Source organism: Litorilinea aerophila, from assembly GCF_006569185.2.
GTDB classification, from domain to species: Bacteria; Chloroflexota; Anaerolineae; order Caldilineales; family Caldilineaceae; genus Litorilinea; species Litorilinea aerophila.
In genome coordinates this window covers 1-115,343 of sequence record NZ_VIGC02000019.1, presented here as the reverse complement: position 1 = coordinate 115,343, position 115,343 = coordinate 1, and the positions used below count along the sequence as shown (strand labels likewise).

Sequence of the window (115,343 nt, the reverse complement as noted above, 5' to 3'; positions counted from 1 at the left end):
ACGGGATGCCATAGAAGCGGATCCCGTAATCCTTGGGGGTGTCCCCATCGGCCAGGATGGCCACCGCCGGGATTTTGTCGATGCCGTAGGCTTCGGCCTGCTCCTTGTCGGCGACGAAGTCGTAGACCTCCACCGTCAACTTGTCGGACAGGGCGGCCACTTCCTCCACCAGCTCCCGGGTTTCCTGGCAATACTGGCATTCCACTTCCTGGGTAAAGACGACCAGCTTGACCTTTCCCTCCAACTGTTCGAATTCCTTGCGAACCTGCTCCTGGATGTCTTCATTCAGTAACGCCATGATCTTCTCCTTCGTCTCTGATGATCTCATGTAGTCTCATGCTTGGGTCGGCATTCGAACCGGGCAGGCTTGCTGTTTCCATGGCCAGCCGATTCACCGCCAACGGTTATCTGGCGCGCCCCAGGATGGGGCACCCTTCTTCTGATTTAGATGCAAATAGTCGTCAAAGGTTACATCGGCCGGGGCCTTGGGGATGAAAATGTCAGAAGGCAGCGACAAAGGGGGCCGTCAGGCAGATGAGCCGATGGACCGGGTGCACCCGCCAGGCTCAATCGCCCAGGCTGTCCAGATGCAGTCGATGGAAGAGGCGTTGCCGGGCTCCATCAGGCAGACCAGGGGCCGGCAGGACTCGATACAGGGTAACGGTGCGGGCCAGGGTATCCACCACCACCTGACAGTCGGGGCAATCTTGCAGATGCCGTTCCAGTTCCGCGCAGAGCTCCTGCGCCAACTCCCCGTCCAGGTAAGCGGACAGTTCGCCCAGCCATTGCCGACAGCGACGCTCATCCATGGGTGTCTCCTTTCTGGGGCCGTTCGGCGAAATACGCCGACAGACGCTCCCGCAGCTGCAGGCGGGCCCGATGTAATCGGACCTTCACTGCGCTCTCCGAGATGCCTAACACCTCCGCCACCTCCCCGGTGGACAGCCCTTCCAGATCTCGCCAGATGAAGACCAACCGCAGCTTGGGCGGAAGCTGGCCGATGGCCTCTTCCATCACCTGACGCAGCTCGGCATCCAGCAGGAGGGCGTCGGGATCGTACGACCAGTCCACCAACGTGGGCGGAAAGAGATCTTCTGCTTCGCCATCCGAGCCATCGGCCGCGACGTCCACCGAAAAGTGCAGGGGCTCCGCCGCGTCCCGCCGGCGCTGCATCAGGCAGAGGTTCGAGGCGATTCGGTAGAGCCAGGTGGAAAGACGAGAGCGCCCTTCGAAGCGGGGCAAAGCCTGGATGGCCTTCAGGAACGTCTCCTGCAACGTCTCTTCGGCATCCTGGGGGTTGCCACACATGCGCAGGGCCACGTGGTAGATCCGCTGCTGGTGAGCCTCCACGATGGCGGCCAGGGCAGCCGGATCGCCCTGCTGGGCCCGCGCCACCAGTTGTTGTTCCTGCACCTGCTCGCTGGCATCCATGGCTTATCCTTCTCCCCTGCAAAAGCTGGCTTATTCGTTGGGCGCCCATTTCCTGGGCCACCGTTGCCAGACCATGGTCCCGCCCCAAATGGGACGCCTTTCACTCGACTTCCCGGCAGAGTGGTGGTAATGTACCCCATTATAGGCCTGATCCCCGGGCCAGTACAGTCGGGCATTCATTCGCCCCAGGGATCAGCTTTCCGGCGGGACAGGGGTGCCCGTGCCACCGCCACACGAGGACATAGACCCCACGTCTGCCGGAATTCATCAGACGAATCCATGCCACGCCAGAGGAGCATACAGATGACCCAACGGATCGCCATCATCGGCAATGGGCCGGCCGGCATCGAAGCGGCCACAGTTGCCGCCCGGGCCGGCGCCCAGGTCACCCTGATCGGCGAAGGCCCTGTGGGCGGTCGCGCCGGCTGGCACAGCCTGACGCCCAGCAAGGTCTGGCTGACGGCGGCAGACACCTACGGCCTGTTCCAGGAGGCCGCCCAACTGGGTACAGTGGTGACGGGCGCCCGGCCCGATCCCCAGGCCGTGTTGGCCCGCATCCGCGCTGTCACAGCCGCGTGGAACGAGCAGCAGGCGGCCAGCCTGCGCCGGCTGGGCGTGGAGCTGCTCAACGGTGTCGCGGCCTTCAGCGGCCCCCATTCCCTCACAGTGCAAGCCCAGGATTTCACCCACACCGTCCACGCCGATGCCGTCATCGTCGCCACCGGATCGGTGCCTCGCTTTCCGCCGGGGATGCAGCCCGACGGGGAGCGGATCCTCGCGCCCCGCTTTGCCAGCCATCTGGCCCAACTGCCGCCGGACGTGGTGGTGGTCGGCGGCGGCGCCACCGGCACCGAGTTCGCCTATCTCTTCAACCGCCTGGGCCTTCGGGTGACCTGGGTCCTGGATCAGGCCGGCATCCTGCCCCGCTTTGCGCCTGATGTGGGCCGCTTCCTGGCAGATGTCATGGCCCGCCGCGGGGTGGACCTGGCCATTGGTCAGCCCGCCACAGCCATTGAACGAAACGAGGCCGGCATCACAGTGATCACCCGGGATGGGGGCCGCCATACCGGCAGCATGGCCTTCCTGGCCATCGGCCGCACGCCCGACCTGGCGCGCCTGGCCCTGGACGCGGCGGGGCTTTCCCCAGGCCCGGGCGGTGGACTGGAGACCGACGCCTACGGCCAGACCAGGGTACCGGGCATCTACGCGGTGGGCGATGCCACGGGCGCGCCCATGCTGGCCAACCGGGCCACGGCCCAGGCCCGTATCGCGGCTCGACATGCCCTGGGCCTCCCCACGCCTCCCTTCCGGCCAGAGACGGTCGTCCATGCGGTTTACTGCGAACCCCAGGTGGCCCAGGTGGGCACCCTTCAGACAGCCAGCAACCAGCTCCTGACGGTACGGTTGCCCTTCACCGCGGGCCTGAAGGGGCATCTGCTGGCCGAGGGCGACGGCTTCGTAGAGCTGGCCTACGACAAACACGACCGCCGGGTGGTGGGCGGTGTGGCGGTGGGCCCCCACGCGGCCGACGTGCTGGCCCCAGTGGCCCTGGCCATCGCCTGGGGGGCGACGGTGGAGCAACTGGCCGAGGTTGCCGGCGCCCACCCCACCGTGAGCGAGCTGGCTTTCCTGGCGGCCCAGGAGGCAGGCCCCTGGGTACGTCGCAGCCAGCCGTAGGGGCTGGCTGGCAGCCCACCCGGCGTTGCCAGGCCCGGAAGGGCACCGATTTCGGCAGGTGCGGTCTCTGGCCACACGGCTTTGCCAGTTCACGAAAGGGCAGCGGTTCACCGGGGGCGGCCCTTCGTGCCCACCCGGTGTCGCCGGATCCGTGGGAATGAAAGGGGGCGACAAAGCGCAGCGACGCGCTGCGCCTACGAAGGGGCGGCGGTTTTCTGGTTGGCAATCAACAACTGCCGCAATTCGCCGTAGTCGATCTTGGCGTTGTGGCGTCGATCCACCGGCAGCCGGGGCAAAACCCAGATCTTGTCGATCCGATCCCGACCTACCTGGGCGTGGATCTGTTGCAACAGGGTCGGGGTCGGTGGGCCGTCCAGCTCCAAAGCCAGCAGACGCTGGCCCGCATGGGCAACCAGCGCCGCCCGACGGACCTGGGGAAAGGCCTGGGCTGGGGCCTCCACCGACAGGGGATAAAGGACACCCCGGGCATCGGCCACCCGGGCCGCGCATCGGCCCAACAGCCAGAGGCGCCCTTCATGGTCCAGATAGCCCGCATCCCCCGTCCGGTGCCAGATGGTCTCGCCTACCCGGATCTTGGTCTCCGCATCCCCCTGGCCATGGAGGTAGCCGGTCAAGACATAGCGGCCGCTGACCACAATTTCGCCCGGGACGCCCGGCGGCAGGGTCAGCTCCTCGAATTCCGCCGGGCTGAGGCTACCCCAGGGAGTGCCCCATCGATCCGGGAGGATGCGCACACAAATCTCTGGAACCGGGCGGCCTGCCAACAGGCCGGCCCCGGCCTGCATCTGGTGAATATCGTCTTCGTCCAGCTCGTGGTAGTGGATTGCGGCGATGGGCTCGGCCTCGGTGGCGCCGTAGACCGCGGTCACCGTGGCCTGGGGCGCTACCGCCTGGACCCGGGCCATGAGTTGAGGGAAAACCGGAGCGCCGCCGCTGAAGACCCGGGTGAGGCCAGGCAGGATGCGCCCCTGGGCCTCACAGGCGCGGACCACCCCATCCACCAGGGTGGGGGATCCCTCCAGGCAGGTGACCCTGTGGCGCTCCATCTGGGCTACCAGGCCCGGGCCGTCCACGCGCCCTGGGCTGCGCAGGTTGACCCGGGGCAGGAGGGTCGAAGCGCCGGCAGCCAGGTGCGACAGCACGAAGAGGGGCAGCGTGGTCAATACCCGGTCGTCGGGCGTCAGGCCCAGAGTTCTCTCCAGGGCCAGGTGCTGCTGTAGCAGGATTCCATGGGTGCGCACGGTGGCCTTGGGCTGGCCGGTGGTCCCGCTGGTGAAGGTCACCAGGGCGGGCGTATCTGGCGAACAGGGGGCCATCCAGGACGAAGGGGCACAGGAACGCCAGCGCCGCCAGGGGATGGCTCCCGGGGCGCCCAGGCCGGTGGCGAACTTGACGGGGATACGTCGCAGGGCCGGCGTCGTCAGCCGCAGGAGGTGGGCCTTGGGCGTGGCCAACAGGGCCTTGGGCGGGAGGAGCTGACAGCAGCGGGCGATGTGCTCGGTGCCCTGGGCTGGATCCACAAACATGGCCACCAGGCCCATCCGCAAGACCGCGGCCAAGGCGGCGTACAGCTCCACGCCCAGGGGATGAAAGATGAGGATCACATCTCCGGCCTGCAGCCCTTCCCGGGCCAGCAGGGACGCGCCCCGGCGTCCCCATTCATCCAGCTGGGCAAAGCGGACCTGGCGGAGCCTGCCACGGGTGAGATCCAACAGGGCGATGGCTTGTGGGCGATGTCGAGCCTGTTGGCTCAGCAGCTCTGCCAGATTCATGATCGATGTCAATGCCCGATTTCATTGCAGAAACCACAGGCGTATCTTTTTTTAGCCACAGATTTCACAGATGACTTCCCGCCCCATCTTTACAGATTCGATCCACAGATTTCACAACTATCCACGGCGGTGCTCGGCAGGACCCCTGTTCCCGCGGGAGCGGGTCTCCCCGCCTGCCCGCCGTCGCCCCATCCCGGCAGGTGAAGGAATGGCGACGCCTGCCCAGCTACGAGCTGCGCCTACGGCGAGATGCCCGTTCCCGTAGGGGCGGGGCTTACCCCGCCCGGTGTCACCCCCCGCGCAAGGGTACCGGTTTGCCGTAGGGGCGGGCCCCCGTGCCCGCCCGCCGTCGCCACATCCCGACGGGTGAAGGGACAGCGACACCTCGCAGCTACGAGCTGCGCCTACGACGGGATGCCCGTTCCCGTAGGGGCGGGGCTTGCCCCGCCCGGTGTCACCCCCCGCGCAAGGGTACCGGTTTGCCGTAGGGGCGGGCCCCCGTGCCCGCCCGCCGTCGCCACATCCCGACGGGTGAAGGGACAGCGACGGCTGCGCAGTTACGAGCTGCGCCTGCGACGGGACGGCCATTGTGGATTGCGTCTGTAAATTGAAAAGGTGCAAAGATAGTATAACAATACGGCGAAAGAGACCATCTGGCAAATGAGAGCCGCCAAAAAGAAACCCTGACCCCGCCCTCCTAGGGCAAGCGGTCAGGGCTTCTCGCGTCGAAAACTGCGTCGAAAGAGGTGGGCTGGCGTCAGTTGCCGCCCAACGCCAGCCGGGTGGGCATTAAGATTGATGCTTCTGGGATCGCTCCACGTAGAACAGCTCATAACCGGCCAGGATCAACAGGATCGCGCCCAGGATCACCGTGGTCCACAGGGCCGAGGTCATGGCGCTGAAGCCCAACGCAAAGGGAGCGATGATGGCCAACAGGCCCGCTACGCCAGCGACCCAATACTCCCACTTGGCCTTTTCTTTGTCGATGGCTTCATACAGGGAGGCCAACAGTACAATCACGCCCAGGACCACGCTGGTCCACATGGCACCGGGATGTTCCCGATAGCCCAACGCAAAAGGCGCAACCGCGAGCAACAAGCCAAGAATACCCGTTACCCAGTACATAGCCTGCCTCCTTCTGTGCTAATTGGTCAACACCAACCAACACATACGAACGCGTGCAGGGCCTGCCTGGCTCCTACACCGATTCTGCTTTCCAGTATGGCAGCGGGATGTTTGTGGAACGCTAGCAGAATATCAGAAAAATGTATGAATTCTCCCATTGGAAGGCCGCCCGGGCAGCTGAGCGCCTCTACCTGGGGCGGCGGGTATGATATACTACCCACCAAGGCGGCCGTTGGCGCCCGGGAAACAATGACAGCCCCTCGGACGGAAGGTGGTGGCGCCAGTGCCCACAGGCTCCGCGGCCCATGAGCCGCCACCCGGAACAGAAATGCCGGAACACCTGCCCATGAACGAACAGCAGCAGCTCCAACAACATCATCGGGAGCTCTCCATCCTCAACCACATCGCCCAGGCCCTGAACCGGGAAGTAGACCTGGACCGGGCCCTGCAGGTGGTGCTGGGCCTGGTGGCCGAGCTGTTCGGGTTGCGCACCGGCTGGGTCTTCCTGGTGCATCCGGAAACCGGCAACACCTATCTGGCAGCCACCCACAACTTGCCCCCAGGCCTGGCCCATGAGCCGGAGCGGATGGCCGGTGGCTGCTACTGCCTGGACACCTACCTGGCGGGAGACCTGGAGGGCGCAGCCAACGTGAACATCATCACCTGCAGCCGCCTGAAAAAGCTTATGGCCGGCACCGATGGCCTGCGCTTCCATGCCAGCATCCCCCTCTATGCCCAGGAGACCCGGCTGGGGGTGCTCAACGTGGCCAGCACAGACTGGCGAAAGCTCTCTGCGGACGATCTGCGCCTGTTGTACACCGTGGGGGACATGCTCAGCATCGCCATCGCCCGGGCTCATCTTTTCGCCCGCAGCACCCAATTGGGCGCAGTGGAAGAACGCAACCGCCTGGCCCGGGAGATCCACGACACCCTGGCCCAGGGACTGTCGGCCATCGCCCTTCAGCTGGAAACAGCCGACGCCCTGCTGGAACGGGCCGACCGCCAGGACGCAGCGCTGCAACAGGTCCAACGCTGTGTCCAGAAGGCGCTGCAAATGGCCCGCCACAATCTGGAGGAAGCGCGCCGCTCGGTGCTGGACCTGCGCGCGGCGCCGCTCCAGGGGCGTACCCTGGCCCAGGCCATCGCCCACCTGATCCAGGAGAGCGCCCTGGGCCCAGAGGTGGACTGCGACTTTGTACTGGTGGGCGACGACCGTCCACTGCCGGTTCACCTGGAGGTGGGGCTCTACCGCATGGCCCAGGAGGCGTTGAACAACATCCAGCGCCACGCCGGGGCCTGCCACGTCCGCCTCACCCTGACCCTCACGCCCGCCAGCGTCAGCCTGGCCATCGAGGACAACGGCCAGGGATTCGACCCGGCGGAGATCCCGGAGGGGCGCTTTGGCCTGGTCGGCCTCAACGAGCGGGCCCGGCTCCTGGGCGGCGAGCTACGCCTGGAGAGTAGCCCGGGCGAGGGCACGGCCATCACCGTCTGCGTGCCCTTGCCGGCTCGCTAAGCCGGCAGGCTGATGTCGCCATCTCCCAGGATTTCACCGCGCCGGATTTCACTGCCGAATTGCACTGCACCGGGGGGAGGAATGCCCTACACGCTACGTTTGACCGATGGTGGCTACATGCGCCGCCATGATGTGCACAACATTATCCAGTACCTGGTGGCCGCCCAGTGCGTCCAGGTAGTCGGCTTCAGCAACGTGGGCAAGTCGGCCCTGCTTCGCCTGCTGGCCCAGCCCGACGTCTGGATCCAGGAGCTGGGAGAGGCGGGACAGACCTACCTGCCCGTCTACATCGACTGTAACCGGATGCTAGGGATGAGCGACCAGGGCTTCTATGAACTGGTTTTGCGCTGCCTCCAGGAAAGTTCACCCCACTTTGCATCCCTGCCGGAGCTGGTGGAAGCCTACGAAACCCTGGTGGCGCCAGCCAGCGACTTCCAGATCCCCCTGAGCTTCAACCGGGGGATCACCGCAGCCCTGCAAAGCGTCACAGGCCGACTCATCCTCTTCCTAGACGAATTCGACGAGCCCTTTTCCCAGATCGATTCCCGGGTCTTCCTGAACATGCGGGCGCTCAAAGATCGCCACGGCCCCCAACTGGTCTACGTGACGGCAACGGGCAATCCCCTGATCCAGCTCCGGGGCGAAAACCACTGTGCCGAGTTCTGTGAGCTCTTTCTGCCCCGGGTCTGGCACCTGGCTCCCCTGACCCGCAGCGATGTGGAACGGCTGGTCCGACGGTACATGGAGGCCTTCGAGGCGGACTTCATCGCGGCGGACCTGGACTTCATCTACGAGTGGTCCGGCGGGCATCCGCCGCTGGTGGAAGGCATCTGCCGCCTGCTGGATGCGGCCTTGCCGGCCGCGCAGGCCGACCCGGCCAACCCCGCCGACCGCTGGTCCCTCCATCGGCAGGTGGCCCGGCAGATGCGCAGCAACGAGGATCTGCAACTGGAATGCGCCAAGATCTGGGATGAGCGCTCGCCGGAGGAACAGGCGGAGATGCTGGGCCTCTTCCAGGCCGACCACGAGCCTAACGCCGCCATCCTGGCCGACCTGGCCCGGCGTCACATCCTGCTGCCGGTGGAGGGGAAGTATCAGTTCTTCAGCCGACTCCTGGCTGATTTTGTCCAGCGCAAAGTCCTCCAGGAACGGTCCTCCGCCACCAGCCTCTGGCTGGACGCAGAGCGGGGCGAAGTATTCCTGGGCGACCGGCCGGTGGAGACCCTCACCAACCTGGAATATCGGTTGATGTTGTTGCTCTTCCAGAATGCGGAAAAGATCGTGGATAAGTACCAGATCGTGACCCACGTCTGGGGAGAGAGCTACATCGACGAGGTGGACGACGCCCGCATCGAGAAGCTGGTCAGCCGGCTTCGTCAGAAGATTGAGCCCGACCCCAGCAGCCCCCGCTTTCTCACCACCATCCGCGGCCGGGGATACCGCCTCCTGCCTGACGGCAACGAGCGATAGAGCCGGGGGCATTGTGCATCTTTGCACGAGTGGAATTTGGGCAGGCTTGAGAAAGCGGCTATACTATTACAGCGTTTATTCGGTACAGCTTTCATTGCGTATCATCCAGAAGGCGTCAGCGCATCCGGAAGCGGATCTCAATCACCGGCGAGGAGGAGTACCATGGCGGAAGTGGCCGAAGCAACCCTGGCTTCCACAGCGGTGTCCGCAGACACTGCCCGGGATGAGGAAGTCGTGGCAGAAGCAGAAACTGCGGCAGGCGAGGAAGCCCAGCCGGAAGCGTCCCGCGACATTGTCTTCTATGGCACCCAACGCAACATGGCCATGGGGGTAGCCATGCTGGTCGCGGGGGCCCTGGCTTTCAGCATGGGCATGACCCATGTCTTCTTTGCCGAGGCCATCGCCTGGACCTTTGTCCTCTGGGGCATTCTCCTCATTTACGGCGATCTGCTGGACATTTACGAAACCTATCGAGTAACCGAGGACGCCCTGGTCATCTACAACCCGCTGCGGCCATGGGGCTTGAAAAAGGTCTGGGACTGGGGGCACATCCACCGGCTGGACATTGTGGTCCGCCGCCCGGACGCCCGCTACGAAGACGCCATGCTGCAGGTCTACTACACGCCCGAAGGCGAGCTGACCCTGGAGCGGGAAGATCGGGCCTATGACCCGGAGCTGGCCCGGCTCATCATCGAGCGAGCTGGCCTCCAGCCGGCGGACAGCGGCAACCCCACTGACCTGACCCAGCTACCGGTCGGCCGTACCGGCACCTACACCTGGAAGAAATAGGCACCCCCGGACAAGCATCCCCAACGACCAAGCAAGTCCAAACAGGTTGCGGCGTAACCATGCCGCAACCTGTTTCTATTGGCGCACCCATGACCGACTCCCCTGCAAAAAGGGCATTTTTGATTTTTGAACGCAAAGGCGCAAAGGTGCAAAGGCGCAAAGAAATGCAGGAGAGAGTGGCCCTCATCAGCGTTCATCTGCGTGGGTAAGTGTCCTATTTGACCCTTTTGCAGCAGAGCCATGACCTCATCCCTGATCGTAGGTGCGGATGAAGTATTCCGCCTTCTCCACCAGGGAGCGATTGCCGATGAAGAGGGGCGTCCGCTGGTGCAAGCCCTGGGGCTGGATGTCCAGGATAGGCCGATGGCCGTCAGAAGCGTATCCGCCGGCCTGTTCGGCCAGAAAGGCCAGGGGAGCCGCCTCGTAGAGCAGGCGCAGCTTGCCATGGGGTTTGTCTGGATCTTTGCTATCGGCCGGATAGTAGAAGATGCCGCCGGTGAGCAGGTTGCGGTGGAAGTCCGCCACCAGGGAGCCGATGTAGCGCAGGGAGAGTTCTTTGCCTTCTTCGTTCTCGCCCTGGAGCCAACGGGTAAAGCGGCGCACCCCCTCCGACCAGTAGCGCTCGTAGCCCTGATTCACGCTGTAGTACTTGGGCCGGGCCGGGATGCGGATGTTGGGGTGGGAGAGGAGAAACTCGCCGATGCTGGGATCCAGGGTGAAGCCGTGTACCCCCTGACCCGTGGAATAGACCATCATGGTGCTGGAGCCGTAGATGATGTAGCCGGCGGCCACCAGGTCCCGCCCCTTCTGGAGGCAGTCCTCCAGGGTGCCCGGCCCTTCCTGGCTCTTGCGCCGGTAGATGGCGAAGATAGTGCCCACGCTGACGTTGAAATCGATGTTGGAAGACCCGTCCAGCGGGTCGTAGAGGAGCACGTATTTGCCGGTTTTGAAACGTTCGGGGATAGGGATGATGTCCGCCTCTTCCTCCGAGGCCATGACGGCCAGGCGCCCGGTGTGGTCGTTCAGCCGGAAGATGGTACGCTCTGCGAAGCGGTCCAGCTTCTGCACTTCCTCTCCCTGGACATTCTGTTCCCCGGTGCTGCCCAAAATGTCCACCAGGCCGGCCCGGGTGGTGCGGCTGGCGATGATCTTGGCAGCCAGGGCCAGGTCATACAGCAGGTTGGTCAGGGTCCCCGTGGCATCGGGAAAGCCCCGCTGCTGATCCAGGATGAACCGTTCGATGGTGGTGATCTGATTGGGGAACTCGCGCAGTTCGGTCATGGCCTCTCCTCCAGGTGGGTGGTTCTGCTCAATTGATGCCAATCTGCCCGGGCAGGGCCAGAAACCCTGCCCGTCTCCTCCTGATTGGCATCATATCACATCTGCCAGGCCCGTGGCGCGGTCAAATTGCACGAGGTTTGATAGTGGAAGGTCTACGGCCCAGGGGCAGCCGCCATCCCCTGGGCGCCGTAGAGCCGGGTGTAGTGGTACAGGTTGGCCACCACCGCCTGGACGTAGACCCGGGGCTCGCTGAGGGTCAACATCTCCACGAAGAGGGCATCGTCTGCACCGCTGGCCTCCCGCCAGCGGGCCGAACGGGAGGGACCCGCGTTGTAGCCCACCAGGGCGGAAATGGGATTGCCCTGGAGATAATCCTGCACCCAGCGGAGGTAGTAGGCGCCAAACTTGACGTTGATATGGGGACGGTAGACCAGTTCGTTGCGATAGTTGGGGAAGCCCAGTTGGGTGGCGATCCAGTGGCCCGTGTCCGGGATGATCTGGGCCAGGCCCTGGGCCGCAGCCACCGAGATGGCGCCCTCTTCAAACAGGCTCTCCTGGCGGATCAGGCTGTAGAGCAGCAACGGGTCCAGGCCGTTGGCCTGGGCTTCCGGGGCGATCAACTCCCGGAAGGGCTGGGGATAGGCCCGTCGCTGCAGGAAAATGGGGGCATCTTCCACCAACCGGGCCGGGCTGAATTCCAGCAGCCGGGCCATGGCCATCAAGCTGAGCCGGTAGGTGCCCAGGGCTTCAAAGGTCAGGCTCATGGCGTAGAGCGCGTGGGGATCGTCCCGATGGCGGTTGTAGAAGCGCTCCAGGGCACTCAGGGCGGCAGCGCGCTCGTCCAGATCCAGCAACACCCGACCCAGGGCCAGGTCCGGATCCTGGGCGGCCTCCTCCGGCAGGGAGCTGAGGCTGGCCGGCTCCACCCCCAGCCAGCGGGCCAGCCACGCTTCGGCAAAGGCCTGGCTGCCATCATCCCCAGGCAGGGTGCTGGCCGGGCCGGCAATGTGATCCATGTTGTCCAGCAGAGCGCCGCCGGCCAGGGGGATCTGGGCCAGGGACGCGCCGGCCAGGATGCCGTAGTAGATGTCGGGCGCCCGCTCGTGGAGGGTTTGCCAGGCGGCGTGGGCCTCTGCCTGGCTACCGGCCGCCTGATGGGCCCGCCCCAGCCAGAAAGCCACCGCGTCCCAGCGATACTCTGGATAGTCCCGCTGCAGGCGCTGGAACATGGCCACGCTCTCGGCGTACAGCCCCTCCTGGTAGGCTCCCAGGCCGATGGCGTAGAGCCCCGCTGGCGCGCGTGAACTGTCGGGAAACCCGTCGGCCAGGGCCAGGAAATCCACCGCGGCTTCCAGCCGGTTTCCCTCTTCCAGGGCCAGCAGGCCGCTGCGCCAGAGGGCCTCTGGCGCCAGCTCATGATCGGCGTGTTCCCGGGCGAAGGTGCGATAGGTGCGGCGGGCCTCCACCCGGTCGCCGGCTGCGGCCTGGGCGCGGGCTTTGTCCAGCCAGGCCTGGCCGTAGCACGAGCAGGCCGGATAGTTGGCCAGCAGGTGGTCCAGGGCCTGGATGGCAGCGTCATAGTTGCCCAGCCCCAGGTAGGCCTGTCCCAACCCCAGCCAGGCCAGATCGGCCCGATCCCCGTCCGGCCCCGCCTGTTCCAGGTAGGCCTGGAAGGCGTTGACCGCCGGCAGCCAGGCATTTTCCCCCAGCAAGGAGGCCTGAAGGTCGATGTAGCCCCGCAGGTACAGATCGAAGTCCACCTGCCGGTTGACCAGCTCCACCAGGGCGTAGTAGGCATAGCGGCTGGCCGGCGCCTCCTGGGTAGCTGCCTGCCAGGCCTGGATGGCGCCGGCCTCGTCGCCGGCGTTGGCCAGGGCCAGGCCAGCCTGGTATTGGATCTGGGCCCGGTAGGGCGCGTTGCGAGCCACGGCCAGGATGTCGCCGTAGACGGCAGCCGCCTCCTGGTGGCGGGCCTGCCCGCTGTAGACGGCGGCCAGCGATTCCAGCAGGCCCACCTGGTGAACCACATCCCCTCGCCGGGCCGCGGTGTCGGCTGCGCCGCGATAGGTGGCCACGGCCTCGGCCAGGTTGCCCACGGCCAGGTAGGCCCGGGCCAGATCCGAAGCGATCCACTCCACCGCGTCCGGGTAGGCGTCCAGGAAGCGCTGGTAGGCCGCAATGGCCTGGGGATTGTCGCCCAGCCCCTGATAGGCCTGGGCCCGCAAGTATTCGGCCTTGTGGCGCAGATCTTCCTGGCCTGCCACGCCAGCGGATGCCTGGCTGGCCAGCGCCAATTCAAACTCCTGATCCAGCTGGTCCAACGCCGCCAGGGCCTCCTGGTAGTACCCCTCCGCCAGGTACGCCTTGCTCAGGTGATAGCGAGCCTGCAGGCGGATGGTCCCGGTGATCTCGGCGGCCAGGGAGGAGAGCTGGGCCCGGGCCGCGGCGTAGTCCCCATAGCGGTGAAGGCGCAGGCTTTCAGCCAGGCGCTCGGCCGGGGAGGCGGGAGTGGGCGTCGGCGTAGGCGGCGAGGAGGGAGCAGGGGTGGGCGTTGGCTCGGCGGGCGGTTCAACCGGGATCGCCGCTGTGGCCGCTTGCGTCGCAACCGGGGAGGCTGTCGAGGTCGCGGCTGCGGCCGCCACAGCGGTGGAAAGTACGGCGGTGGGCGTAAAGGTGGGCATCAACGTCCCCTGGCGACCCTGGTCTGGCGCGTTGGGGGAAGGGGGCATGGAAGCCGCCGGCGTGGCCATGGGTCTGGGAAAGATACCGGTTATGTGCAGCCCGGTCAGGACGAGCACAACCGCCACGGTGGCGACACTGGCCCACAGAACGAGCCGTTCGGACCGGCTGAGCCGGTTGTAAAAATTCATCATGCGGGATTTGTTTGTCGTTTCCTGGTCAAAACGGTATCATACAACGGCGATCCTTGGGGCCCTCCGTCCCCCGGAAACCGGAGCCAGCGGTGGCCGGTTTCCGGCTCGAAGCAGACGCCACCGACGGCGCCCCTGCCCGGGGCCATGGCCCCGGGTATTGTACCCTGAAAAGCTCGATGGACTGAATCATCATAGGTGGGGCCACTTCCTGACGCCAGTCGGTGCCCGGGCCTTTCAGGAATAGCCCGTTGTCAGATGCGACTACGCGGCGACGTAAAGCAACCAAACGGTGACAAAGCCGATAGAGACGAATCAAAAACGAGTGAGTAGACCATGACCGTTGCGACTCCCATGGAGAAACATGCCCGGTATGAGCTGGTGGTCGGCATGGAAGTCCACGCCCAACTGCTGACCCGCTCCAAGATGTTTTGCCGCTGCAGCACCGACTACGCCGGTGCGCCGCCCAACACCCGGGTCTGCCCTGTCTGTCTGGGTATGCCCGGCTCGCTGCCGGTGATCAACCGGGCCGCGGTGGAGGCCACCATCAAGACCGGGCTGGCGTTGAACTGCGAGATCGCGGAAACTGCCGTCTTCGCCCGCAAGAACTACATGTACCCCGACCTGCCCAAAGGCTACCAGATCAGCCAGTTCGAATTGCCCCTCTGCAAAAACGGCTGGCTGGAGATCGAGCTGGAGGACGGCAGCACCAAGCGCATCCGCATCCGCCGGGCTCACCTGGAGGAGGACACGGGCCGCTCCGTCCACGTGGGCGGCTACTCCCTGGTGGACCTGAACCGGGCCGGCGTCCCCCTGCTGGAGATCGTGACCGAAGCCGACATCAACAGCCCGGAGGAAGCCTACGCCTATCTCACCAAGCTGCGCACCATCCTCCGCTACCTGGGCGTCAACAGCGGCGACATGGAAAAAGGAGCCCTGCGCTGTGAGCCCAACATCAGCGTCCGCACCCTGGAGCAGAAGGCCCGGGGGGAGTACGGCACCAAGGTGGAAGTCAAGAACCTGAACAGCTTCCGCTCTGTGCGCAACGCCATTGCCTACGAAATGGCCCGCCAGATTGCCCTGCTGGAGGCCGGCGGCACCGTGGAACAGGTCAACATGGGTTGGGACGAAGCCCAACAGCGCACAGTTCTGCAGCGAAGCAAAGAAAGCTCCCACGACTATCGCTACTTCCCCGAGCCGGACCTGCCGCCCCTGGCCGTCAGCCGGGAATGGGTGACCGAGATCGCCGCCACCCTGCCCGAGCTGCCCGACGCCAAGCGGGCGCGCTATGAACGGGAATGGGGCGTTCGCCCGGTAGAGGCCCGCATCCTCACCGACGAGAAGCTGGTGGCCGACTATTTCGAGGCGGCGGTGGCGGCCTATGGCACCGAAGCGGGCAAGCCCCAGCGCATGGCCAACTGGATGACCGGCGAGTTCTTCCGCCTCCTCTACGCGGACGGCGAGGGCCAGGACCTGCGCCAGATTGCCGATGTGAAGGTGCAGCCCCACCAGCTGGCCGCCCTGCTCAAGCTGGTGGATGACAAAACCATTAACGCCAACACGGGCAAAAAAGTTCTGCAGATCATGTATGAGACCGGCGAAGATCCCCAGGCCATTGTGGCCCGGGAAGGGCTGGCCATGGTCAGCGACACCAGCGTCATCGACCAGGCCATCCAGGAGATCCTGGAAGCCAACGCGGCCGAAGTCGCCCGCTATCGGGCCGGAGAGGCCAAGCTCTTCGGGTTCTTCATGGGGCAGGTCATGCGGGCAACCCGGGGCAAGGCCGATCCCAACACGGCGCGCCAGCGGCTGCAGGAATTGTTGGACGGATGAAGGGGATGCAGGAACGGCCACGAAGCGCAGCTGCGCCTGCGACCTGGTGCCCGTTTTCGTCGGGGCGGACCTTCGTGTCCGCCCGCTGCCGCCACGCCCAGGCGGATGAAGGCACGGGCGACGGCTGCGCAGCATGTAGGGGCGAATCATGATTCGCCCCGCCTACGACATGGCACCCGTTCCCGTAGGGGCGGGCCTCCGTGCCCGCCCGCTGCCGCCACGCCCCAGGCGGATGAAGGGATAGCGACGAGCTGCGCCTACCAGGGATGACGATGTGGATGGGTATTTTACGCTGGGCGGGGCAATCAAAGGCGAAGGAAGTGCGGCCAGTGGATCGGACAGGATTCGAACCTGTAACCAAGGAGTTATGAGCCCCCTGCTCTGCCGTTGAGCTACCGATCCAGGTGAGCGGGTAGCGGGAATCGAACCCGCATCCTCTGCTTGGAAGGCAGGAGCTTTGCCATTAAGCTATACCCGCAAAAGTCGGGGAGATAGGATTCGAACCTACGACCCCAGCGTCCCAAACGCTGTGCGCTACCAGACTGCGCTACTCCCCGTTATCTCCAACCCATAGTTTGCCATAAACGCGCCAATTTCACAAAACGGTGCGCATCATTTTGGGGAGAATCCCCTGGCAGGGAGCGCTGTGGGTGCCGGATCTAACGCACCCACTGAATGCCCTGCTCGTGCCAGTTATCGATGTTCCCCTCGATTTGAGCCAGCAGGCGGGCATCGCCCCCGGTGCTGGGCACCGCCCAGATGGCCCAGGCGCCATTCCGATTGCTGAGGAAGGCCACCCAGCGTCCGTCCGGGCTGACCGCCGGCAACACATCCACAGCCGCCTCCGTGGTCAGCCGGGTCACCTGGCCGCCGCTGGCATCCACCCGATAGATGTCGAAGTTGCCATCCCGGCCATCGCTCATGAAGGCCACGAAGCTGCCATCCGGCGCCCAGACGGGCCGGGTATCAGCCGGCACCGTGGTCAGGGGTTTGCGATCGGCCCCGGTCCCTGTCATGGTCCACAGCCCGCAGCGGTTCCCTGTCTCATCGCAGCCCCGGAACACAATCCGATCCCCTGCAGGCGACCAATCGGGCGACTCGCCGAAGCCCATGGAGGTAGCCTCGGCGTCCACATCGGCCCACATCACGTAGATCCGCCAGCGGCGATCTCCCTCCCGATTGCTGGCAAAGGCCAGGCGGTTGCCCTCCCGATTCCAGCTTGGCAGGCTGTCCTCGGCGAATTTGGTGAAGCGGAGACTCAGGCCCGTGGCCGGGTCATAGCCGGTGAGGCCCCGCATGTCGTCTCGCAGGTTGCGGTAGACCAGGCGCTGGCCGTCGGGGCGGAGGGCCGGCTGCTGGCCGTCGCTGACCAGGATAGTGGGTGGACCGTCGCTGCCAAGGGGCTGTAGATAGATGTGAGTCTGCCCGGTCACTGCATCCACCGCGGAATAGAGCAGGCGACCGGACAGGCTTCCCCCTGCCGGCGCAGCCGACGTGGATCCCGTCACCGGTGCGTCGGTGGCAATGGCGGCGGGGGAAGTCTCTGCAGCCTGGGTGGCCTGGCCGGGGGCGGCCGTACCTTCGCCAGGATCCACGGTGGCGGCGGTGGGGGGATTTTCGCACAGGGCCTGGAGTTCGTCCCGACGGGCGATGCTGCCCGGCCGCACCTCCAGCCCAATGGCCGCGGTGTATTCCTCCGCCGCCAGACACCAGGCGCCGTCGTCAGCCAGGCTCTCGCCGTAGGCATAGCGGGCCGTCACCAGTCGCTCCGCCACATCTCGATAGCTGGGATCCCGCTGGTAGAGCTCTTCTAACATCTGGACCGTGCGGCCCCAGTCCACGCCGTAGTAACTGAGCATATCCAGGTATTGGGCGGCCTGGGTGCGGGCAGCGCGGAGTTCGGACGCGGTCGGGCGCAGGGCCAGGGCCTTGTCCACCAGGGCCAGGGCTTCCTCCAGAAGGCCAGCCTGATCCTTCTCTGCGGCCAGGTTCACGTAGGCGTTGAAGAGCATCTCCTGGACCCGCTCGGGCTGGAAGGCCGGGTCCTCCGCCTGGAGACGCAGCAGGATGTCAATGGCATCCTGCCAGCGGCCATGGGTATACGCATCCTGGGCAGCCGTCCAGGCCGCCTCTTGGGGAGGCTGGTCCGGGCTGGCGGGGGCAGCGGTGCCATTGGTGGACGTCACGGGGGCCGTGCCGGCCAGGGTGCTGCCGGCTTCCCCCTGGCCGCCGCCGGCCATCTGCAACAGGCTTTCGATGCCGGCCACCGCGGCGGCGTTGCCCGGATCCAGCATCAATACCCGCTGGTACTCGGCCAGGGCGGCTTCCAGGTTGCCTTCCGTGCGGTAATCGGTCGCCCGCTGCAGGGCGATCCCCACCTGCTGGCGCCGCTGAATTTCGATCTGTCGCTGGCCGGCCTGGATGCCCAGCACCACGGCCAGGACGATGACCGCCGCGGCCAACACGGTGACGGGGCCGATTACCCACAGTAACCACGACGGAAAAATGGTATTGGGACGTCGTTGTGTCATGACGGATCACTCATCTCGTAGGAGATCCAGCGCTGCCCCTGTTGGTCCTCCACCTGGAGCTGCCACTGCTGAACCTGGGGCAGGATGGCTCCGTCCACCGGGAGCACGCCCTGGAAAGGCGCTTCCGGGCTGGCTACCACAGCCCGTCGGGCCACCGGCACGCCATCGGCCAACAGGTTGATGACCCCGTTCAGCGGCCGGGTGGGATAGAGGCCGACCTGGAAGGCGTCCGCGGTGCGGGCCAGGTGCAAGGCCAGGTTGGCATTGGCGGTGGTCAGGTCACCCAGGTCGACCACGGGATACCATTGTTCTTGCCAGGAGATAGAGGCGCCCCCGGCCAGCCGCGCCTGTTCAAAAAAGCTGGGTGCCAGCCCGCCGTGCAGCTCCACATAGGCCGAGTCGTCGTCGGTGAACAGGTCGCTGCCCAGGGCGTTCTCCCAGCCCAGGCCGAATACCTTGCTGCCCCGCATGATCTCAGGCGGATAGATTCGTACGGCGCCGGCATCGTACCAGGGATCATAGACCGCGGTGAAGGGTCCGTGGGCGGCAGGATATTCGAAAAAGCCCAGGTACTCCCGCCAGTTACCCAGTCGGCTCAGGTCCCGCCCCTTGTAGTGGGGCCAGGTGAAGAGCAGGGTAGGGCCGGTCAGATCCGGGTTGGCGGTGCTGTGTACGGTCATGAGCTGCCCTGGCAACACGAAGTGCAGGTCCGGGCTGGGCCGATTGCCGGTGCCGGGCGCCAACATGGCCGTCTGCCAGTAGTCGAACTGCAATTCATCCGGGCTCAGGTTCGTAATCGTCGGTGCAACCTCCAGGCTGGCGGACCCGGCGCGCAGGGTCACGGTGATGCTGGCATGGAGCAGGCGGCCATCCCGCGGGGTGGCCACTGTCACCGATGCCACGGTATCGCTTTCTTGTAACGCCCGGTAATCCCAGGGAGTTCCCCAATCGTAGCCATGCTCGATCACGGGCAGGTTCCACTCCAGGCCGCCCAGGGCAAGCCAGCCGAGCTGCTGGGGCGGCCCCCAGGGCGATGGCTTGACCACGTTGTTCTGGTAGAACATGCGATTGCCGCTGGGCTTGTGGAGCACCTGCCAGATGCGGCCGCCCAACTCCGGCAGGATCAAGACCTGCAGGTAGCGGTTCTCCAGGATGAGCAACTGGTAGGTCTGGGGGCTGGGCTGGGGCGCCTGCTGCCAGAAGCGATCCCGGTCAAAGCGCCGGTAGGGCCAGCGGTAGGCCGGATCCACGGCCTGGCTCTGGTACTCGGCGAAGGGGTAGGTGGGCAGGGTGACCGAGCTGGCATAGAAGATGACGGTATCCTGGGCTGTGGGATCGGGCCGGCTGCCCGGCTGGCCAGACTGGCTCGACGATGAATCCGGCGGCTCGACGGTGAGGAGGCGACGACCTTCGCCGACTGCGCCGGCCGTGGTGCGGGCCTGGCCGATGAGCACGTAGGAGCCGGGCTCACCGGCGGTCCACTCGAAGGAGAGCAGGCCTCCTGGCAACCGTTTTACGGCACGCCATCCGGTATCCGCGTCGTCGATGGCCAGGCGGTAGGCGTCCACGGGCTCCTGGCTGATGGCCCGCACCACGATGGTGACCGGATCTCCGGGATAGATGGGGGTGGCGGCGCGAACTTCCACCGTGACGATGGGGGCCGAGGAATCGTGCTGGGGAAGGGGCCGCCGGGCATCCTCCCGGGCGATTGTCTCGGCCTGGTTCAAGACAGCAGGCGCCGACAGGCCTGGGGCACAGCCCAGCAGACTCCACGCCAGGGTCAGGAGTGTCGCCCACAGCAACAGGGGCCGGATACGCCAGGCCCGGAAAACGGATCCACAGGTAGCATCTATTCGCATGGTGTGCATTATACAACCAGGCTCAGGGCTGCTCCCAAAAGCAACCGGGCCCCTCCGCGGCTCCCCCCAGGGAGGCCAACGGAGCGGGCCCGGTGTCAGGGCGTCCACAGCGGGGCCTACCGGCCTCGCCCTTTCACGTCCATGCCGGGTCAAGGCCGGGCATGGCTCAAGCGTGGGCCATCTCCTCCAGGCCAGCGGCCCGGCGCAACGCGTCGGCCCGGCTGGTGTCCTCCCAGGGCAGCTCAATGTCATCCCGGCCGAAGTGGCCGTAGGCCGCGGTCTGGCGGTAGATGGGTCGGCGCAGGCCCAGGTCCCGGATGATGGCACCGGGCCGCAGGTCGAAGTGCTCTTCGATGAGCCGGACGATCTGCTCGTCGCTGATCTGGGCCGTGCCGAAGGTTTCCACGTTGATGCTCAGGGGCCGGGCCACGCCGATGGCGTAGGCCAGCTGGATCTCGCAGCGGCGGGCCAGCCCGGCTGCGACGATGTTCTTGGCCACCCAGCGGGCCGCATAGGCTGCGCTGCGGTCCACCTTGGTGCAGTCCTTGCCGCTGAAGGCGCCGCCGCCGTGGCGGCCCATGCCGCCGTAGGTGTCCACGATGATCTTGCGGCCAGTGAGGCCGGCGTCGCCCATGGGGCCGCCCACCACGAAACGGCCCGTGGGGTTGGTGAAGATGCGCAGGTCCTTGTCCACCAGCTCCTGGGGCAGCACCGGGTCGATGACGTGCTCGATGAGGGCCTGGCGGATCTCCGACTGGGTCACGTCGGGGTCGTGCTGGGTGCTGATGAGCACGGTGTGGATGCGCTTGGGTTTGCCGAAGGCATATTCCACCGTGACCTGGGTCTTGCCATCGGGGCGCAGCCAGGGCAGAATCCCCTCCTTGCGCACCTGGCTCAGGCGGCGGGCCAGCTTATGGGCCAGGTAGATGGGCATGGGCATGAGGGTGGGGGTCTCGTCGCAGGCGAAGCCAAACATCATCCCCTGGTCGCCGGCGCCGATGGTCTCCAACTCATCCTCCTCCATCTGGCCTTCCTTGGCCTCCAGCGCCTTGTCCACCCCCATGGCAATGTCCGGGCTCTGGGCGGCGATGGCCACCTGAACACCGCAGGTGTTGCCGTCGAACCCTTTCTTGCTGCAGTCAAAGCCGATGTCCCGGATCACCTGCCGCACCAATTGATCGTAGTTCAGCTCAGCGGTGGTGGTGATCTCCCCCAGCAACATGACGAAGCCGGTCTTGATGGCTGTTTCACAGGCGACCCGGCCGTAGGGATCCTGGGCGTAGACGGCATCCAACACCGCGTCGCTGATCTGGTCGCACATTTTGTCTGGATGGCCTTCGGTCACCGATTCGCTGGTAAAGAGCAACTTCGGCGCCGTCATAAAGGTGGTCATAGGGTCATCTCCTTTGTACTCATCCGTTTCGTTCGCATGGTTTCATTCCCACCGCTCGCACCGGCTTTTGCCGCCACGGGCAAGCGGGAGCTCAATGGCCGGTGCCCAGGGCCCATTCGTTCAGGTAAGCCTCCTGCTCGGGCGTCAACGTGTCGATTTCCACGCCCATGGCCTTGAGCTTGAGGGCCGCGATCTCCTGGTCGATGGCCTCGGGGACGTTGTAGACGTTTTTACCCAGCTCGTGGGCGTGTTTCAGGAGGTACTCGGCGGCCAGGGCCTGGTTGGCGAAGCTCATGTCCATCACCGCGCTGGGGTGCCCCTCTGCAGCCGCCAGGTTGACCAGGCGACCCTCGCCGGCCACGTAGAGGCGCCGGCCGTCGGCCAGGGTGTACTCGTCCAGGAAATCCCGCACCCGGGTCACCTGGGTGCTCATGGCCCGGAGGGCTTTCAGGTTGATTTCCACGTCAAAGTGGCCGCTGTTGGCCAGGATGGCGCCGTCTCGCATGACCTCGAAGTGATGCTTGTCCAGCACGTGGATGTCGCCGGTGGCGCTGCAGAAGATGTGGCCAATGCGGGCCGCCTCCAGCATGGGCATCACCCGAAAGCCGTCCATCACCGCTTCCAGCGCCCGCAGGGGGTTGACCTCGGTGACGATGACGTTGGCGCCCATGCCCCGGGCCCGCATGGCAATGCCCTTGCTGCACCAGCCGTAGCCTCCCACCACAAAGTTCTTGCCGGCCAGGAGGATGTTGGTGGCCCGGATGATGCCGTCGATGGTGCTCTGGCCGGTCCCGTAGCGGTTGTCGAAGAAGTGCTTGGTCATGGCGTCGTTGACCGCGATGACCGGGAAGGCCAGCTTACCCTGGGCGGCCATGGCCCGCAGACGAATCACACCGGTGGTGGTCTCTTCCGTGCCGCCCACCACGTTGGGCAGCAGCTCCTGGCGCTGGGTGTGGAGCATGGCCACCAGATCCATGCCGTCGTCCATGGTGATGTGGGGCTCGATGTCCAGGACGGCGTTCAGGTGCTGGTTGTACTCCTCCACCGACTCGCCCTTGATGGCGAAGACGGGCATCTCGTAGTAGGCCACCAGGGCCGCGGCGATGTCGTCCTGGGTGCTCAGGGGGTTGCTGGCACAAAGGGCCACCTCCGCGCCGCCGGCGATGAGCACCCGCATCAGGTTGGCCGTCTCTGAGGTGACGTGCATGGCCGCGGCGATGCGCTTGCCCTTGAAGGGCTGCTCCTGGCGGAAGCGCTCTTCGATCAGGTCCAGCACCGGCATCTCCTTGGCGGCCCAAGCCATGCGGAACCGTCCCCGCTCGGCCAGGTTGATGTCGGCGATGTCGTAGTTGCGGTCTTTGGTCATGGTCGTCATGCAATCATTCTCCTTATAGTTTGGTGTTCACGTAGTTTGGTGTTCACGTGATTTCGTGTTCAGGTTGTGTCCGATGCCTTCCACAAACGGGCAGTGGACCGTGAAGCCCAGGCGGGTGTACAGGCGGCGGGCCCCTTGGTTGCGCTGATCCACGTTGAGGACGATGTGAGCCACGTCCAGGCTGCGGAGCTCCGCCACCACAGCCTGGACCACGGCCGCCCCGTATCCCCGGCCCCGACAGTCCGGCCGGGTGTAGACATTGCCGATGGCCGCCACGCCCTGGCGCCAATCCACGATATGGGTGCCGCCGGCGGCCAGCAGCCGGCCCTGGTCATCCTGGATGCCGTAAAAGACGCCGTTCTCTACCTGGTAGGGGTCGAAGGCATCGGGCGCAAAGTCACCGCCATGGGCATACAGCGCCCGCAGCCGTGCCCCGTCCGCGGGCGTCAGCCGGATGGGTACGACGTCCGGGGCCGTTCCAGCCGAGGCCGGCGCCACCGGTACAGTCTGGCGTAAATACCCCGGCAGAAATTCCGGGTGCCCTCTGGGCGCACTCCCTCTGGTGGAAACGCTCGGCGAATTTCTGTCGGGATTTACCAGGGCCATGCGCAGCATGGGGCGCACATCTCCGCCGAAGTCGTAGCGAGCCTGGAGGGCCGGCAGATGTTCCAGCCGGGCGCTCATGTAGATGGTCTCCGGCAGCGGGGCCTGATCCAGGGCCGCCTCCACCCCGTCGACGGTTCCAACGGTCAGCAGCACCGGGGGCGTCAAGCCGCTGAAAAGGAGGATCAGCCCTGGCCCTGCCGGCGAGTCGGCCAGGTACCAGCGACAGTAGGGCGCAAACTGGGGCTGCAGATCGGCCAGGCCGTAAGCCGCCCAGAGGGGATCGGCCATCAACACAGCCCGAATCGCGGCCAGCTCGGGCGTAGCCGCCTCCGTCGAGAAGCTCACGGCGTAGCGGCCTGGCGCTGCTTCAGCCGGGCCAGGGCCGGCTCCGGGCCGAAGTATTCCTCGTACCGGGCGATGAACTCGTCGATGGTGAAACGATGGGTAGTGGTGCCCATATGTTCCAGTGCGTAGGCGGCACAGAGTGCCCCCACCCGCCCGCAGACCTCCCAGGGCAGGCCGGCCAGGCGGGCGGCGAAGAAACCTCCCCGGTACGCGTCGCCAGCGCCGGTGGGGTCATCCACCCGACTCACCTGGGCCACGGGGATCTCGTAGGCCCGGCCGTCGGTGTAGATCACGCTGCCCCGTTTCCCCAGGGTCAGGACCAGGGTGTCCACCTGGCCTTGAATCTGCTCCAGGGACCAGCCGGTCTTGTTCTGGATCATGGCCAGCTCATACTCGTTGCACAACAGGTACGAGGCACCGGGGATGCTCTGCTCCAGCTCTTCCCCGCTCAGGCGGGCGATCTGCTGGCTGGGGTCGTAGGCATAGGGGATGCCATGGGCCTTGCACTCCCGCGCGTAGTTGAGCATGGCGGTGGGATCATTGGGGCTGATGAGGACCAGGTTGGCGTCGGTGAGCTTGCGGTCTGCCAGGCCGTAGTGGCGGGCATGGCCCATGGCGCCGGTGTAGAAGTTGGCGATCTGGTTCTGGTCCAGGTCGGTGCTGACGAAGAAGGTCGCGGTCAGCTCGTCTGGGATCTCGATGATCTGGTCGGTACGCAGACCCTGCTCCTCCAGCCAGCGGCGGTAGTCGCCAAAGTCATGGCCCACGGTGGCCAGGATCACGGGATCCGCGCCCAGCAGTTTCATGGTGTAGGCGATGTTGGCGGCCACGCCTCCCCGTTCCCGGCGCATGGAATCAGCCAGGAAGCTGACGCTCAGATTCTCGATCTGGTCGGGCAGGATATGATCCCGAAAGCGCCCCGGGAAGCGCATCAAATAATCGTAAGCAACGGAACCGGTGATTACACAGGTCATCCAGGTCATTCCTTTCAACCACAGTTTGGCGCAAATGCCACGGCAGACATTCGGTGCCCCGACCTCGGGCGAAGGCCATCGGCGAATTGCTGCCGGGATTTACTACGTCTCGTCGGCGCTCAGCCACTGCACCAGGCCGGGCGGTGTCTCATGCTCGGCCAGCCGATCCAGAAGGGTGATCGGCGTGTCGGCCACCACGAAGAGCTGCCGATACAGGGGGGCGATGAACCCTTCGGCGACCGCGTGGTCGATCAGGGTCAACAGGGGGTCGAAGTAGCCGGCCACATTCAGGATGCCGATGGGCTTGCGGTGGATGCCCAGTTGGCCCCAGGTGATGCTCTCGAAGAGCTCCTCCAGGGTGCCGAAGCCGCCGGGCAGGGCGATGAAGGCGTCGGCCAGGGACGCCATGGTGGCCTTGCGCTCGTGCATGGTGTCCACCACGATCCACTCCCCGACCGGCTCGCCGCTGGTCTCCCTGGCTGTGAGGGGGTGGGGGATGACGCCGATGACTTCGCCCTGATGCTGTAAGCAGGCCCGAGCCAGTTCGCCCATCAGGCCGACGCTGCCGCCGCCGTAGATCAGGCGGATGCGCCGGGCGCTGAGCTCGCGGCCCAGTTGGGCCGCAGCCTCCCGATAGACCGGGCGGGTGCCGGCGCTGGCGCCACAAAAGACGCAAACACTGGTCAGGTGATTCATGGTCGCTCGAGTTATCTACCGTTGCCGTCGCCGGGCTGCAATACGCGCTTCCGCAGCTTCCTTGGCCTTGCGCAGGCTTTGGGTAAAGGGAGGATAGCAGACCCCTTCTTCGGTGACGATGCCGGTGATGTAGCGATGGGGGGTGACGTCGAAAGCCGGGTTGTAGACCGGCACATTTTCCGGTGCAATGACCGTCTCGCCGATATGGGTCACCTCTTCTGGCCCCCGCTCCTCGATGGGGATGTGATCCCCGTCGGGCAGGTTCAGGTCGATGGTACTGGTGGGCACCACCGCGTAGACGGGGATGCCGTTCTCTTTGGCCACCACGCTCAGCTTGTAGGTCCCGATCTTGTTGGCCACGTCGCCGTTGGCGGCCACCCGATCGGCGCCGAAGATGACCACATCCACCTGGCCGGTACGCATGAGGTGGCCGGCGGCGTTGTCGGCGATGAGATGCATGGGCACTTCGGCCCGCATCAGCTCCCAGGCGGTCAGGCGGGCGCCCTGCAGCCGGGGGCGGGTCTCGTCCACCCAGACGTGGATCCGCTTGCCCTGCTCCTGACAGGCATAGATGACGCCCAGAGCGGTGCCGAAGTCCACCGCGGCCAGGGCGCCGGTGTTGCAGTGGTGGAGCACGTTGGCCCCGTCCGGGATGAGTTCGGCTCCGTGGAAGCCCATGCGGCGGTTGATCTCCACATCTTCATCGGCGACGGCCTGGGCTTCGGCCAGCAAGGCCTGGCGCAACGCGTCCACATCGGCCTGGGTCTGCTCGGCCAGGGTCAGCAGGCGGGCGGTGGCCCAGGAGAGGTTGACGGCGGTGGGGCGGGCCGCGTCCAGGGTGGCCTTGGCGGCCCGCAGGTCGGCCAGGAGACCCTCCCGGTCGGTGGCCTGGCTGCGCAGCGCGGCCAGGGCCATGCCGAAGGCCGCGGTGGCGCCAATGGCCGGCGCGCCGCGCACATACATCTCCCGAATGCTCCGCGCGATCCCCTCGACCGTGTCAAACTCTGCCAGGACAAAGGTGCCCGGCAGCAGCCGCTGGTCGATCATTTTGACCTTGTTGTCTTCCCAAAATACTGTGCGCATGGCTTCCTTTCTGGACCTTTCAAAAAGGGACTTTCAACATTCAAAAAGGGGAATGTTTGGCCCCCACCCCTTCGCCCAATGAAAAAACCCTCCGGTCGAGACCAAGAGGGTGCAACGTCGCTCGATTGCATGCAGCCGGATCACGCACCGGGGCTGCCCATCCAGCACGGATCACGTCGGCACCCATCTTGAAAGTCAATTGCCATGTGTATCACAATCCATCGCTGCGGTTCCCATGCCCCGCTCCCTGACGGGAGAGCAGGCGGGCCGCCGTGGTCGATGGAATTGCACACCTGGCAACCGGATACCGGGACTCCAGTGGGTTGCCGATGGGAGAGTTCCCGCAGGCCGGCCCTGGACATCTGTCCCGGCCGACCGGGTCACCTGCTCCCTCACGAATTGGGCTTTCGTCCCAATCGTGAAAAGGTTAGCATATTCGTATAGCTGTTGTCAAAAATGGGGAAAGAGCAGGGACCGGGAGGGCTGTTATTCCGGGCGATGGCTCTGGAAGGTCTTGAGACCGCGGCCCTCGCCGGTTACCCCCTGTTCCACCGAGAGGGCCATGCCCAGCAGAATGGCGATGGCAATGGAGGCAACCCCCAAGAGCAGGGTGAAGATGGTGAAAACTTGATCTGCCCGATCCTGGGTGACAGCCGGCTCCTGGGGGGATGGCTGGTCCGCGGCGGCGAGGTCGGCCTCGGGTTCCAGCACTGTGACCACCTCCGCCAGATTTTCCTCAATGGTTTCCAGTTGCTGATCCACGTCATCCAGGAGTCGGGCCACATCACTCCAGGCTTCGCCTTCCTGGGCTGGATCGGGCGCGGCGCGCACGTCGGATAACTCGCTCTGGATCGCGTCGGTGGTCTTCTCCAGGTCCTCCAGGTTGACCTGGACGCTCCCGCTGAGCTCGGCCACCCGCTGCTGCAGCCAGAATTCCCGCAGCAAAACCGCGATGAGCAAAAGAAGGGCGACGACAAAGATGGTGAGGGCGGTGACCACAATGCGGCTGAGAATGCGATCCGGGTCGGCGCTCATTTTGGTATCCTCCGGCAGAAGGGCCTACCCACCTGAGACACCCATGTTGCATCCATCTGTCCGCCAGTATAACGGATGTCTGCCATTTTCAGTAGTTCACGATTTCGACGCGGAGGCGGCATCCTCAGATGCCGGGCCAGGCGGAACGGAACCGCATCTGAGGATGCCGCCTCCGCAAATGGGCCACCATCGTGAAGTTCTGATTTTGGAAAACATGGGCCGGGAACAGCCGTCCATGCTCGATGTCACATTGCCAAGACATACCCGGAAATCAGCCATGCCGGTGCCAGAAATAGACACAGGTGGGCTGATGGCGTGTTCAGCCCACCCATGTCTGTTGGAGCGGAAAGGGAAATCAGGCCGCCGTCTTTTTGGGTTGCAGGCGGCCCAGAGGCAATTTGCGCCGCAGGTTGCCCAGCCAGCGATGTCGGGTCACGCTGGAGATGAAGTAGAGCGCCCAGGCGATGGCCAGTCCACAGACAATGAGGATGGCGCGGCGGGTGCCGGGCGCCAGCGGTGAGACCACAGCCTCGATGGGTGTTTCGGCCCGGGAAATGAGATAGACGTTGGAGCCACGGGTGACGTTGATGCGTGCCTGGCCTGGGGGCAGATCAAAACTCAAGGTGTAGTAGGCATCCCGGCCACTACCCTGACGCTTGGCCGATTCGGCCAACCCCAGATCGCTGCTCTCGATCCGGAAGGTGCCGGTCCGACCCTCCGAGCGCATCTCGATGGGAATGGGCTCGGTGCCCAGGTTGGTGACCAGCACCGTGCCGCTGCCAACCGGGAACATGATCTTGGACCCGGTATATTTGGTCGGCCAGACGGCCGTGAAGGCCCAGTAGGCCGCCCCCACAATCACCAGCACAGCAAACAGGACCTTGAGTTTCTGTTTCATCCTTCTTTCCCCCTATCTTGAACCGGTAGAACACGCCTGGTTGCACTGCCCCCGCACCGTGTCGGGTCACGTGGGATTCTGCAAGTGGTATTGACAGATTACCACCCGGCTGTGTCAGGCGTATATCATGGCTGTTCAGCTTTTGAAACAGGGTGTGACAAAGCTGAAAACAGGGAGGTCCCCCCTGGGCGGCAACCGCCCCGGGGCGGGTTCAGGGGGAGGAGACTGGGGGTAGAAAGAGGGTAATGGTGGTGCCGCGTCCCGGTTCGCTGTCGATTTCAGCCCGCCCTCCGTGACGCTCTACGATGGCTTTGACCAGGGCCAGGCCGATGCCACTGCCCGCGATTTTTTCCATCTGGGGCGCGCGGTAGAGCTCCTCCCAGATGTGGGGCAGAGCTTCGGGCGGAATGCCGACACCGGTATCCGAGATGCGGACCATCAACTCCTGCTGGGCCACCACGGCAAGCTCCACCGTGTCACCAGGTCGGGTATACTTCCAGGCATTGTCGAGCAGATTGTTGACGGCCAGGGTCAGCAGATCCTCGTCGAAGATCCAGGTGTCGTGGGCCGTTTCCACGCGATATTGGAAGTGGCGCTGGCCGGACTCGAATCGCTCCTGCTCCATCTGAAGGATATTTTCCACAAACCCGGGGATTGAAACCGACTGCAGGTTGAGGGGATGGGTCTCCAACTCCGCCAGCTTGCGCAAGTCCTGTACCAAGCGGCTCAGGCGCAGGGTCTCAGCTTCCAGCGTCTCCACGATCTGGCGCTGGCGTGTATCCAGGGAAGTAAGCGCCAGCGTCCGCAGGCCGGCCCGCAGCGCGGTCAGGGGATTCTTGAGCTCGTGGTCCAGACGGCTGAGGAAACGGCGATGCTCGGCCAGGGTCTCCTGGCGGGCCTGCTGGATGCTGCGCTGACGCAGGTGCCCCATGGAGATCTGGACGATCCGATAGATGGCCGCGGTCAAAGCGGCGCTCAGCAGGGCGACCATCACCACCACGTCCACATCTTCGGGGACGAGAACCCAGGCGTTGACCAGAACCACCCGTCCCAGCACCAGCAGGCCCAGGACGCCCAACAGCAGGGGCAACCAGTAGCGCCGGAGGAAAAGGTGGATCATGGCTCTGGCACCACAGGGGCAATAAATCGATAGCCCGCGCCCGGCACCGTCTCGATGAAGCGAGGGCGCGATGGGTCATCATCCAGGGCCCGGCGCAGCTCGGCGATGCGGGTATCCACCACTCGTTCGCCCACGGCACTTTCCCACCCCCACACTGCATCCAGCAGCCGCTCCCGGGTGACCAGCTCGTCGGGGTGGAGCATGAAGTATTCCAGGATGGCAATGGCCTTGGGGGTCAGGGGGACTTCACGGCCGCGGACATAGACCCGGCGGGCGCTTCGATCCAGCGACACGTGGTCGCTGCGCAGGCGCCGGGCGGCATGGAGAGGTTGCTGCCCGGCCTGGGTGCGCCGCAGGATGGCCCGGATGCGCACCACCAGCTCCTGGGGATCGAAGGGCTTGTTGAGGTAGTCATCGGCCCCTTCTTCGATGGCCATGATGCGCTGCGCCGTCCCTGTGACCTGGGTGAGCAAGATCACCGGCGTCCAATCCCCGCGCCGGCGGAGCTGACGCAAAGCTTCCCGGCCGTCCAGTTGTGGCATCAGCACATCCAGGACGATCAGGTCGGGGCGCTCCTGGGTCACCCGCTCCAGGGCTTCGAAACCGTTGCGGGCCGTCACCACGTCGAAGCCCGACAGCTCCAGGAAGGTCTGCAGGGTGGAAATGATGGATACTTCATCGTCGACCAGCAAAATTTTGGGACGGCTTTCGGGATACATGGCAGGCAGCGGCGGGCCCAGACGCCCAGGCAGAACCGACGCCGTCCAAGACAGCGCCGGCACCGAAACAGACTCGCATGGACCGAATCCATGGGCCGATCATAGTGTGCCATAGGGCCGGGGGCACGACAAGCTGTCCGGCAGGGAGAAATGTCGGCGACTCCTTCGCCGCGGCGACCTGAGCCAGAAACTTATGGACCTCTGTTGCGTAATGAAAGCGGAACCCTAAACCGCACAGCAGAGAAAGGAGAAATCTTCAGCCATGGCCCTTCAGTACGAAATCATCGGGACAACTCTGCCAGTGGCCGTCATCAAACTGGCTCCGGGCGACCGCATCTACTCTTCCTCCGGCGGCATGAGCTGGATGTCCCAAACGGTGGAGATGGAGACGAACACGGGCGGCGGCCTGGGCAAGATGTTCAAGCGCGCCCTCACCGGCGAGTCCCTCTTCATCGTGGACTACTACGTGAACCAGGGCGAGGGGGAGATCGCCTTTGCCGCCGAATTTCCCGGCAAAATCCTGGCCCTCTCCCTGGCTGACGGCCAGCAGATGATTGTCCAAAAGGACTCATTCATGTGCGCCGAGAAGAGCGTGGACCTGGACATGCACTTCCGCAAGCGGCTGGGCGCGGGCCTCTTCGGCGGCGAAGGGTTCATCCTGCAGAAGTTGACGGGCCCAGGGCTGGCCTTCGTCAATTTCGACGGCGAGATCCTGGAAAAAACCCTGGCGCCGGGGGAGCTGCTGCGGGTGGACACCGGCCATGTGGCCATGATGGAACCCACGGTGGACTTCGACGTGCAGATGGTGCGGGGCTTTAAGAACATCCTGCTGGGCGGCGAGGGCCTCTTCCTGGCCACCCTGCGCGGGCCGGGGAAAGTCTGGCTACAGACCATGCCCATGAGCAAGCTGGCCAACCGCATCGCCCAGTTCATGCCCCAGGTGGGCGGGCGGGGCGAAAGTGGCGGCACCAATATCAGCCTGGGTCAGCTCTTCGGCGGGGAATAACTGAGCCCACTTGAAGTCGATACCTGCCGTGCGTGCAAAGCGGCGTAAAAAAGCGGCGTAAATATGTCTGCGAATTTCGGTGGTGCGTGGCCCGTGAACGGGTGCACGCACCACGCCAGAAACCATTAGTTTATTGACCCCAGGCCGCCCGATACTCAGGTCACTTAGGTCGACTTCTTCCGGCCTTTCTTCTCTTTGCGCGCCTGGGCCGGCGGCACACTGACCACCGTCTGCACCTTCTTCCGCCGGGACCGTGTCCGGGGAGCCGGCGCATCGTCCAGGAGAGAGGGCTGCACCGCTCCAGTGTCGTCCGCCCCTTTCCCGGATTTTTCCTTGCCGGCCCTGGCATTCCCAGAGCTCTTTTTCCGGGTTGATTTTTTCCCGGTTGTCTCTTTTCCGGTTGTCCCTTTTTCAGGCGCTTTTTTGCGGGTCGATGGTGGCTCGTCGACGGAGGCGGCGTCAGAGGCAGCCTGTCGGACGGATGCTTTCTTCTGCCCGGCCGTCCTCCTGGCCCGGGCCGGTTTGACGCCGTCCGGCTCCTGGTCATCTGAAGCAGCTTCCCCGGCTGTGTCTGCCTGCTTTCCGGTGTTGGGGGCCTGGCGGGCTTTCCCGGAGGCAGCGGACTGCTTCGAGCGGCCCTCCTCCTTCGGCTTCCCTTTCCCCCGGGCACGTTTCCCCCGCGCCGGGCGGCCATTCGTCCCGTTGGAGCTGGCGGGTGCATGTGGCGCTGGCGTGGCCACCCCTTCATCCTCGCCGACAGGGGCAAGCTGAGGGGGCGCCAACACCCGCCTGGCGGCCACCAGCGGATTGCCGGCCGATACCGGGATCACCTGCCGGCCCTGGACGTTGCGCCCCATCTGGGGAATGTCGCCCACAGCCATGGGCCTGGCGGCTCCCCGCGCGGTGATGAAGACGATCTGCTGTTCCTCCACCGGTGGGGCAATCATCAACGCGGCGATGAGGGGGCCCGTCTTGGCTGTGGGCTTGTGGGTGACGATGCCGCCGCCGTAGCGCCCCTGGCTGCTGTACTGGTCCAGGGGTGTGCGCTTGGCGTAGCCCATCTCGGTCACGGTGACCAGTTCGCCCTCGGGTTCGACCACCGCGGCGTGGATGACCCGATCGCCCTTCTTCAGCTTGATGCCGCCGACACCCCCCGCGGCCAGCCCCATGCTGCGCACATCCTCCTCGTTGAAGCGAATGGACTGCCCCCCGGCTGTGACCAGGATCACCTCCTGGTTGCCCCGGGTCAACAAGACCCAGCCGAGCCGGTCTTTGTCGTCCACGTTGATCACCGTGGGGTCCGAGGCCGCGGCGGCCAGGAAATCCGCCAGGGTGACCCGCTTGACCACGCCCTGTTCGGTCACCAGGAAGAGGTAACCCGGCGGCGCTTCCTCGCCTTCCAGCCGGGGCAGAGCCACCGCCGCGGTGATCTCGTCCCGGCGGGTGAAGTCGGTGAGCTCGGCCAGGTGCCGGCCGCTGCCGTCGGACGGCAGTTCGTGGACCGCCACCCGCCGACAGCGGCCGTCCTTGCTGAACAGGTAGAGGAAGTCCCGGGTGTTGGCCGTGAGCAGGGCCACCTCGCTGCCCTTGCCGATCTGGCGCAGGGTGGTGGCGCTCAGGCTGGAGACATCCTGCCGGCGCAGCTCACCGCCCGCGCTCACCGAGATCCAGACATCCTGTTCGGGCAGCAGGTCGGTGGAGGTCAGGGTGCCCTTGGTGCGGTCCACGATCTGGGTGCGCCGTTCGTCGCCGTACTTTTCCCGGATGGCCAGCAGCTCCTCCTTGATCACGGCCAGCATCTTGCCCAGGTCGGCCAGCAGCTCCTCCAGGTAGCGGATGCGCTGCTGGAGTTCCTTGTATTCGTCCTGAAGGCGGCGCCGTTCCAGCGCGGCCAGGCGGCGAAGCTGCATGTCCAGGATGGCCTGGGCCTGGGTGACGGTGAAGCCAAAGTTTTTCACCAGGTTGTTGCGGGCCGTCTCGACGCTGCGGCTACGCCGGATGGTGTCGATAACCTCGTCCAGGATGTCCAGGGCGCGCAGGAGCCCTTCCAGGATGTGGGCCCGCTCCCGGGCCCGGGCCAGGTCATACTCGGAGCGGCGGCGCACGATCTCCTGGCGGTGCTGGATGAAGAGATGGAGCATCCGCTTCAGGCTCAGGGTACGGGGCTCTCCATCCACCAGGGCCAGCATCTGCATGCCGAAGGTCTGCTGGAGGGGGGTGTACTTGAACAGGTCCGCCAGCACGTCCTTGGGGTCGGCGTTGCGGGTGAGCTCGATGACGATGCGCATGCCCGTGCGGTCGCTCTCATCCCGCAGGTCGGTGATGCCCTCCAGCTTGCCATCCCGCACCAGGCTGGCGATCCGCTCCAGCAGGCTCACCTTGTTGGTCTGGTAGGGGAGCTCGGTGACGACGATGCGGCTGCGGCCCCGGCTCATTTCCTCGAAGTGGGCCTTGGCCTGGACCACCAGCCGGGCCTTGCCGACGGAGTAACCCTGGGCGATGACGTCCAGGTTCTCCTCGCCCTTGGTGTCCTGGCGGTAGCGGTAGAGGATGCCGCCCGTGGGGAAGTCCGGCCCCTGGATGAACTGGAGGAGTTCATCGACGCCCATCTCGTCGACCCGGTCATAGTGGTCGATCATGTAGGCCAGGGCGTCGATCACTTCCCGCAGGTTGTGGGGCGGGATGTTGGTGGCCATGCCCACGGCGATGCCGCTGGCGCCGTTGACCAGGAGGTTGGGCAGGGTGGCGGGCAGGATGTCCGGCTCCAGCAGGGAGTTGTCGAAATTATCGTGCCAGTCGACCGTGTCCTTCTCCAGGTCGGCCACCATGAGGTTGCTGATCTCGGCCAGCCGGGCCTCGGTGTAGCGCATGGCGGCCGCGTTGTCGCCGTCGATGCTGCCGAAGTTGCCCTGGCCGTCGATGAGGGGGTAGCGCAGGCTGAAGTCCTGGGCCATGCGCACCATGGCGTCGTAGACCGCGCTGTCGCCGTGGGGGTGATATTTACCCAACACTTCACCGACGATGCGGGCGCTCTTCTTGTGGGGCTTGTCGTGGGTCAGGCCCAGGTCCCGGTACATGGCATAGAGGATGCGGCGATGCACCGGCTTGAGGCCGTCCCGCACGTCGGGCAGGGCCCGGGCCACGATCACGCTCATGGCGTAATCCAGGTAGGCACTCTGCATCTCGCCGACGATGTCGGTTTCTCGAATCTGGCCGATGTGGCCGTTGGCCGCGATTTCTGTAGGTAGGGTCATGGTTTCGCTCTGTCTGCTTACTTCGTTGCCGTCCCGGACGGGTTACCAATGGCCTACAGGCCGTCGTCCAGGGGTATGTCAAGGGCCGTCAACTTGTGGGCCACATATTGCATCACCGCGGCCTCCAGCGCTTCAGGGTAGGCAAAGCCGTGGCACACAGCGATGATCCGCCCATGTTCCTGCACCAGGGTAGCCAACGCCAGGTGTGCCCGCACCAGCCCGGCCAGGGTCAGCCCATCCATGGCCAATGCACGCTCCAGGCGGCGGGTGTCACCGGGTAAAAACCGGTTGAGCTTCTTGACGCCGGTGTCCCGGGGATGCCGTAGCCCTGGATCAGGATGGCCGGCCGCTCATGCCTTCTGCAGCCGTTTCTGGAGTTTCTCCTCGACCTCGATGGCCCGCAGTTCGATCAGCTGATCCCGCAGGGCAGCCGCCCGCTCAAACTCCAGGGCCTGGGCGGCTTCTTTCATCTCCTTCTCCAACTGCTTGATCAGGCGGGCCAGCTCATCCTTGGGCAGATCGGCCGCACGGATGGGCGGAGTCTCCTCGCCGTCGCTGTCGTAAGTGGGCCTGGACTCGGCCATCACCTTCACCCGGTCGGTGAGGTCCCGAATGCTTTTGACGATGCTCTGGGGCGTGATGTGGTGTTCCTGGTTGTAGCGGGCCTGGATCTCCCGGCGACGGTTGGTCTCGGCGATGGCCGCACGCATGGCGTCGGTCATCTTGTCGGCGTAGAGGATGGCCTTGCCCTCCACGTGGCGCGCGGCCCGCCCGATGGTCTGGATCAACGCGCTTTCGCTGCGCAGGAAGCCTTCCTTGTCGGCATCCAGGATGGCCACCAGGGAGACTTCGGGCAGGTCCAGTCCCTCCCGCAACAGGTTGATGCCCACCACCACGTCGTAGACGCCCAGGCGCAGGTCTCGCAGGATCTCCACCCGCTCGATGGTGTGGATCTCGCTGTGGAGGTAGTGGACCTTGATGTTCAGCTCGGCCAGGTATTCGGTCAGATCTTCGGCCATGCGCTTGGTGAGGGTGGTGACCAGCACCCGCTGCCCTTTGGCCACCCGCTGTTTGATCTCCCGGATCAGGTCCTCGATCTGCCCTTCGGTGGGGCGCACTTCGACCACCGGATCCAGCAGGCCGGTGGGCCGGATCACCTGCTCCACGATCTGCTCCGCGCGTTCCAGCTCGTAGGGGCCCGGCGTGGCGCTCACATAGATGGCCTGGTTGACGTGCTCCTCGAACTCCTCGAAGCGGAGGGGCCGGTTGTCCAGCGCGCTGGGCAGGCGGAAGCCATACTCCACCAGCACCTCCTTGCGGGAGCGGTCGCCGTTGTACATCCCCCGGATCTGGGGAATGGTCATGTGGCTCTCGTCCACGATCAGGAGCCAATCGGGCGGGAAGTAGTCCAGCAGGGTCCAGGGCGTGCTGCCGGGCGGCCGCTGGGAGAGGGGACGGCTGTAGTTTTCGATGCCGTTGCAGTAGCCCACTTCCCGCAGCATCTCCATGTCGTAGTTGGTACGCTGGCGGATGCGCTGGGCTTCCAGGAATTTGCCCTGGGACTCGAAATATCGGACCTGCTCCTCCAGCTCCTGGGCGATATCGGCCAGGGCCTCTTCCAGGCGCTCCTGGGGCGTCACAAAATGCTTGGCCGGGAAGATGTCCACCTGCTGGTGATCCCGCAGGATCTCACCGGTGAGGGTGTCGATTTCGCTGATACGCTCGATCTCATCGCCCCAGAGGCTGATGCGGTAGGCGAACTCCCGGTCGGCGGGCTGGACTTCCAGCACATCTCCCCGCACCCGGAAGCGGCCCCGCTGCAAGGTGCTGTCGTTGCGCTCGTAGTAGATCTCCACCAGGTGGCGGAGGATCTGGTTACGGCGAACCATATCGCCCACCCGCAGATGGAGGACGCCCCGGCCGTACTCCTGGGGGCTGCCCAGGCCGTAGATGCAGGAGACCGAGGCGACGATGACCACATCCCGACGGCTGAAGAGGGCGCTGGTGGCCGCCAGGCGCAGACGGTCGATCTCCTCGTTGATCTCAGCCTCCTTCTCGATGTAGACATCGCTGCGGGGGATGTAGGCCTCCGGCTGGTAGTAATCGTAGTAGCTGACGAAGTACTCCACCGCGTTTTGGGGCAGGAACTCCCGCATCTCGCTGTAGAGCTGGGCGGCCAGGGTCTTGTTGTGGGCGATGATCAGGGTGGGCTTCTGCACCTGTTCAATGACCTTGGCCATGGTATAGGTCTTGCCGCTGCCAGTGACGCCCAGCAAGACCTGGTGTTTCAGCCCTCGCTGGATGCCCTCTGCCAGGCGGGCGATGGCCTGGGGCTGATCGCCCGTAGGTTGAAAGTCGCTGACAACTTGAAATGGCGGCATGATCCCTCTCCCATCCGAGCCCAATTCGAACAAAAGTTCTTGCGTATAGTATACTGTCAGCCGTCTGATTTGTCCAGCCCCTGGCCGCCTCGCCAGGGGTCCCCGGCCATGCAAACAGAGATCCCCAAATGCGCCGAATCATACGATCTTGTCAGGGGATGGGCCTCATGGTACCATGCAGCCGGGCACATCCCATTTTGGCGTCATCGTCACAATCCCCACAGCAAGGTTCACCTGCGCCCACATGGGCGAACGGAGCGCCAGAGGCCGCTGAGCCATGCTATCAGAGCAGCAATACGGACAGACGGGAGAACAGCTTCCAACCAGCCAGGGCACGGCACGGCGCAGGGCCCTGATCGCCTGGCTGTTGGCCTGTAGCCTGCTGTTTCTGCTGCTGGCCCTGATCCTGGCCTGGTCCCGCACCCGTAGCCATGTCGTGCAGCTGGAAAATGCCCTGGTGGGGGTGGAGCAGGAGATCCTGCTGGCCAGCACACCCGCTGCTCAAACCCTGACCCTGTCCCAACAGTTGACCCAAACCCAGGGGCTGATCGACCGCCTCTCTGCCCTGAGCAGCACGGTGGATCTACCCTGGCCTTCCCTGGTGCCGGTGCTCGCCAACTACGACCGCCGGCAGATCTCCTTCACCTCCCTCAAGCAGGACGGCCGAACCATCCTGCTCACAGGCAAGGCCACGGACCCCGCGCTGGTCTCCGAATATGCCACTATGTTGGAAGCGTCGGGGCTTTTTGCCAACGTGGCCCGCCAGCGCATTGCCCAGGCGCAGGAGGCCCCCCAGGGCGACAGCGCCTCCCCGTCCACGCCAGGAGCGGCTGCCACTCCCCAACCACCTCTCCAGGGGGTGGAATTCGAGCTCCTGCTGGAAGTCAAGGCCAGGCTGCCATGATCGAGGAGTGGCGAGAACGTCTCGGGAGTGCACAAAACCCCTGGGCCCTGGCCGGCCTGGCTGTCGCCGGGCTCCTGCTGTTGGCCATCCTGGTCTTTCTGCTCCTGGTTCTGATGCCCGCGGTTCAGACACGACAGAGCCTGATCGCCCAGCTCACAGAGCAGGAGGAGACCCTGGCCCACCTGAAGGAGGAGCGGGCTCGCCAGCCGGTCGAGCTGGCAGAGAAGCTGGCCGCGGTCCAGGCCCGGGTAGAAGAGATGGCCGGCCGCCTCCTCTCTGAGAGCCAGGCCATCCAGCTCATGGACCGGCTCTACACCTACGCCCGCAGCGCCGGCGTCACCATTGTCACCGTGGAGGCCCGACCAGCCTCCACCCCGGCCATTCAGGAACTCTTCGCCGAACGGGTCTTTGGCCTGCAGGTACGGGGGAGCTTTTCGAACCTGCTGGACTTTCTGGGACGCATCCAAGAGAGCAACAGCGACGGGGTGGTGATCTCCAATGTGGCGATCACCCAGGGCACCGACAGCCAGGCCCTGCTGACCATGGATGTGACCGTCTGGAGCAGCCCCCACGGCGGCCGTGAACCCCAGCTGGCGGCGGCCCTGGGCACAACGGATGTCAGCACCCTCTGGGACACCCTGCGTCAGGTATGGGCGGCCAACCGCTGGGACGATGCCATCGCCCTGCTCAAACAGGCCCAGGTACTTCAACCGGACAGTGCCCTGGTCCAGGAAGATCTCTACCGGGCCTACGTCAACCAAAGCTACTGGCTCCTCTGGAATCGCTCCCGGGAGCAGGCCCGTCTGGCCCTGGAAAGCGCCCTCTCTGTGCGGCCGGACGGCCAGGAAGCCCGGCGACTCCTGCAAGCGTTGGCGGATCCGGCCCTGGTCCTGTACAAAACTGGAGACGCCCTGGCCCGGCAGGCATCGGCGGCGGCGGCGGCCGGCGACTGGCGGACGGCCGTGCGCCTCCTGCGCCAGCTCCAGCTCATCGATCCCCACTCCCCCGGCCTCTCCACCCAGTTGTATGAGGCCTACCTCCAGCTCGGATACCAGCTCCAGGCGACCGGCCATCCGGCCGAGGCCCAGGAGCACTTTCGCATGGCCCTGGCCATCAACCCGGATGGCGTCGAGGCAGCGGCGGCCTTGACCCCGGCGGCTGTCGGCGCGCCCACAGCCACTCCCACCGGGCCGGCAGCGCTCACCCCCACGCCGACCGCCCCTCCCACACCCACGGTGACACCCCTGCCGGGCCCTTCGCCCACCAACACCACCGCCCCGGCGTCACCGCCCACCTGGACACCCACCGTCACGCCCCTGCCCACCAACACGGCCACCGCCACGCCGTCCCCCACGGCCTCGGCCACACCCACCGGCACCGTCCCGCCCGGGACCACGGTCCACGTGGTGCAGCCGGGCGAGACCCTCTTCTCCATCGCCCGGCGGTACGGGACCACGGTGGAGGCTCTCATGGCAGCCAACGGCCTCACCAGCACCACTATTCGCGTCGGCCAGCGCCTGATCATCGTGCCGGCCACCGGCGTCACCGTCACCCCGCCCAACACCACCATCCACGTGGTCCGGCGGGGCGAGACCCTCTTCTCCATCGCCCAGCAATACGGCACCACGGTGGAGGCCATCATGGCGGCCAACGGCATGCGCAGCGACCGCATCTACGCCGGCCAGACCCTCCGCATCCCCCTCCCCTGAGGTTTCCCACAGCTTCCCATCCGCACCTGCCTGCCTGTCTGAGATGGGCATGGGCAACCCGGCAGCACCCATACGCCATTTGCTGTAGCAAAGCTTCGGGCATTTTGCAGATGTAACCGACCCGGCTTACGCGTACGATTTGGGCAGTACGAAAGCACGGGCGGCACAGGTTGGGGAGCGGACCATCACCCCTATCAAGCCCGCTAAAGGCCTCGTGGCGCCCCGTTCACCAGGCCTGCCAATGTGAGGGCACCTGGCGCGCAGAAGCCCGGTTGACAAGAAACGGTTGGCAAGAAAGGAGGGAGGGAATTTCCACGAAATTAGCACAACGTTTCATCGGCAACGGAGCCCGCGGATTTACCCGGGAATCCATCGGACACGGCAAACCCTTGTTTCAACTTAACGTTTCGGTTTTTGGACCCGTTTTTCGACCATTCTCTTCGACCGTTCAGTATCAGGAAATCAGTGTCAGGAAACAAACGTCGCTCATGAACAAACAGCAGGAAGGAATCTCTCGCATGAACATGATGTTGAACCGTCTGCTCAAGCGTCTGCAGCGGGATGAACGGGGCATCACCGCCCTGGAGACTGCGATCATCCTGATCGCCTTTGTGGTGGTGGCCTCGGTCTTCGCCTTCACCATCCTCTCCGCGGGCACCTTCTCCACCGAGCGTGGAAAAGAGGCGGTGTACGCCGGCCTCTCCGAGGTGCGGTCTTCGATTGAGATCAAGGGCAGCGTGGTCATCATCGGTGAAACTACGGGAGCGACCGGCACCGTAGACTCTGTCATCTTCACCGTGGCCAGCGCCGCAGGCGGTGAGCCCATCGATCTGAACAATGACCCGGATGATCGGGTGGTGGTCATCGACTATCGAGATGCCACCCAACGCCACACCGATGTGGACTGGAGCGTGACGTGGTTGGGCAAGAACGATTACGATACCACAGGTGACACCCTGCTGGAACAGGGTGAATTGGCGGAGATTACCGTTACGCTAGCCCCCACGATTACCCTGAGTACAAACACCGATTTCATCATCGAAGTGAAGCCGCCGGCCGGCGCCGTCTTCTCCATCCAACGGACAACGCCTGCCTACATCGAAACGGTGAACGATCTCCAGTAGGGCGGGCAGCCGGTCGACCCCTCGACGTCACTGGTAGAGAGCGATTCGTTCGGTCGGTGCAGCCCGGACGAATCGCTTCTCATTTCCTCATCCTGTCCATGGGGAGCGGCCTGTTGGGAGCCATCAGGTGTGCTCCCCATGGCCCTGGTACTCAGGAGAACGAACCCGCTGAGGAGCTACCATGAACCTGGAAACCCGGGTGGAGACCCTGGAACACGAACTCAAAATCTTAAAAAACGAAATTCGACAGGCGCTGCTGGACATTCAGGAGCATATCCTGAACCGCCAGTATCCAGCCCTGCGTAGCCAGGATCCAGAGGCAGAAGAGCCAGAGACACCGGCCAGTCGACTTTCCGGCCAGGAGCCCCGTTCAGGTGAAGAGCGGGGCCGGGTTTCTCCCCTGGCCCATGTCCTGAAGGACGTGGAATCCCTGCGGGAATTTGGCCTGACAGAAGCGGACCTGCTGGAGGATGACGACGAGTTCACCCACGAGGCACCCCCGCCGGTGGCCCGCCGGGCAGCGGGCAAATCCACCAATGGCAACGGCCATCCCGCGGCCGGTGGAGGACCAGGCCACTTTACGGCGTTGGCTACGTGGGTCAGCCAAAGCGTGGAGCGGATCGGCAAGGAACGCACCCGAAAGGCGGTAGAGACCTACGCGCAGGGCGGTTATCTGGCCGACCACCATCGGGCTTTGCTGCTGCAGCTCGTCGAGCTGGCCGAAGATCAGGAGCCCACTGCACCGGTGAGCCCTCGGGATACCTTCGACATGCTCATGCAGTTGAGCGAAGTGCTCGAGGGCAAGGGCCGTGGATAAAGCCATCACCACCGCCCTCATGCTCATCGTCAGCGTGGTGGTGTCCGTGATGGTCTTCAATACGGTTTATCCGGCCGTCAACCAGAGCAGCGCCGCCCTGGTGGGCATGCGAGGGCGCATCGATGACCGGCTGAAAAGCCAGGTCGAAATCATCCACGCCACCGGTGAGCTGGACAAGGACGGCGCCTGGCAGGACATCAACGGCAACGGCACCTTCGACATCTTCGTATGGGTCAAAAATGTGGGCGCCACCCGCATCATCGCCGTCCAGCGCATGGACCTGTTCCTGGGGCCCGAAGGCAATTTTATCCGCATTCCTTACAAGGATGATGCAGGGGGCAGCTATCCATACTGGGAATGGCAGGTGGAGAATGACACGGCCTGGAACCCCACGGCGACCCTGAAAATCACGGTGCGCTATGGCTCACTGCTCAGCTCGGGCCGCTATTTTGTGAAGCTCACCCTGCCCAACGGCCTGTCCGATTCGTTCTTTTTCAGCATGTAGTCAATCCCGGCAGAAATTTGCCGATCGTTTCCACCAGAGGTAATGCCGCCGAAATTTCTGTCGTGGTATTTACGCCAGACTGGAGTAGGTCTCGAGTGCAGCTCCCATGGAATCCGCGCTTGCTTCCCTGATCATCGCCATGGTCGCGCTATACAGCGTGTTTACCATTGCCCAGGTCTATCTCACCAGCCAGGACGCCATCCTGACGTCCGGCCGGGAGATGCAAGAGAGGACCCTGGAGCGGGTCCACACGGACATCGATTTTGCCAGCACCCAGGTGTTGAGCTCTGGCTCTGTGGTCGAAGCGATCCTGCGCAACCAGGGGAGTGTCAAACTGGCCGATTTTCAGGAGTGGGACGTGATCGTCCACTACTACACGGCCTCCGGCGGCTATCATGTCAAATGGCTGCCCTTTACCCCGGCCACACCCACCGACAACCAGTGGACCGTGGCCGGCCTGTACCTGCAGGCCCTGTCCACGCCCGAGGTGTATGAGCCGGACATCTTCAACCCGGATGAAGAAATGGTGATTCAAATTCGCCTGTTGCCGCCGGTGGGGCCCAACACCACCAATCAATTAACGGTAATCACCGAGAACGGGGTAGCGGCATCCACCTTTTTTACCCGTTGACAGCGGGACTCTCTCGTCACAGATTCAATTTCACCTGAATCTGGACGCTGAATCTGGGCACTGAATTTGCATAGGAAGGAGCCTTCATGGCCTCACAAACGATCCTGGTGATCGAGGATGAAGCGAGCACCAGCAAACTACTCAGCCACATTCTGCGACGGGAAGGCTATCAAGTCCACACGGCCCGCACCGGCCCAGAGGGACTGCGCCTGGCCCACGAGGTCCAGCCCGACCTGATCATCCTGGACATTGTTCTACCTGGCATGGACGGCTACGAGGTGTGCCGCTACCTGCGGGCCGACCCCGACACGGAAAAGGTGCCCATCCTCATGTTGACGGCCATGGGGCGCCCGGCCGATCAGCGGGTGGGGTTCGAAATGGGCGCCGACGATTACATCACCAAACCGTTCGTCCTGGCCGACCTGCTCAACCGCATCCGCTCCATCTTCTTTTTCTCCAACTCGAGCATCTTCTAGCTTCCAGGGCATCGGTTGCCGCCGGCTGGAGAGGAGCGATGCCACGGCGAGGTCACCGTACCGATTTTCCGCGCCGGGGCCATGAAAGCCATCGGGCAAGCCAGGCCCCGGACGCTGGCCGCCCTTGGGAAGGTAGGGCAAAGAAACGATGCAGGAAAAGTTGGAAACCCTGGAAGAAGAAGCAAAAACCAAAACGGTGGTCTCCACCGGCAGCCGGGAAATTGATGACAAGATGGGCGGGGGCATCCCGCTGGGTTCCCTGACCTTGATCGAGGGCGACTCCCACTCGGGCAAGTCGGTCCTCTCCCAGCAGATGACCTGGGGGTCCCTGTCGGACGGATCCCGGCTGGCCTTCTTCACCACCGAAAACACGGTCAAGAGCCTGGTCCGGCAGATGCAGAGCCTGAACATCGACATTTTGGACTACCTGCTGCTGGGTCGGCTGCGGATTTTCCCCATGGAAATTTCCCAGTCCAAGGGGGAAGTCCTGGATGCCCTGCTCAAGGCCATCCGCAACGAAGGGCAAAAGGGCGCGGAGCTCATCTTTGTGGATGCCCTGACACCCTGCATCACGGCCACGACGCCGGAGGCCGTGCTCTATTTTTTCGAACAGTGTAAGCGGCTCTGCTCCAACGGCATGACCATCATCATCGTCATCCACTCCCACGCCGTGGATCGAGACCTGCTGGTGCGCATCACCTCCCTCTGTGACGCGCATCTACGCATGCGCACCGAAGAGGTGGGCGAGCGGCTGATCAAGGCCATGGAAGTGGCCAAGGTGCGGGGTGCCAGCAAACGCACCGGCAACATCGTCAGTTTTGAAGTGGAGCCCGGCCTGGGCATGCGTATTATTCCCATCAGTAAGGCGCAAGGCTAACCATTGCCATGGAAGAAAATCGGTTGCCTTTTCCGCAAACCAATTTCGACCAGGTACGTGCCGGCCTCTCGCCTTTGCGGTTGGACCAATTGCCGCCACCGCTGCGGGAGGTGGCCGCGACCAAACCATTTTTGTGGGAATACCTGCAGGCGCTTCCCATCCACGAAATCGGCATTCCGGCCTACTATCCGAAGCTGTCCCGCAAGCTGCGGGGGTTGAAGGTCCGTAATCTCATCTACCCCACCAGCGACGAGAACGTCTTCATCCACATTTATCCCGATCCCAAAAGCGAGCGGGACTATTACATTCCCATCGATCCGCTGGTGCCTGTCAACCTCAACGGCCTGGTGGAAAAGGTGGAAGCCCGCTTGCTGGACATGGCCGAAGAGATCGGCCATGCGCCGGAAGAAGAACGCCAGGCCGTCCTCACCCGGGCCATCGAACAGATCTGCACCGTCGACTCGCCCCGGGCCCGACGCAACGGCAAGATACCCGTCTCGCCCCGGGAACTGCTGGCCCTCAAGTATCTCATGGTGCGGGACAAGCTGGGCATGGGGCCCCTGCACCCCCTGCTGGTGGATCCCTACATCGAGGACATCAGCTGCAGCGGGGTCGGCCGCATGTTCATCGAGCACAAAATCTTCAAAAGCCTGAAATCCTCCATCTACTTCCCCTCCCACGACGACCTGGATGACTTCGTGGTGCAGATGGGGGAACGCATCAAGCGGCCGGTGACCCTACGCCACCCCATCGTGGACGCCACCCTGCCCGACGGATCCCGCATCAACATCGTCTACGGGCGGGATATTGCCAAACGGGGCAGCAATTTCACCATCCGCAAGTTCAGCGAAGAGGTGTTGAGCGTGCTGGACCTGATCGAGTTCGGCAGCATGAACTACCTCATCGCCGCCTACCTCTGGCTGGCCATCGAGGAGGACATGAACGTCTTCGTGGTGGGGCCCACTGCCTCGGGCAAGACCACCCTGCTCAACGCCCTGACCACCTTCATCCGGCCCGATGCCAAGATCGTCACCATCGAAGATACACCGGAGCTACAGGTGCCCCACCCCAACTGGGTGCGGGAAGTGGTGCGGGACATGGGCAAGGAGGCCCAGGGCGGCGGGGTGGACATGTTTGCCCTGCTCAAGGCAGCCCTCCGTCAGCGCCCGGATCGCATCCTCATCGGCGAGATCCGGGGTGTGGAGGGCAACATCGCCTTTCAGGCCATGCAGACCGGCCACGGCGTGATGGCCACCTTCCACGCCTCATCGGTGCAGAAGGTCATCCAGCGCCTCACCGGCGAACCCATCAACGTGCCCAAAGTCAACATCGACAACCTGGATCTGGTGGTGATCCAGGCCGCAGTCCGGGCACCCAACGGCCAGACGGTGCGCCGGGTGGTCAGCGTGAACGAGATCGTGGACTACGATCCCATCGAGAATGCCTTCTCCTTTGTGACGGCCTTCCGCTGGCGGGCCGAAGACGACACCTTCGAATTTCCCGGCGACATGAACAGCTTCCTGCTGGAACAGAAGGTAGCCATGAAGCGGGGCCTGCCGGAAAGCAAGCGCCGCGCCATCTACTCCGAGCTCCGCAAACGGGCGGCCATCCTGGAAAAAATCCACAAGAGAGGGGGGATGAACAGCTTTGAAAAGCTTTTTAGCGTCATTGCTGAAGCGCATAAGCAGGGACTTATTTAAACGGGACGGCTTTCAAGAGGTCAACGGCTTCGACCTCTTCTACCAGCTCACCTACATGTCGGCTGTGGCGGCCTCCGGCATCTCCCGCAACCGTATCTTCCAGCTGGGCTCCAGCCTGCCCCGCAACCCGGCCGCCTATTTCGACCGGGTGAACCTCCTCTCCCAGACCCTGGGCTACGACTACGCGCGGGCCTGTTCCCTGGTGGGCCTGGCCATCAAGTCGGAAGCCATGGTCAGCCTGCTGCTGCGCCTCTCCAACGCCCTGGCCTCGGGCCAGCCAGAACACGAGTTTCTCTCGGAAGAAGCAGGCGTCCAGGGGCAACTCTACGAGAAGGAATACGAACGGGATCTGGCCTCGTTGACCAAGTGGACCGACGCCTACGCCGCGGTGACGGTGTCGGCGTCCCTGATGATCATCATCAACATGACTTCGTCCCTCATTTATCCTCTGGGTGATGGGATCCTGGTGGGGCTGGTCATCACCGCGGCCTTTACGGCCGGCGTCACCGCCTGGATCCTCTCCCGGGCGGCGCCCAAAGAGAAGATCGACCTGTTCTCCAAAGAAGGCCCCTGGACCCAACGGACAGCCCTCCGCATGGCCCTCTACCTGTTGCCTGCCATCGTGGTCATCGGCTCGTTGCTCCTGGTGCTGGGCGTGCCCATCAGCGTGACCACCCTGGTGGTGGCGGTGCTCCTCTTCCCCCTGGGCCTGGTCAGCGTCCTGGCGGGCCGGGAAATCGACAAAAAAGACCGGGAATTTGGGCCGTTCCTGCGCTCCCTGGGCAGCATGGCGGTCTCTACCGGCGCCACCATCACCGAGGCCCTCAACCGGCTGGACCTGAGCTCGTTCCCCACGCTGGAGTCCGATCTGAAGCGACTGCGCAACCGCCTCAATGCCGCCATATCGCCCGAACTCTGCTGGCAGAAGTTTGCCCTGGAGACAGGCAGCAAGCTCATCGGCGAGGCTGTCACCATTTTCAACGACGCCGTGAAACTGGGCGGCGACCCGGACACCATCGCCTTCCTCACCGCGGATTTCTCCGCCCGCACCATCATGCTGCGGGCGAAACGCAAGGTGACCGCTTCCACCTTCACCTGGCTGACAGTGGTCATGCACGGCGCTGTGGCCACGCTCATGGTGCTGATTCTGGAGATCGTCCACAACTTTTCCGAGCTGATGAACGCGGCCATGCCCACCCTGGAGCCGGGTGCGGAAGCCGTCACGGTGCCCATGTCGGTATTCAACACGCCGGAAATTGGCCTCTACCGCTGGATGACCATCTTCATGGTGCTGCTGCTCTCCCTCATCAACGCCGGCGCCATCATCGCCACCGACGGCGGCCATCGCCTGAAGTTGACCTTTTATCTTTCCATCATGCTCTTTACGTCCGGACTCAGCTTCCTGCTGGTGCCGCCGCTGGTAGAAAGGATCCTCTGATGTGGGCCAATCCCCATGAAAGTCGCGCCGTTTTGCGCCTGGATCGTAGACGAGCCGCCCTGGTGGCCGGGAGCTGCCTGTTAGTGACCGCAGGCATCACCTGGCTGACCGTTCAATGGCTCCACGCCCTGGAACCGGTCCTGGCCCCAGAGCGAGCCCCCCTCTGGCTGGCCCTGGCCCGCCAGCCCACCATCGTGGCCACCGTGGCGGCCGCCCTCTTCTGCCTGCTGGCCGCCCTGGTGGTGGCCCTCTTGCCGCCCCTCTGGCTGTTTGGCGTGGGCAGGCTGGAGACCAAGGCCGTGGCCAGCCTGGTACAGCAGGTGCAGAACCTGATTCAAACCGGGCAACAAGAAACCGAACCGGCTGAGGCCGGGGCCTCAGCCGCCGTTCCGCCTACTGCCGACGCCCAGACGCCCCCCGCCGAGGCGACGGCAGGCCAGCCCCAGGCCTCAGAGTCTGGCGCTCCAACATCGCCCCAGACAACAGGTCAACCGGCGGCCCAGCCTACAGGTCAGACCACTCAGCCTCCAGCCGCCGGGACGCCTCCACAGGGACAGACAGCACAGCCACAAACTGGGCCCCAGGCACCGGCAGCAGCCCAGCCCCAGCAACCACCTGCCCAGCCTGGCCAGACGCCACCACCGGCAGAGGGTCAACCGCAAGGCCAGCAAGCCCAACAACCGGACCAAGCCCAGGCATCCACCCAATCGGCCCCGGGTTCCCCGCCCCCTGTACCCCAGCCCGGCCAGATCCCCACGGTCGAGGCCATGATCACGGAGGACCAGGCGGAGGATGCCCTGGCCGACATGGGAGATGTCAGCGACATTCTGTCGGCATTCGAAGAGGATGCGGAAGTGGATCCCTACCTGGAAGCCCTGAGCACGAGCCTGGAAGATGTGGAGATCCGGGAACTGACCAGGCTGACTCGCCGGATCCGGGCGGCCCTCCAGGAAGAGCGCGCCCGCCGTCAGGGCAGGCGTGTGGTCGCCTGATGCTCGGGTGGCCCACCGCCATCGGGGTCACCGCCCTGGCTGCCTCGCCTGATGCGCAGGAACCAGAAGACCAGAAGGAGCACCACAATGCCCGCCGCACCCAGGCCGTACGGGGCGACCTCCTGCCAGGCAACCCGGTTTCCGGGGGGGGCTGGCGGTGGGGTCAGGTCCTGTGCAGCCGTGACCGGCTGCACAGGCGTTAACGCCTGGGTGGCAGTAATCGAGGTCACAGGGGTCAGAGGAGGCGAGACGGACAACGTCGGGGACGGCACAGCCGGAGCCTCCGAGAGACTGGCAGGCGTGGCCGTGGGCAGCAACAGGGGGAGCTCACAGACGACGCCATCCCCGTCCTCATCCAGGCGGTGAATGTCGAAACCCACCGTGACCAGGCAGTAGGCATAACACTCCTGGGCCTGAATCCACGACGGGAAATCGCTACACGAATAACGGTCCGCGTCACAGGCACAGGTTTCGGCCTGGCTGGCCGGCATGGCCTGCACCGGGAACGAAAAGGCCAGGAAGGTCAGCGCGACCCATACCCACAGGGCCGCCAGCCGGCTCCAGTCCGCCCCCAGCCGGGTGAATGCTGACGATGGATGCCGAAGGCCCTCCCTCCCTGCCCGCCGATCCAACATGCTGGCCCCATCGCCCGGGCTTCCATCTACTTGAAGTGGCATCCCGCTCTGTCTCCCTCTCGCCGCCATCCAAGCTCCCCGCTATTCAACCCGCTATTCAAGACGTTCCAAGATCCAACAAAAATCGTCCTCAGGGTCTCTTACCAGACACCGGCCAGATTGTAGGCACCCTACTGTCACGGCAGGCATAGGCCATTGTATCATGACTCATGCTGGCGTGAGAGTCCATGTTCGGGTAAAATAGATGGCAGTGAATCCTTCTGGATGTATCTATACAGCTAGAAAGGAGAGACGATGGACCATGTCTGAGAGCGCCGTGCAGCCGACACCCCAGACCAATCAAATGAAAATGACACCAGAAATGGACGTGGAACAGCAGACCGCTTCCACCGCCCAGCCCTCCACGGAGGGGATGGCCCGGGTGATCATTCACAACGATGATGTGACGCCCTACGAATATGTGATTGATATTTTAGGGGGTGTCTTCATGTTGTCTGAAGAAATTGCCGATCACATCGCCTGGACAGCCCACACCAAGGGACAGGCCGTTGTGGTCGTTCGCCCCCGAGCCGAAGCTGAAAAGTTAGCCAAAATTGCCCAGGGGCGGGCCAAGCGGGATGGCTTCCCCCTGACCTTCAGCCTGGAGACTGAATCGTAAATCCCGGCAGGCATTCACCGATGGTTTACACCAGAGGAAGTGCGCCGCATTTCTGCCGTGGGATTAAGGCCAGACGACTGTAGGCATTCGATGACAGACGAAAAAACGCCGGCGTGGCTGCATGGACATGCCCACGAGCCCAACCCGGAGCCCCCTACCGCCGATCCGTCCATCATCTTGCGGCGCCCGGACGGCTCTGAAGTTTTCATCACGCCGGAGGATCTCCAGCGCCTGCCCCAATGTGAAGTGGCGGACTGCTACATCGTCAGCACCGGCCACGGCACATCGGGGCCTTTTTGTTTCACCGGCCCCCGCCTGTCGGACGTGCTCCAGGCCCATCTGGTTGGCCAAGGCTGGTCGTACGTGGATGTGGTCAGCGCCGATGGGTTCGGCAACCGGGTGACGGCGGACGAGCTCCGTGCCTCCACCCGCCGCCCCATCCTGCTGGCCATCGCCCGGGATGGTCAGCCCCTCCAGCGGGCCCAGGGCCTGGTGCGGCTCATCGTCCCCGATGAACGGGACGACGCCCTCCGCCAGGTCAAGTGGGTGGCCCGGCTGGACGTTCACTAGGGGGCGTACCCCAGGTTGAGCCCCCCAGAAGGCAGGGAGCGACACCCGGCAGGCTCCCCCAACACGGGAGGGACCATGACCCAAACTCCATCGCAGCAGACGCCGCTACAAACGTGGAAAACCCTGGCCCGAGAGCGAGTGCTCCAGGTCGGGGATGGTCGTTTTCTGGTGGTGGAAAATCACACCGTAGAGCTGCCAGACGGCCAGGTGATCGCCAACTGGCCCTGGCTGGTGACCCCCGCCTTTGTCAACGTGGTAGTTGAAACCGCGGAGAAGAAATTTCTCTGCTTTCGCCAGGCCAAGTATGCGGTAGATTCCCTTTCCCTCGCTGTGGCGGGAGGATATCTTGAGGAAGGCGAAGACCCCCTGGAGGCAGCCCGCCGGGAACTTCTGGAGGAGACGGGCTATCAGGCTGATGTCTGGATTCCCCTGGGCTCCTACGTGGTGGACGGCAACCGGGGCAACGGCCGGGCCCACCTCTACCTGGCCCGGGGCGCCCGCTGGGTGCAGCCGGCAGACGCGGACGATCTGGAGGAACAAGAGCTATTGTTGCTCAGCCGGGCCGAACTGGCCGATGCGCTGCGCCGGGGCGAGTTCAAAGTTTTACCCTGGGCCACCGCCGTGGCTCTGGCCCTGCTTCACATCGCCCAAGAGGAGCTCCCCGCCGGAGGCCTGTCATGAACCGAAACATGCAGCAGGGACCCAACCGCCCCAGTTTTTCCCGCCGCCCCTTCTTGATGGGGCTGGCCGGGGCCTTCATGGCCGGCTGCCTGGCACCACTCCCAGACTCGGGGGCGCCAGCTACAACAAGCCCCACCCCGGCGGATGTATCTTCTGCCGATGTGGATGAGACGCCGCCCTGGACGATGGTCGAATTGATCACAGACGGTCGCCAGACCTTCCTGGCCCAGATCCAGGCGGAGATTCAGCAAATGGGCACGCCACAACATCACTGCTTCCGGGAATGGACCCTGGGAGGGCACCTGTGGCAAGGCGAGGAATTGGTTTATGCTGACCGGCGCATCCTGTTTTTACAGGCTGCCCGTGCCGGCGGACGTAGCGCCATCCGGCTGACAGACGACTCTTCGGGTAAGTGGACGGAAACAGCGCTAGAAGCCATCCTGCCCGAACCGGCAGAGGAGACGCCACCGGCGGACGCCGCCATCCAGTTTGTGCGGGCCCGCCGCCAGCCCGATGGCAAATGGGCCTTCGACGTCACCCTGCGGCATGAGGATCGGGGGTGGGACGATTACGCGGATGGCTGGCATGTGGCCACCGTCGAGGGCGAAATCCTGGGGACGCGCGTCCTCCTCCACCCCCACGAACAGGAACAACCCTTCACCCGTAGCCTGGGGCCCATATCGATTCCTCCCCAGGTGCAGCAGGTCGTGATCCGCAGCCACGACCTGGTGAGCGGCTACACAGCCGAAACAGTTTTGGTGCCCCTGGGCCAGGCAGCGAACGAAGCGCGCTACCTGGTGGAACGCTGACAGGCCTCTGGCCCCTATTCCCAACGCGAAAACGGCGAGCCCCCCATCACAGCGAGCGGCCAGGCCATCCGCCTGGGGCGATGGCGGTCCAACGGTGACGGCTGCCGGCTACTCGTCGTCTTCATCGATGCCGCCGGCCGGCATCTGGATATCCACCACGTTGCCGTGGAAGTCGATGATAACCCGAAAGCCCAACATGCCCAGCCACTGGCGCGTCTCCTCCGGGATGGGCTGGCCCACCGCCTCTTCCATACGTTCGATGGAGGCCTCGATGGCTGCCTTGGTGAAGAGGTCATCCTTGCCCAACATCTCCAACATGGTGGTCACGGCCATCTCCCGTTGCCCTTCCACCTGTTCTCGCAAGAAGCGCAGCACCTGGCGATCCACCTGGGCTGCGTCAATGTAGCGCCGGAAGTCGTCATCCAGGACGACGTAGCAGGCATTTTGGCCCACCCAATCCACCTCGGCCGGCCGGCCCTCTTCATCAAAGACCAGACCGGCGAACATTGCTGCGGACGCCATTCAACCTCCTTTCTGCCCTGGGATACAGGCGGCTTCGATGATCCACAGAGGATTCCACTCCAAAGACCACAGATTACACAGAGGAACCCCAGTTTCAGTCCTTCACGATGGTTGCCCATTTGCGGAGTGAGCATCCTCAGATGCGGCGCTGTCCCGCCGGGGTCGGCATCCTCAGATGCCGACCCCGCGTCGAAATCGTGAACTGCTGAGTTTGTATCCAACGCTATCGGTGTCCACCGTGTAATCTGTGGATCTCCCTTCCGCCGTCCCCCCTGTTCAGACTGCTGGAACGTCTGCCGGCGTGGGCTGGGGATCAACCAACCCGACTTTGCAGGAATTCAAAGCTGCGCCGGATGGTGCGCAAGGGATCCTTGGGCAGATCGTGCTCCACGATGTACCATTCGCCCCCGGCCGCCTTGGCCGCAGGCAGAAGCTGGTCCCAATTCAGGGTGCCGTGGCCCACGTCGGCAAAGCCCATCTCATCCTCGCCCTGGCCGGCGGGCGCCAGATCTTTGACATGGATGCGAGGGCAACGGCCGGCATAGCGCTGCAGCAGCTCCACCCCGTCGGCGCCGCCCCGGGCTACCCAAGCCAGGTCCGGCTCCCAGGCCAGGTGGGCAGGATCCGCCGCCTCCAACAACCAGTCAATGGCCAGTTTGCCATCCAGGAGGGCCATCTCCCAGGCGTGATTGTGATACAGAAGTTGCATGCCGGCCTGGGCACACTGCTGGCCCAGCCGATCTAACTTTTGCCCCAGGGCCTGCCACCCCGCCGCATCCGTCGGACGCTGCTCCTGGGGAATGGCCGGGATCACGATGTGCCGATTGCCGATGGCCTGGTTGAAGTCGATGATCTTCGCCAGCTCTGTCTCCACCGCCTGGAGCCCCACGTGGGTGGAGACCGCCCGCAGCCCGTGCTTCTCCAGCAGGGCCTTCATCTCCGATGCCGGCAGGCCGTGGTCGCCAATGGTCTCCACGCCGGCGTAGCCGATACTGGCGACGGCGGCCAGCTTCTCGTCCAGGCTCTGTTCCAGATGGCGCAGGCTGTACAGCTGCACAGCCAGAGGGCGCAACGTCTCAGATGTGGCCATAATCGAATCCTTCTGTTTGTGGTGAGATTGAATGATCGTGCCTAGTCCACCTGTTCCAGCCAGGTCCGCAGGCCAGTATGGCGTCGGGTCACCCGGTTATTGCGGACGGCCATGGCGATGGCCTTGGGTTGGCCCACCAGCACCACCAGGCGCCTGGCCCGGGTCACCGCCGTGTAAAGCAGGTTGCGTTGCAACATCATGTAGTGGCCGGTCAGGAGCGGGATCACCACGGCCGGGAATTCAGCTCCCTGGCTTTTGTGGACGCTGATGGCAAAGGCATGGACCAGTTCGTCCAGCTCCAGAAAATCATAGCACACGGCCCTGCCATCCATCATAACCGTGAGCTGTTGCATCTCCAAGTCCACCTGGGTGATGATGCCCAGATCGCCGTTGTAGACCTCCTTGTCGTAATTGTTGCGCACCTGCATCACCCGGTCGCCGGGCCGGAAGATACGGTTGCCCAGGATCCGCTCCGGCTTGTCCGGGCCCGGCGGATTAAGCGCCGCCTGCAGGGCCTGGTTCAGGGCCCCGACCCCCACCACACCCCGGTGCATGGGGCTCAGCACCTGGATATCGGCCGGCGTGAGGCCGAAACGCCGGGGGATGCGATGCTGGACCAGTTCCACGCACAGCTGCGCAGCCCGCTCCGGATCATCGGTCTTGAACAGGAAAAAATCGGTTGCCTGCTGGTTGTCGATGATGGGCATCAGCCCCTGGTTGATGCGGTGGGCGTTGGTGATGATCAGGCTGCCCGGCTCCTGGCGGAAGATGGTCTGGAGGCGCACCACCTGGGCATGGCGGGCCAGGAGGCTATCGGGCGGTCCCTCGGCTCGGGCATGGGCCGCCTCCACCGCGCCGATGATGTCCTGCAGCACATTGCCCGCGCCCACGCTGGGCAACTGGTCCACATCCCCCACCAGCAGCAGGTGCATTCCCGGTGGCACCGCCTTGAGCAGGTGATGGGTGAGCACCAGATCCAGCATGGATGCTTCATCCACAATCAACAGATGGCCGGCCAGGGGCGTCTCTTCATTGCGCTGGAAGGCCATCCCTTCGCCCGGCTTGAACTCCAGCAGCCGATGGACCGTGCGGGCCTCGTGGCCGGTGGTCTCGGCCAGGCGTTTGGCGGCCCGGCCTGTGGGTGCGGCCAGCAGCGCCTGGTAGCCGGCCTGCTGGCAGAACCAGAGGATAGCCCGCACCGTGGTGGTTTTGCCGGTGCCGGGACCGCCGGTCAGCACCACCAGCCGCCGGGTGAGGGCAGCCTGAACTGCCTCTCGCTGCTGTGGAGCCAGGTGCAAGGGACCGCCTGGCGCGGCCTGACGCTCGAAACGGCGGAAGGCCGCCTCCCAATCGAAATCGGGCCGCTGGAACAGAGGCAGGCGGCTTTCGCCCTCCCGCAATAGCCGCTGGAGGCGAGAGGCGACCCCTTGCTCGCTGAAATAGAGGGGAGTCAGGTAGACGGCGGGCTTTTCCTGCAGCAGGTGCTGAGTCTGCGCCGGGGTGGCTACGGCGTATGGCGCGGCCGCCTCGGCCATCAGCAGCGGCAGGGGCTGCGCGGGGGCGGCTTCCTGGGGCTTTGGCGCCTCCTGCCCCGGGGATGGGCTCACCTTCACCTGGTCCCAGGCCCAGAGCTGAATCAGGCCGGCGGCGGCCTGCTGGGGCGAAACCTCCAACAGCGAGGCTGCGGCCTGGACCAACTCGTCCGCCGGCAGGAAGACGTGCCCTTCATCGGTGGCCTGGTTCAGGGTATAGGCCACCCCTGCAGCGACCCGCTGGGGGGCGTCGGGCGCCATGCCCAGGGAACGGGCAATCTTGTCAGCGGTGAGGAAGCCGATGCCGTAGATGTCGCGCGCCAGGCGATAGGGGTCGGCCTGGACGATGGCGATGGCGTCGTTGCCGTAGTGTTTGTAGATCTTGGTGGCCAGGCTGGTGCTGACGCCATGGCTCTGGAGGAAGAGCATCACCTCCTTGATGGCCCGCTGCTCGGCCCAGGCCTGGATGATCATCCGGGTGCGCTTGCGGCCTACGCCAGGGACCTCCTGGAGGCGCGTGGGCTGGTGCTCGATCACGTCCAGGGTCTCCAGGCCGAAGTGGCGGACGATGCGGCGTGCGGTGACGGGGCCCACCCCCTTGATGAGGCCGCTGCCCAGGTACTTTTCCAGGCCGGCCACGGTGGCCGGCAGGACGCTGCGCATCCCCTCCACCAGGAACTGCTTGCCGTACTCGGGATGAATGGTCCAGCGGCCGGTGAGCTCCACGAATTCGCCCACATTGACGCTGGCCATATTGCCCACGATGGTCACTTCTCCCTCCGCGCCGAAGAGATGGCGCGGGCGCTGCTCTGGGGTCAACTTGGCCACCGTGTAGCCATTTTCCGGATTCAGGTAGGTGATCCGTTCGATCACCCCGCGCAGCGTCTCCATAAAGCGTCTCCATGAGGAGCGTCCCCGGGGCTTTTCCGACCGACTCAATGGCGGGGTTCTGTACTCGTCCTCGGTAATTTGACAGCGCTCGTACAGGCTTTGATCCATGCCAGTATATAAATAAAGTGACGTTTCCCCCAAAATTTTGAAATTCCTGGCATTCGTGGTATAGTTAAGCGAACTATTGTGCTAGATCATACGCCCGGTACAGCGGTGATTTGGCCAGACCTCGCAGTGGGTCGCACTGCGATCGTGAAGTACCGGAGGCCCAACAGGCAATTGAAACCTGAGACTCCGGTGTGCCCAAGACGAGGAGTACCGAATGAGTATAAGCAAGACGCAGAAGTCCCAACTGATCGAAGAATTCCGGATCAACGAACAGGATACAGGTTCGCCGGAAGTTCAGGTCGCCTTGCTCACCACCCGCATCGACGCCTTGATTGAGCACCTGAACACCCACAAGCACGACGAGAGTTCCCGGCGGGGGCTACTGAAGCTGGTGGGTCAACGGCGGCGTCACCTGGCCTATCTGAAGCGGGTAGACAGCCAGCGTTACCAGCAGTTGATTCAACGGTTGGGCCTGCGCAAATAGAAGAGAGCGGTTCAAGGGGCGAGTGAGTCACGAAGAATTAGCCGACTCTCGCCCCTTTTTCAATCGTAGGGGAGACCGCGAGTCTGGATTGGTCGGTCGCAGGGGGACCCTGAGGTTCCTGTGACGTCCGGCGCAGTGCAAACGTTGCTCTGGCAAGGGAGACGGTCATCGAACCGTCTGTTTGTGTTGTCCGGGGTCCGGTATTGGAGAGCGTGACGAAGGACGAAGAAATGCTTCGCCCCGGTCTCCAGTTCCGCACCTCGGCTACGCCCCGCGCTAGAGTCCACGGATGCATTGCCCCAGGCTCGTACAATCCCCGTTGTACAGTTTTTTTGACATGAAGGAGAGTAGTACTATGCAACTATTTGATGGCGCGCGGACGTATACCGTCGAGGTGGGCGGGCGCACCCTTAGCATTGAAACAGGCGTATTGGCCATTCAGGCCGGCGGCGCGGTGACCGTTCGCTATGGAGACACCGTCCTGCTGGCCACGGCCACCATGAGCAAAGACGTGCGGCCGGGGATCAATTTCTTCCCGCTGACCGTCGACTTTGAGGAGAAGCTCTATGCGGCCGGCCGCATTCCCGGCAGTTTCTTCCGCCGGGAAGGGCGCCCCAGTGAGCAGGCCATCCTGCTTTCCCGGCTGATCGACCGCCCCTTGCGCCCCCTCTTCCCCAAGGGCATGCGCAATGAGGTACAGGTGATCGTCACTGCCCTGAGCACTGACGGCCAGAACCTGATGGATCCCCTGGCCATCATCGCGGCCTCGGCCGCCCTCCACATCAGCGACATCCCCTGGAATGGCCCCATCGCGGCCAGCACCATCGGCTTCGTGGATGGCGAATACATCGTCAACCCCACCGCCCAGCAGATGGACCGCAGCGGGCTCAACCTGGTGGCCGCCGGCACCCACGACAACATCCTGATGGTGGAAGCTGGCGCCAATGAATTCCCAGAGGACATGGTCCTGGAGGCCCTCAAGCTGGCCCACGAATCCATGCAGCCGGTGGTCCAGCTCATCCAGCAGATGCGGGCCGAAGTGGGCAAGGAAAAGGCCCAGGACATCCAGTACTTCCTGCCCTCGCCGGAAGTCCAGGCCCGGGTCAACGCCATGGCCCAGGGCAAGGTGGCCAACCTCCTGGCCGCCGGGCTGGACAAGCACGCGCTCAAGGATAGCCTGAGCGAGGTGCGCAGCGAGGTGGAAGAGTCCTTCGACTACCCCGAAGGGGACGAGTTCACCGCCCTGGACATCGCCGAAGCCCTGGACGCGGTGGTGAAGGCCGAAACCCGGCGCCGAATCCTGGAAGAGGGCATCCGCCCCGATGGCCGGGACACCAAGACCATCCGCCCCATCCAGGTGCAGGTGGGCCGGGTGCCCCGGGTCCATGGCTCCGCCCTCTTCATGCGGGGCGACACCCACGTGCTTACCATCGCTACCCTGGGGACCCCCGGCGACGCCCAGCGGCTGGATACGCTGCAGCCGGCGGAAGAGAAGCGCTACATCCACCACTACAACTTCCCGCCCTACAGCACCGGCGAAGCTTACCCCCTGCGAGGCCCTCGCCGGCGGGAGATTGGCCACGGCGCCCTGGCCGAGCGGGCCCTCCTCCCGGTGATCCCGGAGGATTTCCCCTACACCCTGCGCCTGGTCAGTGAGGTGGTGAGCAGCAACGGCTCCACCAGCATGGCTTCCGTCTGTGGCAGCACCCTGGCCCTGATGGACGCCGGCGTGCCCATCTCCGCCCCGGTGGCCGGTATTGCCATGGGGCTCATCCAGGACCCGGAGACCGGTGCCTATCGGGTGCTGAGCGACATTCAGGGCCTGGAAGATGCCCTGGGGGACATGGACTTCAAGGTGGCCGGGACGGAACACGGCATCACCGCCCTGCAGATGGACCTGAAGATCAAGGGGTTGGATTTCAACATCCTGCGGGAAGCCCTCGAACAGGCCCGGGAAGGGCGCCTCTACATCCTGGAGAAGATGCTGGCCGTCCTGCCCCAGGCCCGGCCCCAGCTCAGCCCCTACGCGCCCCGGATCCTCACCATCACCATCGACCCGGAGAAGATCGGCAAGCTCATCGGCCCGGGCGGCAAGACGGTGCGTGCCCTGCAGGAGCAGTACGACGTCAAGATCGACATCGAGGAAGATGGCACCATCTACATCTCCGGCGAAGGTGTTGGAGCCGAACAGGCCCGGGACGAAATTTCCCGCATGATGGAGGACGTCCAGGTGGGAAAAATCTACACCGGCATCGTCGTCCGCGTCGAGCCGTACGGCGCCTTCGTCAACATCCTGCCCGGCGTGGACGGGATGGTGCACATCAGCCAACTGGCCGACTATCGGGTCGAACGGGTCGAAGACGTGGCCAAAATCGGCGATGAGCTGACGGCCATGGTCATCGACGTGGATCCCAGTGGCAAGGTGCGCCTGAGCCGACAGGCCGTGCTGGAAGGCTGGACGGTGGAAGAGGCCCAGCGCCGAGACCGGGCCGTCTCCAGCCGGCGGGGCGGCGGTGACCGGGGTGGCAACAACGGACGGCGTCCTCGCCGCGACCGGGATAGCCGCGACCGGGATAGCCGGCGGAATCGGTAAGTCCAGGCTTAACCGGCCCGTTCGAGGGGCCGTGCCCGGTGCAAAAGCATGAATCAGCGCCTTCAGGTGACCGCCTGGAGGCGCTGTTGTTATGTCCGCCATTCTCTCTCCATTTTCTTCTTCTCTTCCTTGTCCATGACAATGCCCCGGGAGTATGTTAAAATTCGGGGCACTTGAAACCGAACGGGACCGAACGGGATCAAACGGGAACGGACAATCGCGCCTGCCGGCTCCGGGGAGATTGGTCCGATCACAGTTGCCCGGGCGTGGTTGCCCGACCGAATGGGATCGGCCGTGCCGCGAGGGACAGAGCCATGGACCGCCGCCAACTGCTCTTTGTCATCGTTGTCAACGCCATGATCAGCCTGGCCATTGCCCTGGGTGTGGTCTGGGCCTTCGAAGCCCGACGGCCAGATCCAGAGGTGTTGGCCGCGCTCTATACCCCCCAGCCTACGCCCATTCTGGCGGCACCCGTCGGCCAGACGCCGCCCCCCCCGGCGGCGACCTCCATCCCCACGGCCCCAGCCCAGCAGGAAGCCACAGCGACGCCCCAGCCGGCCGAGGAGGAGATTTACATCGTGCAGGCCGGCGACAGCCTCCTGGCCATCGCCACCCGCTACAACGTCACCGTGGAGGAGATCGCCGAAGCCAACAACCTGACCAATCCAGATTTCGTCTTCTCCGGACAGCGGTTGGTGATCCCCGTGCGGCGCCAGGCCGAGGGCAGCAGCCCGGCGGAGGCCGCTGCGCCCACCCAGGGCGTGATCATCCAGGGCGTGGAGGGCGTGGGCAACCTGGAGGCCGAAGCGATTGTGATCGTGAATGAAAGCAACCTGGCCTTCAACCTGCAGGGGTGGCAGGTAGTTCGGGACGGCGGCCCCACCTACACCTTCGGAAACCTGCCCATCTTCCCAGGCGGCAGCGTCCGGCTCCACACAGCGGCCGGCGTGGACAGCAGCATCGACCTGTATTGGGGGCAGATCGCCGCGCTGTGGCAGCCGGGCATGGCCGTGCGCCTCCTCAACGCCCAGGGCACCGAGGTTCACCGCTATGTCATCCCGTAAAGCATCCCGGAGGTCCAGGCTATCGGAACAGGCAGGAGCATACGTTTATGGCCAATGATCAAGAATCCCGCGGCCAGCAGAGCCGCTCGGAACGGTCTCGCCGCCGAGACCGCCGCCGCTACCTCCGTCGCAAACGGCGGCGACGGGCCAACCAGGAAAAAGAAGCCAGCGGCGGTGGGCAGACAACCCCTCGCGCCGACGAGCGTACCCGCCAGGCTCGCCGGGCCCGACGGCGCCGGCAGCGGCAACGCCAGCTGCAGCAGGCCGAGGCGGAACAACGCCAGGAGTCCCAGGAGGCGAACGGGGAATACGAGGTGGTCAAAGCGGCCTTCATCTATACCCACGTCATCCGTCCTACCACCCGGGAGGCCTTCGACTTCCGCTCGGAGCCCTTTTCCAACATCGGGCGACGGCTGGAGGATTTCAAAATCGACCTCTCGCCCCTGTTTCCGGCTGAAGGGGACCCGGCGACTGAAGGTTCGCCCCCGGATGAAGGCCCTGTTGGCGACGAGACAAATCAATAAGCGAATGGGAGTGGATTGTGGCCCCTGTTGTGTCCATTGAACAGCTTCAGCATCATGTGGGTGAAACGGTCACCTTGCAGGGGTGGCTCTACCACAAAACCGGCAAAGGCCGGCTCTATTTCCTGCAGGTGCGGGATGGCACCGGCATCTGCCAGGCCGTGGTCTTCAAAGGCAACGTCAGCGAGGAAGCCTTCCAGGCCGCCCGGCAGTTGACCCAGGAGAGTAGCCTGATCGTCACCGGCGTGGTCAAAGCGGAACCGCGGGCGCCGGGCATCCCGGGCGGCTACGAAGTGGACGTCCAGGATCTGCAGGTGATCCAGATCGCCGAGCCCTATCCCATCACCCCCAAAGAGCACGGCATCGAGTTTCTGATGCAGCACCGGCACCTGTGGCTGCGCTCGTCCCGCCAGTGGGCGGCCATGCGGGTGCGGGCCACCGTTGTGCGCGCCATTCGCACCTGGCTGGACGACCACGGCTTCCTCAACGTGGATACGCCCATCCTCACGCCGGCCGCAGCCGAAGGCACCACCACCCTGTTCCAGGTCGATTACCACGGCGAGCCCGCCTACCTGGCCCAGACGGGCCAGCTCTACAACGAGGCCAACATCTTCGCCTTTGGCAAGGTCTACTGCTTCGGCCCCACCTTCCGGGCCGAAAAGAGCAAGACCCGCCGCCACCTCCAGGAATTTTGGATGGTGGAGCCGGAGATCGCCTTCTGTAACCTGGAGCAGCTCATGGAGGTCGCGGAGGAGTTTGTCAGCTACATCGTGCAGCGCTGCCTGGAGGAGCGGGGCCCGGAGCTGCGCGTCCTGGAGCGGGATCTGACCCACCTGCAGAGGGTGAGCCCGCCGTTTCCCCGGCTGCACTACGACGATGCCGTGGCCATGATCAACCGGGCAGCCGCCGCCGGTGAACTGGTGCCCGGCTATCCCGATCCGGTGCCGCCCATGGAGTGGGGGGACGACTTCGGCAGCCCCCACGAAACCTACCTGGCGGCCCAATTCGAGAAGCCGGTCTTCGTCCATCACTTCCCGACCCAGGCCAAGGCCTTCTACATGGAGCCGGAACCGGACCGCCCGGAAGTGTGCCGCAGTGTGGATCTGCTGGCGCCGGAGGGCTACGGCGAGATCATCGGCGGCAGTGAGCGCATGAGCGACCCGGACAAGCTGCTGGCCGCCATCCGCCAGCATCATCTGCCCGAAGAGGTGTACGGCTGGTACGTGGACCTGCGCCGCTATGGCTCGGTGGTGCACAGTGGGTTCGGCCTGGGGGTGGAGCGCACGGTGGCGTGGATCTGTGGCCTGGAACACGTGCGAGAGACCATCGCCTTCCCGCGCCTCTTGAACAACCTGCGCCCGTAGACGCGGCCTCTTCCCATGGTCTTTCTGGCCGTTCTCTTCTTTGCCGCGCTGCTCAGTTGGAGCCTCACCCCGGTGGCCGCCCGGGTGGGTCACCGCCTGGGCCTGGTGGACCGGCCCGGCGGCCGGCGCAGGCACCAGGGGGTCATCCCTCGCACCGGTGGCCTGGCCCTCTTTGGCAGCTTCTTCGTGACGGTCTTGCTGACCGTCCTGCTGCCCCACGTTTTGCCGCCGGCGTGGGCAGAGTGGTTTCCGCCCCGCCACGACCCCAACGAGGGACGTCGGCTGCTGGCCCTTCTGGCTGGCAGCCTCTTCTGCGTGGTTGCGGGATTTGTGGACGACCGGGTGGAATTCTCCAGCGGCCCCCAGTATGTCATTCAGGCAGTGGCCGGGGTCATCGCCATCGCCGGCCTGATCTTCATCAAGCATGTGAACAACCCCTTTGGCCAGGGGTTCCTCTTCGGGCCGGATGGCTTCCCATGGTGGATCGTCTGGCCGCTGACCCTCTTCTGGTTTATGGCCATGATGAACACCATCAACTGGCTGGACGGGCTGAACGGCCTGGCCACGGGGGTCACCGCCATTCTCTGCCTGGTGCTGGCGGTGCACATGATCTTTGCCGTGCAGCCCCCCCAGTTGAGCGTGGCGCTGCTGCCCCTGGCCCTGCTGGGAGCGGCCTTGGGCTTCCTGCCCCACAACTTTGCCCCCGCCCGCATCTTCATGGGCAGCAGCGGCAGCTATTTTTTGGGCTTTGCCGTGGCCGCCCTGGGTATCATTGGCGGTGCCCGGCTGGCTACGGTGATGTTGGTGCTGGGCCTGCCGGCCCTGGACGTGGCCTGGCTCATCGTCAGCCGCTGGCGCCGGGGGCTGTCGCCTGGCCAGGGTGGACGGGATCACCTCCACTTCCGGCTGCTGGATTTGGGCTTCAGCGAACGGGCCATTGTGATGGGCTACTGGGCATTCTGTGCCTTCTTCGGCCTGTTGACCCTGGTGCTGGATGACCGGCTGTACAAACTGGTCGCTTTGCTGGCATTGGGTGCCCTGGCCCTGGCCGTGCTGGTCTGGGCCAGCCGAACCGACAGACAGGAACAGAGAACATGACCAAAATTCTGGCCATTGAAACAAGCTGTGATGAGACTGCGGCGGCCGTGGTGGTGGATGGCCGCCAGGCATTGAGCAATGTGGTCGCCACCCAGATCGAGCTCCACCGGCGTTTCGGCGGCGTCTTCCCAGAGGTGGCCAGCCGCCAACATGTGCTGGCCATCCAGACGGTGATCCAGCAGGCCCTGGAACAGGCCGGGGTGCCCCATGTGAGCGCGCTGGACGCCATCGCGGTGACCCATGGCCCGGGATTGGCTGGCAGCCTGCTGGTGGGTGTCAACACCGCCAAGGGGCTGGCCTTCGCCAGCGGATTACCGCTGCTGCCGGTGAATCACCTGGAGGGGCACATCTACAGCAACTGGGTGGCCCTGCCCGGCCAGACGGGCGAAGTGCCGGAGCCCATCTTCCCTGTGGTCGTCCTGATCGTCTCCGGTGGCCATACCGAGCTCATCCTGATGCATGGCCACGGCCGGTACCGCCAGCTGGGCAGCACCCTGGACGACGCCGCGGGCGAGGCCTTCGACAAGGTGGCCCGGCTCCTGGGGCTGGGCTTCCCCGGCGGCCCGGCCATCCAGCGGGCGGCCCAGCAGGGAGATGCCACCCGCTTTGACCTGCCCCGTCCCCTCATGCAACAGGAAGAGCATCGTTTCAACTTCAGCTTCTCTGGGCTAAAGACGGCCGTGCTCAACCTGACCCGGCAACTGGAGGCCGAAGGAGTGAATCCCCAGGATCCAGAGACGGCGGCCCACATTGCAGCTTCGTTTCAGGAGGTGGTGGCAGAGGTGTTGGTATCCAAGACCCTGGATGCCGCGCTCACCTACGGCGCGCGCCAGGTGTGTATCTGTGGCGGCGTCAGCGCCAACGCCCGGCTGCGGACGCTGGCCCAGGAGCGGTGTGCCCAGGCCGGGCTGCCCCTCTACATCCCGCCCCTGGCCCTGTGCACGGACAACGCCACCATGATCGGGGCTGCGGCCTACTACCGCTGGCAACAGGACCCGGCAGCCGTGGGCGACCTGGGCCTGGATGTCTTCGCGACCCTGCCCCTGCCCACCGAGTCCGATTGACCAGCCCGCTACGCCCGCAGGGAGCTGGTCACCCCATCGGTGGGCGGCTCGGGTCCATCCGAACGACTCTCATGCTGGGGGATGGGGCTGCCGGGGGCCTGGCGTGCCTGCACGTCGGGATGCTCTGGCCGCGGCTCCTCCACGGCTGTCAGCTCATCGCCCCGCACGGTCCGCCGATAGGTCACCGCGGTCCGACGGCGGGGTGGCGGTAACTCCTGGCCCAAGAACGGCGGGTAGTCCAGCAGCTTGGCGTGGATGTAGCTGCCCAACACCCGCAGGCTGGCAATGACCGGCGCTGCGAAGAACGCGCCCAGGACACCCGCCAGGTTGAAGCCGATGGCCACGCCGCAGATCACCACGATGGGATGCAGGTTCACCCCCTTGCCGATGATGCGGGGCACCAGGATGTTGTTCTCCGCCTGTTGGATCACAAAGTAGATGCCGATGGTAATGAGGGCGAAGCCAAAGTTGTTGATCCCATAGGCATCGAGGACGGTACTCCCCTGGATCAGGGCCACGATGACCGCGGGGATCATGGCCAGCACCGGCCCCAGGTTGGGGATCACCTCCATGGCGCCGGCCAGAATGGCCAGGATCAGTGCGCCGGGCATGCCGGCCAGGGTCAGGGCCAGCCAGGTGGTCATCCCCACCGTCACGCTCAGGATGATCTGTCCCCGGAAGAAAGCCTGCCAGATGTAGCCCATCCGCCGGAGAAGGTCGATCCATTCCGACTGGTATGAGCGGGGGAAGAGGCCCTCCACATACTCCCGAATCAGGGGAGCATCCTTGGTAAGGTAAAGGCTCAGGAAGAAGACCACCAGGAAGGTGATCAGGAACTGGACGATCCCCCCCACGACGCTGACGCCGATGGCTGCCGTGCTGCTGACCACGTTGGTGGCCGTGCTGATGAGCTGCTGGAAATAGCTGAGGATTTCGGCCAGGGTGGGGATGAAGGTGAAGTTTTGAATGCCGGCCTCAAACTGCTGGGTGACCCCATCCAGGGGCACCTCGAAGCCCAAGATCTCCACCGTGTCCGGCAGGCTGTTGAAGGTCCGGGTGAGCCAACTCAGGAAGCTGACCGCCGTGCTGGGCACGTCGAAGTTCAGGGAGGCCAGCTGCTGGAGCAGGATGGGCGCCAGCAGTATCGGCGTCAGGATGACCGCGACCAGGCCCAGCAAAAAGAGGATAACGGTGCTGACGCTGCGCGGGATGCGCAGGCGCTCCAACAGGTCGACGATGGGGTTGAGGAGATAGGCGACCACGCCGGCGATGACCAGCATGGGCAACACCGGCCGGCTGATCCAGAAGATGCCGACCATGGCCACCAGCAGGATGACCACCACTGTGCGCTTGGTGGCTGCGTCCCAGGATGAACTGGCCGCATAGGTAGTCACCTCCGGCGGGGCCGGGTATGCAGGAACAGATGCCTGGTGGCGGGCCTGCCCGGCCTCGACCGGCACCGATTCCTTCGACTCAGGGTTGTTGTTCATAGTTCACCCAATGAACCAACCTGCACCGTAAATTGCCCCGCAAATCGCCCCGCCTGGCCTTCAGCGGCGGCCGTCCTTGGGGCGGGGCCGGCCGGCTGAACTGCCGACCTTCCAATACTAAAACCCGATCCCGGGGGTGAGGTCGCGCCTCAACGCCGCAGGCGCTTGCTCAGGGCCTTGCGCGCCTGGGTGAAGGGCAGCCCCTCCTGCAGGGCAAACTGCTGAAACAGGGCATAGAAACGCTGGCGATCTTCCTGGCTGATGACGGCCAGGGCATCGGCCGTCTCGATGACGTAGGGATAGCCGGTGCCCACCACGCACTGGGCTCGCACCAGGTCCACCACCTCTTCAGCCAGGCCGGCCTCCAACACCCAAGCCGGCACTTCCACCCGCGCCGGAGGGCGTTCCCCGGCCAATCGGACATAGGTAAACGCCACCTGGTTGTAAAAGTCGGCATCGCCGTGCTGGCTGAGGGGATCGTCCCGGGCACAGAGGAAAAAGGGGGTGCGATCCCCCCAGCCCGGTAGCAGGTCATCCACCAGCCCCGCATCGCTCCAGGCCACGCTGTCAGGCCTGCCCGAGAGGACCTCCAGCAGGGTGACCAGGTCCCGGCTGTAGGAGCTATCCACAAAACCTATCACCGGGATGGCATACCGCTGGGAACAGGCCAACAGATCCCGCACGGCCCGGACGTAGGGCCGGCGGCGCTCCGGGCGCATCTGGCCGGCGAAGCTGATGATCAGGGAACCGTCAAAGAAGGCAGCCGGCAGGCGGGAGGCCGGCGTGGTCGCCAACGCTTCCAGCAACTGACAATGCTTCTCACATTCCCGCACGAAACGCAACTGGTTCACCCGCCAGTCGGGAAAGCCCCGGTCTGTGTCGTCGTCCGTGGGGGCCTCGCCCAGCTCCTGGGGCGCCAGGATTTCAAACGCCACATCTTTGACGTATCTTCCGCCTGGGGTGTGATAGTTGATAAACCAGCCCACCTGGACGGCGCCCACGGGGATGGAAAAGTCCTTGGTCGGGGTGATCTGGCTGCCGTCGACGGCGAAGACCGGCCGCTCCTGGAGCACATCCAGGGCCCAGGAACGGGCCTCCTGGTGGTTCTGCCAATGGCAGGAGAAGGCCAGACGCAGGCCTTGGGCCTGATCCAACTCGGCCGTGGGGAGGGCACCGGGCCGCTCGACGCCCATCTGGACCAGCCTGTCGCGGATGATCTGGCTGTCGGCCTGCTGCAGATAGGCCAGCTGCTGCGCCAGCCAGGTCTGCTGCGCCCGATGGTCCACGGCAAAATCCCGAAACCGATCCCGCTTCTCTTCCAAAGCGGCAATTACTTTTTCTCGGTGAATCACGTCTACACTTGATGAATGGCATCCGAACGACGGCAGTCGGCAGTCATACTCCCTTTCATTATATCACAGGCCGCCCGCGGGGCATGGCAGGCAACACGGTCACACGGCAGGGAATCGGGTGCGCCCATTGTCCGGGTAGCGGGTCCGTGATACACTCTCAAGCGTTCACGATTTTGACGCGGAGTCGGCATCCTGCCCTGAAAAAGGACGCAGATGAACGCAGATTCATCTCTTTTCATTCCCCGCGGCGCAATAGGTCGCTCTGTATGAGACCGTGGCCAGCCTTGGGCCGATGATTGAAATCATCGGCTGGCACACCCCAAGTGCGTTAAAACGCACTCCACGGGTCGGATGGTACCCGGCTTGACTCTGTCCGTTTTGAACGGATTTTCTGCCACGGCCAGGCGGGACGGAAGCGCATCTGAGGATGTTTACGTCGCCAATGGGCAACAATCAGGAAGTACTGACGTTGACATGCCCGGTAATGCGCCCGGGGACAGGAAAAATGGCCCAACCGAAGGGTGAAAGGATTTGGGAATGAGAACAGAACGGCGGCGCTTGAGAACAGACCCGGCACCTGAACAGGCCCAGGCCATCCGATGGGGCCGACGCCTGCTGATCCCCTTGCTGTGGGCCCTGGTGCTGGTGTTAACCCTGCCGGGAAGCGCAGCCGCGGAGATTGCATTGGACGGCAATCTGACGGAACCGGACTGGCAACTCCTGGGGACGAGCCAGGGCGGGCCGGACTCCAGCTTCGGCACAGGAAACGAGATCAACGGTCTCTATGCGAAGATAGTCGGGGACTCCCTGTACCTGGGCGTGGCCGGCGCCATCCAGAGCGGCAACCGCATTCTGCTCTTCATTGACTCCCGCAGCGGGGGCTATCCCAACACCGATTTCGGCCGGGACGGCAGCCCTCCCCCGGCCATCCAGAACCTCAACCCCAACATTCTTTTTGACGCTGGCTTCCTGCCGGACTACGTGCTGGCCATCGGCACGGATGGGCTGGGCAACTACTTCTGGGATCTCTACACCCTCTCGGGCAGTTTTGGCAGTGGCGGCGGCCCCAATACGCCCCTGGGCAACCAGACTGCGGGCAATTTGGGCGCCAACCCGGCCAGCGGCAACCAGACCCGAGGCTTTGAAGCCAGGCTCAACTACAGCCAGACGGGCGTCGGCGTCCACCTGGCCTTTGACCAACCCGCCATCCAACTCTTTGCCATGCTGGTCCGGGACTACCCCGACATCGGCGACACCTACAGCACGGTCAGCAACCAGTTCATCACCCACGCCAACGCAGGCGAAGTGTTCGACTATGGCAGCGGCATCCTCAACTTCGACCTGTTGGCGCCCGGCCCCGTTACCTTCGCCAATCTGTTGGTGGTCAACGAGGTGGCCTACTTCCAGCCCGGCCCAGATGACACCGAGTTCATCGAGCTGAAGAACATCACCAACCGGGACGTCAACCTGGACCCCTACACGGTCCAACTGGTGGATGGCACCGGCGGTGGCGCCATCGTCTACCAGACCATCGACCTGCCCAACGTCACCCTGGGGCCAGGCCAGTACTACGTCATCTGTGCCAGCCAGGCGGATGTGCCAAACTGTGACCTGGATCCCACCACCCAGGACGACCTGATGGTCAACGTGGTGCCGGCAGCGGTGGCCGTGGCCTACGGAGTGAACGTGGTGGATGCCGTCAGCTTTGGGGGCAACAGTGCTCCCCCCTACACCGAGGGGACCGGCATCCAGCCTGCCGCCGCGCAACTGGTGGCAGGGAGCGGCATTTCCCGCTACCCGGATGGCGTGGACATCAACCGCAACAGCATCGACTTCAGCGTGCGCTGCACCACGCCGGGCCAGGCCAATACAGACGCCAGCAGCAACTGCATCACCCTGCCGCCAGGACAAACAGCGCCCACGGCCACGCCAACCTCACCCACGCCGGGCGCGACTCCCTCACCTCCCGAAGGTTGTGTCAACATCTTGGTCAACGGAGACTTTGAACGGGACGGAAGCTGGATCTTCGGCCGGGATCCCATCCCGGCCCAGTACAGCGGCGCCCAGAAGCACGGCGGCCTGCGCTCCATGCAACTGGGCAACCCCCGGGATGTGGGCACCCAGGACCGGGTCAGCTATTCGTCCATCCGCCAGCTGGTGCGCATTCCCGGCAACGCCCTCACCGCGGAGCTCCGCTGGTGGCACCTCTACAAGACGGAAGAAGCCACCGACGACAACCCCACCGCCCAAAGTGATCGCCAGGAGGTTATCCTGCTCACGCCCCACGGGCGAACCCTGCGTATCCTGCACCGGGTCCGCCACAATGAGAGCGGCTGGGGGGAAGAAGTGAAGGACCTGACCGCCTATCGGGGGCAGAGCTTCTACGTCTATTTCAACGTCTTCAACGACAGCAACTCCTCCCGAACCTGGATGTATCTGGACGACGTCTCTCTGATTGTCTGCTACCCGGAGGCAACGGCCACGTCGGAGCCCCCGAGCAGCGCCATGGCAGCGCCCCAGCCTCCCGCGCCGACTGAGACACCGTCCCCCACGCCATCCCCTACGGCCACATCCACAGAGACGCCCACGGAAACGCCCGAGACGCCGGCAGCCGCCCTCCTGCCCCCGCCCCTGGAAACGCCCACCCCCGCCGCGCCGGCGTCCGTCCTTGCCCTGGAACCCTGCGTGGAGCTGGTCAACAACGGCGGCTTCGAGGCAACCGGCGTGGGCTGGCGCATCATGCCCAGCGAGCGGCCGGCTGTCTTCACCGGAGAACGGACCTTCAACAATAGCCGCCAGGCCCTGCGTCTGGGGATCGTGGATCTGGAAAATGTGCGCAGCGTCAGCGCGGCGGATCAGGCGGTGGAGCTGCCCGCCCATGTCTCCGACATCTTCCTGGAGTTCCGCTACTTCCCTATGGTGGACGGGGATCCGGGACCCGGCGACCTCCAGTACGTGGACCTGTACGACGAGGCTACGGGCCAGTTCATCGACCGCATCCTGGGCGAGCAGTCCGACGCCCGAAGCTGGCTACAGGTGAAACACGAACTCACGCCTCTGGCGGGCCGCACCATCCGCCTTCTGCTGGCCGTCAACAACGACGGTATGGCCGGCCGCACGGCCATGTATGTGGACGACGTCTCCATCCGGGCCTGCAACTATGAGGACGAGGGGGCGGCCACCCCAACACCTGAAGCGCCCGCAGCAGCGGCTACGCCGGACGTCAACCTGGTCACCGCGCCGGCTCCGGCCCAGGCTCAGGAGATCCCGACGGATACGGCCGACCAGAATGAAGAGACACCTTCCACCAGCAGCTGGCTCCAGCGGCTGCGCCGGGTGGGCATCATGGTGGCCATTCCCGTGGTCATCGTGGTCATCCTCCTGCTGCTGGGCAACCGCAGGTCGGGCCAGGGGCAACGGCCATCCTGACCCATGACCCGCTTGTGATTTCGTGCCATCTCCGCTATAATAATTGTAGCGCTGTCTGTGGCGGCGCTATTTCTATGCGCGGAATCAGCGAACACACAAGCGGAGAAACCATGACGACCGGAAATCTTTGTGCAGACAAGGCCACAACGGCAGAGTGTACCACCGACGCCGGCCCGGCCCAGCGGTCCGCCCCCGCCAGGCCGGAGGTCGAGTGGACGGTCTACGGACCCCAAAGCACCCCGAACGGCTTTGATGCCCTTGCCGATGAGTGGAACAGCCTGCTCAAGCGCTCCCGCTTCGATACTATCTTCCTAACCCATGAATGGCAGACAACCTGGTGGAAACATCTGGGAGAAGGCGAACTCTGGATCATCGCCTTTCGGCGAACCAGCGACGGCCGGCTGGTGGGAATCGCCCCCCTCTACCTGACCGAGGTAACCGAGGGAGAGCTGGCCGGCAAGCGCAAGTTCAACTGGGTCGGCTGCATCGAAGTCAGCGATTACCTGGACATGATCGTGGCCAAAGGCTGGGAGGAAGCCGTCTATGCCGCCTTCCGGGATTGGCTCTACGGGGACGAAGCGCCGGCGTGGGATGTGCTGGACCTCTGTAACCTGCCCCAGGACAGCCTCACCTACCGAATCCTGCCCCCCCTTCTGGAGGAGACCGGCGACCAGGTCCTGGTCCTGAAGGAAGATGTGGCGCCCCAATTCGAGCTGCCCCTGCGCTACGAGACCTACCTCCAGGAGCTGGTGGACAAAAAACAACGCCATGAAATCCGCCGCAAGCAACGGCGGGCCGAGCGGGAAGCCGATGTGGGTTTTGTGATTGTTGGCCCCCAACACAACCTGACCGCGGAGGTGGACGACTTCGTGGCGCTGCAGCGGGCCAGCCGGGAGGACAAGGCCGAGTTCATGACGCCGGAGATGCGCCGCTTCTTCATGGCCATGGCGCAGACCATGTTCGACGCCGGCTATCTGCGCCTCTGCTACCTGACCCTGAACGGGGAAAAGGCCGCGGCCCTCTTCGCCTTCGAATACAACCGCCGCTTTCTCCTCTATAACTCCGGCTACGATCCCGATTCCTATGCCCACCTGAGCCCGGGCTGGGTGCTTCTGGCGTACTGCATCCAGTACGCCATCGCCTGTGGCTGCCGCCTGTTCGACTTCATGCAGGGCGACGAAGAGTACAAGTACCGTTTCGGCAGCCACGACTACGACGTCATGCGGATTCTTGTGTATCGACAGGAAGGCAATGACTAGCAGATCCTCCAACCCCAACGCCAACCGAGAACCAGATCCTCGCCAGGAGGCGGGTGGACCCGAGACTGCAGCCGGCAGCCAGGAGACACCCCCCTACGAGCCGCCCCCCCGGCGGCCTGCCTCCCAGCGAGAGAACGCCTTCAACTTGCTGGCCTGGCTGGCGGAGGGGGCCACGGGGGTGCTGGAAGAACTGCGCCACAACGATTTGGGCCTCTCGGAAGAGTTTTGGGTACACGCCTACGCGGCTCGCCGGGAGGCCCTGCTGGCCGCCCGGGCCCTCATCGACAGCCTGCTGGAAAAGACGGAAAAGCCCGTTCGGCAGGCCCAGGAACGGGCCGAACGCCGCCGGCGCCGGGGCGATATCCGCATCGACTTCTGACTGCTGGCACCAACACCTTGCGCAGCCATACGCCGCGCCCGCAAAGAAGACGGGCCTCCGTGTCCGCCCGACACCGCCAGCCCCGCCGCCCATTCCTCAGGCCGGGAGAAGGGAATCGGGCAGGGTGGCCGGTACCACCAGGGTCTCTTCCTGGCGATAGTAGACCTGGCCGGGACGACCGCCCGGCTGGCGGCTGACGAAGCGCCGTCGCGTCACCGCCACCGGCACCGCGCGCTCATCCCGGGCCCGGGAGAAGTAGGCCGCCACCCGGGCCGCTGCCTCCACCACCACCGGCGGCACCGGCCGGCCCTGGGAACGAATCACCACATGGGCGCCGGGCAGGTCCCGCACGTGGCACCACAGGTCGTCGGGATGGGAGAGGCGGAAGGTGACCGCGTCGTTTTGCCGGGCGTTGCGCCCCACCAGGATCTCCCAGCCGTCCCCGGTGCGCAGGCGCAAGGGGGCACCTTCCTGGCTTCTGGCGTGGGTACGCGGCTTCTTACCCCGGGCCGCCGCCAGCCCGGTGGCCCGCAACTCCTCCTGCACCGCGGCAATTGCCGGCTGATCCTCGGCCAGGGCCAGATCGGTCTCCAACTGATCCAGATAGGTCAGATCCGCCTCCAGGGCGGCCCGGCGCTGGGGAATGACCACCGCCGCCCGCTCCAGTTTGGCGGCCTGGCGAAACATGCGCTCGGCCTGGGCCACCGGCGAGAGATCGGGCCGCAGGGGGATGGACAATACCTCCTCCCCCAGATCCACATCCAGCCGATCCTGGCCGGGCTGGATCTGGCTGGCAAGGGCCAGGAGCCACTGGGCCTGGGTGCGCAGGGCCTCGGCTTCCCCCGGAGCCGGTTCATCGCCCTGCAGGGCCTCCAGCTGGCGCGTCAGCCGCTCCCGGGCCCGCCGCAGCTGGGCCGCCACCTCCCCCCGCAGGCCAGCGTAGGGATCTGGCGGCCTGTCCGCGCCGGGGCCGGCCAGGAAAAAGCGAGCCAACGCTTCACTCATGGAAGTCGTGGGCTGGAAGCGCCCCCGAAAATGCAGGTGGTAGGGCGCGAAGCCCCAGAGCTGGCCATCGTCGAATACCAGACCAGGTTCCCAACCGCCCTCCCGAACGGGGGCCCAGAGCGCCTGCAGGGCCTGGACCACGGCCAGGGGCTCGGCGTCCGTCGCGGCCGCGTCCGCCCGGCCACACGCGCGCCAGGCCACCTCTCGCGCCAGCGTCGGGCTCATGCCCGCCACGCCCGACACCAGCGTCCGCCACAACGGGCCAGGCTTCTGCACCAGCGCGGCCAGGCGCTGATAGTAGTCGGTCGAGCCGTCGTCCCAGGGCAGCAACCCCTCCTGGGGTGGCGGCTCCTGGTAGACATGGCCGGGCAAAAGCAGTCGCTGGGCCCGTTCGGATGGCGGCACCCGGACCAGACAGTCCCGAATCGTGCCTTCCCCATCCAGGAGGACCACGTTACTGCGCCGTCCCACCAGCTCCACCACCAGCGTGGAGGGGCCGTGCTCCGGATGCTCCAGCTCCAGGCAAGCCACCCGCTCGATGGGTGACCACTGGCGCACCTCCTGAATTCTGGCTCCCCGGGCGAATTTGCGCAACAGGAGGAGCAGGGGAGACGCCCCCTCTACGCCCCGGCGCAGCTTGAAGTCCACCAGGTGGAGGCGGCCCGTCGGCTCTCCGGTATGGCAGAGCAGGTAGTGCCGCGTCCGGTTGGCATAGATTTCCAGGCCCACCGCACGCTCATCGGGCATCACCACGTTCTGGATCCGCCCCTCCACCAACTGGCCGGTCAATTCCTGGACCACACAGGCCAGGGTCAACGCATCGAAGTGCAAGGCATCACTCCTCTAGAACAGACTTTCCGTGGCCTCCATCTTACCATGCCCCTGACTCCACTGCAGAAACCGCCGATTTCACAGATGAACACAGATTTTCCAGAGAAAGAATCCGTGTCACCTGTAGCTTTTTGTAGCAGAGCCCTGTCCGGCATAGGCGGGCGCAGCAAGCAGCGCCCCTGCAGCGGCGTCCGATGGGAGAATCCCGACGATCTTGAACCATACCCCGCCCGCCCCGCCACGTTGACAGCCCCGCCTGGAATGGCTAGAATGTAGCCACCGGGGGTCGGTGGCGGAACGGCAGACGCAACGGACTTAAAATCCGTCGGGGTAACCCGTGTGGGTTCGAATCCCACCCGACCTACTAGCTTTCTCCAGGCGCCCTGTCCGGACCAGATAAGGCAGGTCTCCGGCCCGCACCGACGGAAATGGGCGCCCCTCGCGTAGGCGCAGCTCGCAGCTGCGCATCCGTCGCCCTCCCTTCACCCGCCGGAAAGTGGCACCATCGGCCGGCTTCCAGCCGCCCCTCCGGCAAACCGGCACCCTTTCGTGGCTGACGACAGCGGGCGGGTCTCCGGCCCGCCGTGGATGGCTGTGAAATCCGTGGATCGGATTGGCCAAACCAGTGGTGAACGCTGCCCGCCCCAAAGCCCCCAAAACCACCCTTGACACCAGAACAGATGTTCTAGTATAATAGCGGACAGAATCACAAAGGTCAGGTCTGGCCGGCACTGGCAGTGCACCCCCGGCATTCCAGCCCCAACCCAGTCCACCCTCGGGTCGGGCATACAGGTCGGATCGTCTTCATTCTTTCAAGCCAGGAGAGCCACCATGAAACGGACCATTGTTTTCGGACTTTTCCTGCTGGTCGCCGTGGCAGGCTGGCGAATCGGCGGTACCCTCAATAGCGACGCCATCAGTATGGCCATCGGCGTCATTTTCGGCGTGCTGGCCGGCATTCCCACAGCGCTCCTGGTCCTGGCCGGGGAGCGGCGGCGGGCTGAGGCCGAGCGAAGCGTGGGGCCAAGTCGGGCCGGGGGGTCCGGCTACCCCTATCCCTACCACCAGCCGCCGCCGGTGATCGTGGTGACCGGAGCCCCCACCCAGCCACAGGCCCAATCCTTCGGCCCCCAGGGTCAGTTGATGCCCCCAGTTGAAACGCCGGGCACCACCCAGCGCCGGTACAAGGTGGTTGGTGAAACAGAAGAGTGGATCGACGAGTGGTAGCGGCCCCGCCCCGGGAGGAGCCGACTGTTCTTGGGTCAGGCTGCCATCCGTGGCGGGACTCCTCTTCGGGCACGCGGCCATGGAGTCTCCGAGGGCGAGGGACCGGTCGGACCCTGCGCCATGGCTTCACTCCTCGATGCGATAGACAGCCCCGCCCCGCAGGTCGGTCACGTAGAGCTCGCCGGCCTCGTCCTCGCCGAAGCTGCTGATGCCCAGGCCGCTCCGGGCCACCAGTTGGATCTGGGATTCGGCGTCTTGCTGATGTCGTAGCGCCCAGATTTCCCCGCTGCAATAGTCCCCGTAGAAGTAGAGCCCGGTCAGGCCGGGTTGGTCCTGGCCCCGGTAGACGTAGCCACCGGTGATGGAACAACGTCCCTGGTGGCCGTACTCCGCGATGGGCAGGGTCAGGCCGGCCGTGTCACACCCCGGCGACTGGAAGCAGTGAAGGCCTTCTGTGATGGGCCAGCCGAAGTTGAGCCCGCCGGCCAGTGGCGCCGGGACGAAGTTGATTTCCTCGTACTGGTTCTGCCCCACATCGGCAATCCACAGGTCTCCGGTCTCCCGGTCGAAGCTGTAGCGCCACGGGTTGCGGAGGCCAACGGCCCAGATTTCGGGACGGATGGTCCGGCCATCCCACGTGCCCTCGCGCCAGGGATTGTCCTCGGGAATGAGGTACGGCTGATCCGACGCTGTGGTTACGTCCAGGCGCAGCATCTTCCCCAGCAGGCTCTCCGGGTTTTGGGCATTGCCGAAGCGGTCGTTGGCTCCGCCGCCATCTCCGGTGCCGATCCACAGGTAGCCGTCGGGGCCGAAGGCCAGCATCCCGCCGTTGTGATTGCGGGCGGGCTGTGCCAGGGTCAGAATGACGAACTCGCTGTTCGGGTCGGCCTGGTCGGGCGTTTCAGGCGACGTCTGGTAGCGGGCGATCACCGTGTCGCCGGCCCGGTCGGTGTAGTTAACGTAGAAAAAGCCTGTGTCCGGATAATTGGGCGCGAAGGCCAGCCCCAGCAGCCCCTGCTCGCTGCCACTGCTGCCCACCCGGTCTTCGATGTTCAGGAAAACAACCGGATCCGCCTCTCCTGGCGCCCACAGGAGAATTCGGCCCGCCTTCTCCACGACGAAGATCCGGCCGCTGCCGTCACCGGCATGGGTGACGAAGAGTGGCTGGCGGAGTCCGCTGTAGACGGGCGTCAGCTGGATGCGCTCGGGTAGGGAGGCTTGGGCTGGGGAGGTGGTTGCCGCCGGAGGGCTGTCTGGCGTGGAGAGGGTCGGACTGGGGGGCGGCGCGCAACCGGCGACCACAAAGAGCAGGACGAGGCTGAGCCAAAACCAGACCGAAGGGTGGCTGGCCTGGTCTGGACGGCGATGCGTGATGGTTGACACGGGTGAAATCCTCCTTTGGGCGCGATTGTCGGGATGACCGCTCTGGTGTACACTGGCCCCATTGTTCCAGCATGGTGGTCTGGGCTCTGTAAGCTGGGTCCAGTTTGGGGCCAGCAAGCTACGGGAGCAAAATTCCGTCCCCAATGATGGGTTGGCTCACAGTACCGGACGCCGGCATGTGTTAGAAATACCGGCGTGATGGGCGCCCGATAGCCTCGTTCAAGTTTGTCCCGATCAGATCAAGGAGGTTAGATGCATAACGAAATGGTGGTGATTGCCGGTGTATTGGCCGTGGGTATTATCTGCCAGTGGCTGGCCTGGCGAGTGAAGCTACCGGCTATTTTGCCCCTGTTGGCCGCCGGTTTTCTGGCCGGCCCGGTGTTGGGCTGGCTACATCCCCAGGACTCATTGGGAAATCTCTTCTTCCCGTTGGTCTCCCTCTCGGTGGCGGTTATTCTGTTCGAGGGCGCGCTGACGCTCACCTGGCGAGAAGTACGCTCGGTAGCCACCATCGTGCGCAATCTGCTGACCCTGGGTTCGTTGATCAGCTGGTTTGGCGGCGCGATCGGGGCACATTACCTGATGGGCATCTCCTGGCCCCTCTCCTTCCTGTTCGGGGCGCTCATCATCGTGACTGGGCCCACGGTCATTGCGCCCTTGTTGCGCAATGTGCGCCCCACGGCCAACATTGCTTCTGTGTTGAAGTGGGAAGGGATCCTTATCGACCCCATCGGGGCCCTGGTGGCCGTGCTGGTCTTCGAGTTCATCGCGGCTGGGGTGGGCGCCCGCTGGGAGTGGAGCCTGGGTGGATTTATCCGCATTGTGGCGGTGGGCTCCGGCTTCGGGCTGGTGGGCGGCTACATCCTCTACGAGCTGCTCCGCCGCTTTCTGATTCCGGACTATCTGCGGGATGTGGCTACCCTGGCCATCGTCACCTGCGTCTTTGCTTTTTCCAGTGCCCTGGCCAGCGAGTCCGGCCTGCTGGCCGTCACCGTGATGGGCGTCCTGCTGGCCAACACCGACCTGCGGCAGCTGCGGGAAATCTGGTACTTCAAAGAAAAGCTGAGCGTGCTGCTGATCTCCACCCTCTTCATCCTCCTGGCAGCCAACATCACCATGGACGACCTGCGCCTGTTGGACTGGCGCAGCCTGGTCTTGCTGGCGGTGATCATCCTGGTGCTGAGGCCGTTGGCGGTCCAGCTCAGCGCCATCGGCAGCCCACTGCAGCGCAACGAACGGCTCTTCCTCTCCTGGATCGCGCCACGCGGCATCGTGGCGGCGGCGGTCTCCTCCCTCTTCGCCTTTGAACTGGTGGAGATGGGATACGCAGAAGCCCGCATCCTCAGCCCCCTCACCTTCCTGGTCATCGTGGGCACGGTGGTGTTACAGGGGAGCACGGCCAAATGGCTGGCCCAGCGCCTTCACGTCAGCGAGGCCGATCCCCAGGGCTTCCTGTTCATGGGGGCCAATCCCCTGGCCCAGGAGCTGGCCCTGGCCTTGCAGAAGGCCGGTTTCGTGGTGCGCCTGATCGACGCCAATCTCAGCAGCGTGGTGGAAGCCCGGCTGCGGGGGCTGAACGCCTCCCAAGGCAATCTGTTATCCGAGTTTGTGGAAACTCACCTGGACCTGGCTGGCATTGGCCGCCTGCTGGCCCTGACCAACAACGATGAAGCCAATGCCCTGGCATGCAAACACTTTGAGGATGAGTTCGGATCATCCGAGGTCTACCAGTTGCCTCCGCAGCTACCGGCCGGCCAAAACACCAACCTGAACCGGTTCCAGCTGGGTCGGCTCCTCTTCTCGCGCGATGCAACCTTCAACCGCCTGACAGAGATGCTGAACTCCGGCGCCATCATCAAGATGACGCCCCTGACTGAGCAATTTACCTTTCAGGAATTCCGCAAACAGTACCAGGCCCAGGACTTCCTGCTGCTTATGGCCATCCAGGGCAAGCGGGTCCTCATCTCTACGGTAGACGCGCCCCTGGAACCCGAACCGGGCTGGACCCTCATCACCCTGGTGCGGGAAAAGGATAGCCCCCAGGACGCGGCCGGCCTGGCCCCCACCCTGGAGGAGACGCCACCCCAGCACGCCTGATGCCTCTCACGTGGTGCGTGGTGCGTAGACGAATATACGCACCACGTACCATCTCTACCCGTAGTCGATTACCAGCGCTCAGCTGGTGCCGGCGAATCCTCGACGGTGGACGCCCCTTGCCGGGCAAATTCCCAGCCCAAGATGGCCTTCTTGCGGGTGCTGCCCCAGCGATAATCGGCAATCAACCCGCTCTGACGGATGACCCGGTGACAGGGAATCAAATAGGCGATGGGATTGGCGGCCACCGCGCTGCCCACAGCCCGGGCTGCCCGGGGCTGGCCGATGGCCCGGGCCAGCGTACCGTAGGTGGTGACCTGGCCGGCGGGAATCCGCAGCAGGGCTTCCCACACCTTGATCTGAAAGTTGGTCCCCCGCACCAGCAGATTGACGGAACGGGGACCGCCCGTAGGTCCAGGCGGGAAGATCTGGTCGGCCAGGGGCTGTGTGCGCGCCGCATCTTCCACGATGCGTGCTTCCGGCCACCGGCGCTGGAGCTCGGCCAGGGCCTCTGCCCAGCCGCCCTCTCCCAGGAAGAAGAGGCCACAGATGCCCCGCTCCGTCACGGCCAGCAGACACTCGCCGAAAGGCGTGTCGTGGCGGCCACAGGCGATGGACAGACCCGCGCCCCGGGCTTTGAACTCGCCCGGCGTCACCGCTTCCACCGAGACCAGCAGGTCATGGAGACGGCCGGGCCCCGATAGCCCGGCCCCATATGCGGCGTCCAGCACGCTGTGGGATTCCGCCAGCAGGCGTTTGGCGTGTTCCGCGGTCAGAAACTGGAGGAAGCGCTTGGGGCTGATGCCGGCCCAGCGCTTGAAGATCCGCTGGAGGTGAAATGGACTCAGATGCAGGTGCGCCGCCACTTCCTCCAGGCTGGGCTGCTCCTGTTGGTGCGCCTCCAGGTAGCGAATCGCAGCCGCCACCCGTTCATAGTCAGCACGTTGGGTTGTATCCACCACGTTTCCACACTCCGTTACAGCCTGATCACGCTGCTCCTCTGCGGGTACCAATCCTGGGTATCCACATACCCGAATAGACACCTCCATTGTAAACCCACTGCCCCGGCCTGGCCACCCGAATCTTGCGCCAGAGCCTGCTTCCGCCGAAAAAGCCACAGGAAGGTCAAGTGCCCACCGCCCTGCCGGCCGCTTTGATGTGGGGCAGCCCATGGTTTACACTCAAGCCCATCCGAATTTCAACCCAAGGATTCACAGCAGAAAGGACCTTCCATGGGCACTCCATCGCCGATTCCCATTTTCGACGGCCACAACGACACCCTGCTCCAGCTCCATCTGCAGGAACCCCCAAACTGTCGTTCCTTCTTTGAACGCAGCCAGGAGGGCCACATCGACCTGCCCCGGGCCCGGGAAGGCGGGCTGGGTGGAGGGTTCTTTGCCCTCTTTACCCCCTCGCCCCGTTCCAACGATGGCCTGCCGGCAACCCACAACCCGGCCGGCGCGCCGGAGCCCCAGCCCGTGGACCAGCCCCACGCCCTGGCCTTCACCATGGCCCTGGCGGCCCGCCTCTTCCGTCTGGAAGAAGAGGCCCAGGGGCAGGCCCAGGTGGTGCGCACTGTGGACGAGCTGGTCCAGGCACTGGAGGATGGCGTCCTGGCCATGATCTTCCACATCGAAGGTGCCGAGGCCATCGACACCCAACTGGACAGCCTGGAAGTCTTCTACCGGGCAGGGCTGCGCTCCCTGGGAATCACCTGGAGTCGTCCCAACGCCTTCGGCACCGGCGTCCCCTTCCGCTTTCCTTCCTCCCCGGACATCGGCCCGGGCCTGACCGAAGCCGGCCGGGCCCTGGTGCAGGCCTGCAACCGCCTGGGCATCCTGATTGACCTTTCCCACCTGAATGAAAAGGGCTTCTGGGACGTGGCCGCCCTCTCTAACGCCCCCCTGGTGGCGACCCACTCCGGCGCCCACGCGCTGGCGCCTTCCAGCCGCAACCTGACCGACCGCCAGCTGGATGCCATCCGGGACAGCGGTGGCGTGGTGGGGGTCAACTTTCACGTGGGTTTCCTGCGGGAAGATGGCCAGGTGGACGCCAACACGCCCCTCGACCGAATCGTCGACCATCTGGACTACATGGTGCAGCGTATGGGCGTGGCCCATGTGGCCTTCGGCTCGGACTTTGACGGCGCCACCATGCCCGCCGAGCTGAAGGACGTGGCCGGCCTGCCCCGCCTGATGGAGCGCCTGCGGGCCCGGGGCTACGGCGACGCCGAGCTGCGCCAGATCGCCTACGAGAACTGGGTGCGGGTGCTGCGGGCCACCTGGCGATAGGCCACGCGCCCTCAGGGTCTGTCCAGCTCGCGCAGATCCTCCGGATAGCGGACCAGCACCCGGTAGCCGCCATTCCACGGATGCTCCCGGGCAAACTGGCTGACGATCCCGGTGACCTGCCACCGTTCACCCCGATTCACGTACGGGCGTCGCCAGCCCAGGCTGCTGCGCACCGTGACCCGCACCGCTTCTGCCTCCGGCTGGTCGGGGTCGGCCAGGAAGATGCTGTCCCCCTGCCATCCGCTGACCACGCCCTGGAAGGTCACCAGCCGACCTTCCAGGGATTCGCCGATGTCCGCCACCCGGACCGGCAGCGGCTGCAACGGCGTGCCCACTTGAAAAGGCCAGATCTGCTCCGGGCTCTCTGCCCGGAGCTCCATCTCGCCGCGGAAGGACTTGAGCACCCCGCGTACCAGGACCCAGCTCCCTTCCTCCATGGGCAGAAAGTCGCCGCTGTTGAGGTAGACCTGAATGCCCAGGCCGGCCAGGGGCAGGGGATTTCCCTGGGCGTCCAGGGCCGGCTCGGCCACGTAGATGGCCGAGTTGAACAGGCCCGGGGGCGCCACCACCTGGGCCCGAAACTCTACCGTGGCTTCCAGCCCTCGCCGCTTGGCCTCTGCCAGCGAGCCCGGCGGCCCAGGTGCCTGCCCTTCGGCCGCTTTTTGGGCCGGGCGCTCATCCTCGTCCTCGCCTTTGGAGGCGGGGGGCGGCGGCGAGGGAAGCGGTGGCGGCCCCGATGGCGGTGTAAAAGGCACCGTCTCGGCACTTCCCTGGTTGGCCTGGCCAGGGGTGGCGGCGCTGGTGGTGGACCACTGTTCGCTGCCATCGGGCAAGCGGGCCAGGGCCGTGCCCCAGCCGGGGAAGCTGTGCCAGGCCACCTGATCTACCACTGCGCCGGTGGGATCCAGCAGCCGGATGCCATCCTGGTCGTTGTTCAGGCTGAGGCCGCTCTCCCGACGCCAGAGAACCAGGCGGCTGCGCCCGTTGAGATATCGGCCAGGGCCAAAGACGAAGCGCCGGGCACTCGCCTGGGCATCCCCGGCCAGGGCCATGGATTCCAGGCCATCCACCAGTTGCCATCCCACCAGCGACACGGGTCCATTGCCCGGGTTGTAGAGCTCGATGAACTCGTCGTCGCTGTCCACCACACCGTCGCCGTTGAGATCTCCCGCCGGCGCCGGCAGCACCTCGTTGAGGAGGACCTGTCCACCGCCGCCTGTCCGCACCTGGAGGGGCGCTGTCACCGCGAAATCGCCATCGGCCTGGGTGACCACCGCGGCCAGCCAGCTTCCGGGTACCGCCGGCAGGTTCAGGATCCAGTGGCCATCTGGCGAGGGGATGTCCAGCTGCCGGACTGGCTGACCGTCCTGCCAGATGGCCACGCCCAGGGCTTCGCCCGCCTGGTCGCCGTAGCGGACGTGCAGCACCACCTGGTTGGCGGGTGCGATCGATTGCCCCATCCACGTGCGCTGGCCATCGGGCTCCTCCGCCTGGAGGGTCACCCAAAGGCCGGCGGCGCTGGTGAGCCACCCCCGGCGGGCGCGCAGGGCTTCCAGCACCCCGTCTACATCGGCCTGCCGGACAGCCAGGCCCGTGTAGCGGGGCTGGCCAGGCAGGAGGGCCGGCAGGGGCGGGTTGTGATTCCCGGCGGGCAAGAGGGGGCGCCCGGCCACGGACCACCGTTGAAAGAGTCGGGCCAGCCCGTCCGGTACGGCCAGGGTGTCGGCGGTCAACGCGGCCACGGCGCCATCAACCGGCCCAACATCCGCCAGGGCCTGGAGCGGCCAGCCCTGCTGCCCGGCCCATTGGCTCAGGCCTTCCCAGGAAGCGGCCTCCACCGTCTGGGGAGCGTAGACCACAGCCTGGCGCCCGTCATTCCCTTGCCAGCGCCAGCCGGGAACGGCGATCATGCCCAGGGCATGGGCGACGCCCTCCACATCCAGGAAGACCCGGTGGGGATCCGCCAGGGCCACGAAGTCGAGCCCGGCAGCAGCCCCGGCGGCCAACACGTAGTGGGGCGGCGCGGTGCCTCCCGGGCTGTAGTTGGAGAAGGCAGCCAGCGTCCCCCACAGGGCCACCATGCCGTCGGCCAGGGTTGGCCGGGGATGGGCACGGGCCAGGGGAGTGCCGCGCGGTTCAAAGGGCCGGGGTGGCCCCAATAGGAAACGCTCCCGCACGTCAGTCACCCCTGGAAAACGAGGCCCAGGTACCCGCTGCAGGCTCTGGCCTGGGCCAGCAGCCAGGTATCCGCCCAACTGAAGCCGTCCATATTCACCCTCTGCGAAGGCTACCGCGTCGGCCAGGCGGCGGGCGGGCGTGAGCAACACCACTTCATCTCCCTGATCTCGCAGGGCAAAGGTGCCGCTGGCCAGGGTACGCTCCCGCGCCAGGGTCGTGACGACGGGGTCGCTCTCCTCCAATTCGGCGTCCGGCGCGCGGCCGAAGCGCTGGCGAAAGGCTGCCCCGTTGCGGGCAACCACAAAGGTGGCGCCGGGCTGCAGGAGGTACCCGGCCGGCAGGGCGTACAGGCCTTCGTTGTCGCCCGGCACTTCGGCATCTCCCAACAGCCAACCGCCCAGATCCAGGGGCGTATCGCCGCTGTGGTACAGGGCTACGAACTCCTCGGCGCTGCCGTCATAAAGGACCTCGTCGATCACCAGCATGCTGCCGTTGGGCTCCAGCGGCCAGGCATCACCCAGGGAAGGCGCAGGCAAGGCCGTGGCGGTGGGGGTGGGCGTGGCCGTCCCGGTGGCCTCCGGTGTGGGAACGGGGGTACCGGGGGAGAGGGTGGGCGCGGTGGGGGAGGTGGGCTGGTAGGGCCGGCCCGGCGACCCCCGATCGCCCAGAGAGCCGGGCCAGGGCGCCGACGCCGCCTGCCACGCCTGGGGATCGGCTAGATCTGTGCGTTCCAGGCTGGCCCCGGTGGGCAATCGCAGGCCGCTGTTCCCACCCCAGGCCACCTGATCCACCACCGCGCCCCAGGGCGCGACGAGGAGCACTTCATCCTCGTCGTTGGCCAGGGAGAAACCATCGTAGACGTAGTCCACCGGTACGCCACCGTTCTGGTCCTGGTCGGCCTGGCGCCCCAACACCACGGTCGCACCCGGCTGCAGCCAGAGGTCGCGGGCGATGACATGGCGGTCTTTCCCCCGGTCGGCCAGGATCCAGCCACTCAGGTTGACCGGCTGCTCGTCGGCGTTGAAGAGCTCCAGCCACTCCCCATCCCGGTCGGAGACGGCAGCTGGATCGCCCATGATCTCGCTGAGGAATACCCGTGGCGGCGAGCCAGGAGGCGGCCCAGAACGGGTGGCCGTGGCCGTGGGTGTGGCGGAAGGCGTCGGCGGGGGCGGCGTGGCCGTGGGCAGGCTTGCGCGAAAGGGTTGTCCGGGCGAGCCCCGGTCGCCCAGGGAGCCAGGCCAGGGAACCTCGGCAACGGCCCAGGCTGTTTGAGAATCCCAATCGGTGCGCTCCAGACTGGCCCCCTGTACCACTTGTACGGGTCTTTCCCGCCCCCACAGGACCCGGTCTACCTCCACGCCGTCGGGCGAGATGAGGAGCAACTCGTCCTCGCCGTTGGCCAGATCCAGGCCGGTGTACTGGTACTGGGCCTGGACGCCGCCGTTGGCCCCAGGGTCGCTGTTGCGGGCCAGGACCAGATAGCCGCCCGGCGGGATCCACAGCTCCGTCGCAATGGGATGCCAGTCCCGGTCCAGGTCGGCCAGGATCCAGTCCTGGAGGTTGACGGGGACATCTTCCAGGTTGACCAGCTCAATCCATTCGCCCTGGGCGTCGGCCACCACCCTGGGGTCGGCCAGAAACTCGCTGATACGCAGACGGGGCGGTGGGGCCACCGGCACAGTCGGCGTCGGGGTCGGCACCGGCGTCGGAGAAACCGGCGTCAAAGTTGAAGTCGAAACCGGCGCAGGCGTGGGGATGGAGGTGGGTGGCGGTTCGTCGCTGGGGGCAGGCGGAATGGGTGTGGCGGTGGGCGTGGGCGGAGCCGGTACGTAGGGCTGGCCAGGGCTGCCCCAATCCCCGGCAGAACCGGGCCAGGGCCCCGTGGCCGTCTGCCAGGCATCGCCAGAGTACCAGTCCACCCGCTCCAGGGAAGCACCGGGAGTGGTGGGCAGGCCCCGCTCCCGCCCCCACAGGACCCGGTCTACCTCCACGCCGTCGGGTGAGATGAGGAGCAACTCGTCCTCGCCGTTGGCCAGATCCAGGCCGGTGTACTGGTACTGGGCCTGAACGCCGCCGTTGGCCCCAGGGTCGCTGTTGCGGGCCAGAACCAGATAGCCGCCCGGCGGGATCCACAGCTCCGTCGCAATGGGATGCCAGTCCCGGTCCAGGTCAGCCAGAATCCAGTCCCGAAGGTTGACGGGGACGTCTTCCAGGTTGACCAGCTCAATCCATTCGCCCTGGGCGTCGGTCACCGCCTTGGGGTCGGCCAGAAACTCGCTGATACGCAAGTTGGGGGGCGGCGTGGGGGTGGTCGCCAGTGTTGGGGTGGACGTGGGCGTCTCCGTGGGCGTTTCGGTCGCCGTGGGCGACGGCGTGGGGCTGGGTGTCTCGGTGGCGGTGGGCGTGGGAGTGCCCGTGTCAGTGGGCGTGGGCGATGGAGGCGCCGTCTCCGTAGGCGTGGGCGTCTCCGTGGGCGTTTCGGTCGCCGTGGGCGACGGCGTGGAGCTGGGTGTCTCGGTGGCAGTAGGCGTGGGAGTGCCCGTGTCAGTGGGCGTGGGCGATGGAGGCGCCGTCTCCGTAGGCGTGGGCGTCTCCGTGAGTACCTCGGTCGCCGTGGGCGACGGCGTGGGGCTGGGTGTCTCGGTGGCGGTGGGCGTGGGTGGGTCCAGGGGGAAGGGCGTTTCTTCGCCGCCCTGGATGGTGTTGGCCTGGAGGCCAGGTGGGTTCATCCACAGGGTCCAGAGCAGAGCCAGGCAGAGGGTAGTCAGCAAACACGCGGGCCAGGGACGACGCGGCCGGCGGAACAGCCGGCAGAGCAGCCGATGGGCTCGGGGGATCAGCCGCATTGTCCATACCTCCTCGACGGGGGATGTTGGAAGTTCAGGACCGTTCTTCGGTTGTTTTGGATGGTTGGGACAGATTAGCGCCCCGGGTCGGGCGCACCGGTGGAGTCAGCCGGTCGCAGAGAGGACACAGGCTGGCTGTCACCTTGTCTGCGGTTCCCATCATAGGCAACTGGAATCGGGTTGTCAACCGACGAATGAACTAAACTATTGGATGCGCTTCATCGAGGCATTTCTTCCCCTCTGGGTGGCAACCCTGCTATCATTGATCTGGATCGTCATTGTCGTCCGCTGGGGGTAACCACTTCCCCCATGGTGGCCATTCCCGGCGGGCCTGTATCCTTGCCGGCACGGGCACGCCAGGCTCCGGCACCTTTCGGGAGAAGCCTATGAAAGCATTGGTCCTTGAAGAAAAACTGAAACTTTCCCTGCGGGACATCGAACTGGATGAGCCCATGGGGCCCCACGATGTGCGCATCGCCCTCCACACGGTGGGCATCTGTGGCAGCGATGTCCACTACTATACCCACGGCGCCATCGGCCCCTTCGTCGTCCGAGAACCTATGATCCTGGGCCACGAGGCCTCGGGCACGGTGATCGAAGTGGGCAGCCAGGTGAAACATCTGCAGCCCGGCGACCGGGTCTGCATGGAGCCAGGCATCCCAGACCCCAACAGCAAGGCCACCCGCCTGGGCCTCTACAACCTGGATCCGGCCGTGCGCTTCTGGGCCACGCCCCCGGTCCACGGCGTGCTGCGCCCCACCGTGGTCCACCCGGCCGCCTTCACCTACAAGCTGCCGGATAACATCAGCTTTGCCGAGGGCGCCATGGTGGAGCCCCTGGCTGTAGGTCTCCATGCCGCCAACAAGGCTCGTATCCGCCCCGGGGACGTGGCCGTGGTCATGGGGGCCGGCCCCATCGGCATGGTGACCGCCCTGGCCGCCCTGGCCGGGGGCTGCAGCCGGGTGATCATGACCGATGTCCAGCAGCCCAAGCTGGATCTGGCCGCGACCCTGGGCCCCATCACACCAGTGAACGTGGCCCGGGAACGCCTGACCGATGTGGTCCAGGAGCTCACCGACGGCTGGGGCGCGGACCTGGTCTTCGAGTGCAGCGGAAACGAACAGGCCGCGGCCAGCGTCTTCGAGCCCGTCTGCCCCGGCGGCGCAGTCATCTACGTGGGCATCCCCCTTCAGCCCATCGCCTACGATGTGGCCGCCGCCCAGGTCAAGGAAGTCCGGGTGGAGCACGTCTTCCGCTACGCCCACGTCTATCCCCGGGCCCTGGCCCTCATGGCCAGCGGCAAAATCGACGTCAAACCCCTCATCACCGATCGCTTCACCTTCGACCAAAGCGTGGAGGCCTTCGAGTTCGCGGCCCACATGCCCCCCTCGTCGGTGAAGGCCCAGATCGTGGTCGCCGAGTAACCCAAACAGGTTCGCCTCTGGAAAGGAGTGGATGCCCCATGGCTGACGACATTTTGAACGCGCCGCCCATCCTGGAGCGCTTTCGCCTGGACGGGCGGGTGGCCCTGGTGACCGGAGCCGGCCAGGGGATCGGCCGCGGCTTTGCCCATGCCCTGGGCGAAGCTGGCGCCGCCGTGGCCGTGGTGGATCGGGTGGCGGAACGGGCCGAAGCCGTGGCCCAGGAACTGGCGGACAAAGGGATCGATGCCCTGGCCGTAACCGCGGACGTGACCAAGCCGGATGAGGTCCAGGCCATGGTGGACGCGGTGCTCCGCAAGTGGGGGAAACTGACCATCGGCGCCAACAACGCGGGCATCGGCCTCTGGGCCGACGGCGAAAGCATGACCCTGGAGGAGTGGCAGCGGGTCATCGACATCAACCTGACCGGTGTCTTCCTCTGCGCCCAGGCCGAGGCCCGTGCCATGCTGGCCGCCGGCTACGGCAAGATCATCAACACCGCGTCCATGTCCGGCCGCATCGTCAACACCCCCCAGAACCAGTGCGCCTACAACGCATCCAAGGCCGGCGTGATCCACCTGACCCGCAGCCTGGCCGCCGAATGGGCCCGACGGGGCATCCGGGTCAACAGCATCAGCCCGGGCTACACCCGCACCCAACTGGTGGAAGAGCTGACCCAGACGCCCGAGGGCCAGCAGATGGTCCCCCGCTGGCTGGATCTGACACCCATGGGGCGCATGGCAGAGGTGACCGACCTCCAGGGCGCGCTGGTCTACCTGGCCGCACCGGCCTCGGATTTCATCACCGGCCACGACCTGGTGGTGGACGGCGGATACTGCGTCTGGTAAGTCCGGCGCACTACACCGGAATCTGGCGCTGCCGAATTTCGGCCAGGGTTACAGGCCGGCCGGACCGGGTCCAGGGGACACTGTCCAACTCAGCGGGGAGGCAGGCTTCCTGGTACGCAGCCCGGAAGACATCCTGGAGCCCGGCCACCCAACGCACATCCCCATCCTGCCGGTAGAGCCGATCCGGCAGGGTGACAATGTCGGGCATGGAAAGCTGGGCGCCGTTGATGGCGTAGACGTGGGGTGTGGCCGCAGCGATGCCACAGGCCACCGGCTCGCCCGTGCGGACGGCGTCCACGCTCTGCCAGAGTTTGTTGCCATCGTGGGCAAAGGGATCGCCGTAGTCCTTCTGACGTCCATCCGCGAAGGTGGCCTGGATGGTGCCGCCGTCCGTGTAGCGAACCACCGCCTGCTCAAATTCAAACTGGAAGAACGGCCCCTCCCGCCGTTGGACCGAATGGGCTGCGTAGAAAAGTAGCTCCACGCCCTCTTCGGTGTAGCAACGGATGGCCGCGGCATCATAATTTTCAATGGGATTGGCCCGGTACAGCTCTGCCTCCACCTGGGCCGGAAACGCGGACGTCTCCCGGCAGCTCCCCAAGACGTAGAACATGTTGTGCAGATAGTGGGCCGTGGCGTTACTGGCCGGGCTGTCCAGCACCCAGCGGCCATCCTGGCTGCGGATGCGGCCGGCCCAGTTGTTGCGCGCGTAGTAGGCGGCGCCCCGGGGCCACAGGACGCACGTCTTGAAGCGGCGGGGCTGCCCCAGGACCCCCTCCTGGATATCCCGTTTCAGGGCCTGGATGGCCTCGGAAAAGGACCACTGATAGCCCACCGCGACGAATCGGTCGGCCTGGGCTTCGGCCTGGGCCATGGCCGTCGCCTCGGCGACGGTGGCGCACAGGGGCTTCTCGCAGAGGACATGGGCGCCGTGGGCCAGGGAAAGCGCCGTCAGTTCGGCGTGGAAGTGGATGGGCGCCGCGATAACCACCAGATCCGCCTGGTGGGCCGCCAGGCAGGATGTTAGGTCGGGGAAAATTTCCACGCCCCGGTCCTGCAATTGGTCCAAAAACGGACTGCCCGAAGGCCGGGGATCGGCCGCCGCCTGAAAACGGACCCCCGCCTGTTCCGCGCCTGCCAGCAAGTGGCGCAGGTAAAAGTGACCATAGCCGCCGATTCCGGCCAGGATCAGTGAAACTTCGCGATTCATATTTCCCTCTCTACTGCTTCGATGAATGTTTTGCGGATGACTCCATGACGACGACCCCATGACCAAGAGCCGTCGGTCACTACAGTGGCCCAGAGGGCGCAGCCCTTCCCCCAGCCGAAGAGGCCGGCAACAGGAGGGCCCGCCCCCGCACGCCCCACCAGACTAACAACGTTTCCACCACAAAGCCGGTGACCAGGGCCGAGATGCCCAGGGTCGCGCCGGTGATGCCCCAACGGGGCAGAAGCATGAGCGCGGCCAGGATGGCGGCGAAACGGGCCGGCGCACTCGGTGCCATGGCAGCCGTGCGCCGCTCCACCAGGGCCACGCCGTGCAGGTAGGCCCGGGCCATGACCACAAACGACAGAAACGAAATGATGCGCAGGGGAATCACGGCCCCTTGAGCCAACGCCGGCGTCAAGCCGATGAGCCCTTCCAGGATGAACCCCCGCAGAGGTGTCCAGAACAGGAGCAACATCATGGCGAAGGAGATCCCCCCGCAGGCCAGGGCAAAACGGCGGATGGCCGCCAGCGCGCCCCGCTGCTCCTGGAAGGCGGGGGCCAGACTGCGAATCTCGTTGAGCCAGCCATAGGGCAGGCGCCCCAGGGTGTACACCACCGTCAGAATGGCCAGCGCCGCGCCGGCCGCGTCCCCCTGGGTCTGCCGGGCGACGAACAGGTTGATGACAGGTCGGCTCAACTCTTGAATCACCATGATCAGGGCCAGGGGCCAAAAGAAGCGGATGATGGCCCCGTAGCCAGGTACCGGGGCCGGCGCACCCGCCCGCTGGGCCGGCCGCCAGCCCCGCCTATATCCCCAGAAGATGATTCCAAGTTCCACCGCCAGGCCGGCATAGAGGGCCAGGATGGGCAGGCGGATGGGCTCGGCCCGGACCAGGGGCACCGCCAGCAGCAGGAAGACCGTGGCGATGCTGACCCCCAGATTGGCCAGGGTGGCGTAGCTCACCACCACCGTCCGCCGCGCCCGCAGAAGCAGGCCGGCATGGAGCAGGGAGAGGGCCTTGAGCAGCGGATAGGGTGCCAGCCACAACAGGGCCACCCGCACGATCGCTCCCAGGTGTGGATCCACGCCATGCAACCCCTCGATGACCCAGTCGCCGGCTGGGGTCACAGCCAGCGAGGCCAGCCCCACGCTGAGGATGACACCCGCCATGGCCACAAACCGCCGCACAGGCCGCAGGCTCTCCCGGTCTACCGCCAGCACCAACCCCAGCTCTTTGGCCTGGGCCAGGGGGCTGGCCAGAAACAGCACCAGACCCCAGGCCAGCCCGTAGCCGGCCAGGGTCTCGGTGGCCCGGGGCATCCGGGCCATGCCGGCGTTCAACACCTGACTGCCCAGCTCCAGCACCATGGCCGTCACGGCCAAGGGCAAAAGAAAACGGGTGAATGGAATCCACATGGTTGCGCTCTTCTAGCAGAAAACATGGCACTACTGCACAAAGGTCAAATGAGGACGCTGCCCCACGCAGATGAACGCTGATTCGGGTTACTCTCTCCTGCATTTCATTGCGCCTTTGTGCCTTTGCGTTCAAAAATGCCCTTCTTACAGGGGAGTCAAACATGTCAAACATGGGGTGAACACGGCGAGAGGAGGGCGCGCAGAAAATCTTCCCCAGCCTGGGTTAGATCCTGGGTCAAGTCAAAAGTAAGGCTGCGCACCCGGATGCCGTTGATCACCGTGTCCAGGGGCTGGGCCAGCGGCATGGGATAGACCAGCGCCGCATCCCGGGCACCCTTCGCCTGGGCATAGGCCAGGACCTGGGCAATGTCCTCCGGCGCCGGGCCATCCGCCCCCGGCTTGTACTTGGTATCCAGGATCCACCGGGGACGGCCGGAGCGAGTGTCGTAGATCACCAGGTCCAGGGTAAAATACCGGTTCCCGGCCGGATCAATGGGGCATCGCTCCTGGACGGCAACCCGCAACGACGGCTCCAGGTGTTGGCGCAGCCAGGCCGCCACGAAACGCTCGAAAAGCTGGCCCACATCCACCAAAAAGGGCACCATCTCCCAGTCCCCCTCCTGATAGGCAGGGCCCTGCTGCGCCAGGAAAAAGGCGCAGAGGGCGTGAAGGGGGCGGTAGTCCTGGGTCAGCCGATGGTAGACGCGCCCGCGACAGTCGTCGGCGGTGAAGGGGCGCAGGGTCACCCCGCCGGCCAGCCGCCGAAAGGCCCGGAGGACGGTGGCATGCTCCTCTCCCTGACAGAAGCCACCCCGCAGGATGGTGTGGAGGGTCCAGGCCAGGATCTGGTTTTCCGCCACGTCTGGCGTGAACTCCTGGTAGCGACAGGGCACCCCCACCTCCCACGGCCGCTGCGCCAGGGCTTTGGTGCGCAGTTGACCCCGCAGGAAGGTCTGGCGTCCCTCCCGTACCAGGTAGGCCTGGTGGATCCCCTGCCGCAGCCGCGCCAGTACCCCCTCGGCCAGCAGGCACGCCAGCCGCCCGTAAAATTCGGGGAGGGACGCGGCCTGGAAGCAGCCATCCAGAGAGCAGACGCCGGCCAGGTCGTAGGCGTAGGCCAGCAGGCGAAACAGGTTGGGGATGGGCAACCGGGGAACCAGGGCCAGAGCCAGGTTGGGCGTGAGGGGAATGTAGCCGGCCCAGCCCTGGGCGGTGAGTTGCCATTGGCCCTGGGTCTTAAACGAAGGAGGCTCGATCTGGACCCGATGGCTGTGGTGTTGCCAGAGCCAGGCCACCGCCTCGGCGGGCAGCGCCTCCGCCGGCAGCCGACAGGGCTCGTAGGCCACCAGGGTCACCACCTGGAGAGGATGCCCGCTCATAGGCCCAGTTCCCGACGCACACGGGACCAGCGGAACTCGTCCACCCGGTCGGGGCGATCGAAGAAATATTCTTCCAGGTACGGCTCGACTTCCAGCTGCCAGATGTCCCGGATCTCGTCGGCCAGGTTGGGGCGCAGGAAGTAGGTCACCCCCAGGGCAAAGTGGGGATCGTGAATTTCCCGGTTGAGCCGCTGGAGCAGAGTCACCAGGGCTTCCACCGGGAAATCGCTCTGGATGCGAGCATGGTAACGGCGGAGCATGTCATAATCCGGGTAGAGGGGCAGGAAGGCAAAACGCCGCCGGAGGGCATGGTCCACCAGGGCGATGGAGCGATCCGCTGTGTTCATGGTGCCGATGATCCGCACATTGGCCGGGATGCAGAAGCGGGTGTTGCCCGCAGCCAGGGCGATCTCCTCGTTGCGGTACTCCAGCAGGTACATGAGTTCGCCGAAGACCTGGGCCAGATGGGCCCGGTTGATTTCATCGATGATGAGCACGCAGCGCCCCTGCCGGTGGGCTGCCTGGCGGCAGAAGGTCAGGAAGCGCCCGGGTACCAGGGCATAGTCCAGCCCCGCGGGCGTGGCCCGGGGGCGGATCCCCTGGACAAAATCTTCGTAGGTGTAGGCGGGGTGAAACTGAACCAGCTCCACGAAGCCATCCCCACCGCCCACCAGGTGGCGGGCCAGCATCCTGGCCGTGTAGGTTTTGCCCGTGCCCGGTGGGCCGTAGAGGATGGCCTGCCCCTTGCGCTCAATGGCGGCCACCCAGCGGTCCAGGGTCTCCTCTTCCAACCCCGTGGCCGCGGCACAATCGGCCAGGGAGAAGGCGGGCTGGGGTCGGGCGTCCTCCCTGGGTACTGCCGGAGGGGTCGAGGCAGGCTCCGGCGTGACTTCGTACGCCCCGGCCGATTCGGTCAGCCGGCGAATGGCCGGGGATTCGTTCTCCAGGGTTTCCTCCCGCCGGCGGCGATAGATCAGCTCCTGGTAGATGGCCTGGATGGCCTGGGGCGTGGGCGTCAGCGCCTGGCCCTGGCGGGTGAGCTGCCAGAGGCCCCGCTGGGGAGAAGTGAGCAGCCCGGCCTGGACCAGGGTATGGCGGGCCCGGTGGATCTGGTTCTTGACCCGGCTGCCCCCCCGGGCGCCGCCGCCAGCCAGGGCATCCGCCGGCAGCCCCATCCGGTCCAGAACCTCCTCGGTGACCTCCCGGGCCGGCCCCTGCCCACCGCGCGCCTGAAGCGCTGCCACCATGGGGGCGCAGAAGCGCAGGAACTCGGGCGTGGCGGGCGGTTCTAGCGGCGGCTCCCGGTCAAAGAGGGCGGCCACATCCACCTGGCTGGCCGGCGCCTCCTGGATGGCCAGGAACTCGGCTTCGGTGAGCTCGCCCAGGGTGTCCCGCCAGCGGGGCTGGTGGATGGCCCGGGGGGTGAGATCGTGCCATTCCACCGGCCGGCGATGGCCCAGGGGCAGATCGGGCACGAAGTAGTAGGCGCCGGCCACGGTCCCAATGGCCAGCACCACCTCCCCGCCTACGTGGACCACCACCCGGTCGCCTTCCGCCAGCTGACGGGCGAAGCGCCAGGCCTGATCCGCGCCGCGCTTGGTCCACTGGGGATACTGGGCCACCAGGCTATCCCGGCGCCGCTGAAATTCCCGACGGTCGATCCCGGCCAGATCGCCCAGTTCGTCCCAGCCCACGGCCACGTAGTGCCCCTCGCGCCACTCCTGCCACTGCCAGAAATCGTCCCCCGCGGCGATACGCCAGAAGCGGATGGCCCGCAGGGGAAAACGGCGGATGGTCACCAGCCAGTGGCAGAAGCGGTCGAAGGTGTCGGCCGGTTCGGCTGACCGCCCATGGACCTGGGCCAGCAACTCCTGGTGCGCGGCGATGAACGTCTGGAGGGCGGCGTTGGCCTGGGGGTAATCGAGCAAGGCCGCGGTGAAAGAAGCGCCGGTAAAGTAGTTGAGCACCTGGCAGACCCGGCTGTTCCAGAGGAGGAAGGCATCCGGCCGCAGGGCGTTGAGGATGGGCGAGAGCATGCCGGCCTGAAAGCCTTTGGTGTAGGGCAGGGCGCTGAAAGCCTGGCAGGCATCGGCCAGGGCGGCGGGCTCTGCCACACAGCGGCGCACCAGCTCATAGATGGCTGCAGCCACCTGGGGCCAATCCTCCGGCTGGATCCAGCCTGCGGCCTCATAGCGGCTGCGCACGTCGCCCATCGCCGCCGGGGTGCCGTGGATCCAGGCCCCCCGCCAGCGATTGGCGGCGGTGTCGGGGTGGGGAAGCAGCTTCAACAGCACGGCCTCGGTGATGTCCAGGCCTTGCTCGGCCAGGCGTTGCACTTCCTGGAAGTGGCGCTGGGCCTCCTGGCGGCTCTGGCGATAGGCCTCGGCCTGGGCCCGTCCCTCGGCGGTATCCAGGTAATGCTGGCCACATTCCTGGAGGAGCGCTGCAAACTCCTGGCGTTTTTCGTCCATTCGTGCCTTGCCCACAGGCTGGCTTGCCCTCTTGTCCATCTCAACCACGACAAATCATCAAGTCCATTATAATCCATCCGCCAGCGATGACACAGCCATGCAGGCTCTGACCAATTTGACAACAACCCGGCTTGTGGATCTATACTTCCGCACAGAAAATTTCTATACAGAAATTTTCTACAAGAAACTATCTGACGGCAAGTCCAAAGGGGGAAACCTGTGGACACACCACCGCAAGAGCTGGCCAGTGAGGCCATCCACAAATTTCTCATCCTCAACCGCTATCTGCGCCAGTACGCCCGCCAGGTGACCGAACATGGCGTGCGCCCCCGGGAGTTCTCCGTGCTGCGCTTCCTGCTGGAATCGGGCCCTGCCACGGTCGGCCAGGTGCAGGAATACCTCTACCGCAGCGCCAGCGTGGCCTCCACGGTCATTGCCCAGTTGGAGGCGGACGGCTACGTGACCCGGACCCGCTCGCCCGAGGACAACCGGGTGGTCATCGTGGAGCTGACGCCGGCGGGCCGGGAGATCGCGCAGAAGGCGCCCATGGGCGGCATTCCCCTGCTGCGACGACGGCTGGGCACCCTCCCCCCGGAGCGTCTGCAGATGATCAACCAGGCGCTGGACGACATCATGAGACTAATGGAGGTTCAAGAACTCGAATGAGATCCCTACGACGTATGACCCGCTACATGCGGCCCTACCGCTGGGTGCTCCTGGCGGGGCTGGTGACCACCGTCCTGCCGGTGGCCATGGAGCTGGTGGTGCCGCGCATGCTCCAGTATGTGGTGGACCAGGGCATCCGGAGCGGCAACTGGGAGGCCATCTGGAATGGGTCCCTGGTGATGCTGGTGACCGCCCTGGTCGGTGCCCTGGCCACCCTGGGCCAGGGCGTCTCCCGGGCGCAACTCTCCCAGGGCATTGCCTACGACCTGCGCAACGAACTTTTCACCCACATCCAGCGCCTCTCCTTTGCCAACCTGGACCAGATGCAGACGGGGCAGCTCATGACCCGCATCTCCAGCGACGTGGATGTGGTGCGCATGTTTCTCAGCGCCGGCCTCTCCCTCTTGTTGCGGGCGCTGCTCATGATCATCGGCAGTGTGATCATGCTGACCGTCACCGACCTGCAGCTCTCCACCATCATCTTCATCATGCTGGCCGTCGCCGCCGTGGTTATCCGCTCCATCCTGCGGGTGGCCGCCCCCCTCTTCATGGTGGTCCAGCAGAAACTGGCCGCGCTGAACACCATCGTCCAGGAGAACCTGGCCGGCGTGCAGGTGGTCAAGGCCTTCGTGCGGGAGCCCTACGAAATTGAGCGCTACCGCCAGGGCAACGAAGCCTACATGGCGGAGAACATCAAAGTGGGCCGGCTCATGGCCCTGGCCATGCCCTCCCTGGGGCTCATCACCAACCTGGGCATCGTGGCCGTGGCCTGGTGGGGCGGCCTGGACACCATCGGCGGCCGCCTGTCGGTGGGGGAGCTCATCGCCTTCAACAACTACCTGATGATCGGCATGGCCCCCCTGCTGCTCCTGAGCAACATGCTGAACATGGTCTCCCGGGCCGAGGCATCGTCCACCCGCATCCTGGAGGTGCTGGACATGGAGCCGGCCATCCGTGTGGCGGAATCTCCCCACACCGCGGAGGCGCTGGACGGCGCCGTCCGCTTCGACCAGGTCTCCTTCCGCTACGAGGCCTACGCGCCGCCGGAGGAGACGACCCCGGCGCCGGCCTTCCAGGGCAACGGGGCCGGCATGCGGACGCCGGCGGCGGTCAACGGCGGCCCCAACGGGAACGTCAACGGCCACAAGGACGTGCTGGCACAGATCAGCTTCCAGGTGAAGCCCGGCCAGCGCATCGCCCTGCTGGGCGCCACCGGCTCGGGGAAGAGCACCCTGGTGAACCTGATCCCCCGCTTCTACGAAGCCACCCACGGGACCATCGCCGTGGATCAGGTGGACGTGCGCCAGTGGTCGCCCCATTCCCTGCGCCGGCACATCGGCATGGTGATGCAACAGACGGTGCTCTTCAGCGGCACGGTGCGGGAGAACATCGCCTACGGCCGGCCCGACGCATCCATGGAGGAGGTCATCGCGGCGGCCAAGGCGGCCCAGGCCCACGATTTCATCATGGCCATGCCCCAGGGCTACGACAGCATGGTGGAAGCCCGGGGGGCCAACCTCTCCGGCGGGCAGAAACAGCGCATCGCCATCGCCCGGGCCTTGCTGGTCTCACCCGGCATCCTGATCCTGGATGACGCCACCAGCGCCGTGGACATGGACACCGAGTTCAAGATCCAGGAGGCGCTGGACGCCTACATGCGCCACTGCACTACCTTTATCGTGGCCCAACGCATCAGCAGCGTCCTGAACGCGGACCAGATCTTCATCCTGGACGGTGGCCAGATCGTGGCTCAGGGCACCCACCGGGAGCTGCTGACCACCAGCCCCATCTACCGCGACATCTTCCGTTCCCAGTTTGGCGAGGAGAGTCTGGCCCACTTTCCCCTGGACGCCTCCCAGACTTCACACCCAGACCGGAGGGAGCCATGACCCAGAACACTGGCAGACCGGCCGGCGCCATTCGCCTGGGTATCGGCGGCGGCGGCCGGCTCACCGGCGAAAGCGCCAAGGATACCCGCTCCACCCTGGCCCGCCTGGCCCACTACCTGCGCCCCTACGCCGGCCGGCTGATGCTGGTGGCGGCGCTGGTGGTGGCCGGCACCCTGATGAGCCTGTCGGGCCCTATCCTCCTGGGGCGGGCCATCGACCAACACGTCATCCCCCGGGATCTGCCCGGGCTGGGCCGCACGGTGCTGCTGATGCTGGCCGTCTACGTGGGCGCGGGCCTGGCCGCGGTGATCCAGGGCTTCCTGATGGTGGGCATTGGCCAGCATCTGGTGGCGGACATCCGGGCCAACCTCTTCTCCCACATCCAGACCCTGTCCATGGCCTACCATGACCGCCACCGGGTGGGCGACCTGATGAGCCGCCTCTCCAACGACACCGAGGCCATCAACAGCGTGCTCTCCAACGGCCTGATCGACTTCACCACCAACATCCTCTCCCTGGGCGGCATCATGATCGCCATGTTCCTCTTGAACTGGCCCCTGGCCCTGGCCATGTCGGTGTTGCTGCCCCTGATGCTCTACATCACCACCCTGGTCACCCGCTACAGCCGCCGGGCCTTCCGCAACGTCCAGCGCAATCTGGGTGGGCTCAACGCCATCATGGAGGAGAACATCGCAGGCATCCGGGCCGTCAAAGCCTTTGCCCGGGAGGAAGCGGCCATCGCCAAGTTCCGGGAGGCCAACGCGGCCAACCGGGCCGCGGGGATCAAGGCGGACATCATCACCGCGGCCCTGGGGCCCATGTTCACCACCATGAGCACCATCACCATCGCGGCCACAGCCCTGCTGGGCGGCTGGTTGGCCCTGCGGGGCATCGTCCAGGTGGGTGTGCTGGCCACTTTTGTGGTCTATATCATGAACTTCTTCCGGCCCATGCGGGGCATCGCCATGGTCTACAACTCCCTGCAGTCGGCCCTGGCCGGCGCCGAACGCATCTTCGAAGTGCTGGACGCCCAGCCGGACGTGCAGGATCTGCCCGACGCCAAGCCCCTGCGCAACATCCAGGGGCACGTGAAGTTCGACCACGTCACCTTCTCCTACGAGCCGGGCAAACCGGTGCTCATCGACGTCAGCCTGGAGGCGCTGCCCGGCCAGACCATCGCCCTGGTGGGGCCCACGGGCGCAGGCAAGACCACCATCATCAGCCTGCTCAGCCGCTTCTACGACGTGGACGAAGGGGCCATCTACATCGACGGCCACGACATCCGCACCGTGCAACAGGCCTCCCTGCGGGAACAGCTGGGCATCGTCCTGCAGGACACCTTCCTCTTCTCCGGCACGGTGATGGACAACATCCGCTACGGACGTCTGGACGCCACCGACGAGGAGGTGATCGCCGCGGCCAAACTGGCCAACGCCGACCGCTTCATCCGCCTCCTGCCCGAGGGATACCGCACCCACGTTTCGGAGCAGGGGCACAACTTCAGCCAGGGGCAGCGCCAGCTCCTGGCCATCGCCCGGGCCATCCTGGCCGATCCCCGCATCCTCATCCTGGACGAGGCCACCAGCAGCGTCGACACCCGCACCGAGATGCACATCCAGGAGGCGTTGCTGCGGCTGATGGAAGGGCGCACCTCTTTCGTCATCGCCCACCGGCTGAGCACCATTCGCAACGCGGACCAGGTATTGGTGGTCAACGACCACCGCATCATCGAGCGGGGCACCCATGAGGAGCTGCTGGCCCAGAAGGGGTTCTACTACGACCTCTACATGAGCCAGTTCCGCCGCTTTGAGATGGTCCTGGCCCAGTCGTGAAGGGGGCGCGTGGAGGAGGGGTGGTAGACGGTAGTCAGTAGTCAGTAGACGGTAGGGGGTAGGGCGCTGATGTGAGAGGATGGAGGCATCCGTCCACCGCCACCGGATAGGGCAAGCGGACGAAGGGCGCCCGGCGCATGGGATGCGCCGGGCGCCCTGGTTTCTCGGCCACGTTCGGTGGTTAAACGCCCGCCCTACGGGTCAACTTCGACCGGTGGTAAATTTCGCTAGAAGCCCTGGCGTTTGTCGATCTGGTTGCGGAGGGGAAAGCGGCCCTGGAGGAAGCGTTCCAGGTTCTCCCGGAAGATCTCCAGGATGTGCTGCCCCTCGAACTGGGTGCCGCCGGCGATGTGGGGCGTGATGAGCAGGTTCTCCAGGTCCCAGAGCTCGCTGTCCGGCGGCAGGGGCTCGGGCTTGAAGACGTCCAGCGCGGCCGCGGCCAGCCGCTTTTCCCGCAGGGCCTGGGCCAGGGCCTCCTGGTCGATGATGCCACCTCGGGACATCCCCACCAGCATGGCCGTGGGCTTCATCTGGGCGATCTGGGCGGCGCCGATCATCCCCTCGGTCTGGGGCGTGTAGGGTACGGTGACCACCACGTAGTCCGCACTACGGAGCAGGTCGTCCAACCGCTCCAGGGGCCAGAGCTCCGCCACATAGTCGGGCTTGTCCTGGGGGACAACGTCCACGGCCACGATGCGCATGTCGAAGGCCTGGGCCCGTTTGGCGATGGCCCGGCCGATGGCGCCAAAGCCGATGATGCCCAGGGTGCTGCCGGTGAGCTCGACCAGCTTAGGCCGGATACCCCGGTTGTCCCAGAGATGTTCCTGCTGGCGGAAGATGCTCTCCCGGATGCCCCGGGTGAAGGCCAGGATCATGCCGAAGACGCTCTCGGCCAGGCAGGCGCCGTGGGTTCCCCGGGCGCTGGTCAGGATCACGTCGCTCTCCACCAGCTCGGGGATCTCCAGGTAGTAGTTGATGCCGGAGCTGGGCGACTGGATCCAGCGGAGGCGTTTGGCGGCCAGGAAGATCTCCCGGTTCAGCCAGCCCAGGTAGATGTCTGCGTCGGCAATGTAGCGGGCTGTCTCGTCCCGGTTGGGGCAGTGGACGAATTCAAGTTCGGGGTATTGGGCTTGCAACTCCGGCATGGCCTTTTCCAGCCCCATGGGGTTGGCGCCGATCAGTACCTTCATGTGCTTCTCCCTGTGTCAATGAAAAGAGTGACTTTTCCGTTGAAAACGGATTCAAACCGGGTGCCATCCGTGCCGTGGAGTGCGTTTTAACGCACTTGGGGTGTGCCAGCCGATGATTTCAATCATCGGCCCAAGGCCGGCCATGGTCTCATGTAGCGCTACCGAAAGCGGCGGATGCCCTCAGCCTTTGATCACGGCCATGGGCTCCAGCCGGGCCACCGCGCGGGCGATGCCGGCGCCTTCCACCACTTCGATCACCTCTTCCACCTGCTTGTAGGCGACGGGCGCCTCCTCGGCCAGCCCCCGCATGCTGCCGGCCCGCACCCGAATGCCCTGGTGGCTCAGCCGCTGCTTCAACTCCTCGCCCCGCACCTGTTTCTTGGCCGCGGTGCGGCTCAGGTTGCGCCCCGCGCCGTGACAGGTGGAGCCGAAGGTCTGCTCCATGGCGCCCTGGGTGCCAGCCAGGACATAGCTGGCCGTGCCCATGGAGCCGGGCACCAGCACCGGTTGGCCCACGGCCCGATAATCGGGTGGGATCTCGTCGCTCCCCGGTGCAAAGGCCCGGGTCGCGCCCTTGCGGTGGACACAGACCTGCATGCGCTGGCCGTCCACGGTGTGCCATTCGATTTTGCCGATGTTGTGGGCCACGTCGTAGACCTGACGCACGTCAAAGGGCAGGCCCGTGCCCGCGAAGACCTGCTCGAAGGTCTCCCGCACCAGGTGGGCCAGCACCTGGCGGTTGGCAAAGGCGAAGTTGGCTGCAGCCTGCATGGCCGCGGTGTAGGCCTCGCCCTCGGGCGAGTTGAGGGGTGCGCAGACCAGCTCCCGGTCCGGCAGTTGGATGTGGTAGCGCTGGAGCGCCTTTTGGAAGTCCCGCACATAGTCGGTGCAGACCTGATGCCCCAGCCCCCGGGAGCCACAGTGGATCAGGACCACCACCTGGCCCAGGCGCAGCCCATAGGCCTCGGCCGCCTCCTCGTCGTAGATGGCTGTGACCTGGTCCACCTCCAGGAAGTGGTTGCCCGCGCCCAGGGTGCCCAACTGGTCCCGTCCCCGATCCCGGGCGTGCTTGCTGACCCGGGCGGGATCGGCACCCCGCAGCCGGCCGGTCTCCTCTGCATGGCGTACATCGTCATTGGTGGCCAGCCCCCGAGAGAGGCACCAGTGGGCGCCTTCGGCCAAGACCTGGTCGAGCTCCTTATCGCTCAGGCGGAAGCGGCCGCCCTGTCCCACGCCGCTGGGGCAGTTCTGATAGAGGGCCGTGGCCAGGGTATCCAGATGGGGCTCGATCTCATCCGCGTAGATGTCGCTGGCCAGAAGGCGCACCCCACAGTTGATATCGTAGCCGATACTCCCAGGAGAAATGACGCCGTCCGGCAGGCGGGTGGCCGCCACGCCCCCCACCGGGAAGCCATAGCCCTGGTGTACGTCTGGCATGGCAATGGCATAGCCGACGATGCCGGGCAGGGTGGTGGCGTTGACCAGCTGCTCGATGCTTTTGTCGGTCAACGCCTTTTCCAGCAGGGTGCGGCTGGCATAGATGCGAGCCGGCACCCGCATGTCATGGCGATAACTTTTGGGGATTTCCCAGACATACTTGTCGATGCGAATCAGATCTTTCATCTGCACCATGTTGCATTTCCCTCCTTCCGCGCTGCCAGCCCAGCCGGTGGACAACGGCGGCTTGTCCGGATCGCTGCCGGCAGGCCACTCCATACCGTTCCCTGGATGGCCGGGAAAGCCGGGACGCCCGGGCGCCGAAGATGCGCCGGAGCCGAACCCTCAGATGTCGAAGTAGACCTGGGCCACCCAGCCATCTTCGTCCGCGGCCACAAGCAGGTCATGGTAGGTGACGGCTTTGATCTGCAGCCTGGGCGCAGTGACAGGTGGATAGCCCTGGACCGTGGCCCCCAGGGTGGGGCCATCCGGCGCATCCGGCTGCCAGTGGGTCACCACACACTCCTGGAAAACGGCGCCCGTGGTTTCATGAAGGTAGAGCAGCTCGCTCAGCCAGTCCACCAACAGGCTCTCCAGGTCCATGGACGTGAGATGCACGTCCCGGCGAATGGGCGGGGTGCTGCGGTCCACCTCCACGCTGAGCAGGGCAAACATGCCCCGGGCAGCACAGGCAAAAAGGCCTTCGGGCGTATCCGAACGCACCCGCAGGCCAATTTCCGCGGTATGAGCCAACTCTTCGTACGTACATGTAGCCATGGGCAACGGCCCCTCAGGCCCTTCGGCAGTCGGGCGCTCCATCGGATCTCCATGTTCTGGTTGGAATGGCTGTTGTTGTTTTCAGTATAGGATACGCCCCTGGCAAAGTCAACGGACAGGGCCGGGGAGAGTCCCCTTTATGCCAACTTGTGCTAAAATGGGACCGGGGCCAGGGAATTCCCTCCAGTGGAACAGAATCGTTCTCGGATATCAGGAGGCATAATGGCATCGATTACTACCCTGCCGGCCTGGCAGGCCCTCCGGGAGCACCGCCAGGCCATGGCCAATGTACACATGCGGGACCTCTTTGCCCAGGATCCTCAGCGCTTCGAGCGCTTCTCCCTGCGCTTTGAAGACATCCTCTTCGACTACTCCAAGAATCGCATCACGGAACAGACCATGAAGCTGCTCATGGACCTGGCCCGGCAGACTCATCTGGGCGAGAAGATCGAGGCCATGTTCCGGGGCGAGAAGATCAACACCACCGAAAACCGGGCCGTACTTCACGTGGCCCTGCGCAATCGCGCCAACACGCCCATCTACGTGGATGGCGAAGATGTGATGCCCGAGGTCAACCGGGTGTTGGACAAGATGCGCCGTTTCAGCGAGGCCGTGCGCAACGGCCAGTGGCTGGGCTACACCGGCCAGCCCATCACCGACATCGTCAACATCGGCATCGGCGGCTCGGACCTGGGCCCCAAGATGGTCACCCACGCCCTCCGCCCTTACGGCCATCCCAACCTCCGGGTGCACTACGTCTCCAACGTGGACGCCACCGATCTGGTGGAGACCCTCAAGCAAGTCTCCCCGGAGACCACCCTCTTCCTGGTTGCCTCCAAAACCTTCACCACCCAGGAGACCATGACCAACGCCCACTCGGCCCGGGATTGGTTCCTGGCCACGGCCCAGGACGAGGCAGCGGTGGCCAAGCACTTTGTGGCCATCTCCACCAACAGCGAAGCCGTCCAGGCTTTCGGCATCGACCGGGAGAACATGTTCGAATTTTGGGACTGGGTGGGCGGCCGCTACTCTCTGTGGTCAGCCATCGGCCTCTCCATTGCCCTCTACATCGGCATGGATCGCTTCGAGGAGCTATTGACAGGCGCCCACAAGGTGGACAACTACTTCCGCACCACGCCCTTCGAGGAGAACATCCCGGTGGTGATGGGGTTGCTGGGCATCTGGTACAACAACTTCTGGGGCGCCGAAACCCACGCCATCCTGCCCTATGACCAGTACCTGGAGCACTTCGCCACCTATTTCCAGCAGGGCGACATGGAGAGCAACGGCAAGAGTGTCACCCGGGATGGACAGTGGGTAGACTACAGCACCGGCCCCATCATCTGGGGACAGCCCGGCACCAACGGCCAGCACGCCTTCTACCAGCTCATCCACCAGGGAACCAAGCTGGTGCCTTGCGATTTTCTGGCCCCGGCCCAGAGTCACAACCCCCTGGGCGAACACCACACCATCCTGCTCTCCAACTTCTTCGCCCAGACGGAAGCCCTGATGAAGGGCAAGACGCCCGAGGAGGTCCGGGCCGAACTGGAGGCCCAGGGCATCAGCGGGGAGGAGCTTCTGCGCCTGGTGCCGGCCAAGACCTTCCCCGGCAACCGGCCCACCAACTCTTTCCTGTTCAAGCGCCTGACGCCGGAGACCCTGGGCTCCCTCATCGCCCTCTACGAACACAAAATTTTCGTCCAGGGCGCCATCTGGGACATCAACTCCTTTGACCAGATGGGCGTGGAACTGGGCAAGGTGCTGGCCAAGACCATCCTGCCCGAGCTCAAAGACCCAGAACCGGTCCGAAGCCACGATTCATCCACCAACGGGCTGATCAACTACTACAAGAGCATCCGGGAGTGAGATCCGCTTCCGAAAAGAACACCACACCGGAGCCACCCATGTCCTACCAGAATCTGTTGGACTACTTTGCCGCCAGGAAGGCGGAAATCCTGGCCACCATTGAAGCCCTCGTCACCCAGGAAACCCCCAGCAGCGACAAGCCCCGGCTGGATGCCTTCGCCGAGTTCCTGGCCGGGCGGCTGCGCCAGGCCGGCGCCGAGGTAACCATCATCCCCGTGGCCGAACGGGGCAACCACGTGCGGGCCACCTTCCGCCCCACCGCCCCCGAGGGCGCCCAGGACAGCGCCCAGCCGGCCCTGATCCTTTGTCACTACGACACCGTCTGGCCGGTGGGTTCCCTGGCCACCCACCCCTTCCGGGTGGACGAACAGGGCCGCGCCTATGGGCCCGGCATCTTCGACATGCAGTCCAGCCTCGCCCTGGTGGAGTATGTACTCCGGGCCGTGGGCGACCTCCAGCTCCCCCTCCCCCGGCCCGTCACCGTCCTGATGACCTCGGACGAGGAGGTGGGCAGCCCCACTTCCCGGACCCTCATCGAAGAAGAGGCACGGCACTCAGCCTACGTCCTGGTCATGGAATCGCCCCTGCCCGGCGGCGTGCTGAAGACGGCCCGCAAGGGAGGCGGCAGCTTCGTCCTGGAGATCGAGGGACGGGCCGCCCACGCCGGCGTGGAACCGGAAAAGGGCATCAGCGCCATCCAGGAGCTGGCCCACCAGATACTTCGCCTCCACAGCTTCACCGACCTGGAGAAGGGCTCCACGGTGAACGTGGGCGTGGTCCAGGGCGGGACTGTCTCCAACGTGGTGGCCGCCCACGCCACGGCCCACATCGACCTGCGGGCCTGGACCCAGGAGGAGGCCGATCGCCTGGTGGCTGCGGTCCAGGGCCTGCAGCCCGTACTCCCCGGCGCCCGTATCCAGGTCCGGGGAGGCTGGAATCGCCCGCCGTTGGAACGCAGCGCCACCGGCGCCCTGTTCGAGCGGGCAAAAGCCATCGGCGCCAAACTGGGCCTGGATCTGCAGGAAGGGGGCACTGGCGGCGGCAGCGACGGCAACTTCACCGGCGCGCTGGGCATCCCCACCCTGGACGGCCTGGGGGTGCCGGGTCACGGGGCCCACGCGGACCACGAGCACATCGAAGTGGATCGCATTCCCGAACGGGCGGCGCTGCTCACCGCCCTGTTGTTGGAGCTGTAGGGGGACGGCCGCGGCGCCGGGGCGTCCGGCTTGTCTCCCCGTGGACGGCCATATGCCTGGCCGTCGGAGATTCAACGAGGGCAGGAGATGAAACCTTTCCTGTGGTGGGCCATGGGGGCCATCCTGGCCCTGACCGCAGTTCTCAGCGGCCACCCCTTGTCGGTTGCTGCGCAGCAGCCGGACGAGGTCGAGACGGCCACGTCCGATCTCCTGCCCATCTTCGCCCTGCCGGGCACCCTGCAGCTGGCGCCCGGCCAGCCCTTTGAGACTTATCTGATTACCGCGGACGACTCCGCGTATGGCCTGGTGGGGGAGACCGCCGCCGTCGAAGCCCAGATCATGGCCCTGCGCGCCCGAGGGCCGGGGCTGTTGGTCAAGGTCTGGGGCACCCTCTACCCGGCCGGACGGTTGAGCGACCAACCGGAGATTGTGGTCCGGTTTATCGAAGTGGCGGAGCCCGAGGCCCAGCCTACCCCGACACCGACGCCCACGCCCACACCGACAGTTCCCACCGCCCGGGCTCAAACGCCGTCGGTGGCCGTGCGCTCAGGTCCTGGGCCAGAATTCCCCCTGGTCGGCGGTCTGGCTGCCGGCCAGGCCTGCCCCATCATCGGCCGGAACAACCAGGCCACCTGGTGGCAGATCCGCTGCTCGGCCACCTTTGTCGGTTGGGTGTCGGATGGCGACGTGGAGCTGGCAGGCAACCTGGGGACGGTGGCCGTGGTCCCTGTCCAGCCGCCAGCCACGCCCACCCCCACGCCCACGCCGCCTGTGTCGGTGACGGCCTGGCAGGCCAGCTACTTCCCCAATCGGGACCTGACGGGCAGCCCGGTCCTGGTGACTACGGTGCCGGCCATCGACTTTAACTGGGGCCAGGGCGCGCCCGCGGCCAATCTCCCGGCGGATAACTTTTCCATTCGCTTCGAGCGGGTGGTCTCCTTCCCGCCGGGCGACTATCGGTTCTTCCTGCGGGTGGATGACGGCGCCCGGGTCTTTCTGGGCGACCAGCTCCTGATGGACACCTGGCAGGAAGGCGCCGCCCGGGAGCGGGAGGTGGTCCGGCGGCTGGCAGGAGATTACCCCCTGCGGGTGGAGTACTTTGAGGCGGGCGGTGAGGCGCTGCTGCAATTTGAGGTGACGCCTGTGGCCTACAGCACCGACTGGCAGGCCACGTACTACAACAACCCCGGCCTGCAGCCCCCTGCCGTGCTCTCCCGGACAGAACCCCGGGGCACATTTCCGCTGGACCGGGACTGGGGGCTGGATTCGCCGGCGCCCGGCATCGTCAGCAGCGATGACTGGTCTGCCCGGTGGGTGGGGCGCTTCCTCTTCGAGGCTGGCGATTACACCTTCGTGGCCCAGAGCGACGATGGCGTCCGGGTCTACATCGACGGTATCCAGGTGATCGACGCCTGGCGCGATGGATTCCAGGAGACTCGCAATCGGTTCGATGCCATCGGCCGTGGCGAACATGAAATTCGAGTAGAATATTACGAGCGAGGCGGAACAGCCCGGGTGCGGATCTGGTGGTACCGGGAAATCGAGGATCTCGGTCCCCGGCTGGCGCCGTAGCCCAGGGCCGAACTGGGCTGGGCAAACCATACATCCACAGAATCCTGTCCCCACGGGAAAGCGAACGACTCACCATCCATGTACCAACTGCTATTTGCCGTTTTGTTCGTCTTGCTAGCCTCGGGCATCTGCTCGGGGACGGAAGCCGCGCTCTTTTCGGTTCGGATCGTGCGGGTGCGGCAACTCCTGGAGGAAGGGCACCCGGCCGCCGGCGCGCTGCTGGCTATCCGAGAGAACATGAGCCGCCCCATCGCCACGGTGGTGATTCTCAACAACATCGCCAACATCGTGGGCAGCATCACGGTGGGTACCCTGGCGGCCCATGTGCTGGGAGAACAGTGGCTGGGCGTCTTCTCGGGCATCCTCACCTTTCTGGTCATCATCTTTGCGGAGATCATCCCCAAGACCATCGGCGAGCAGTTCGCCGAGCCCATCGCCCTGGCGGCGGCGCGTCCCATCCAGGTGCTCACCTACGTCTTCACCCCCCTGGTGTGGCTCATCGAGCAGATCACCGCTCCCTTCACCCGGGGCCAGCGCTTTCCCCTCACCGACGAGTCGGAAATCGAATTGCTGACCAAAATTGGGGAGGAGGAGGGCAGCATCGAAGAGGACGAGTCCGAGATGATTCGCCGGGTCTTCCTGCTGAACGACCTGGCCGCCCGGGACCTGATGACGCCCCGGGTGGCCATGACTTCCTTGCTGGCCCACATGACCCTGGCCGAGGCCCAGGAAGCCATCATCGCCTCGCCCCACAGCCGCATCGTGGTGACCGGGGAATCGGTGGACGACGTGTTGGGCATGGCCCTGAAGACGGATCTGCTGGCGGCCTTGATCCGGCAGGAGGGCCAGCGTACCGTGGCCGAGTTCGTCCGGCCGGTCCACTTTGTGCCCCACTCGGTGCGGGCCGATGCCCTGCTGGACTTCTTTCAGTCCAACCGGCAGCATCTGGCCGTGGTCATCGACGAGTTCGGCGGCGTGGCCGGGGTCATCACCCTGGAGGATGTCCTGGAGACGCTGACCGGCGCCATCGTGGACGAGACCGACGAATTCCCCGACCTGCGGGCCGCCGCCCGCCAACGCACCCAGGCATCCTGGCGCAACCAGGAAGGCCTGCTGGATTGAGTTGTTTCGGCCCACAGACGAGTCCACGGCAGAAACACCCGGTTTCACCGATGAACACAGCGTTAACAATCCATTGTTCCTTTGCTAACGGGGCGTTGACATCGCCATAACTCGGGGAGGCTTTACTGGGGCCAGGGCAGGTGACCCCAGGAAGAGAACGACCATCACCGCGGGGGCAGAAGAAGCGGAGGATCTCCAGAGAGAAACCAAAGCGAAAAGAGCGGACAAGTCCCCACGCCGGATCGACCACGAAAGGGCCTCCATGAAAATCGGCTTGATCTCCGACATCCACGGCAATATCCATGCCCTCACCCGGGTCCTGCAAGAATTGTATGCCCACCCGGTGGACATCATCCTCTGTGCCGGCGATCTGGTGGGCTTTGGCGCCCACCCCGGCCAGGTGATCCACCTGCTGCGCCACATGGCCATCCCCTGTGCGGCGGGCAATTACGATGCCGCGGTGGCCTGGGATCTGCCCCAGCCATCCCAAAGGCCGTCCAGCCCTGCCCTGGAGCCCCTGCGCCGGGCCGCCCTGGCCTGGGCCCAGGCCCATCTGAGCCAAGAGCAAAAACACTACCTGCGCAATCTGCCCATGACCCTGTCCTTCAAGCTGGATGGCCTCCACATCCAGGTGATGCACGCCGGCCTGGATGCCCTGGACGACTGGTACATGCCCGACGACCCCGACCGGATGGCCCGGCTGGCTGCGCGGCTGGCGGCCGACGTGGTCATCATGGGCCACACCCACCACCCCTACGCCTTCCGCTCCTGGCACGAGGGCAAGAAGCCGGGCTCTGTCCGCACCACCCTCTTCATCAACCCCGGTTCCGTGGGGCGACCGTTGGACGGGGATCCCCGGGCTGCGTTTGCCATCTTCGACACCAGAAAGCAGCAGGTCGATTTTCACCGGGTTGAATATGACGTGGATGCCGCCGCCCGGGCGGTAGAAAAAAGCGGAATGCCCCTGGCCATCGCTCGCCTATTGCGCGAGGCAACCCGCCCGGATCCGCTGCTGGCAGCCGCCGCCTGAACCAATCCCCCGGCAGGGCCGGCTGCTCAACCATGGCGCACCCAATCGGGCCAGTTGATGGTCATGCCGTCGCAGCCCGCCGCCAAGACCCGCCGGATCAGCGACTGCACTTCCTCCGCCTGGGTGGACACCCGGGTACCGTTGATGCCCCAGGCCCGCACCTCAGACACGACCTGCCGCGCCTGGGCCACCGCCTCTGGCGTGACTTCCTCTGCCGCCGGGCAAAGCTGCGCCAAAGACAGCTCCCTGGCCCCGGCCATCGCCTCCTGGTCGATGGCACGCACCAGCCAGCCCATGGGCAGGGTGGCGTCCAGGCTGCGCATGGCGGCCAGGGAATCCCGGGCAAAGGAGGTAACCAGGCAGACGTGGCGCAGGCCATGCCGCCGGATGAGCTGGTGGACCGCGGCTGGCAGGCCAGGCGCCAGCCCCTTCAACTCGATGTGATAGAAGAGCCGATCTTCGAAAACCTGGAAGAGCTGCTCCAGGGTTACCATGGGCTCGCCGCCGAAGAGAAAGGGCGAGAACCAGGAACCCATGTCTAGCCCGGCCAGTTCGGGCCAGCGCATCTCCTCCACCCGCCGGGGGCCATGGCCATAGCGGGCCAGGGTGGCGTCGTGGCAGAGAACCACCTGGCCATCTGTGGTCAACTGGGTGTCCAGCTCCACCTCATACACGCCCATTTCCTGGGCCAGCCGAAAGGCGGGCAGGGTGTTCTCTGGCGCATAGGCGGAGGCGCCCCGATGGGCGATGATGCGAAAAGTCGCTGGGACTGGGATGGGCAGTGACATGCAAAGCTCCCTTCTTGGGTGGATGCCATGATCCGCTGTGATGTGGCGGATGTCGCCATCGGTTCATCATTTCGCTCAGATCCCCCTGGCCAATATGCCCGCGCTCCGCTACAATACCCGGCATCCGCTGCTCCAGGACAAGCGAAGGAGGATCTCCCATGCGTTCACATCGGCCATCACCCCGGCGCGTGCTGATCATCGGCGCCGACGGCCTCCGCCCGGACCTTTTGGATCCCCAGCTCATGCCGACCGTGGCTGCACTGGCCGCGAGGGGCGCCCGCAGCCAAGAACACCACGCGGTCTACCCGACCCACACCCGGGTCAATATCAGCACCCTGGCCACCGGCACCACGCCGGGCCACCACGGCATCGTGGCCAACACCATGTTGGTCCCCCATGCCACGGAAGACCACATTGTCGATACCTCCAACTATCAGCACATCCAGGCCCTGGAGGCGGCCAGCCGCGGCCGCGCGCTCCTGACCCCCAGCCTGGGCGATCTGCTGGCCCAACGGGGCGAGCGGGTCGCCGTAGCCGCCACCAGTAGCTCGGGTGCGGCCATGCTCTGGACCCACCGCCATCTGAGCCGTGTGGTGAACCCCAACAGCGCCTACGGCATCGCCGACTTCTACGACCTGCGGGAAAAGCTGGGTGAAGTGCCCCCCCGGGAGGAAAGTGCCGCCCGCCAGCACTACGCCGCCGCGGCCGTGACCGACCTCTTTCTGGATGATCCGGCCAATCGGGTGATCGTTCTATGGCTGAACGAGCCAGACAACAGTCAGCACTACCACGGGCTGGGCTCGCCGGAAGCCCGGAAAGCGCTGCAGGTGGTCGACGACTGTGTGGCCAGGGTGCTCCAAGGGCTGGAGGCGCGCGGCCTGCGTGACCAGTTCGATATCTTCTTCATCTCTGACCATGGCCATTCCACCGTAGCCGCCCACAATACCCTGCGGGACTACCTGCAGCAGGCCGCGGCCGAGATAGGCCGTCCCCTGCCTCCCCTGGCCACGGCCAGCGACTACATCTATGGGTTGCCGGGCACGGCAGAACCCACAGCCGCGGAGCTTGCGCCCCTGGTGGCCTGGCTGCTGGCCCAACCCTGGACCGGAGTGGTCCTGGCCGGTCGGCCGGATCTGGCCAGCCTGCCAGGCGTCATCCATCTGGAACGGGTCTGGCAGGGCCATCTCAACGCTCGCCGCCCTCTCCTCGCCGTCTCACCCCGCTGGAGCCATGCGCCCAGCGAAGCCGGCGTGCCGGGCACCGTCATGTCCCTCACCACCCAGTCGGCGCTGCGCTCTTCCCACGGCTCCCTGTCGCCCTACGACCTCCACGCGCTCTTCATCGCCAACGGCCCCAGCTTCCAGGAAGGGCTGCTCTCCTCCCTGCCCACTGGCGCCATCGATCTGCTGCCCACGGTGCTTACCCTGTTGCAATTGCCCGTTCCCTCGCATGTCGACGGTCGGGTGCTGTGGGAACTCCTGGCCGATGCCCAGGGCGAGCCCGGGGAACCGCGGGATGAAGTGGTCGGGCCAGAGCGGTCTGCGGCCGATCTGACCGACCCGCAGCTCCAGCTCCACCGGGTGGGCGCCACCAGCTACCTGCACGGCGCGCTGCAGCCCGACACCCGCTATCCGTGGGACGCCACCAGGATGGCCTCGGTCAAGTAGAAGAAGAGCTGGCCGTCGCTGAGCTCCGGACGCAAGAAGTCCCGGGCTGCCGGCGGCGCGTCCTCCAGCATGCTCCGCAGCAGCTGGATGGTCTCTGGCGCCGCGCCCATACGTTCGGCCCAGGGCTGGAACTCCATGCGCTTGGGCGCGGTCTCCTGGTGGAGCAGGTGGAAGCCGGCACCCTCCAGGGCCGCCAGCCACTCGCCCAGGCTCAGGGCCCGGTGGTGACTGGGATCCCGCAGCCGTTCGAAGTCGTTGATGTATCGACCGGCTGCCAGCAGGGCTTCATCGGCAGCTTCACCGGCATCCCCGGGCCCTGGCACCACGTTATCCACCACGGCCAGGATCCCCCCTGGCCGCAGCACCCGGGCAGCCTCAGCCAGGAAACGGTCGATGTGGGGAAAATGGTGGGGAGCGATGCGACAGGTCACCAGGTCGAAACGCCCGGGCGGAAAGGGGAGGTCCTCCGCATCGGCCTGTTGAAAAGAAAGGTTGGCCAGCCCCTTTTCCGCAGCCAGGCGGGCGGCCACGCCCAGCATTTCCGGAGTGAGATCAGTGGCGACCACATGGGCCACATGGGGCGCAAAGGCAAAGGCGGTATGGCCAGCCGCTGTGGCAATGTCCAGCACCTGCCAGGGGCGCTCGGGCTGCACCAGTTCTACCAAGCGGGCCAGGCTGGCCCCCCGGGCGTGAACCGGGCTGGTGGCGTAGGCATGGGCATGGGCACCAAACTGGCGCTGCACCAATTGTTTCTTCTGCGTCGGTTCGTCCACAGCGACCTCCTGGTGGGCTCGAATCTACTGATGAATCTTCCGTCTAAAGCCACGGATTCTCTTGCTGGAAAATCTGGGCTCATCTGTGAAATCTGCGGTTTCTGCCGTGGGCTTACTAATGAATCTTCGGCGGTTTATCGGCAGCCGCCTGGCACTCCGGCTGGAGGCCTGGCCACGCCGTCATTATACACGCCAGCCGGGGAAATTTCGCAATTTTTATTGCTTCCACACTCCCTTCTCCTCCGCCTCCCCACCAGGCCATCCCACTGCCCATAACTGGCGCCGACTTATCCCCAGATGGGGATAACTTTGTGGATAACTTTGCCATGCTGGGGAAACTCCCCGATATCCAATTGGGGACAAGTTTCACGGCAATCAGAGGGCTTTCGCGCAATCGCGTATTTCACCTTAAAGTTATGCATCATTTCTCCGCCGACTGAACGGCTATCTCGCGTTGGCCCTTTTGCCTGCCTCAATATCTCGCGTAGCACAGGCGTTCCACCCCCACATGTTGACCATAAATAGCGACATTGGTGCCAATCTGCCCCCCAGGACGCATTGGCATTCAGCCCTGATTCTGTTACACTTAGCGGTACAGCTCAAACAGAGGGGCTTTCACGGGGAACTTATTCGTTCAAAATCGACCTTTCATACACGAACCACCCCGTTAAATTCGGCGTACCTTGAGTATGCCACCTCATCTATTTTCTGATGCCAGACCGCCTGGAGCGGCTGCTGGCATCAGAAACAATTGAACAATCAGTCTCACAATACATCCTGCCGTACTGCGCGCAACAAAATTTTTTGCGCCATCTTTTTCTATGGATGACAAGAACAGGGACCGTTTGGTTGGGCATAGCCCGTGGCGAAGCCAGGCGCAGTCAGGAGGGAGGAATTTGAAACGAAAATCGATGTCTTCATCGGGGCGCTCGCGTCAAAAACGAAACCCGCAGGATTCCGGAGGCGATCATCGTGTCCTGGCCCGACCTACGCTACCCGTGGTCACAGATCAGGCCACCGGGCCGGACTCGGCCCCAGGGGTAGAGGTCCCAGGGGAGTCGGTCACCCCGGAAGAGGAGACAAAACCCGGGGATTCGCTCCTCCAGGCGTGGGCGGAGGCCTCGCCGGGGGGCGACCTTTGCCCGGCCGAACAGCCGACGGCAGGCGATCAGTTCGATCCCCATGTCATCTGGCAGATGGCCCTGAGCGAACTGGCCCTGCAGATGCCCTCCGCCACCTATGATACCTGGGTGCGGGATACGGTGGTGGTGGCCTACGAAGATGGCGAATTTATCATCGGCATGCCCAACGCCTACGCCCGGGACTGGCTGGAAAATCGGCTCCGCCATAACATCAAGCGCACCCTGAGCAGCATCATGAACCGTTCGGTGCAGGTGCAATTCCGGGTGTGTCCCCGGACCCAGGCGGCTGAGGCAGTGGCTCCCCAGGCGCCGCTCTACGCCATGGCGCTGGATGAGGAGGAGTCCTCCAGCCGAACGCCGCCCCAGGGGGAGGGGACCGAGGTGACCGTCCACAAGCGACTGCCGGGCAATCGGCCGGCCACGGGCGGGTCGTCCGGCCTGCCGCCGGCCAGCTCGGGCAGCAGCCCACGACCGCGCCTGGCCAGCCAGTTGAACCCGGCCCATACCTTCGACACCTTCGTGGTGGGCAATCACAATCGCCTGGCCCACGCGGCCGCTTTGGCCGTGGTCGACACGCCGGGCCAGAGCTTCAATCCCCTCTTCATCTACGGCGGCGTGGGCCTGGGTAAAACCCACCTGCTGAACGCCATCGGGAATGCGGCCCTGGAGCGGGGCTACCAGATGCTCTACTGCTCGTCGGAGCAGTTCACCAACGAACTTATCAGTGCCATTCGGAATCAAAGCACCGAAGAATTCCGCAATAAATACCGCCAGGTGGATATCCTGCTCATCGACGATATCCAGTTCATCGGCGGCAAAGAGAGTACCCAGGAAGAATTTTTCCACACCTTCAACCATCTCCACGCTGCGGGGCGCCAGGTGGTACTCAGCAGCGACCGCCCACCCAAGGCCCTGGCCACCCTGGAGGAGCGGCTGCGGAGCCGGTTTGAAGGCGGGCTACAGGCGGATATCGCCCAGCCCGACTTCGAAACCCGGGTGGCCATCCTCCAGTCCAAGGCGAACAAGCTGGGGATCCCGGTGGCCTACGACGTCCTCCTGCTGATTGCCGAACGGGTGGACAGCAACATTCGGGAGCTGGAAGGCGCGCTCAATCGCCTGTGCCTCCAGGCCCGGCTGGTGGGCCGCTCCATCGACCTGGCCTTCGCGCGCAGCATCCTGGATGACCTGGCCCCCCAGCGCGTCGCCTGCACGCCCGGGGAAGTGATCCGCATCGTCGCCCAGCACTTCAACCTGCGCCCCGAGGATCTCACCGGCCGCCGGCGCACCAAGGACGTCGCAACGGCCCGCCAGATTGCCATGTACCTCCTGCGGGAGGACAACGGCCTCTCCTTGCCGGCCATCGGCGAGCAACTGGGGGGCCGAGATCACAGCACCGTTCGCTACGGCGTCGAAAAGGTGGCCGAAGACCTGGTACGGGACGAGGCGTTGCGGCTTACCATCATGACCCTGCGGGACAAAATTTACGTGCCCATGGCCTGAGGAGATTGCCGGCTCTGCCCTCTCATACGGAATGCGCCTGCAAAGAGGTTCGGCCCAAAGCAGGGCCGAACCTTGGGCCATTTCTTCGGTTTATTTTCACATAGTCAACATTTTTATACTTTTGCATTATCGGATCAATTACAGTAAACTATACAGCACGCTATAGTGGCAATGGAACAACGCTAACAGATGTGTTGGCGATGGACGGCCCGTATCGGCATACACCGCCAACCATGTTAGAGTGTTTGGAGTCAGCAATGAGCACAGACGGTCGCCAGAAAGCGCTGGAGACAACCCTGGCCGGCCTCAACAAACGTTTCGGGGAAGGTGTGGTGATGCGCCTGGGCGAGGCGAAGCGGCTGCAGGTGGAGGTGATTCCCACGGGCAGCCTGAGCCTGGACATCGCCCTGGGCGTGGGCGGCATGCCCCGGGGCCGCATTGTGGAGATCTACGGGCCCGAAAGCTCGGG

The 115,343-nt window shown here is 65.1% G+C and carries 87 protein-coding genes, 4 tRNA genes and 1 pseudogene (1 of these 92 running past the window's edge); 48 read left to right on the top strand and 44 right to left on the bottom strand.

The genetic code is table 11. The annotated features are described in order from the left end of the window. The 3 genes from pdo to FKZ61_RS15045 all read right to left on the bottom strand — a co-directional run. On the bottom strand, window positions 1–298 hold the 5' end (the start) of the coding sequence (gene pdo / locus FKZ61_RS15055) for a protein disulfide oxidoreductase (protein WP_141610949.1). The gene continues 356 nt to the left of window position 1, outside the view; only the first 298 of its 654 coding nucleotides appear in the window; its start codon is at window positions 296–298; its stop codon lies off the left edge, out of view. A gap of 268 nt (window positions 299–566) precedes the next feature. Further along, window positions 567–809 (bottom strand): anti-sigma factor family protein, encoded by a 243-nt coding sequence (locus tag FKZ61_RS15050; RefSeq protein WP_141610948.1) that lies wholly within the window; start codon window positions 807–809, stop codon window positions 567–569. Beyond that, window positions 802–1,431: an RNA polymerase sigma factor gene (locus tag FKZ61_RS15045; RefSeq protein WP_141610947.1), complete on the bottom strand. Its 630-nt coding sequence runs from the start codon at window positions 1,429–1,431 to the stop codon at window positions 802–804. The genes FKZ61_RS15050 and FKZ61_RS15045 overlap by 8 nt, the downstream gene beginning before the upstream one ends. A 303-nt stretch (window positions 1,432–1,734) precedes the next feature. On the opposite strand from FKZ61_RS15045, the gene FKZ61_RS15040 reads away from it, so the two are divergent. Next, the gene (locus tag FKZ61_RS15040) at window positions 1,735–3,108 is read left to right on the top strand and encodes a dihydrolipoyl dehydrogenase family protein (protein ID WP_141610946.1); all 1,374 of its coding nucleotides are present in this window, start codon (window positions 1,735–1,737) and stop codon (window positions 3,106–3,108) included. Window positions 3,109–3,302: 194 nt separating this feature from the next. Here FKZ61_RS15040 and FKZ61_RS15035 read toward each other — a convergent pair whose 3' ends face one another. Next, window positions 3,303–4,901, bottom strand: coding sequence for an AMP-binding protein (locus FKZ61_RS15035; RefSeq protein ID WP_141610945.1), 1,599 nt, complete (start codon window positions 4,899–4,901; stop codon window positions 3,303–3,305). A 789-nt stretch (window positions 4,902–5,690) separates the two neighbouring features. Next, entirely contained in the window at window positions 5,691–6,026 is a 336-nt protein-coding gene (locus FKZ61_RS15030) for an SPW repeat protein (protein ID WP_141610944.1), read from the bottom strand. Between the two features lie 346 nt (window positions 6,027–6,372). On the opposite strand from FKZ61_RS15030, the gene FKZ61_RS15025 reads away from it, so the two are divergent. The 3 genes from FKZ61_RS15025 to FKZ61_RS15015 all read left to right on the top strand — a co-directional run bounded on the left by FKZ61_RS15025 (window position 6,373) and on the right by FKZ61_RS15015 (window position 9,801). Further along, window positions 6,373–7,542, top strand: coding sequence for a GAF domain-containing sensor histidine kinase (locus FKZ61_RS15025; RefSeq protein WP_170199781.1), 1,170 nt, complete (start codon window positions 6,373–6,375; stop codon window positions 7,540–7,542). Window positions 7,543–7,623: 81 nt separating this feature from the next. After that, on the top strand, window positions 7,624–9,012 hold the full coding sequence (locus FKZ61_RS15020; protein ID WP_141610942.1) for a winged helix-turn-helix domain-containing protein: 1,389 nt from the start codon (window positions 7,624–7,626) through the stop codon (window positions 9,010–9,012). 162 nt (window positions 9,013–9,174) lie between these two features. After that, window positions 9,175–9,801 (top strand): hypothetical protein, encoded by a 627-nt coding sequence (locus tag FKZ61_RS15015; RefSeq protein ID WP_141610941.1) that lies wholly within the window; start codon window positions 9,175–9,177, stop codon window positions 9,799–9,801. Between the two features lie 246 nt (window positions 9,802–10,047). Here FKZ61_RS15015 and fbp read toward each other — a convergent pair whose 3' ends face one another. Both fbp and FKZ61_RS15005 read right to left on the bottom strand, forming a co-directional pair. Beyond that, entirely contained in the window at window positions 10,048–11,082 is a 1,035-nt protein-coding gene (fbp, locus tag FKZ61_RS15010) for a class 1 fructose-bisphosphatase (RefSeq protein WP_141610940.1), read from the bottom strand. Between the two features lie 152 nt (window positions 11,083–11,234). Then, window positions 11,235–13,955, bottom strand: coding sequence for a transglycosylase SLT domain-containing protein (locus FKZ61_RS15005; RefSeq protein ID WP_141610939.1), 2,721 nt, complete (start codon window positions 13,953–13,955; stop codon window positions 11,235–11,237). Between the two features lie 333 nt (window positions 13,956–14,288). Between FKZ61_RS15005 and gatB the strand changes: the two genes are divergently transcribed. Then, entirely contained in the window at window positions 14,289–15,785 is a 1,497-nt protein-coding gene (gene gatB / locus FKZ61_RS15000; protein WP_141610938.1) for an Asp-tRNA(Asn)/Glu-tRNA(Gln) amidotransferase subunit GatB, read from the top strand. A 330-nt stretch (window positions 15,786–16,115) separates the two neighbouring features. Here the strand turns inward: gatB and FKZ61_RS14995 are convergent. From FKZ61_RS14995 to FKZ61_RS14925, 15 genes are all read right to left on the bottom strand, one after another. Then, a tRNA-Ile gene (locus FKZ61_RS14995) sits at window positions 16,116–16,187 on the bottom strand. A 5-nt stretch (window positions 16,188–16,192) separates the two neighbouring features. Continuing rightward, window positions 16,193–16,263 (bottom strand) — tRNA-Gly (locus FKZ61_RS14990). Window positions 16,264–16,268: 5 nt separating this feature from the next. After that, a tRNA-Pro gene (locus tag FKZ61_RS14985) sits at window positions 16,269–16,342 on the bottom strand. Window positions 16,343–16,444: 102 nt separating this feature from the next. Next, window positions 16,445–18,316: a PD40 domain-containing protein gene (locus FKZ61_RS14980; protein ID WP_141610937.1), complete on the bottom strand. Its 1,872-nt coding sequence runs from the start codon at window positions 18,314–18,316 to the stop codon at window positions 16,445–16,447. After that, entirely contained in the window at window positions 18,313–20,175 is a 1,863-nt protein-coding gene (locus FKZ61_RS14975; protein WP_170199779.1) for a DUF5107 domain-containing protein, read from the bottom strand. The genes FKZ61_RS14980 and FKZ61_RS14975 overlap by 4 nt, the downstream gene beginning before the upstream one ends. A 166-nt stretch (window positions 20,176–20,341) precedes the next feature. Continuing rightward, window positions 20,342–21,568 carry a methionine adenosyltransferase gene (gene metK, locus FKZ61_RS14970; RefSeq protein WP_268252019.1) on the bottom strand — a complete coding sequence of 409 codons (1,227 nt, stop codon included), beginning with the start codon at window positions 21,566–21,568 and terminating at the stop codon, window positions 20,342–20,344. Window positions 21,569–21,659: 91 nt separating this feature from the next. Next, complete coding sequence (gene ahcY / locus FKZ61_RS14965) at window positions 21,660–22,943, bottom strand: adenosylhomocysteinase (protein WP_211358576.1); 1,284 nt, start codon at window positions 22,941–22,943, stop codon at window positions 21,660–21,662. A gap of 27 nt (window positions 22,944–22,970) precedes the next feature. Next, complete coding sequence (locus FKZ61_RS24320; protein ID WP_141610935.1) at window positions 22,971–23,894, bottom strand: GNAT family N-acetyltransferase; 924 nt, start codon at window positions 23,892–23,894, stop codon at window positions 22,971–22,973. Further along, complete coding sequence (locus FKZ61_RS14955; protein ID WP_141610934.1) at window positions 23,891–24,868, bottom strand: carbohydrate kinase family protein; 978 nt, start codon at window positions 24,866–24,868, stop codon at window positions 23,891–23,893. The genes FKZ61_RS24320 and FKZ61_RS14955 overlap by 4 nt, the downstream gene beginning before the upstream one ends. A 102-nt stretch (window positions 24,869–24,970) precedes the next feature. Then, window positions 24,971–25,564 carry an LOG family protein gene (locus tag FKZ61_RS14950; RefSeq protein WP_141610933.1) on the bottom strand — a complete coding sequence of 198 codons (594 nt, stop codon included), beginning with the start codon at window positions 25,562–25,564 and terminating at the stop codon, window positions 24,971–24,973. 15 nt (window positions 25,565–25,579) lie between these two features. Next, window positions 25,580–26,647 carry an S-methyl-5-thioribose-1-phosphate isomerase gene (gene mtnA, locus FKZ61_RS14945; RefSeq protein ID WP_141610932.1) on the bottom strand — a complete coding sequence of 356 codons (1,068 nt, stop codon included), beginning with the start codon at window positions 26,645–26,647 and terminating at the stop codon, window positions 25,580–25,582. A 486-nt stretch (window positions 26,648–27,133) separates the two neighbouring features. Continuing rightward, a complete protein-coding gene (locus tag FKZ61_RS14940) occupies window positions 27,134–27,682 on the bottom strand; it encodes a hypothetical protein (protein WP_141610931.1) in 549 nt (182 codons plus the stop codon). A gap of 355 nt (window positions 27,683–28,037) precedes the next feature. Further along, window positions 28,038–28,580 (bottom strand): hypothetical protein, encoded by a 543-nt coding sequence (locus FKZ61_RS14935; protein ID WP_141610930.1) that lies wholly within the window; start codon window positions 28,578–28,580, stop codon window positions 28,038–28,040. Window positions 28,581–28,791: 211 nt separating this feature from the next. After that, window positions 28,792–29,700, bottom strand: a complete 909-nt coding sequence (locus tag FKZ61_RS14930; protein ID WP_141610929.1) for a sensor histidine kinase — start codon at window positions 29,698–29,700, stop codon at window positions 28,792–28,794. Then, on the bottom strand, window positions 29,697–30,419 hold the full coding sequence (locus FKZ61_RS14925) for a response regulator transcription factor (RefSeq protein ID WP_141610928.1): 723 nt from the start codon (window positions 30,417–30,419) through the stop codon (window positions 29,697–29,699). Before FKZ61_RS14925 ends, FKZ61_RS14930 begins: the two co-directional genes overlap by 4 nt. A 262-nt stretch (window positions 30,420–30,681) precedes the next feature. Between FKZ61_RS14925 and FKZ61_RS14920 the strand changes: the two genes are divergently transcribed. After that, window positions 30,682–31,425 (top strand): TIGR00266 family protein, encoded by a 744-nt coding sequence (locus FKZ61_RS14920; RefSeq protein WP_141610927.1) that lies wholly within the window; start codon window positions 30,682–30,684, stop codon window positions 31,423–31,425. A 164-nt stretch (window positions 31,426–31,589) separates the two neighbouring features. On the opposite strand, the gene gyrA is transcribed toward FKZ61_RS14920, so the two are convergent. The 3 genes from gyrA to uvrB all read right to left on the bottom strand — a co-directional run bounded on the left by gyrA (window position 31,590) and on the right by uvrB (window position 37,060). Beyond that, window positions 31,590–34,679 (bottom strand): DNA gyrase subunit A, encoded by a 3,090-nt coding sequence (gyrA, locus tag FKZ61_RS14915; RefSeq protein WP_141610926.1) that lies wholly within the window; start codon window positions 34,677–34,679, stop codon window positions 31,590–31,592. Window positions 34,680–34,732: 53 nt separating this feature from the next. Next, the gene (locus tag FKZ61_RS14910) at window positions 34,733–34,921 is read right to left on the bottom strand and encodes a hypothetical protein (protein WP_141610925.1); all 189 of its coding nucleotides are present in this window, start codon (window positions 34,919–34,921) and stop codon (window positions 34,733–34,735) included. A gap of 108 nt (window positions 34,922–35,029) precedes the next feature. Next, window positions 35,030–37,060 carry an excinuclease ABC subunit UvrB gene (uvrB, locus tag FKZ61_RS14905; RefSeq protein WP_268252018.1) on the bottom strand — a complete coding sequence of 677 codons (2,031 nt, stop codon included), beginning with the start codon at window positions 37,058–37,060 and terminating at the stop codon, window positions 35,030–35,032. Window positions 37,061–37,337: 277 nt separating this feature from the next. Between uvrB and FKZ61_RS14900 the strand changes: the two genes are divergently transcribed. From FKZ61_RS14900 to FKZ61_RS14850, 11 genes are all read left to right on the top strand, one after another. Beyond that, window positions 37,338–37,964 carry a PilN domain-containing protein gene (locus tag FKZ61_RS14900; RefSeq protein ID WP_141610924.1) on the top strand — a complete coding sequence of 209 codons (627 nt, stop codon included), beginning with the start codon at window positions 37,338–37,340 and terminating at the stop codon, window positions 37,962–37,964. After that, entirely contained in the window at window positions 37,961–39,673 is a 1,713-nt protein-coding gene (locus FKZ61_RS14895) for a LysM peptidoglycan-binding domain-containing protein (protein ID WP_141610923.1), read from the top strand. Before FKZ61_RS14900 ends, FKZ61_RS14895 begins: the two co-directional genes overlap by 4 nt. 488 nt (window positions 39,674–40,161) lie before the next feature. Next, window positions 40,162–40,797, top strand: a complete 636-nt coding sequence (locus FKZ61_RS14890; RefSeq protein WP_141610922.1) for an archaellin/type IV pilin N-terminal domain-containing protein — start codon at window positions 40,162–40,164, stop codon at window positions 40,795–40,797. A gap of 181 nt (window positions 40,798–40,978) precedes the next feature. Then, window positions 40,979–41,614, top strand: coding sequence for a hypothetical protein (locus tag FKZ61_RS14885; protein WP_141610921.1), 636 nt, complete (start codon window positions 40,979–40,981; stop codon window positions 41,612–41,614). Further along, complete coding sequence (locus FKZ61_RS14880; protein WP_141610920.1) at window positions 41,607–42,119, top strand: hypothetical protein; 513 nt, start codon at window positions 41,607–41,609, stop codon at window positions 42,117–42,119. Before FKZ61_RS14885 ends, FKZ61_RS14880 begins: the two co-directional genes overlap by 8 nt. 106 nt (window positions 42,120–42,225) lie before the next feature. Beyond that, window positions 42,226–42,750 carry a hypothetical protein gene (locus FKZ61_RS14875; RefSeq protein WP_141610919.1) on the top strand — a complete coding sequence of 175 codons (525 nt, stop codon included), beginning with the start codon at window positions 42,226–42,228 and terminating at the stop codon, window positions 42,748–42,750. A gap of 86 nt (window positions 42,751–42,836) precedes the next feature. Next, window positions 42,837–43,226 carry a response regulator transcription factor gene (locus tag FKZ61_RS14870; RefSeq protein ID WP_141610918.1) on the top strand — a complete coding sequence of 130 codons (390 nt, stop codon included), beginning with the start codon at window positions 42,837–42,839 and terminating at the stop codon, window positions 43,224–43,226. A gap of 148 nt (window positions 43,227–43,374) precedes the next feature. Continuing rightward, the gene (locus tag FKZ61_RS14865; RefSeq protein WP_141610917.1) at window positions 43,375–44,103 is read left to right on the top strand and encodes an ATPase domain-containing protein; all 729 of its coding nucleotides are present in this window, start codon (window positions 43,375–43,377) and stop codon (window positions 44,101–44,103) included. Between the two features lie 23 nt (window positions 44,104–44,126). Continuing rightward, complete coding sequence (locus FKZ61_RS14860) at window positions 44,127–45,803, top strand: type II/IV secretion system ATPase subunit (RefSeq protein WP_211358575.1); 1,677 nt, start codon at window positions 44,127–44,129, stop codon at window positions 45,801–45,803. After that, on the top strand, window positions 45,772–47,241 hold the full coding sequence (locus FKZ61_RS14855) for a type II secretion system F family protein (protein WP_141610915.1): 1,470 nt from the start codon (window positions 45,772–45,774) through the stop codon (window positions 47,239–47,241). The genes FKZ61_RS14860 and FKZ61_RS14855 overlap by 32 nt, the downstream gene beginning before the upstream one ends. After that, window positions 47,241–48,233 carry a hypothetical protein gene (locus FKZ61_RS14850; RefSeq protein WP_141610914.1) on the top strand — a complete coding sequence of 331 codons (993 nt, stop codon included), beginning with the start codon at window positions 47,241–47,243 and terminating at the stop codon, window positions 48,231–48,233. Before FKZ61_RS14855 ends, FKZ61_RS14850 begins: the two co-directional genes overlap by 1 nt. Here FKZ61_RS14850 and FKZ61_RS14845 read toward each other — a convergent pair. Beyond that, window positions 48,209–48,910 carry an excalibur calcium-binding domain-containing protein gene (locus FKZ61_RS14845; RefSeq protein WP_170199775.1) on the bottom strand — a complete coding sequence of 234 codons (702 nt, stop codon included), beginning with the start codon at window positions 48,908–48,910 and terminating at the stop codon, window positions 48,209–48,211. The genes FKZ61_RS14850 and FKZ61_RS14845 overlap by 25 nt on opposite strands. 259 nt (window positions 48,911–49,169) lie before the next feature. Here FKZ61_RS14845 and FKZ61_RS14840 point away from each other — a divergent pair, with 259 nt between their 5' ends. The 4 genes from FKZ61_RS14840 to FKZ61_RS14825 all read left to right on the top strand — a co-directional run bounded on the left by FKZ61_RS14840 (window position 49,170) and on the right by FKZ61_RS14825 (window position 51,586). Continuing rightward, window positions 49,170–49,526: an ATP-dependent Clp protease adaptor ClpS gene (locus tag FKZ61_RS14840; RefSeq protein ID WP_170199773.1), complete on the top strand. Its 357-nt coding sequence runs from the start codon at window positions 49,170–49,172 to the stop codon at window positions 49,524–49,526. Window positions 49,527–49,616: 90 nt separating this feature from the next. Next, window positions 49,617–50,096, top strand: coding sequence for a molybdopterin-dependent oxidoreductase (locus tag FKZ61_RS14835; protein ID WP_141610911.1), 480 nt, complete (start codon window positions 49,617–49,619; stop codon window positions 50,094–50,096). Between the two features lie 75 nt (window positions 50,097–50,171). Continuing rightward, complete coding sequence (locus FKZ61_RS14830) at window positions 50,172–50,777, top strand: NUDIX hydrolase (RefSeq protein ID WP_141610910.1); 606 nt, start codon at window positions 50,172–50,174, stop codon at window positions 50,775–50,777. Continuing rightward, window positions 50,774–51,586 carry a hypothetical protein gene (locus FKZ61_RS14825; RefSeq protein WP_141610909.1) on the top strand — a complete coding sequence of 271 codons (813 nt, stop codon included), beginning with the start codon at window positions 50,774–50,776 and terminating at the stop codon, window positions 51,584–51,586. Before FKZ61_RS14830 ends, FKZ61_RS14825 begins: the two co-directional genes overlap by 4 nt. A gap of 108 nt (window positions 51,587–51,694) precedes the next feature. Here the strand turns inward: FKZ61_RS14825 and FKZ61_RS14820 are convergent, their stop codons facing one another. The 3 genes from FKZ61_RS14820 to recD2 form a co-directional block, all read right to left on the bottom strand. Continuing rightward, on the bottom strand, window positions 51,695–52,108 hold the full coding sequence (locus FKZ61_RS14820) for a hypothetical protein (RefSeq protein WP_141610908.1): 414 nt from the start codon (window positions 52,106–52,108) through the stop codon (window positions 51,695–51,697). 313 nt (window positions 52,109–52,421) lie between these two features. Then, the gene (locus FKZ61_RS14815) at window positions 52,422–53,198 is read right to left on the bottom strand and encodes a sugar phosphate isomerase/epimerase family protein (RefSeq protein ID WP_141610907.1); all 777 of its coding nucleotides are present in this window, start codon (window positions 53,196–53,198) and stop codon (window positions 52,422–52,424) included. A 41-nt stretch (window positions 53,199–53,239) separates the two neighbouring features. After that, on the bottom strand, window positions 53,240–55,621 hold the full coding sequence (gene recD2 / locus FKZ61_RS14810; protein WP_141610906.1) for an SF1B family DNA helicase RecD2: 2,382 nt from the start codon (window positions 55,619–55,621) through the stop codon (window positions 53,240–53,242). A gap of 322 nt (window positions 55,622–55,943) precedes the next feature. Between recD2 and rpsO the strand changes: the two genes are divergently transcribed. The 7 genes from rpsO to tsaD all read left to right on the top strand — a co-directional run bounded on the left by rpsO (window position 55,944) and on the right by tsaD (window position 63,917). After that, window positions 55,944–56,213: a 30S ribosomal protein S15 gene (rpsO, locus tag FKZ61_RS14805; protein WP_141610905.1), complete on the top strand. Its 270-nt coding sequence runs from the start codon at window positions 55,944–55,946 to the stop codon at window positions 56,211–56,213. A gap of 355 nt (window positions 56,214–56,568) precedes the next feature. Then, the gene (locus FKZ61_RS14800) at window positions 56,569–58,806 is read left to right on the top strand and encodes a polyribonucleotide nucleotidyltransferase (RefSeq protein ID WP_170199771.1); all 2,238 of its coding nucleotides are present in this window, start codon (window positions 56,569–56,571) and stop codon (window positions 58,804–58,806) included. A gap of 314 nt (window positions 58,807–59,120) precedes the next feature. Continuing rightward, the gene (locus FKZ61_RS14795) at window positions 59,121–59,870 is read left to right on the top strand and encodes a LysM peptidoglycan-binding domain-containing protein (protein WP_141610904.1); all 750 of its coding nucleotides are present in this window, start codon (window positions 59,121–59,123) and stop codon (window positions 59,868–59,870) included. Between the two features lie 47 nt (window positions 59,871–59,917). Next, window positions 59,918–60,394, top strand: a complete 477-nt coding sequence (locus tag FKZ61_RS14790) for a hypothetical protein (protein ID WP_141610903.1) — start codon at window positions 59,918–59,920, stop codon at window positions 60,392–60,394. Window positions 60,395–60,411: 17 nt separating this feature from the next. Next, window positions 60,412–61,755 carry an asparagine--tRNA ligase gene (asnS, locus tag FKZ61_RS14785; protein ID WP_170199769.1) on the top strand — a complete coding sequence of 448 codons (1,344 nt, stop codon included), beginning with the start codon at window positions 60,412–60,414 and terminating at the stop codon, window positions 61,753–61,755. A gap of 15 nt (window positions 61,756–61,770) precedes the next feature. After that, a complete protein-coding gene (locus tag FKZ61_RS14780; protein ID WP_141610901.1) occupies window positions 61,771–62,853 on the top strand; it encodes a glycosyltransferase family 4 protein in 1,083 nt (360 codons plus the stop codon). After that, the gene (gene tsaD / locus FKZ61_RS14775) at window positions 62,850–63,917 is read left to right on the top strand and encodes a tRNA (adenosine(37)-N6)-threonylcarbamoyltransferase complex transferase subunit TsaD (RefSeq protein ID WP_141610900.1); all 1,068 of its coding nucleotides are present in this window, start codon (window positions 62,850–62,852) and stop codon (window positions 63,915–63,917) included. Before FKZ61_RS14780 ends, tsaD begins: the two co-directional genes overlap by 4 nt. A gap of 8 nt (window positions 63,918–63,925) precedes the next feature. Here the strand turns inward: tsaD and FKZ61_RS14770 are convergent, their stop codons facing one another. Together FKZ61_RS14770 and FKZ61_RS14765 are read right to left on the bottom strand one after the other, a co-directional pair. Next, entirely contained in the window at window positions 63,926–65,407 is a 1,482-nt protein-coding gene (locus FKZ61_RS14770) for an AI-2E family transporter (protein WP_141610899.1), read from the bottom strand. 149 nt (window positions 65,408–65,556) lie between these two features. After that, entirely contained in the window at window positions 65,557–66,693 is a 1,137-nt protein-coding gene (locus FKZ61_RS14765) for a DNA double-strand break repair nuclease NurA (RefSeq protein ID WP_170199767.1), read from the bottom strand. A gap of 603 nt (window positions 66,694–67,296) precedes the next feature. On the opposite strand from FKZ61_RS14765, the gene FKZ61_RS14760 reads away from it, so the two are divergent. The 3 genes from FKZ61_RS14760 to FKZ61_RS14750 all read left to right on the top strand — a co-directional run bounded on the left by FKZ61_RS14760 (window position 67,297) and on the right by FKZ61_RS14750 (window position 71,826). Further along, window positions 67,297–70,188, top strand: coding sequence for a lamin tail domain-containing protein (locus tag FKZ61_RS14760; protein WP_141610897.1), 2,892 nt, complete (start codon window positions 67,297–67,299; stop codon window positions 70,186–70,188). 110 nt (window positions 70,189–70,298) lie between these two features. After that, window positions 70,299–71,447 (top strand): GNAT family N-acetyltransferase, encoded by a 1,149-nt coding sequence (locus FKZ61_RS14755; RefSeq protein ID WP_141610896.1) that lies wholly within the window; start codon window positions 70,299–70,301, stop codon window positions 71,445–71,447. Then, window positions 71,440–71,826 carry a hypothetical protein gene (locus FKZ61_RS14750; protein ID WP_141610895.1) on the top strand — a complete coding sequence of 129 codons (387 nt, stop codon included), beginning with the start codon at window positions 71,440–71,442 and terminating at the stop codon, window positions 71,824–71,826. Before FKZ61_RS14755 ends, FKZ61_RS14750 begins: the two co-directional genes overlap by 8 nt. A 96-nt stretch (window positions 71,827–71,922) precedes the next feature. Here FKZ61_RS14750 and FKZ61_RS14745 read toward each other — a convergent pair whose 3' ends face one another. Further along, the gene (locus tag FKZ61_RS14745; RefSeq protein ID WP_141610894.1) at window positions 71,923–73,662 is read right to left on the bottom strand and encodes an Rqc2 family fibronectin-binding protein; all 1,740 of its coding nucleotides are present in this window, start codon (window positions 73,660–73,662) and stop codon (window positions 71,923–71,925) included. Window positions 73,663–73,945: 283 nt separating this feature from the next. Here FKZ61_RS14745 and FKZ61_RS14740 point away from each other — a divergent pair. After that, a tRNA-Leu gene (locus tag FKZ61_RS14740) sits at window positions 73,946–74,026 on the top strand. 467 nt (window positions 74,027–74,493) lie between these two features. Next, a complete protein-coding gene (locus FKZ61_RS14735) occupies window positions 74,494–74,889 on the top strand; it encodes a hypothetical protein (RefSeq protein ID WP_141610893.1) in 396 nt (131 codons plus the stop codon). Between the two features lie 126 nt (window positions 74,890–75,015). Here the strand turns inward: FKZ61_RS14735 and FKZ61_RS14730 are convergent, their stop codons facing one another. Continuing rightward, window positions 75,016–76,272, bottom strand: coding sequence for a PQQ-dependent sugar dehydrogenase (locus FKZ61_RS14730; RefSeq protein WP_211358574.1), 1,257 nt, complete (start codon window positions 76,270–76,272; stop codon window positions 75,016–75,018). Between the two features lie 252 nt (window positions 76,273–76,524). Between FKZ61_RS14730 and FKZ61_RS14725 the strand changes: the two genes are divergently transcribed. Further along, window positions 76,525–78,369 (top strand): cation:proton antiporter, encoded by a 1,845-nt coding sequence (locus tag FKZ61_RS14725; protein ID WP_141610892.1) that lies wholly within the window; start codon window positions 76,525–76,527, stop codon window positions 78,367–78,369. A 68-nt stretch (window positions 78,370–78,437) separates the two neighbouring features. Here the strand turns inward: FKZ61_RS14725 and FKZ61_RS14720 are convergent, their stop codons facing one another. Further along, window positions 78,438–79,325 (bottom strand): bifunctional transcriptional activator/DNA repair enzyme AdaA, encoded by an 888-nt coding sequence (locus FKZ61_RS14720; RefSeq protein ID WP_211358573.1) that lies wholly within the window; start codon window positions 79,323–79,325, stop codon window positions 78,438–78,440. 273 nt (window positions 79,326–79,598) lie between these two features. Between FKZ61_RS14720 and FKZ61_RS14715 the strand changes: the two genes are divergently transcribed. Continuing rightward, window positions 79,599–80,657, top strand: a complete 1,059-nt coding sequence (locus FKZ61_RS14715) for a dipeptidase (RefSeq protein ID WP_141610890.1) — start codon at window positions 79,599–79,601, stop codon at window positions 80,655–80,657. Window positions 80,658–80,668: 11 nt separating this feature from the next. On the opposite strand, the gene FKZ61_RS14710 is transcribed toward FKZ61_RS14715, so the two are convergent. Then, window positions 80,669–85,681 carry a lamin tail domain-containing protein gene (locus FKZ61_RS14710; RefSeq protein WP_141610889.1) on the bottom strand — a complete coding sequence of 1,671 codons (5,013 nt, stop codon included), beginning with the start codon at window positions 85,679–85,681 and terminating at the stop codon, window positions 80,669–80,671. A 386-nt stretch (window positions 85,682–86,067) separates the two neighbouring features. Here FKZ61_RS14710 and FKZ61_RS14705 point away from each other — a divergent pair, with 386 nt between their 5' ends. Both FKZ61_RS14705 and FKZ61_RS14700 read left to right on the top strand, forming a co-directional pair. After that, entirely contained in the window at window positions 86,068–87,105 is a 1,038-nt protein-coding gene (locus FKZ61_RS14705) for an NAD(P)-dependent alcohol dehydrogenase (protein WP_141610888.1), read from the top strand. A gap of 38 nt (window positions 87,106–87,143) precedes the next feature. Then, window positions 87,144–87,950, top strand: coding sequence for an SDR family NAD(P)-dependent oxidoreductase (locus tag FKZ61_RS14700; RefSeq protein WP_141610887.1), 807 nt, complete (start codon window positions 87,144–87,146; stop codon window positions 87,948–87,950). Between the two features lie 10 nt (window positions 87,951–87,960). On the opposite strand, the gene FKZ61_RS14695 is transcribed toward FKZ61_RS14700, so the two are convergent. From FKZ61_RS14695 to FKZ61_RS14680, 4 genes are all read right to left on the bottom strand, one after another. Further along, complete coding sequence (locus FKZ61_RS14695) at window positions 87,961–89,160, bottom strand: Gfo/Idh/MocA family protein (protein ID WP_170199764.1); 1,200 nt, start codon at window positions 89,158–89,160, stop codon at window positions 87,961–87,963. Between the two features lie 79 nt (window positions 89,161–89,239). Then, window positions 89,240–90,577 carry a hypothetical protein gene (locus FKZ61_RS14690; RefSeq protein WP_141610885.1) on the bottom strand — a complete coding sequence of 446 codons (1,338 nt, stop codon included), beginning with the start codon at window positions 90,575–90,577 and terminating at the stop codon, window positions 89,240–89,242. A gap of 164 nt (window positions 90,578–90,741) precedes the next feature. Beyond that, on the bottom strand, window positions 90,742–91,956 hold the full coding sequence (locus FKZ61_RS14685; RefSeq protein WP_141610884.1) for an McrC family protein: 1,215 nt from the start codon (window positions 91,954–91,956) through the stop codon (window positions 90,742–90,744). Next, window positions 91,953–94,427: an AAA family ATPase gene (locus FKZ61_RS14680; RefSeq protein ID WP_141610883.1), complete on the bottom strand. Its 2,475-nt coding sequence runs from the start codon at window positions 94,425–94,427 to the stop codon at window positions 91,953–91,955. The genes FKZ61_RS14685 and FKZ61_RS14680 overlap by 4 nt, the downstream gene beginning before the upstream one ends. 219 nt (window positions 94,428–94,646) lie before the next feature. Between FKZ61_RS14680 and FKZ61_RS14675 the strand changes: the two genes are divergently transcribed. From FKZ61_RS14675 to FKZ61_RS14665, 3 genes are read left to right on the top strand one after another with little or no spacing between them, the layout of a single operon-like run. After that, window positions 94,647–95,093 carry a MarR family winged helix-turn-helix transcriptional regulator gene (locus tag FKZ61_RS14675; protein ID WP_141610882.1) on the top strand — a complete coding sequence of 149 codons (447 nt, stop codon included), beginning with the start codon at window positions 94,647–94,649 and terminating at the stop codon, window positions 95,091–95,093. Window positions 95,094–95,107: 14 nt separating this feature from the next. Further along, complete coding sequence (locus FKZ61_RS14670) at window positions 95,108–96,982, top strand: ABC transporter ATP-binding protein (protein ID WP_211358572.1); 1,875 nt, start codon at window positions 95,108–95,110, stop codon at window positions 96,980–96,982. Further along, window positions 96,979–98,814 (top strand): ABC transporter ATP-binding protein, encoded by a 1,836-nt coding sequence (locus FKZ61_RS14665; RefSeq protein WP_141610880.1) that lies wholly within the window; start codon window positions 96,979–96,981, stop codon window positions 98,812–98,814. Before FKZ61_RS14670 ends, FKZ61_RS14665 begins: the two co-directional genes overlap by 4 nt. Window positions 98,815–99,041: 227 nt before the next feature. Here FKZ61_RS14665 and FKZ61_RS14660 read toward each other — a convergent pair whose 3' ends face one another. From FKZ61_RS14660 to FKZ61_RS14650, 3 genes are all read right to left on the bottom strand, one after another. Continuing rightward, window positions 99,042–100,004, bottom strand: a complete 963-nt coding sequence (locus tag FKZ61_RS14660; RefSeq protein WP_141610879.1) for a D-2-hydroxyacid dehydrogenase — start codon at window positions 100,002–100,004, stop codon at window positions 99,042–99,044. Between the two features lie 180 nt (window positions 100,005–100,184). Next, the gene (locus tag FKZ61_RS14655) at window positions 100,185–101,636 is read right to left on the bottom strand and encodes an RtcB family protein (RefSeq protein ID WP_141610878.1); all 1,452 of its coding nucleotides are present in this window, start codon (window positions 101,634–101,636) and stop codon (window positions 100,185–100,187) included. A gap of 150 nt (window positions 101,637–101,786) precedes the next feature. Beyond that, window positions 101,787–102,218: an archease gene (locus FKZ61_RS14650; RefSeq protein ID WP_170199762.1), complete on the bottom strand. Its 432-nt coding sequence runs from the start codon at window positions 102,216–102,218 to the stop codon at window positions 101,787–101,789. Between the two features lie 222 nt (window positions 102,219–102,440). Here FKZ61_RS14650 and pgi point away from each other — a divergent pair, with 222 nt between their 5' ends. From pgi to FKZ61_RS14625, 5 genes are all read left to right on the top strand, one after another. Continuing rightward, on the top strand, window positions 102,441–104,084 hold the full coding sequence (gene pgi, locus FKZ61_RS14645; protein ID WP_141610876.1) for a glucose-6-phosphate isomerase: 1,644 nt from the start codon (window positions 102,441–102,443) through the stop codon (window positions 104,082–104,084). Window positions 104,085–104,122: 38 nt separating this feature from the next. After that, on the top strand, window positions 104,123–105,280 hold the full coding sequence (locus FKZ61_RS14640) for a M20 family metallopeptidase (RefSeq protein WP_141610875.1): 1,158 nt from the start codon (window positions 104,123–104,125) through the stop codon (window positions 105,278–105,280). Window positions 105,281–105,367: 87 nt separating this feature from the next. Beyond that, window positions 105,368–106,852, top strand: a complete 1,485-nt coding sequence (locus FKZ61_RS14635) for a PA14 domain-containing protein (RefSeq protein WP_141610874.1) — start codon at window positions 105,368–105,370, stop codon at window positions 106,850–106,852. A gap of 78 nt (window positions 106,853–106,930) precedes the next feature. Beyond that, window positions 106,931–107,974 (top strand): hemolysin family protein, encoded by a 1,044-nt coding sequence (locus FKZ61_RS14630; protein WP_141610873.1) that lies wholly within the window; start codon window positions 106,931–106,933, stop codon window positions 107,972–107,974. Window positions 107,975–108,236: 262 nt separating this feature from the next. After that, a complete protein-coding gene (locus FKZ61_RS14625) occupies window positions 108,237–109,004 on the top strand; it encodes a metallophosphoesterase family protein (protein WP_141610872.1) in 768 nt (255 codons plus the stop codon). Between the two features lie 26 nt (window positions 109,005–109,030). On the opposite strand, the gene FKZ61_RS14620 is transcribed toward FKZ61_RS14625, so the two are convergent. Beyond that, window positions 109,031–109,792 carry a glycerophosphodiester phosphodiesterase gene (locus tag FKZ61_RS14620; protein WP_141610871.1) on the bottom strand — a complete coding sequence of 254 codons (762 nt, stop codon included), beginning with the start codon at window positions 109,790–109,792 and terminating at the stop codon, window positions 109,031–109,033. A gap of 158 nt (window positions 109,793–109,950) precedes the next feature. Between FKZ61_RS14620 and FKZ61_RS14615 the strand changes: the two genes are divergently transcribed. After that, window positions 109,951–111,459, top strand: coding sequence for an alkaline phosphatase family protein (locus FKZ61_RS14615; protein ID WP_141610870.1), 1,509 nt, complete (start codon window positions 109,951–109,953; stop codon window positions 111,457–111,459). Here FKZ61_RS14615 and FKZ61_RS14610 read toward each other — a convergent pair. After that, window positions 111,420–112,232 (bottom strand): class I SAM-dependent methyltransferase, encoded by an 813-nt coding sequence (locus FKZ61_RS14610; protein WP_211358571.1) that lies wholly within the window; start codon window positions 112,230–112,232, stop codon window positions 111,420–111,422. The two genes, FKZ61_RS14615 and FKZ61_RS14610, sit on opposite strands and share 40 nt — an antisense overlap. 998 nt (window positions 112,233–113,230) lie before the next feature. Here FKZ61_RS14610 and dnaA point away from each other — a divergent pair. Both dnaA and FKZ61_RS14600 read left to right on the top strand, forming a co-directional pair. Continuing rightward, complete coding sequence (gene dnaA / locus FKZ61_RS14605) at window positions 113,231–114,874, top strand: chromosomal replication initiator protein DnaA (protein WP_211358570.1); 1,644 nt, start codon at window positions 113,231–113,233, stop codon at window positions 114,872–114,874. Between the two features lie 257 nt (window positions 114,875–115,131). Next, a pseudogene (locus tag FKZ61_RS14600) lies at window positions 115,132–115,343 on the top strand (DNA recombination/repair protein RecA); the annotation flags it as partial.

Coding starts and splice junctions, on each gene's coding strand:
- FKZ61_RS15050 (WP_141610948.1), bottom strand. CDS start 809: ATGGATGAGCGTCGCTGTCGGCAATGGCTGGGCGAACTGTCCGCTTAC.
- FKZ61_RS15045 (WP_141610947.1), bottom strand. CDS start 1,431: ATGGATGCCAGCGAGCAGGTGCAGGAACAACAACTGGTGGCGCGGGCC.
- FKZ61_RS15040 (WP_141610946.1), top strand. CDS start 1,735: ATGACCCAACGGATCGCCATCATCGGCAATGGGCCGGCCGGCATCGAA.
- FKZ61_RS15035 (WP_141610945.1), bottom strand. CDS start 4,901: ATGAATCTGGCAGAGCTGCTGAGCCAACAGGCTCGACATCGCCCACAA.
- FKZ61_RS15030 (WP_141610944.1), bottom strand. CDS start 6,026: ATGTACTGGGTAACGGGTATTCTTGGCTTGTTGCTCGCGGTTGCGCCT.
- FKZ61_RS15025 (WP_170199781.1), top strand. CDS start 6,373: ATGAACGAACAGCAGCAGCTCCAACAACATCATCGGGAGCTCTCCATC.
- FKZ61_RS15020 (WP_141610942.1), top strand. CDS start 7,624: ATGCCCTACACGCTACGTTTGACCGATGGTGGCTACATGCGCCGCCAT.
- FKZ61_RS15015 (WP_141610941.1), top strand. CDS start 9,175: ATGGCGGAAGTGGCCGAAGCAACCCTGGCTTCCACAGCGGTGTCCGCA.
- fbp (WP_141610940.1), bottom strand. CDS start 11,082: ATGACCGAACTGCGCGAGTTCCCCAATCAGATCACCACCATCGAACGG.
- FKZ61_RS15005 (WP_141610939.1), bottom strand. CDS start 13,955: ATGATGAATTTTTACAACCGGCTCAGCCGGTCCGAACGGCTCGTTCTG.
- gatB (WP_141610938.1), top strand. CDS start 14,289: ATGACCGTTGCGACTCCCATGGAGAAACATGCCCGGTATGAGCTGGTG.
- FKZ61_RS14980 (WP_141610937.1), bottom strand. CDS start 18,316: ATGACACAACGACGTCCCAATACCATTTTTCCGTCGTGGTTACTGTGG.
- FKZ61_RS14975 (WP_170199779.1), bottom strand. CDS start 20,175: ATGCGAATAGATGCTACCTGTGGATCCGTTTTCCGGGCCTGGCGTATC.
- metK (WP_268252019.1), bottom strand. CDS start 21,568: ATGACCACCTTTATGACGGCGCCGAAGTTGCTCTTTACCAGCGAATCG.
- ahcY (WP_211358576.1), bottom strand. CDS start 22,943: ATGACGACCATGACCAAAGACCGCAACTACGACATCGCCGACATCAAC.
- FKZ61_RS14955 (WP_141610934.1), bottom strand. CDS start 24,868: ATGACCTGTGTAATCACCGGTTCCGTTGCTTACGATTATTTGATGCGC.
- FKZ61_RS14950 (WP_141610933.1), bottom strand. CDS start 25,564: ATGAATCACCTGACCAGTGTTTGCGTCTTTTGTGGCGCCAGCGCCGGC.
- mtnA (WP_141610932.1), bottom strand. CDS start 26,647: ATGCGCACAGTATTTTGGGAAGACAACAAGGTCAAAATGATCGACCAG.
- FKZ61_RS14940 (WP_141610931.1), bottom strand. CDS start 27,682: ATGAGCGCCGACCCGGATCGCATTCTCAGCCGCATTGTGGTCACCGCC.
- FKZ61_RS14935 (WP_141610930.1), bottom strand. CDS start 28,580: ATGAAACAGAAACTCAAGGTCCTGTTTGCTGTGCTGGTGATTGTGGGG.
- FKZ61_RS14930 (WP_141610929.1), bottom strand. CDS start 29,700: ATGATCCACCTTTTCCTCCGGCGCTACTGGTTGCCCCTGCTGTTGGGC.
- FKZ61_RS14925 (WP_141610928.1), bottom strand. CDS start 30,419: ATGTATCCCGAAAGCCGTCCCAAAATTTTGCTGGTCGACGATGAAGTA.
- FKZ61_RS14920 (WP_141610927.1), top strand. CDS start 30,682: ATGGCCCTTCAGTACGAAATCATCGGGACAACTCTGCCAGTGGCCGTC.
- gyrA (WP_141610926.1), bottom strand. CDS start 34,679: ATGACCCTACCTACAGAAATCGCGGCCAACGGCCACATCGGCCAGATT.
- FKZ61_RS14910 (WP_141610925.1), bottom strand. CDS start 34,921: ATGGATGGGCTGACCCTGGCCGGGCTGGTGCGGGCACACCTGGCGTTG.
- uvrB (WP_268252018.1), bottom strand. CDS start 37,060: ATGCCGCCATTTCAAGTTGTCAGCGACTTTCAACCTACGGGCGATCAG.
- FKZ61_RS14900 (WP_141610924.1), top strand. CDS start 37,338: ATGCTATCAGAGCAGCAATACGGACAGACGGGAGAACAGCTTCCAACC.
- FKZ61_RS14895 (WP_141610923.1), top strand. CDS start 37,961: ATGATCGAGGAGTGGCGAGAACGTCTCGGGAGTGCACAAAACCCCTGG.
- FKZ61_RS14890 (WP_141610922.1), top strand. CDS start 40,162: ATGAACAAACAGCAGGAAGGAATCTCTCGCATGAACATGATGTTGAAC.
- FKZ61_RS14885 (WP_141610921.1), top strand. CDS start 40,979: ATGAACCTGGAAACCCGGGTGGAGACCCTGGAACACGAACTCAAAATC.
- FKZ61_RS14875 (WP_141610919.1), top strand. CDS start 42,226: ATGGAATCCGCGCTTGCTTCCCTGATCATCGCCATGGTCGCGCTATAC.
- FKZ61_RS14870 (WP_141610918.1), top strand. CDS start 42,837: ATGGCCTCACAAACGATCCTGGTGATCGAGGATGAAGCGAGCACCAGC.
- FKZ61_RS14865 (WP_141610917.1), top strand. CDS start 43,375: ATGCAGGAAAAGTTGGAAACCCTGGAAGAAGAAGCAAAAACCAAAACG.
- FKZ61_RS14850 (WP_141610914.1), top strand. CDS start 47,241: ATGTGGGCCAATCCCCATGAAAGTCGCGCCGTTTTGCGCCTGGATCGT.
- FKZ61_RS14845 (WP_170199775.1), bottom strand. CDS start 48,910: ATGCCACTTCAAGTAGATGGAAGCCCGGGCGATGGGGCCAGCATGTTG.
- FKZ61_RS14840 (WP_170199773.1), top strand. CDS start 49,170: ATGTCTGAGAGCGCCGTGCAGCCGACACCCCAGACCAATCAAATGAAA.
- FKZ61_RS14835 (WP_141610911.1), top strand. CDS start 49,617: ATGACAGACGAAAAAACGCCGGCGTGGCTGCATGGACATGCCCACGAG.
- FKZ61_RS14830 (WP_141610910.1), top strand. CDS start 50,172: ATGACCCAAACTCCATCGCAGCAGACGCCGCTACAAACGTGGAAAACC.
- FKZ61_RS14825 (WP_141610909.1), top strand. CDS start 50,774: ATGAACCGAAACATGCAGCAGGGACCCAACCGCCCCAGTTTTTCCCGC.
- FKZ61_RS14820 (WP_141610908.1), bottom strand. CDS start 52,108: ATGGCGTCCGCAGCAATGTTCGCCGGTCTGGTCTTTGATGAAGAGGGC.
- FKZ61_RS14815 (WP_141610907.1), bottom strand. CDS start 53,198: ATGGCCACATCTGAGACGTTGCGCCCTCTGGCTGTGCAGCTGTACAGC.
- recD2 (WP_141610906.1), bottom strand. CDS start 55,621: ATGGAGACGCTGCGCGGGGTGATCGAACGGATCACCTACCTGAATCCG.
- rpsO (WP_141610905.1), top strand. CDS start 55,944: ATGAGTATAAGCAAGACGCAGAAGTCCCAACTGATCGAAGAATTCCGG.
- FKZ61_RS14800 (WP_170199771.1), top strand. CDS start 56,569: ATGCAACTATTTGATGGCGCGCGGACGTATACCGTCGAGGTGGGCGGG.
- FKZ61_RS14795 (WP_141610904.1), top strand. CDS start 59,121: ATGGACCGCCGCCAACTGCTCTTTGTCATCGTTGTCAACGCCATGATC.
- FKZ61_RS14790 (WP_141610903.1), top strand. CDS start 59,918: ATGGCCAATGATCAAGAATCCCGCGGCCAGCAGAGCCGCTCGGAACGG.
- FKZ61_RS14780 (WP_141610901.1), top strand. CDS start 61,771: ATGGTCTTTCTGGCCGTTCTCTTCTTTGCCGCGCTGCTCAGTTGGAGC.
- tsaD (WP_141610900.1), top strand. CDS start 62,850: ATGACCAAAATTCTGGCCATTGAAACAAGCTGTGATGAGACTGCGGCG.
- FKZ61_RS14770 (WP_141610899.1), bottom strand. CDS start 65,407: ATGAACAACAACCCTGAGTCGAAGGAATCGGTGCCGGTCGAGGCCGGG.
- FKZ61_RS14760 (WP_141610897.1), top strand. CDS start 67,297: ATGAGAACAGAACGGCGGCGCTTGAGAACAGACCCGGCACCTGAACAG.
- FKZ61_RS14755 (WP_141610896.1), top strand. CDS start 70,299: ATGACGACCGGAAATCTTTGTGCAGACAAGGCCACAACGGCAGAGTGT.
- FKZ61_RS14750 (WP_141610895.1), top strand. CDS start 71,440: ATGACTAGCAGATCCTCCAACCCCAACGCCAACCGAGAACCAGATCCT.
- FKZ61_RS14735 (WP_141610893.1), top strand. CDS start 74,494: ATGAAACGGACCATTGTTTTCGGACTTTTCCTGCTGGTCGCCGTGGCA.
- FKZ61_RS14725 (WP_141610892.1), top strand. CDS start 76,525: ATGCATAACGAAATGGTGGTGATTGCCGGTGTATTGGCCGTGGGTATT.
- FKZ61_RS14715 (WP_141610890.1), top strand. CDS start 79,599: ATGGGCACTCCATCGCCGATTCCCATTTTCGACGGCCACAACGACACC.
- FKZ61_RS14710 (WP_141610889.1), bottom strand. CDS start 85,681: ATGCGGCTGATCCCCCGAGCCCATCGGCTGCTCTGCCGGCTGTTCCGC.
- FKZ61_RS14705 (WP_141610888.1), top strand. CDS start 86,068: ATGAAAGCATTGGTCCTTGAAGAAAAACTGAAACTTTCCCTGCGGGAC.
- FKZ61_RS14700 (WP_141610887.1), top strand. CDS start 87,144: ATGGCTGACGACATTTTGAACGCGCCGCCCATCCTGGAGCGCTTTCGC.
- FKZ61_RS14695 (WP_170199764.1), bottom strand. CDS start 89,160: ATGAATCGCGAAGTTTCACTGATCCTGGCCGGAATCGGCGGCTATGGT.
- FKZ61_RS14690 (WP_141610885.1), bottom strand. CDS start 90,577: ATGTGGATTCCATTCACCCGTTTTCTTTTGCCCTTGGCCGTGACGGCC.
- FKZ61_RS14685 (WP_141610884.1), bottom strand. CDS start 91,956: ATGAGCGGGCATCCTCTCCAGGTGGTGACCCTGGTGGCCTACGAGCCC.
- FKZ61_RS14680 (WP_141610883.1), bottom strand. CDS start 94,427: ATGGACGAAAAACGCCAGGAGTTTGCAGCGCTCCTCCAGGAATGTGGC.
- FKZ61_RS14670 (WP_211358572.1), top strand. CDS start 95,108: ATGACCCGCTACATGCGGCCCTACCGCTGGGTGCTCCTGGCGGGGCTG.
- FKZ61_RS14665 (WP_141610880.1), top strand. CDS start 96,979: ATGACCCAGAACACTGGCAGACCGGCCGGCGCCATTCGCCTGGGTATC.
- FKZ61_RS14660 (WP_141610879.1), bottom strand. CDS start 100,004: ATGAAGGTACTGATCGGCGCCAACCCCATGGGGCTGGAAAAGGCCATG.
- FKZ61_RS14655 (WP_141610878.1), bottom strand. CDS start 101,636: ATGGTGCAGATGAAAGATCTGATTCGCATCGACAAGTATGTCTGGGAA.
- FKZ61_RS14650 (WP_170199762.1), bottom strand. CDS start 102,218: ATGGCTACATGTACGTACGAAGAGTTGGCTCATACCGCGGAAATTGGC.
- pgi (WP_141610876.1), top strand. CDS start 102,441: ATGGCATCGATTACTACCCTGCCGGCCTGGCAGGCCCTCCGGGAGCAC.
- FKZ61_RS14640 (WP_141610875.1), top strand. CDS start 104,123: ATGTCCTACCAGAATCTGTTGGACTACTTTGCCGCCAGGAAGGCGGAA.
- FKZ61_RS14635 (WP_141610874.1), top strand. CDS start 105,368: ATGAAACCTTTCCTGTGGTGGGCCATGGGGGCCATCCTGGCCCTGACC.
- FKZ61_RS14630 (WP_141610873.1), top strand. CDS start 106,931: ATGTACCAACTGCTATTTGCCGTTTTGTTCGTCTTGCTAGCCTCGGGC.
- FKZ61_RS14625 (WP_141610872.1), top strand. CDS start 108,237: ATGAAAATCGGCTTGATCTCCGACATCCACGGCAATATCCATGCCCTC.
- FKZ61_RS14620 (WP_141610871.1), bottom strand. CDS start 109,792: ATGTCACTGCCCATCCCAGTCCCAGCGACTTTTCGCATCATCGCCCAT.
- FKZ61_RS14615 (WP_141610870.1), top strand. CDS start 109,951: ATGCGTTCACATCGGCCATCACCCCGGCGCGTGCTGATCATCGGCGCC.